This window comes from Psychrobacter urativorans, assembly GCF_001298525.1.
Lineage (GTDB): Bacteria > Pseudomonadota > Gammaproteobacteria > Pseudomonadales > Moraxellaceae > Psychrobacter > Psychrobacter urativorans_A.
Genome location: NZ_CP012678.1, coordinates 1,153,429 through 1,268,771, shown reverse-complemented (window position 1 = coordinate 1,268,771; position 115,343 = coordinate 1,153,429). Strand labels below are relative to the sequence as shown.

94 protein-coding genes, 3 tRNA genes and 3 rRNA genes (1 of these 100 running past the window's edge) are annotated in these 115,343 nt (G+C 42.8%); 55 read left to right on the top strand and 45 right to left on the bottom strand.

The genetic code is table 11. The features are described from left to right. Positions 1-715, top strand: partial view of an acyl-CoA thioesterase gene (locus tag AOC03_RS05480; protein WP_062534048.1) — the 3' portion only. The gene continues 188 nt to the left of window position 1, outside the view; the window shows 715 of its 903 coding nt (coding positions 189-903); its start codon lies beyond the left edge, outside the window; its stop codon occupies positions 713-715. 100 nt (positions 716-815) lie between these two features. Here the strand turns inward: AOC03_RS05480 and mutY are convergent, their stop codons facing one another. The 6 genes from mutY to AOC03_RS05450 all read right to left on the bottom strand — a co-directional run bounded on the left by mutY (position 816) and on the right by AOC03_RS05450 (position 9,879). Further along, positions 816-2,057 (bottom strand): A/G-specific adenine glycosylase, encoded by a 1,242-nt coding sequence (mutY, locus tag AOC03_RS05475; RefSeq protein ID WP_062534046.1) that lies wholly within the window; start codon positions 2,055-2,057, stop codon positions 816-818. Between the two features lie 39 nt (positions 2,058-2,096). Then, positions 2,097-3,521, bottom strand: a complete 1,425-nt coding sequence (locus tag AOC03_RS05470) for a KAP family P-loop NTPase fold protein (RefSeq protein ID WP_062534038.1) — start codon at positions 3,519-3,521, stop codon at positions 2,097-2,099. Positions 3,522-3,555: 34 nt separating this feature from the next. After that, positions 3,556-4,512, bottom strand: a complete 957-nt coding sequence (gene ylqF / locus AOC03_RS05465) for a ribosome biogenesis GTPase YlqF (protein ID WP_062534036.1) — start codon at positions 4,510-4,512, stop codon at positions 3,556-3,558. Between the two features lie 182 nt (positions 4,513-4,694). Then, complete coding sequence (locus AOC03_RS05460) at positions 4,695-7,865, bottom strand: DUF2339 domain-containing protein (RefSeq protein WP_062534034.1); 3,171 nt, start codon at positions 7,863-7,865, stop codon at positions 4,695-4,697. 196 nt (positions 7,866-8,061) lie between these two features. After that, positions 8,062-8,853 carry an SDR family NAD(P)-dependent oxidoreductase gene (locus AOC03_RS05455; RefSeq protein ID WP_062534032.1) on the bottom strand — a complete coding sequence of 264 codons (792 nt, stop codon included), beginning with the start codon at positions 8,851-8,853 and terminating at the stop codon, positions 8,062-8,064. A 288-nt stretch (positions 8,854-9,141) separates the two neighbouring features. Then, a complete protein-coding gene (locus AOC03_RS05450; protein ID WP_062534030.1) occupies positions 9,142-9,879 on the bottom strand; it encodes a dienelactone hydrolase family protein in 738 nt (245 codons plus the stop codon). A gap of 173 nt (positions 9,880-10,052) precedes the next feature. Between AOC03_RS05450 and AOC03_RS05445 the strand changes: the two genes are divergently transcribed. Further along, positions 10,053-10,634 (top strand): YcgN family cysteine cluster protein, encoded by a 582-nt coding sequence (locus AOC03_RS05445; protein ID WP_062534028.1) that lies wholly within the window; start codon positions 10,053-10,055, stop codon positions 10,632-10,634. A 10-nt stretch (positions 10,635-10,644) separates the two neighbouring features. Here AOC03_RS05445 and AOC03_RS05440 read toward each other — a convergent pair whose 3' ends face one another. Continuing rightward, positions 10,645-11,964, bottom strand: coding sequence for a DUF4105 domain-containing protein (locus tag AOC03_RS05440; protein WP_062534026.1), 1,320 nt, complete (start codon positions 11,962-11,964; stop codon positions 10,645-10,647). Between the two features lie 265 nt (positions 11,965-12,229). Here AOC03_RS05440 and AOC03_RS05435 point away from each other — a divergent pair, with 265 nt between their 5' ends. The 5 genes from AOC03_RS05435 to AOC03_RS05415 all read left to right on the top strand — a co-directional run bounded on the left by AOC03_RS05435 (position 12,230) and on the right by AOC03_RS05415 (position 19,579). Next, positions 12,230-13,129, top strand: a complete 900-nt coding sequence (locus AOC03_RS05435; protein WP_062534024.1) for an HlyC/CorC family transporter — start codon at positions 12,230-12,232, stop codon at positions 13,127-13,129. A gap of 254 nt (positions 13,130-13,383) precedes the next feature. Next, positions 13,384-14,958, top strand: a complete 1,575-nt coding sequence (gene lnt, locus AOC03_RS05430) for an apolipoprotein N-acyltransferase (protein ID WP_062534022.1) — start codon at positions 13,384-13,386, stop codon at positions 14,956-14,958. A gap of 135 nt (positions 14,959-15,093) precedes the next feature. Continuing rightward, positions 15,094-15,492: a hypothetical protein gene (locus AOC03_RS05425; protein WP_062534020.1), complete on the top strand. Its 399-nt coding sequence runs from the start codon at positions 15,094-15,096 to the stop codon at positions 15,490-15,492. Between the two features lie 407 nt (positions 15,493-15,899). Beyond that, complete coding sequence (locus tag AOC03_RS05420; RefSeq protein WP_062534018.1) at positions 15,900-17,399, top strand: peptide MFS transporter; 1,500 nt, start codon at positions 15,900-15,902, stop codon at positions 17,397-17,399. Positions 17,400-17,746: 347 nt separating this feature from the next. Continuing rightward, a complete protein-coding gene (locus AOC03_RS05415; RefSeq protein ID WP_062534016.1) occupies positions 17,747-19,579 on the top strand; it encodes an aminopeptidase P family protein in 1,833 nt (610 codons plus the stop codon). Positions 19,580-19,741: 162 nt separating this feature from the next. Here the strand turns inward: AOC03_RS05415 and AOC03_RS05410 are convergent, their stop codons facing one another. The 3 genes from AOC03_RS05410 to AOC03_RS05400 form a co-directional block, all read right to left on the bottom strand. Then, positions 19,742-20,482: a hypothetical protein gene (locus AOC03_RS05410; RefSeq protein ID WP_062534014.1), complete on the bottom strand. Its 741-nt coding sequence runs from the start codon at positions 20,480-20,482 to the stop codon at positions 19,742-19,744. 147 nt (positions 20,483-20,629) lie between these two features. Next, a complete protein-coding gene (gene fabF, locus AOC03_RS05405; RefSeq protein WP_062536519.1) occupies positions 20,630-21,898 on the bottom strand; it encodes a beta-ketoacyl-ACP synthase II in 1,269 nt (422 codons plus the stop codon). A gap of 337 nt (positions 21,899-22,235) precedes the next feature. Further along, on the bottom strand, positions 22,236-23,627 hold the full coding sequence (locus tag AOC03_RS05400; RefSeq protein WP_062534011.1) for an anhydro-N-acetylmuramic acid kinase: 1,392 nt from the start codon (positions 23,625-23,627) through the stop codon (positions 22,236-22,238). A gap of 144 nt (positions 23,628-23,771) precedes the next feature. Between AOC03_RS05400 and tyrS the strand changes: the two genes are divergently transcribed. Together tyrS and AOC03_RS05390 are read left to right on the top strand one after the other, a co-directional pair. Beyond that, entirely contained in the window at positions 23,772-24,983 is a 1,212-nt protein-coding gene (gene tyrS, locus AOC03_RS05395; RefSeq protein ID WP_062534009.1) for a tyrosine--tRNA ligase, read from the top strand. Positions 24,984-25,078: 95 nt separating this feature from the next. Continuing rightward, entirely contained in the window at positions 25,079-25,318 is a 240-nt protein-coding gene (locus tag AOC03_RS05390) for a DUF1653 domain-containing protein (protein WP_062534007.1), read from the top strand. An 18-nt stretch (positions 25,319-25,336) separates the two neighbouring features. Here AOC03_RS05390 and AOC03_RS05385 read toward each other — a convergent pair whose 3' ends face one another. Continuing rightward, the gene (locus AOC03_RS05385) at positions 25,337-26,236 is read right to left on the bottom strand and encodes an ABC transporter substrate-binding protein (protein ID WP_062534005.1); all 900 of its coding nucleotides are present in this window, start codon (positions 26,234-26,236) and stop codon (positions 25,337-25,339) included. Between the two features lie 139 nt (positions 26,237-26,375). Here AOC03_RS05385 and AOC03_RS05380 point away from each other — a divergent pair, with 139 nt between their 5' ends. Then, positions 26,376-27,071 (top strand): hypothetical protein, encoded by a 696-nt coding sequence (locus AOC03_RS05380; protein WP_062534002.1) that lies wholly within the window; start codon positions 26,376-26,378, stop codon positions 27,069-27,071. A gap of 19 nt (positions 27,072-27,090) precedes the next feature. Here AOC03_RS05380 and AOC03_RS05375 read toward each other — a convergent pair whose 3' ends face one another. Beyond that, complete coding sequence (locus AOC03_RS05375) at positions 27,091-27,843, bottom strand: SDR family NAD(P)-dependent oxidoreductase (protein ID WP_062534000.1); 753 nt, start codon at positions 27,841-27,843, stop codon at positions 27,091-27,093. A gap of 137 nt (positions 27,844-27,980) precedes the next feature. Beyond that, positions 27,981-28,628, bottom strand: a complete 648-nt coding sequence (upp, locus tag AOC03_RS05370) for a uracil phosphoribosyltransferase (RefSeq protein ID WP_062533997.1) — start codon at positions 28,626-28,628, stop codon at positions 27,981-27,983. A 399-nt stretch (positions 28,629-29,027) separates the two neighbouring features. On the opposite strand from upp, the gene AOC03_RS05365 reads away from it, so the two are divergent. The 8 genes from AOC03_RS05365 (at position 29,028) to AOC03_RS05330 (ending at position 37,499) form a co-directional block, all read left to right on the top strand. Next, complete coding sequence (locus tag AOC03_RS05365) at positions 29,028-29,597, top strand: DNA glycosylase (RefSeq protein WP_420480454.1); 570 nt, start codon at positions 29,028-29,030, stop codon at positions 29,595-29,597. A gap of 642 nt (positions 29,598-30,239) precedes the next feature. Beyond that, positions 30,240-31,778: ribosomal RNA gene (locus AOC03_RS05360) — 16S ribosomal RNA — on the top strand. A 76-nt stretch (positions 31,779-31,854) separates the two neighbouring features. Continuing rightward, positions 31,855-31,931, top strand: a tRNA-Ile gene (locus tag AOC03_RS05355). Between the two features lie 8 nt (positions 31,932-31,939). Beyond that, a tRNA-Ala gene (locus tag AOC03_RS05350) sits at positions 31,940-32,015 on the top strand. A 341-nt stretch (positions 32,016-32,356) separates the two neighbouring features. Next, positions 32,357-35,219: ribosomal RNA gene (locus tag AOC03_RS05345) — 23S ribosomal RNA — on the top strand. 179 nt (positions 35,220-35,398) lie between these two features. After that, a 5S ribosomal RNA gene (gene rrf / locus AOC03_RS05340) occupies positions 35,399-35,512 on the top strand. Together the 16S, 23S and 5S rRNA genes with 2 tRNA genes alongside form the textbook arrangement of a ribosomal RNA operon. Positions 35,513-35,692: 180 nt before the next feature. Then, positions 35,693-36,739 (top strand): 5'-nucleotidase, encoded by a 1,047-nt coding sequence (locus AOC03_RS05335; protein ID WP_062533995.1) that lies wholly within the window; start codon positions 35,693-35,695, stop codon positions 36,737-36,739. 142 nt (positions 36,740-36,881) lie between these two features. Next, positions 36,882-37,499, top strand: a complete 618-nt coding sequence (locus AOC03_RS05330) for a rhomboid family intramembrane serine protease (protein ID WP_062533993.1) — start codon at positions 36,882-36,884, stop codon at positions 37,497-37,499. Here AOC03_RS05330 and AOC03_RS05325 read toward each other — a convergent pair. The 5 genes from AOC03_RS05325 to AOC03_RS05305 form a co-directional block, all read right to left on the bottom strand. Next, complete coding sequence (locus tag AOC03_RS05325) at positions 37,474-38,019, bottom strand: hypothetical protein (RefSeq protein WP_062533991.1); 546 nt, start codon at positions 38,017-38,019, stop codon at positions 37,474-37,476. The two genes, AOC03_RS05330 and AOC03_RS05325, sit on opposite strands and share 26 nt — an antisense overlap. A gap of 175 nt (positions 38,020-38,194) precedes the next feature. Then, on the bottom strand, positions 38,195-40,063 hold the full coding sequence (locus tag AOC03_RS05320) for a sodium:solute symporter family protein (protein ID WP_062533989.1): 1,869 nt from the start codon (positions 40,061-40,063) through the stop codon (positions 38,195-38,197). A 4-nt stretch (positions 40,064-40,067) separates the two neighbouring features. Beyond that, positions 40,068-40,328, bottom strand: a complete 261-nt coding sequence (locus tag AOC03_RS05315) for a DUF4212 domain-containing protein (protein WP_062533987.1) — start codon at positions 40,326-40,328, stop codon at positions 40,068-40,070. Positions 40,329-41,155: 827 nt separating this feature from the next. Beyond that, positions 41,156-42,871: a cation acetate symporter gene (locus AOC03_RS05310; RefSeq protein WP_062533985.1), complete on the bottom strand. Its 1,716-nt coding sequence runs from the start codon at positions 42,869-42,871 to the stop codon at positions 41,156-41,158. A 1-nt stretch (position 42,872) separates the two neighbouring features. Further along, positions 42,873-43,205 (bottom strand): DUF485 domain-containing protein, encoded by a 333-nt coding sequence (locus AOC03_RS05305; protein ID WP_062533983.1) that lies wholly within the window; start codon positions 43,203-43,205, stop codon positions 42,873-42,875. A 600-nt stretch (positions 43,206-43,805) separates the two neighbouring features. Between AOC03_RS05305 and AOC03_RS12530 the strand changes: the two genes are divergently transcribed. Next, positions 43,806-44,003: a hypothetical protein gene (locus AOC03_RS12530; protein WP_084785777.1), complete on the top strand. Its 198-nt coding sequence runs from the start codon at positions 43,806-43,808 to the stop codon at positions 44,001-44,003. A 248-nt stretch (positions 44,004-44,251) separates the two neighbouring features. Here the strand turns inward: AOC03_RS12530 and AOC03_RS05300 are convergent, their stop codons facing one another. After that, a complete protein-coding gene (locus AOC03_RS05300; RefSeq protein ID WP_062536515.1) occupies positions 44,252-45,889 on the bottom strand; it encodes an electron transfer flavoprotein-ubiquinone oxidoreductase in 1,638 nt (545 codons plus the stop codon). 640 nt (positions 45,890-46,529) lie between these two features. On the opposite strand from AOC03_RS05300, the gene AOC03_RS05295 reads away from it, so the two are divergent. From AOC03_RS05295 to AOC03_RS05280, 4 genes are all read left to right on the top strand, one after another. Then, a complete protein-coding gene (locus AOC03_RS05295; protein ID WP_062533981.1) occupies positions 46,530-47,213 on the top strand; it encodes a DUF1285 domain-containing protein in 684 nt (227 codons plus the stop codon). 98 nt (positions 47,214-47,311) lie between these two features. Next, positions 47,312-48,226, top strand: a complete 915-nt coding sequence (gene murI / locus AOC03_RS05290; protein WP_062533979.1) for a glutamate racemase — start codon at positions 47,312-47,314, stop codon at positions 48,224-48,226. A gap of 190 nt (positions 48,227-48,416) precedes the next feature. After that, the gene (locus AOC03_RS05285) at positions 48,417-49,454 is read left to right on the top strand and encodes a DUF4062 domain-containing protein (protein WP_062536512.1); all 1,038 of its coding nucleotides are present in this window, start codon (positions 48,417-48,419) and stop codon (positions 49,452-49,454) included. A gap of 258 nt (positions 49,455-49,712) precedes the next feature. Further along, a complete protein-coding gene (locus tag AOC03_RS05280; RefSeq protein ID WP_062533977.1) occupies positions 49,713-50,009 on the top strand; it encodes a hypothetical protein in 297 nt (98 codons plus the stop codon). 139 nt (positions 50,010-50,148) lie between these two features. Here AOC03_RS05280 and AOC03_RS05275 read toward each other — a convergent pair whose 3' ends face one another. The 3 genes from AOC03_RS05275 to msrA form a co-directional block, all read right to left on the bottom strand. Beyond that, positions 50,149-51,585, bottom strand: coding sequence for a lytic murein transglycosylase (locus tag AOC03_RS05275; protein ID WP_062533975.1), 1,437 nt, complete (start codon positions 51,583-51,585; stop codon positions 50,149-50,151). 336 nt (positions 51,586-51,921) lie between these two features. Continuing rightward, positions 51,922-52,581, bottom strand: a complete 660-nt coding sequence (gene tmpT, locus AOC03_RS05270; RefSeq protein ID WP_062533973.1) for a thiopurine S-methyltransferase — start codon at positions 52,579-52,581, stop codon at positions 51,922-51,924. 197 nt (positions 52,582-52,778) lie between these two features. Then, a complete protein-coding gene (msrA, locus tag AOC03_RS05265) occupies positions 52,779-53,300 on the bottom strand; it encodes a peptide-methionine (S)-S-oxide reductase MsrA (RefSeq protein WP_062533971.1) in 522 nt (173 codons plus the stop codon). 119 nt (positions 53,301-53,419) lie between these two features. On the opposite strand from msrA, the gene cmoA reads away from it, so the two are divergent. The 3 genes from cmoA to cmoB all read left to right on the top strand — a co-directional run bounded on the left by cmoA (position 53,420) and on the right by cmoB (position 56,469). Next, a complete protein-coding gene (gene cmoA / locus AOC03_RS05260) occupies positions 53,420-54,217 on the top strand; it encodes a carboxy-S-adenosyl-L-methionine synthase CmoA (RefSeq protein WP_062533969.1) in 798 nt (265 codons plus the stop codon). A 57-nt stretch (positions 54,218-54,274) separates the two neighbouring features. Continuing rightward, positions 54,275-55,132: an FRG domain-containing protein gene (locus tag AOC03_RS05255; protein WP_062533967.1), complete on the top strand. Its 858-nt coding sequence runs from the start codon at positions 54,275-54,277 to the stop codon at positions 55,130-55,132. A gap of 254 nt (positions 55,133-55,386) precedes the next feature. Then, on the top strand, positions 55,387-56,469 hold the full coding sequence (gene cmoB / locus AOC03_RS05250; RefSeq protein WP_062533965.1) for a tRNA 5-methoxyuridine(34)/uridine 5-oxyacetic acid(34) synthase CmoB: 1,083 nt from the start codon (positions 55,387-55,389) through the stop codon (positions 56,467-56,469). Positions 56,470-56,562: 93 nt separating this feature from the next. Here cmoB and AOC03_RS05245 read toward each other — a convergent pair whose 3' ends face one another. Continuing rightward, positions 56,563-56,781, bottom strand: coding sequence for a DUF2788 domain-containing protein (locus AOC03_RS05245; protein ID WP_062533962.1), 219 nt, complete (start codon positions 56,779-56,781; stop codon positions 56,563-56,565). A gap of 301 nt (positions 56,782-57,082) precedes the next feature. Between AOC03_RS05245 and argS the strand changes: the two genes are divergently transcribed. The 3 genes from argS (at position 57,083) to AOC03_RS05230 (ending at position 61,098) form a co-directional block, all read left to right on the top strand. After that, positions 57,083-58,912, top strand: a complete 1,830-nt coding sequence (gene argS / locus AOC03_RS05240; RefSeq protein ID WP_062533960.1) for an arginine--tRNA ligase — start codon at positions 57,083-57,085, stop codon at positions 58,910-58,912. Positions 58,913-59,056: 144 nt separating this feature from the next. After that, positions 59,057-59,875 carry an SPOR domain-containing protein gene (locus AOC03_RS05235; RefSeq protein WP_062533958.1) on the top strand — a complete coding sequence of 273 codons (819 nt, stop codon included), beginning with the start codon at positions 59,057-59,059 and terminating at the stop codon, positions 59,873-59,875. Between the two features lie 128 nt (positions 59,876-60,003). Then, entirely contained in the window at positions 60,004-61,098 is a 1,095-nt protein-coding gene (locus tag AOC03_RS05230; RefSeq protein ID WP_062533956.1) for a PTS transporter subunit IIC, read from the top strand. Between the two features lie 102 nt (positions 61,099-61,200). Here AOC03_RS05230 and AOC03_RS12845 read toward each other — a convergent pair whose 3' ends face one another. The 7 genes from AOC03_RS12845 to rdgB all read right to left on the bottom strand — a co-directional run bounded on the left by AOC03_RS12845 (position 61,201) and on the right by rdgB (position 68,558). Continuing rightward, positions 61,201-61,668 carry a c-type cytochrome gene (locus AOC03_RS12845; protein ID WP_227514294.1) on the bottom strand — a complete coding sequence of 156 codons (468 nt, stop codon included), beginning with the start codon at positions 61,666-61,668 and terminating at the stop codon, positions 61,201-61,203. 30 nt (positions 61,669-61,698) lie between these two features. Continuing rightward, positions 61,699-62,190, bottom strand: a complete 492-nt coding sequence (locus AOC03_RS12840; RefSeq protein WP_227514293.1) for a hypothetical protein — start codon at positions 62,188-62,190, stop codon at positions 61,699-61,701. A gap of 311 nt (positions 62,191-62,501) precedes the next feature. Continuing rightward, a complete protein-coding gene (locus AOC03_RS05220; protein WP_062536510.1) occupies positions 62,502-63,455 on the bottom strand; it encodes an SDR family NAD(P)-dependent oxidoreductase in 954 nt (317 codons plus the stop codon). Positions 63,456-63,841: 386 nt separating this feature from the next. Continuing rightward, the gene (gene clpX / locus AOC03_RS05215) at positions 63,842-65,152 is read right to left on the bottom strand and encodes an ATP-dependent protease ATP-binding subunit ClpX (RefSeq protein WP_062533954.1); all 1,311 of its coding nucleotides are present in this window, start codon (positions 65,150-65,152) and stop codon (positions 63,842-63,844) included. 115 nt (positions 65,153-65,267) lie between these two features. Further along, complete coding sequence (gene clpP / locus AOC03_RS05210; RefSeq protein ID WP_062536508.1) at positions 65,268-65,882, bottom strand: ATP-dependent Clp endopeptidase proteolytic subunit ClpP; 615 nt, start codon at positions 65,880-65,882, stop codon at positions 65,268-65,270. A gap of 421 nt (positions 65,883-66,303) precedes the next feature. Then, positions 66,304-67,647: a trigger factor gene (gene tig, locus AOC03_RS05205; protein ID WP_062533952.1), complete on the bottom strand. Its 1,344-nt coding sequence runs from the start codon at positions 67,645-67,647 to the stop codon at positions 66,304-66,306. Positions 67,648-67,901: 254 nt separating this feature from the next. Beyond that, positions 67,902-68,558 (bottom strand): RdgB/HAM1 family non-canonical purine NTP pyrophosphatase, encoded by a 657-nt coding sequence (rdgB, locus tag AOC03_RS05200; protein ID WP_062533950.1) that lies wholly within the window; start codon positions 68,556-68,558, stop codon positions 67,902-67,904. A 516-nt stretch (positions 68,559-69,074) separates the two neighbouring features. Here rdgB and AOC03_RS05195 point away from each other — a divergent pair. Beyond that, positions 69,075-69,704 carry a superoxide dismutase gene (locus AOC03_RS05195; RefSeq protein ID WP_062533947.1) on the top strand — a complete coding sequence of 210 codons (630 nt, stop codon included), beginning with the start codon at positions 69,075-69,077 and terminating at the stop codon, positions 69,702-69,704. A gap of 112 nt (positions 69,705-69,816) precedes the next feature. Here the strand turns inward: AOC03_RS05195 and AOC03_RS05190 are convergent, their stop codons facing one another. The 4 genes from AOC03_RS05190 to AOC03_RS05175 form a co-directional block, all read right to left on the bottom strand. After that, on the bottom strand, positions 69,817-70,761 hold the full coding sequence (locus AOC03_RS05190) for a hypothetical protein (RefSeq protein WP_062533945.1): 945 nt from the start codon (positions 70,759-70,761) through the stop codon (positions 69,817-69,819). 47 nt (positions 70,762-70,808) lie between these two features. Continuing rightward, positions 70,809-71,633, bottom strand: a complete 825-nt coding sequence (locus AOC03_RS05185) for a DUF72 domain-containing protein (protein ID WP_062533943.1) — start codon at positions 71,631-71,633, stop codon at positions 70,809-70,811. A gap of 24 nt (positions 71,634-71,657) precedes the next feature. Then, entirely contained in the window at positions 71,658-72,068 is a 411-nt protein-coding gene (locus AOC03_RS05180; protein ID WP_062533941.1) for a diacylglycerol kinase, read from the bottom strand. A 68-nt stretch (positions 72,069-72,136) separates the two neighbouring features. Further along, positions 72,137-73,159, bottom strand: coding sequence for a polyprenyl synthetase family protein (locus AOC03_RS05175; RefSeq protein WP_062533939.1), 1,023 nt, complete (start codon positions 73,157-73,159; stop codon positions 72,137-72,139). Between the two features lie 579 nt (positions 73,160-73,738). Here AOC03_RS05175 and fadB point away from each other — a divergent pair. The 3 genes from fadB (at position 73,739) to AOC03_RS05160 (ending at position 78,108) form a co-directional block, all read left to right on the top strand. Further along, the gene (fadB, locus tag AOC03_RS05170; protein ID WP_062533937.1) at positions 73,739-75,898 is read left to right on the top strand and encodes a fatty acid oxidation complex subunit alpha FadB; all 2,160 of its coding nucleotides are present in this window, start codon (positions 73,739-73,741) and stop codon (positions 75,896-75,898) included. A 158-nt stretch (positions 75,899-76,056) separates the two neighbouring features. After that, the gene (fadA, locus tag AOC03_RS05165; RefSeq protein WP_062533935.1) at positions 76,057-77,229 is read left to right on the top strand and encodes an acetyl-CoA C-acyltransferase FadA; all 1,173 of its coding nucleotides are present in this window, start codon (positions 76,057-76,059) and stop codon (positions 77,227-77,229) included. Between the two features lie 303 nt (positions 77,230-77,532). Next, entirely contained in the window at positions 77,533-78,108 is a 576-nt protein-coding gene (locus tag AOC03_RS05160) for an isochorismatase family protein (protein ID WP_062533933.1), read from the top strand. Between the two features lie 119 nt (positions 78,109-78,227). Here AOC03_RS05160 and asd read toward each other — a convergent pair whose 3' ends face one another. Beyond that, the gene (asd, locus tag AOC03_RS05155) at positions 78,228-79,064 is read right to left on the bottom strand and encodes an archaetidylserine decarboxylase (protein WP_062533931.1); all 837 of its coding nucleotides are present in this window, start codon (positions 79,062-79,064) and stop codon (positions 78,228-78,230) included. A 134-nt stretch (positions 79,065-79,198) separates the two neighbouring features. Between asd and dtd the strand changes: the two genes are divergently transcribed. From dtd to phoR, 3 genes are all read left to right on the top strand, one after another. After that, on the top strand, positions 79,199-79,654 hold the full coding sequence (dtd, locus tag AOC03_RS05150) for a D-aminoacyl-tRNA deacylase (protein ID WP_062533929.1): 456 nt from the start codon (positions 79,199-79,201) through the stop codon (positions 79,652-79,654). 175 nt (positions 79,655-79,829) lie between these two features. Then, complete coding sequence (phoB, locus tag AOC03_RS05145; protein WP_062533927.1) at positions 79,830-80,534, top strand: phosphate regulon transcriptional regulator PhoB; 705 nt, start codon at positions 79,830-79,832, stop codon at positions 80,532-80,534. Between the two features lie 125 nt (positions 80,535-80,659). Further along, a complete protein-coding gene (gene phoR / locus AOC03_RS05140; protein ID WP_227514292.1) occupies positions 80,660-82,036 on the top strand; it encodes a phosphate regulon sensor histidine kinase PhoR in 1,377 nt (458 codons plus the stop codon). Between the two features lie 47 nt (positions 82,037-82,083). Here phoR and AOC03_RS05135 read toward each other — a convergent pair whose 3' ends face one another. Beyond that, complete coding sequence (locus tag AOC03_RS05135; RefSeq protein ID WP_227514322.1) at positions 82,084-82,560, bottom strand: M23 family metallopeptidase; 477 nt, start codon at positions 82,558-82,560, stop codon at positions 82,084-82,086. 439 nt (positions 82,561-82,999) lie between these two features. Between AOC03_RS05135 and AOC03_RS05130 the strand changes: the two genes are divergently transcribed. Further along, positions 83,000-83,677: a TIGR00730 family Rossman fold protein gene (locus tag AOC03_RS05130; protein ID WP_062533924.1), complete on the top strand. Its 678-nt coding sequence runs from the start codon at positions 83,000-83,002 to the stop codon at positions 83,675-83,677. Positions 83,678-83,780: 103 nt separating this feature from the next. Here the strand turns inward: AOC03_RS05130 and AOC03_RS05125 are convergent, their stop codons facing one another. Next, a complete protein-coding gene (locus AOC03_RS05125) occupies positions 83,781-85,391 on the bottom strand; it encodes an FAD-dependent oxidoreductase (protein ID WP_084785774.1) in 1,611 nt (536 codons plus the stop codon). 670 nt (positions 85,392-86,061) lie between these two features. Between AOC03_RS05125 and AOC03_RS05120 the strand changes: the two genes are divergently transcribed. Then, the gene (locus AOC03_RS05120) at positions 86,062-86,496 is read left to right on the top strand and encodes a hypothetical protein (RefSeq protein WP_062533922.1); all 435 of its coding nucleotides are present in this window, start codon (positions 86,062-86,064) and stop codon (positions 86,494-86,496) included. A gap of 122 nt (positions 86,497-86,618) precedes the next feature. On the opposite strand, the gene AOC03_RS05115 is transcribed toward AOC03_RS05120, so the two are convergent. Then, complete coding sequence (locus AOC03_RS05115; protein WP_227514291.1) at positions 86,619-87,062, bottom strand: YceI family protein; 444 nt, start codon at positions 87,060-87,062, stop codon at positions 86,619-86,621. 655 nt (positions 87,063-87,717) lie between these two features. Between AOC03_RS05115 and AOC03_RS05110 the strand changes: the two genes are divergently transcribed. Then, on the top strand, positions 87,718-87,999 hold the full coding sequence (locus AOC03_RS05110; protein ID WP_062533921.1) for a type B 50S ribosomal protein L31: 282 nt from the start codon (positions 87,718-87,720) through the stop codon (positions 87,997-87,999). Positions 88,000-88,092: 93 nt separating this feature from the next. On the opposite strand, the gene AOC03_RS05105 is transcribed toward AOC03_RS05110, so the two are convergent. From AOC03_RS05105 to AOC03_RS05095, 3 genes are all read right to left on the bottom strand, one after another. Next, positions 88,093-89,040 carry an SGNH/GDSL hydrolase family protein gene (locus tag AOC03_RS05105; RefSeq protein WP_084785773.1) on the bottom strand — a complete coding sequence of 316 codons (948 nt, stop codon included), beginning with the start codon at positions 89,038-89,040 and terminating at the stop codon, positions 88,093-88,095. After that, positions 89,034-90,431, bottom strand: coding sequence for a nicotinate phosphoribosyltransferase (locus tag AOC03_RS05100; protein WP_062533918.1), 1,398 nt, complete (start codon positions 90,429-90,431; stop codon positions 89,034-89,036). Before AOC03_RS05100 ends, AOC03_RS05105 begins: the two co-directional genes overlap by 7 nt. 156 nt (positions 90,432-90,587) lie before the next feature. Next, positions 90,588-91,625, bottom strand: coding sequence for a bifunctional nicotinamide-nucleotide adenylyltransferase/Nudix hydroxylase (locus AOC03_RS05095; RefSeq protein ID WP_062536502.1), 1,038 nt, complete (start codon positions 91,623-91,625; stop codon positions 90,588-90,590). A gap of 398 nt (positions 91,626-92,023) precedes the next feature. On the opposite strand from AOC03_RS05095, the gene nfuA reads away from it, so the two are divergent. Together nfuA and AOC03_RS05085 are read left to right on the top strand one after the other, a co-directional pair. Beyond that, positions 92,024-92,698 carry a Fe-S biogenesis protein NfuA gene (nfuA, locus tag AOC03_RS05090; RefSeq protein WP_062536500.1) on the top strand — a complete coding sequence of 225 codons (675 nt, stop codon included), beginning with the start codon at positions 92,024-92,026 and terminating at the stop codon, positions 92,696-92,698. Positions 92,699-93,043: 345 nt separating this feature from the next. Next, positions 93,044-94,354 (top strand): O-acetylhomoserine aminocarboxypropyltransferase/cysteine synthase family protein, encoded by a 1,311-nt coding sequence (locus tag AOC03_RS05085; protein ID WP_062533916.1) that lies wholly within the window; start codon positions 93,044-93,046, stop codon positions 94,352-94,354. A 119-nt stretch (positions 94,355-94,473) separates the two neighbouring features. On the opposite strand, the gene AOC03_RS05080 is transcribed toward AOC03_RS05085, so the two are convergent. After that, the gene (locus tag AOC03_RS05080) at positions 94,474-95,496 is read right to left on the bottom strand and encodes an adenosine kinase (RefSeq protein ID WP_062533913.1); all 1,023 of its coding nucleotides are present in this window, start codon (positions 95,494-95,496) and stop codon (positions 94,474-94,476) included. Positions 95,497-95,569: 73 nt separating this feature from the next. After that, on the bottom strand, positions 95,570-96,559 hold the full coding sequence (rsmI, locus tag AOC03_RS05075; protein ID WP_062533911.1) for a 16S rRNA (cytidine(1402)-2'-O)-methyltransferase: 990 nt from the start codon (positions 96,557-96,559) through the stop codon (positions 95,570-95,572). A gap of 220 nt (positions 96,560-96,779) precedes the next feature. On the opposite strand from rsmI, the gene AOC03_RS05070 reads away from it, so the two are divergent. From AOC03_RS05070 to hisC, 8 genes are all read left to right on the top strand, one after another. Further along, positions 96,780-97,244 carry a YraN family protein gene (locus tag AOC03_RS05070; protein ID WP_062533909.1) on the top strand — a complete coding sequence of 155 codons (465 nt, stop codon included), beginning with the start codon at positions 96,780-96,782 and terminating at the stop codon, positions 97,242-97,244. Between the two features lie 189 nt (positions 97,245-97,433). Further along, positions 97,434-98,105, top strand: coding sequence for a BON domain-containing protein (locus tag AOC03_RS05065; RefSeq protein WP_062533907.1), 672 nt, complete (start codon positions 97,434-97,436; stop codon positions 98,103-98,105). A gap of 264 nt (positions 98,106-98,369) precedes the next feature. Further along, the gene (locus AOC03_RS05060) at positions 98,370-99,329 is read left to right on the top strand and encodes an alpha/beta hydrolase (protein WP_062533905.1); all 960 of its coding nucleotides are present in this window, start codon (positions 98,370-98,372) and stop codon (positions 99,327-99,329) included. A gap of 205 nt (positions 99,330-99,534) precedes the next feature. Continuing rightward, positions 99,535-99,786 (top strand): BolA family protein, encoded by a 252-nt coding sequence (locus tag AOC03_RS05055; protein ID WP_062533902.1) that lies wholly within the window; start codon positions 99,535-99,537, stop codon positions 99,784-99,786. Positions 99,787-99,923: 137 nt separating this feature from the next. Then, entirely contained in the window at positions 99,924-101,192 is a 1,269-nt protein-coding gene (murA, locus tag AOC03_RS05050) for a UDP-N-acetylglucosamine 1-carboxyvinyltransferase (protein WP_062533900.1), read from the top strand. Positions 101,193-101,307: 115 nt separating this feature from the next. Beyond that, positions 101,308-102,003: an ATP phosphoribosyltransferase gene (hisG, locus tag AOC03_RS05045; RefSeq protein ID WP_062533898.1), complete on the top strand. Its 696-nt coding sequence runs from the start codon at positions 101,308-101,310 to the stop codon at positions 102,001-102,003. A gap of 272 nt (positions 102,004-102,275) precedes the next feature. Further along, the gene (gene hisD, locus AOC03_RS05040; RefSeq protein WP_062533897.1) at positions 102,276-103,574 is read left to right on the top strand and encodes a histidinol dehydrogenase; all 1,299 of its coding nucleotides are present in this window, start codon (positions 102,276-102,278) and stop codon (positions 103,572-103,574) included. Between the two features lie 78 nt (positions 103,575-103,652). Further along, positions 103,653-104,804 carry a histidinol-phosphate transaminase gene (hisC, locus tag AOC03_RS05035; protein ID WP_062533896.1) on the top strand — a complete coding sequence of 384 codons (1,152 nt, stop codon included), beginning with the start codon at positions 103,653-103,655 and terminating at the stop codon, positions 104,802-104,804. 46 nt (positions 104,805-104,850) lie between these two features. Here the strand turns inward: hisC and AOC03_RS05030 are convergent, their stop codons facing one another. Further along, positions 104,851-106,485: an anthranilate synthase component I family protein gene (locus AOC03_RS05030; RefSeq protein ID WP_227514290.1), complete on the bottom strand. Its 1,635-nt coding sequence runs from the start codon at positions 106,483-106,485 to the stop codon at positions 104,851-104,853. Positions 106,486-106,497: 12 nt separating this feature from the next. Further along, positions 106,498-107,733 carry a beta-ketoacyl-ACP synthase II gene (locus tag AOC03_RS05025; protein WP_062533894.1) on the bottom strand — a complete coding sequence of 412 codons (1,236 nt, stop codon included), beginning with the start codon at positions 107,731-107,733 and terminating at the stop codon, positions 106,498-106,500. 614 nt (positions 107,734-108,347) lie between these two features. On the opposite strand from AOC03_RS05025, the gene AOC03_RS05020 reads away from it, so the two are divergent. From AOC03_RS05020 to AOC03_RS04995, 6 genes are all read left to right on the top strand, one after another. Further along, positions 108,348-109,628 (top strand): EcsC family protein, encoded by a 1,281-nt coding sequence (locus AOC03_RS05020; protein WP_062533892.1) that lies wholly within the window; start codon positions 108,348-108,350, stop codon positions 109,626-109,628. A gap of 369 nt (positions 109,629-109,997) precedes the next feature. Continuing rightward, positions 109,998-110,372 (top strand): 30S ribosomal protein S12, encoded by a 375-nt coding sequence (gene rpsL / locus AOC03_RS05015; RefSeq protein WP_025646352.1) that lies wholly within the window; start codon positions 109,998-110,000, stop codon positions 110,370-110,372. A 215-nt stretch (positions 110,373-110,587) separates the two neighbouring features. Then, the gene (gene rpsG / locus AOC03_RS05010; protein WP_062533890.1) at positions 110,588-111,061 is read left to right on the top strand and encodes a 30S ribosomal protein S7; all 474 of its coding nucleotides are present in this window, start codon (positions 110,588-110,590) and stop codon (positions 111,059-111,061) included. A gap of 383 nt (positions 111,062-111,444) precedes the next feature. Beyond that, positions 111,445-113,571 (top strand): elongation factor G, encoded by a 2,127-nt coding sequence (fusA, locus tag AOC03_RS05005; protein WP_062533888.1) that lies wholly within the window; start codon positions 111,445-111,447, stop codon positions 113,569-113,571. Between the two features lie 208 nt (positions 113,572-113,779). Then, positions 113,780-114,970 carry an elongation factor Tu gene (gene tuf, locus AOC03_RS05000; RefSeq protein ID WP_062533886.1) on the top strand — a complete coding sequence of 397 codons (1,191 nt, stop codon included), beginning with the start codon at positions 113,780-113,782 and terminating at the stop codon, positions 114,968-114,970. 297 nt (positions 114,971-115,267) lie between these two features. After that, positions 115,268-115,343, top strand: a tRNA-Trp gene (locus tag AOC03_RS04995).

Genomic DNA, 115,343 nt, shown 5'->3' with positions numbered 1-115,343 from the left:
ACATGGTTATTTTTTGCGTGGTGGTGATATTGATCAGCCCGTTATTTATCAGGTGCGCCGTTTGCGTGATGGTCGTAGTTTATCCGCGCGTCAAGTGACAGCGATTCAATATAAGCAAGTGAAGGGTCAGCCGCCCGTTGAACAAGTCATATTTACGATGATGGCGTCATTTGCGCCGATGGAGAATGGCTTGGAATATCAAGAAGATATGCCATTTTATCCGCCGCCAGAAGATTTACTTGCCGAGCAAGAGTTAAAGGAAGAGTATGTCGGTAAAGTGCCGGACGCGCTCAAAGCACGCTTTATGCGCCGTCGTCATGTGGAGATAAAACCCGTCAAACCGCGTGATCCCATTCACCCTGAACCGATGAAACCCAAACAAGCCAACTGGCTGCGTATTCGTGAATTGGGTGCACAACCACAGGCGATTCAGCAGGCGCTATTGGCATTTTCATCGGATTTTTATTTGGTGGGTACTGGGCTGATGTCACATGGCGTCAGTTTTATGACCAGTGGGCTGCAAGCGGCAAGTATCGACCATTCGATGCATTTTCACCGTACTTTTGATATGAATCATTGGCTATTATATGACATGTGGAGCGATACCACCTCAAACGCGATGGGGCTCAATCATGGGCAATTTTGGCAAGATGGCAAATTGGTGGCGACGGTACAGCAAGAGGGCTTGATGCGTTTGCGTGTGTCGAAATCCTAATTACTATACTGTTATAGATAAAGAAAAAGCGACTCATATATATTTTGAGTCGCTTTTTTTATGTCTTTTATCAATTTTTTAAGCGGTTGAGTATAAAGGCTTATTCTAAAATCTTAACCATCGCTCGTGGTAATCCAAGGGTTGCCTGCGCATCAGCAGCGTTTAACCAATTGATATTAATCTCCGCCGCTTGTAAGGCTTCGGTCAATGCTTGCGATTGCTCATTATTCAAGATCAATGATTGCGGGGTTAAATACCAATGAAAATGGGTCAATGAATGTTTAATCGGTGCATCATCTAACAAGGTTTTATTGATGGGTGTTGCGACCAAGTTATTCTTATTCAGCCATGCATTAATAATTTGCTCAGCGGTCGTAAATTCGGCTTCGTAAACCTTTTCGTTACTTGCTACTTCTAAAGGTTTTTCATCAAGAATGTCTGTCTGTTTAGTGGTGGTTTTACCCTTAACGTTATCGCTGACTTTTTCGATAAACTCTAGCGGTAAGCTCCAAAGTCCGCCCCAAATACCACTATCAGGGCGTTGTAACCATAATATCTCGCCATCTACATTTTGAATCAGCAGCGCATTACTAAATTTACTAGGTTTGGGCTGCTTCTTGGCTTTTACTGGATAGTCTTCTTCGCGATTTTGCGCATGCGCTAGGCAATCGTTTTGGAGTGGACATAACGGGCAAGCAGGTTTGCGCCTTGTACATAAGGTTGCGCCCATATCCATCATTGCTTGGGCGAACAATCCGGAATTCTCTATTGGCGTTAAACGCTCCGCCAATGCCCACAGCTCTTTAGTGGTTGCGGACTTGGTGATATCGCCCTCAATAGCTGCCCAGCGTGTCAATACTCGTTTAACATTGCCATCACAAATGACGCCATAACGGTGCAAGCCCATCGCCATAATCGCGCCTGCGGTCGAAGGTCCCACACCTGCAATGGCTTCCCAGCCTGCCAAAGTTTGCGGAAAATCGCCAGTCTCATTAATCACGGCAACCAATTGCTTTGCGCCCTTATGCAAATTCCGCGCACGCGCATAATAACCTAGCCCCGCCCAATGCTCCGCGACCGTATTCCATTCTGCTGTAGCTAAATCTTGCACTGTCGGAAAGCTGTCCATAAAGCGCGCGAAATAAGGCAGCACAGTAGTGACTTGCGTTTGTTGTAGCATGACTTCAGATAGCCAAACGATATAAGGATTGGGCGTGTCGGTCAGGTGCTGTTGCCATGGTAGGTCGTGACGACCGTTGATAGCGAACCAGTCGAGTAGGCGCGGGGCGAAGGTGTCAAGATGGTCTTTGGTCTGTGTAAAAGCAATATTATTATCAGTCATTTTATTATGATATTGTTTAGTAGCTGCCTTATATATGGGCTATTTAACAATATCAAAGAGTAGTAAGTTATTTATAGTATGATCTATATATTTGTAAATATAACTTGATTCTATTACATGGTAAGAAGAGAAATTCACTTCATGCGTAAAATTGAATTTATTTAGTATAAGTTCTATTAACCTGCTAGATTCATAATCCATATTACCCTCATAGTTTGAAGTCCGAATAAATCTATCTTCTGTAAGGTTATGGAGTATTAAAAGAATAAGAAATTTTGTCGGGTATTGCTCTAAAATACTATTATCACTTGGTAAATTAATATCTTCGCAAGAACTAAAGCCTAAGATATCTGATGCTTGTATACTATTATCACGAATTTGCTCAAATAAATTTTTGTTAGCAATATATACAAATGATAAAAATACTATTAAAAGCTGCTCTACCTCTGGATTTCTACTTTTCGAGTTATCTTCAAATATAATAAGCGTTTCAATACAACGAACAATCTGTTCGATATTTCTTAATGATAAATGCTTAATCTCGGTAAATTTAGCAATGTCATAAATATAACTGCTATTCTTAAAATCTTCTGGTATTACTTTACTCACCTGAACAGCAGAATGAAAATAAGTGATATTATTTTCAGTATTACCGTTAGCTTCATCTTTACTGACGGTTGGCAAATTAATTTGATATTTAAAAAACTTATATAAATAATCGTGCGAATTGGTTTCGCTACCATAGCTATGCTTGATAGTAGCCTTTAGTTGTTCCACATTAGTGACCAAAATAATTTGCACATTTTTAACGTCGAAAACATGCTTAATGGTCTCTAACATCATGACTGCAAAATCAGGACGGCAACGGTCAAGTTCATCAATCAGTAAGATGATGGGATTAGTAGATGCAATATCAGTTAATGCGTCTCTTAATGTAGCTAGATTTTTTTCAGCTTCGACTTGGTCTTTTATTAATGATTCAAGAGATTGGTCAATAAGAGACTTAGAACCTTCTTTTATTTCATCAATACCATCTGCGAGTTCGTCAGGAATATCAGCAGCATATCTACCAAATGCAAAACTCAGTGTAGCTTTAATCCCTAAACCCGTCACTAAACGTAGATAAGGGATGGCGCTGGCGATAAAACTTTGACGTTTGTCATTGTTCTCACCATAGAAGCCAGCCACTTCTGCAATCAGTGTTAACAGTGGCTCATTGGCATGGTCAGCTTGAAAAGCATTAACATAGCCAACTTTATATTCATTGGAGTTCTCTGATTCAATAAGGTTTTTGAGTTTAAAGCAAAATTCAGTTTTACCTGTACCCCATTTACCATCAATGATTAGAGGTGAGACATTAATATCTGAGTCCAATAATTTAATGATTTTTTCAGCGATTGGCTTACGTGAAAACTCGTCTCTATCATCGAAGGTTAAGGCTTTCATTTCATTATAATCTGTCATCTTAACCCTCAAAACTATTTATAAAAACTCAAACCTACTTCCGATTCTTCCGCGTTTTTAAGCGACGTAAGCGTTTTTCTTCTTCCTTAGCCAGTTTCTTTTCCTCAAGCGCAATACGTTGTTCAGCAACGACAGCTTCTTCCGCTTCACGCATATCAGGGGTTTCCAGACTGATGCGCCCAATCGTACCACTGCGCAGCTCATTGACGAGGATTTCTGACATGCGGTAAATATCCACTATGCCACCTTTCTTCAATAACCCTCGATTGCGCCCTGCGATTTCAAAAAACGCCCCATCCGTCTTAGGCAGTTCTTCAATTTTATAACGCTCTTTTAACAGCTCAGGATACGCCTGCAATAGATATTCAGCGGTATAACCAGCAACATCATCAAAATCAAATGCCGTATCACGAATACCGCCCGTTGCCGCCAAGCGATAACCTGAATTGGCGTTTTCTACTTTTGGCCACAGCATACCGGGCGTGTCATAGAGCATGATGCCACCGTCAAGTTTAATCAGCTGCTGCGACTTGGTGACCGCAGGCTCGTTGCCCGTTCTGGCAACGGCGCGACCAGCTAAAGTATTAATCAACGTTGATTTACCGACGTTTGGAATACCCAAAATCATGGCTTTAATTTGTCTGCCTGTTTCAGCTTTATTGGGCATTAGTTTTTTACACAGCTCAATAATACGGTGTACATCTGCCGCTTTATTGTCATCAAAAGCCAGTGCTTTGACGCCATCTTCCTGCTCAAAACAATCCATCCATGCTTGCGTCATCTCAGGATCGGCAAGGTCGGCTTTATTTAAGATTTTAATCACCGGCTTGTCACCGCGCAGGGTGGCGACCATCGGATTTTCGCTGCTATAAGGAATGCGCGCATCGAGCACTTCGATAATCACGTCCATTTGTGGCATGATTTCTTTGACTTCATTTCGCGCTTTGTTCATGTGTCCGGGGAACCACTGAATATTCGCTCTCGTATCCATTTGCTGTTACAACCTTTTATTCATAAAACTTAATTATTGATAAAATAGAGTGCTTAAAGTAACAATGCGTCGCTTTAAGCAATGACGTTCAGTTTACTACATAAGCCATGTACTGATGTTAAAAAGTAAGGATGCTAAAAAGTGTTCACGCTACCATTTAGATTTGTATTCATGAGAAATGATTATTCAGCCTGTTTTACAGTCTCATCACGTGTTGGCGGTAAGGGGGCTAAATAACCAATCAATAAAATCAAACTGCCTGCACCAAGGAAAGAAATTACTCGCCAAATCGCTTCTGTCTGTGATAAATCAACCAACACCAGTTTTAACACCACAATACCCAATAAGCCAATGCCCATAAACCAAAGCGCGCGCTGCCAATAGCGACTGGCGATAATGGTCGCAACCAATGCCAATAGCGTCCATAAAATCGTCAGCCCCGTTTGCACTTGCTCGCTGTCCCATGCGTTGCCTGTACTGCCGTACAAATGACCAATCCATAGTGGCGTACCAATAAAGGCGTGCAGCGTTCTGACCAGCATACTAGAAACTATCCAAAAACCAATCAGCGCCAACACAATCAATAACGTGTCACTTTTGCGAATGGCGGTGAATAGATTTTGCTGTTGTATGCCACGTTGACGCAATAAATACACGCCCAGTCCGTAAAATACTACCAGCCATAACGTCACATCATATAAGTTAAATAATGGGAAATAAGGCAATCCCCAAATCACACCATCGTAAGTAAAGTTGGTAAAAATTACCCAGAACAAGGTTAATGGTACAAATATTTTGGCATTATTTAACAGCGCATTTTGCCAATTAAACCAGTAGAGCGTGCGCCCTGAAGAAGAATTTCCAGTCTGTTTGTCACTTTGCTGACGGTAGGTTAACCACAGACCAGCCAGCATCAGCGCAATAGGCACAAGAATAGTAACCACGCCTTTTGAATCAGGCAACTTATAATGCACCAATTCTGCCAATATGATAATGCCCGTGCCAAGCCAGCTGGCACTATCGTAGCTTTTTAACTCCGTACCGTTATGATTGTCGTTATTGGCAGTAGTATTGCTATTGATAGTATTGTCATGCCACGTTTTTAACCACAATTGCCCAAGCATTAGCCAGCCAATGACTAAGGTTGTAAATATTGACCAATAAAAGGTCGTCCATTGATAGTCAACTTCATATTTTTGTGGCAATTGTAATATCAGCATGGCATAAAAGAATAGCAACAAACCATGGCTAAATTGCCTGACCTCACGCCACGGACGGTATTGATTCACTGCATAATAAACGATAAGACTGGTCAATGTCGCCAATGCAATCAGCGCCGTCGTTGCCAATTGCCAACTAGCAAACCATTGATCAAAGTCGATGATAAGGACATACAGCAGCCAACCCATCGCGGCTAGCGTCAACAAGCGTATTAAAGCGGGACGTTGCCAAATGATTTTAAACGCTACACTTTGGCTATTGATGCTGGCAAGCCATTGCTGAGCTGCCGTTTCGCTGATACCCAATACTTTGGCATAATCTGGCAGTGCTTGATTGCGGGAAAGCTGATTATCAGTATTATTAATCAGCGAATTTTTTATGTTATTAATAGGCGAATTGCTGGCACGTAAAATAAAAACGCTGGCAATGGCACTGATGGCAGAAATCGTTAATGCGAGTGTTGGATAATAATCAAGGGCAATTACAAAGGTATCGGACAACATAGCAATACTTACCAGCTGCAACAACAATCCCAATAATACCGACCACGCCCGCAGAGAACGCCTGCCAAACCATACTAGCGCCAGTCCTTGTACCGACCAACCAAAAGCAATCCATTCTGCATTTAATGCCAACGGAATCACCAACGCTAAAAAGCCAAAACCTAATGCCAGCATCCCTTCTGTAATTAGCGCATAACGTTGACTACGCTGAATAAACGTCCAACCAAGTCCTAAATATACCGCCGCTAAAATCGCGCTAGTCATGGTTAAAGCGTGATTAATATCATGCAGTAACGCCGAAAATAAACCAAATGCTAATAAGGGTACAGAGAATAGGAGTCCGATATCAATGGGAAACACATAGCTTTCATGCTGATTTTTGCTATCAACAGTTTGCTCATTGTTGCTGGCGGTAAGGGCATTAACCGTAGCGTATTCATTGTCATCGTTATAAGCAATGATTTGCTGGGCGTAGCGGATGACCACAAATAAATATAGCAGCACATGTAGAGCTACGAGCAATACCAAGCTCCAGCGTTGATTATCAATTATTACCGTTAAATTTTCAGTCAGCCCCCAATAATATGCAAGCCCAAAGGTTACGCCTGCACCAAATAAATTCAGCACTTTCCACGGGCGATAATGAGCGATAACGGCAATGGTCACGTTTAATAACAGGTAATAGCTAAACAATGCCGTCAAGCTGCCCGTATCTTGACTGGTCAAAATCGGTGCAAAAAAGCCACCTGATAATGCCAATAGTGCTAAGGGAAACGCGTTTTGCCGCACGGCTAAAGCAACAGTGACTGCTGATAATATGCCAAGAGTAATAAAACTAGGTAAGCTGCTCATCACTTCATAAACGCTGTAAGCAAAAAAAGTGGTCAAATAAGCGGTTGCCAGTCCTGCGCCTTGTAACGTGATGCCATAGGCAAAGCGCTTGGGCACAAGCTTGAATCCCAAACCGGCAAGTGCCAATCCTGACACACCAATCGCTGACAACTTAATACCAATCGGAATTTCGATATATTCACTGAGTAAGCGTAATAACAACACCACGCCAACGAGTAAAACCAATACCCCAACCCGCACCACCAAATTACCACCCAAAAACCAATTTTGAATTGAGTGGAAAAGCGAGGTAACAATCGGAAATGAGCGTTCGTCAGGCTCTATCGGTGCGATGCTATTTCTATTATCTAAAGACTGGCTGTCAGGCACGAGGGGTTGAGTTGCAGGCGTCGATATAAAGTTAGGGGTTGAAGAATCTACCGGTAGCGGTGGCGGCATTGATTTTGCTGTCGATGAAACTGTATCTGCAATAGGTGCTTTGGCGTCAAATATACCTTGTACAGTAGTAGCATTTATAGAAGAAGTATTTCCCCCCACAGTAGAGCTATTGAGTGCACTATCGGCTACAGAATGAGTAGATAAGGAGTGTTGAAGAAGGCTTATATTTTCCTTTCGTTGCTTAGGCGTTTGGTGCTTCAGCTCGTTTTTTAACTGCGCCATATCCTGTTGCAATTGTGCCAGTTGCTGATGCAACCTAATATAGAGGACAATCATAATCACCAGCAAGGTGATAACTGCCAGCCAGCCTAAAGAACCCATCAAAAAATATAGCATCATCCCCACTCAGTCTGTCCGTCCATTGAGTGATAATGACGCTATTTAACAATAAATACAACTTTATCAGACCGAGTCATTAGAAGGTTCAAGGCTCGTATGCGCATAAGCCTCTTTAAATATAGTGATATAAAAAAGCATACGGTAGGATAAATTCTACCGTATGCTCATTGGTTACTATTTCTAGGGGTTTCCATAACTATGAAGTAGGCATTTTAGTTTTATAAACGCCGCCACCATTGACGGTCAGCTCAGTACCTGTAATCCACGACGCTGCATCACTTAGTAAAAATGCCATGGCATAAGCGATATCTTCTGGTAGACCGCGCCTTTTGAGCACGATACCTTTGACTACATTATCTATCATTTCTTGAGTATAGCCTGCCTCTTCAGATGAGGCGCCATTATCTACCGTTCCAATAATTAAAGAGTTAAAGCGCACTTCAGGTCCTGATGCTACCGCCATACTTCTGACCATATTTAGCAAACCCGCTTTGGCAGTGCTGTATTCAATAAATTCTGGCGATGGCGTATTACCGACCATAGAGCCTGAAAATACCACAGAAGCATTATTTTCTTTCTTTAAATATGGCATACATAAACGGGTTAAATTATAAGCACCTAAGGTATTAAGCTTATAGGCGTCAACCATTTTTTCGGTATTAGATTCCCATAATGGGGTATTCGCGCCCCAACCAACGTTATTCACTACCGCAGATATGTTGCCAAATTTTTCTATCGTGGCAGTGACCAAGGCTTCAATTTGAGTCTCATCGGTAAAGTCAGTTTTCATGCCTAAGGTGGCATTACCTGTTTCTTTTTCGATATCCACCGCAATTTGCTTCACTTTGTCTTCATTTAAATCAGCGAGAACAATATTACCGCCGAGTGAGCTTAAAAAGCGTGCTGCCTCGCTACCGATAGCGCCTGCTGCACCGCTAATAATGATCGTCTTATCGGTAAAGTCATATAATTCTTGAATGGTTTTCATAGCTTCTACCTTATTATCGTTTAGAGAGTGATTAGGTTAGAGAGTTGCTGATTTATTAAGTTAGATAATGATTAAGCAGTTATTCTCATTATATATTAGCGTTTCAATTCCCTACGGCTAGTAAGCTTTTGTAGCGGTTTAATAATAGTAATGAATTTCCATACAGACATAAAAAAGCAGAGTAAGACATGCTTACTCTGCTATCAGTTTTTCGTAACGGCGAATGGTGATAACTATTTGTCATTTTTAACCAAAACCTGAGTTTAGATTTAAAAATATAGCCTGTAATTAGCCTAAATTCTCTTTCATAAACTCAAGCATGTTTTCCCAACTTTGCTTGGCGGCGGCTTGGTTATAGCCCAAATCTACGCCGTTTTTGGCTGCGCGCTCATCTGCTTGTGGGTTGGTAAAACCGTGCTTAGCACCATCATAAACATCAATAGTGTAGTCGACATCGGCAGCATCTAGCTCTGATTTTAGACCTTCTATCGCATCCATTGATACCATCGAGTCATCACGCCCATGAGCGACCAATACCTTAGCAGTGAATTTCTCATCGGCAGGCTGCTTAGGTGATGGATTGCCGTGGAAAGTAGCCACTGCTTTTAATGGCATGCCTTCTCGCGCCATATCGAGAACGATTTTGCCGCCAAAACAAAAGCCGATTGCGCCTAAGTTGTCACCATCAACGGCAAGCTGGTCACTGAAATCATTAAGAATTAAACGGCAGCGTGACATCAGCATGTTTTGATCGGCTAATACTTGCTCCATCCACATATTTGCTTGTGCAGCATCTGATGTTAGCTTGCCTTCACCATAGATATCCATTGCCACCGCTGCATAACCCGCTTTTGCTAAGCGTTCGGTAACATTTTTTGGATGCTCGACTACGCCCCACCATTCTGGTGCGACTAAAATACCGGCGACGGGCTTGTCGTCTGCAGCATTGTCTGGTAATGCTACGTAGCTGATAAGCTGAACGCCGTCATCTGTGGTGCTGATGAGCTCAAAGGTCTTAATTGACATAGTGTTGTCCTTTTTATATTTGAAGTTTTCTAGCATGAGTATTATTGATTTAGCTTTATTTATAACGCTTAGTTTGCTTACCCGTACTACCATAACGCCCAACTTAGTCAAAAACAGCTATAATACTGTAACGCTCGTTACCCAAATTTATCTGCCTACCGTTAAGAAAATATATGAATTTAAATTTTTTACAATCTACTCGTACGCCTCAGCCAAGCCCGTTGACTGCGTCCCAAGCAGAAGGCAACAGTCAAGCCAGTATCCAGTCGGACCAGACCGAGTTGCGCGAGCAATTCTGGACGCGTTTTACGCTCGATAAGTTGACTAATAATGAGTGGGAAGCTTTATGTGATGGCTGTGGCAGTTGTTGTTTGATTAAATATATCGACGAAGATGAAGATGGCAACGTGGATGAAAGTCTGGTCGAGTATACCGATGTGACCTGTCAGCTTATGGACTGCGCGACGGGCTATTGCAGGCATTATGCGACACGCCAAGAGCACGTACCAGATTGTATTCAACTGACGATTGATAATCTGCCTAACATGATTTGGCTACCGTCGCACTGTGCTTATAAGCGCTTGTATAAAGGGCAAAACCTACCAAGCTGGCATTTATTATTGACCAAAGATGCGGTGGCAACTCAGCAACAAATGCGTGCTGCCAATGTCGGTGTGGCAGGGCGCTGCGTGACTGAAATCGGTATGGATGATGAAGAGATGGAAACGCGCGTAGTAAATTGGGTAAAACCTTAGTTCGTATTCTTTAGTTGGGATTAACGCGTATGGCATGGCGGTCAGCCAGCGGTGGAATCGGAATACCTTGGCGAATTTGCATTGAAAACTCACTGCCATGAATATTGTTACTGTTATTAAAGCCTTTAACTTTAGGATTGATGTGCGCGCGCTCATACCATGTATCCATTGACCATGATTGAGCGTTGTTCGCAGACTGAGTGTTGTTTTGAGGACTGGCATCAAGCATGCCTAAATCATAAAGATAATTTGGCAGCCAACCGGATACCCAAATGCGATAATCCCACGGCAGCCGCTCACCGCTGACGACACGTGCCATATAAAAAATAATATTGGTACAGTTACTGGTCAACGTGTTGTACCACGCGGGTTCGGCGTTGAGTTCATCAGCAGCGGTTAAGTAAGACTCAAATAATGATTTGACTTCGCGCTGTTGAAGATGGCTGACAGGAAATAAATAGACTTGTTCACCGCGCGCATTACTCCGCGTATAAATAATATCACGCTCTTCTGCGGCAATTAAACTCAGCTCATAACGTTTAAAAAATCCGCCCAATGCCGAAAATGACTCGCCATTTTCTTTACGTATTTCTAGCGAAAATGACAGCGGTCTATCATCTTCAAAACGAAAACTCACCAAAGTATGAGCAATTAACGGTCCCATCCAGTATGAGTTAATCACATCAACGCCGGACAGTTTACTCATATCGACCGTGCGCGTCTCCCAACGCTCGGTCGCATCGTCACCACTGTGCCAATCAAAATTACGCACATTATTAAAAGTCACCAAATCTGAGTTATTGGCATCGCGCGTGTACGACAGCCTCTCGCCAACTTCTGGTTTCCAATCACGCAGTTGTTGCGGGGCGATAGAAATAAACCAGCCAAGACCAATAACCCAAACGCCAATATATAATCGTGCCAGCCATTTGGTGGCTTTATTAATAATGGTGTTTTTATCGCCAGTATTTTTATCGACAGTATGGTTATGAGTAAGGTTTTTAGTAAGAGGGGGTTTACTGGTAAATGATTTATTAAAGATTGCATTAGTGACGCGCTTAGGTAAGTAGCGCACACTTAATAATGCAGTCAATAAACTCACAATCACAATCGTTGTCAGCCAAGTAACCGTCGCATGGGCGCCAAATTGATACCAAATTGCCATCAGTAACCAAACGGCAGATAATACCAAGGCGAGCGCGATAAAAAATTGCACAATATAATGTCGCCATTTGTGGTGCTGGCAACTGCCGTTTTTATGGCGAATGGCTATATTGTGAGAGTTGGTACGCGTCGATAATAAGCGTGAAAAAAAAGAGCGAGGGAACATAAGTGCCGATTAAGTAAATATAGATTTTGACCATAGCAAAATTTATAACACGCTGACAATACAATTTGGATAAATTTGTCGTTGAATGTCGAGTAAGCTTGCGATAAAGTGAAGCTAATTTAGTTTGCACTACTGGTTTTAAGGTAAAATTTATCCGGGATTTTTATTTACGATTGCCTATTTTTATTGAAACCTTTTATCGAAAACTTTTATCCCCATTTACTATTTTTCTTATCATTAATTAAAGAGGTTAACTCACACCACCATGTCTGACGACACTCCCAGCCCGAGTAGTTGGTCGATGCGCGGCTTAAAACGCTGGCTATCGACCGCCCCCGAAACCCGTGATGAACTGATTAGCTTGGTACAACAGTCACGCCAGTTTTTAGAACCTGATACCGTTGATATGTTAGAAGGCGTGCTTGATTTACCTGCGACCCAAGTTCGCGAAATCATGACTCCACGTCCGCAAGTGATAGGGTTGCACGAAAGCACCAGCCTTGCAGAAGTGATGGATATCATTCTTGAGACCACCCATTCGCGTTATCCCGTGTTTGATAGCCAAGATGATGATGCCGTTATCGGTATCTTACTTGCGAAAGACTTGATACCGCTCTTAGTGCATATGGTGCGCGACGAAGACGATAAAATTAATAGTAAACGCCTAAAAGATTTGGTGCGCCAGCCACTATATATTAGCGAAACGGCGCGTTCTGATACCTTATTACGTTCACTACAACGCACCCAAGTTCACATGGCAGTAGTAGTCGATGAGTTTGGTAACTTTGCTGGCATCGTGACGATGGAAGATTTACTCGAAGAAATTGTCGGCGATATCGTTGATGAACACGATGATTTCGATGAAGACAGTGATATTAATAATATCGTTGTGCATCCAGAAAAGCCCAATACGTGGTTGGTACAAGCCTCTACGGTTATTGAAGACTGTAATGATGAGTTGGGCAGTCATTTTGATGATACCGATGTCGATACTATGGGCGGGCTTGTGATGCAAACGCTGGGTCATGTCGGCGACTTGGAAGGGGAAAGTATAAAAATAGATGATTGGCAGATTACGGTGACCGATGTCGAAGGGCGATCTATTCATAATTTAGAATTGACCAAGACCGATCCTGATAAGCAATTATTAATCGGTAGTCATTAGGCTTCTATTTTAATATATTCGTTGGCTTAAATAATAAAAACACGATTGCGGTCGTGTTTTTTATGGCTTAAATTTTTATAAATGTAGGGTTAAAGACTTGCTGTTCAAGGAGCGCAATTTTTTCCATTTATTGATACAGACTGTTATCATAGGCGGGTTTAATTTTGAGAGCAGTTTTATGTTGATAGACTGTCCTCAAATGCCCCTAGAAATTGATTTTTTGGTTTTAAGTTCTGTCATCTTGGATAATTGATATGCGCCTGTCTACAGTAGATTTACAAAAGCGGTTAAATGCTAATAAGTCTAAAAAAATGCCATTATGGCAAACGATGGTCATGGCTTGGTTGGCTGGTGCACTATTTTTATTTGCGCTGGCGCCTTATGGCATATGGCCGCTCGCTATTGTGTCACCGGCTATTTTATATGCGCTGTTATTGCCTGAGATGAGTGGCAAACGGGCGTTTATGATCGGTGAGGCTTATGGCATGGGGCTGTGGTGTGTCGGTGCATTTTGGCTGTATACCTCCATTCACGATTATGGCGCTACGCCGGCGTGGTTGGCGCTGATTATGATTGCCATCATGGGTCTTGGCATGGGATTGTTCCATGGCTTTTTGGCGCTGATGTTTAATCGGGTAGTGGGTAAGCAGCCTTTATCGTTTGCCGCCTTATGGATATTACAAGAGTGGCTGAAAACGTGGCTGTTTACGGGATTTCCTTGGTTATTCGTCGGTTACGCCTTTACTGAGCAACGTTGGTTGTCGTCACTTGCGCCCGTGGCAGGCGTGTTTGCCGTCTCTTTTGTGGCGGTGTTATTCGCGGCAAGTATTGTAGAGTTGTTACGTCGTCGCGGACGTTATATGATTGCACCTATCGCGTTATTGGTGGTCAGTACCTTTTTGTGGCTCATTAATCCTCAATGGACGAAGCCGAAAGGTACACCAGATTTATCAGTATCATTAATCCAAGGTAATATTCCGCAAGATTTAAAATGGCTGACGGAATATCAAATTGAAACGTTGAAGATTTATGCGACGTTAACGCGTACTGAGTGGGGACGTGATATTGTTTTATGGCCTGAATCGTCTATTCCCATGTTTCAAGATGAGGCGGTTGGCTTTATCAGTGAAATGGTAAAAATGGCGAAAGCCACCAATACCACGTGGATAACCGGCATTCCTTATAGAGATGAAGCGGCATTTAATCCTAAAATTGATAAGTATCCACCCTTTTATAATAGTGTCATTGCGCTCGGTGCTGAAGCAGATGGGATGTATAAAAAGCAACGTCTGGTGCCTTTTGGTGAGTATATTCCTTTTCAAGGGCTCTTTGATATTCTGCCAAATCTAGCGGGTAGCCAAGATATCATGAGCTATAGCCGCGGTAGTGACAAGCAATCACCACTGCATGTACGCGGTCATAATTTGGGCACGGCTATTTGTTATGAAGTGGCGTATCCCGACACCACGCGGAAAAATGCGCTGAATACGGATTTTTTATTGACCATCTCCAATGATGCGTGGTTTGGCACGTCCGCAGGTCCGTTGCAACATCTACAAATGGTACAAATGCGTGCCCTTGAAAATGGACGCTGGTTTATACGCGCGACCAATACCGGCGTGACAGCCATCATTGACCACCAAGGTCGTATCGTCAAGCGCGCACCGCAGTTTGAACGCACCGTGCTACGTGGTGATATTCAGGCGCGGGTCGGTAATACGCCGTTTATGAGCATGGGTAATTATCCTATCTTAATCATTATTGCGTTATTATTATTATTAAGTTATCTCGGCAAACGCTCGACTACTCGTGCTCGTTTGGGTCAATAAAAACGCTTATCACAGCCTTATGAGCAAATCCTCGATAATAATTCCTTTAAATAGTTAAGGGTTTTAACAAATCGGTATAAATTGCGATATAATAGACCAATATTTTAAATATTTTTTGTGCAAGGTGGAGCAGGTATGTCAGAACATATTGTCGAAAACAACCCTAAGAAAGAATTTATGTTTGCGTTGGGCGGTGTTGGCTTATTTTTAGCAATCGTCTTACTGATTGCTGTTTCAGCCTACTTACGCCCAGCAGGTCATCACGTTGCCCCTGAAGCCCCAGTTGATGAAGCTGCCGCTGCCGCCGCGCCAGTTGAAGCGGTCGCCGCTGCTCCAGCAGCAGATACTGCCACAGCTAAAGCGGATGCCACTGTTGCGCCAGCAGCAACGGCTACTGATAGCAGTGCTGCACCAGCACCTGCTGAATCGGCTACCGCAACTGCCCCTGCTGCTGCAGATAAAGCGGCTACCGATGCCGCTGCGCCCGCTGAAAAAACAGATGGCAATGCTGATAAAACGGCAACGGCACAGTAATTAGACTGTAGAATAGTTAGGCTATAAAATAGTTAGACTGTCGAACTGTCGCACATTTTTAACAGACATACTATGGCTAACAATCGAAAGTACTAGCCGCTATTTTAATTAGGCATATTTATTGATGAGCCTTATACTTTGAAATAATGGCTATTGTTAGTCACAAAAAACCTCGCTCCCAGTTACTGGGCGCGAGGTTTTTTTATGGAAATCTGACTAATGAATGAACAGTTTGTCCTTTACTTGTTTAAATTCAGATGAAACAATAATCCGCCTATATGATCGCCTAACAGCATAATCAAGGGGTGGGTCATCATAATAGTGGTATTTAAAGGAATAAAATCATGAGCACGGAATCACAAACATAATTTAGTGCGGCAGAACTAGCCGCGCTAGAAGATGGATTTATGGGGCATCCCAAACCGCTACGTCCGTTATTTTTTACCGAGATGTGGGAGCGATTTTCTTATTATAGTATTCGCCCGCTATTGGTACTCTTTATGGTGGCGACAGTTGGTAGTGGCGGTTTTGGTTTTGACGAAGCCACTGCATCGGCTATCTATGGTATTTTTGCCGGCTCACTTTATTTAGCAGCAGTACCGGGTGGTTGGTTGGCTGATAATTGGCTCGGTCAAGAGCGTGCGCTATGGTGGGGCAGTATTATCATTGCGCTTGGTCATTTATGTATTGCGCTATCCGCTATATTTGGTATGACGCTATTTTTCGTCGGGCTGATGTGCATTGTGCTTGGTTCAGGGTTATTTAAAACCTGTATTTCAGTGATGGTTGGGGCGTTGTATCCCAGAGGTGATTCGCGCCGTGATGGCGGTTTTACCTTATTTTATATGGGTATCAATATTGGTGCGTTATTAGCAGCACTTATTGTCGGCGTGTTTAAAGAAAAAGGCATGTGGCATGTCGGTTTTGGGGTCGGCGGTCTTGGTATGTTGGCGTCCTTGCTGATTTATCGCTTTTCAGCCAAAAAAACGTTAAATCGTTATGCGCGTGCCAAAAATATTAGTCCTGAATGGGAACAAACGAGCGGTCGCTTCAAAAATGTCGGTCGCTGGGTAGCCGGCTTTATTGGCTTATTAGCTCTCCTTGTCGTGTTGGTGGCGTCGGGTATCCTCCCATTTGCGCCTGAAATGGTGGCAGAATATATGACCTATATTATTGCTGCCGTCGTTCTATTATATTTTGCGGTGATGTTCATCTCACCACGACTGGATAAAACCGATAAGCTGCGGTTGTTGATTTGCTTCATATTGATTATTGGCTCGACGCTATTTTGGTCAAGCTTTGAGCAGCAACCAACGTCATTTAACTTATTTGCTGATAATTATACCGACCTTAATGTTTTAGGCTTTGAGATACCCAGTATTTGGTTTCAATCATTGAATCCACTATTTATCTTATTATTAGCCCCAATCGCGAGTATTATTTGGGTCAAACTTGGCAATCGTGGGCTTGAACCAAATAGCATGACCAAGTTTGCAATGGGAATGTTATTAGCAGCGGCAGGCTTTGCATTGATGATATTTGCCTCTAAAAGCATTTTGACCAATGCAGGCGGTTTGGCATCACCTTTATGGTTGGTCGGCAGTTTATTTTTGCTTACCCTTGGCGAATTGGCACTCAGTCCAGTTGGACTATCGGCTATGACCAAGCTTGCGCCAAAAGGAATGCAAGGTCAGATGATGGGGCTATTTTTTGCTTCTGTGGCGCTGGGTAATTTGGTTGCCGCCTTCTTCGGTGGTTACGTGTCAGCGGATAAAATCGAAGGGTTACCGGGTTTATTTACGACCATGACGATATTTTTGGTAGCTACCGCCATCTTATTATTAGTACTATCAAGGCCTGTTAATAATATGCTTAACAAGAGTGAGCAGGCGGATCAGTTGCGTTAATGAATAAATGAATGACTGATAAATAACGGACATATTTTTGCAATATAACCAGACGTGCTACCATCATTGATAGCACGTTTTTTATTTTATTGGTGGATTGGGACAAATAGTATCCATAAACCATTGAAAGCTGATAGTTTGCCCAAACATCGTATGATACGTTTTTAGCATAACGGTCATCGCAGTGCGCTATCGAAACAACATGATTTTATTAAAACTATCGTTTTGTTAACGTAATAGTGTCGTTATATAGCGTTTGCGCTTTTACACCGTAACGCTAAACCAAGCAGCGAGTCCAAGCAATACCTTTAAGCAATATCTTCAAGCAATTAATAAGGAATACTCCAATGAATAAGCAAAATATTCATGATCGTATCAGTAACCTGCGTCAAGCACTTGTTGAGCAAGACCTTACTGCCATTATTGTGCCGTCAGCGGATCCGCATTTATCTGAATATTTGCCGGAATATTGGCAAGCGCGCCTGTGGTTGTCAGGGTTCACGGGTTCAGTGGGGACGTTGGTGGTGACGGCTGATTTTGCAGGATTGTGGACAGACAGTCGCTATTGGGTTCATGCCGCTGAGCAATTGGCAGATACGGGGATCAGTTTACAAAAGCTGGCACCAAAGCAGCCTAATCATATTGATTGGCTCGCCGCAAATCTCCAAGAAGGAGATAGTGTGGCGGTTGATGGCAATGTACTGTCTATTGCCGAGCAAGACCGATTGTTGAGCGCTTTTGACGCCAATGATATTACCTTAATTACTGACCGTGATGTGCTCACTAATATTTGGACAGATCGTCCAGCGTTACCAACGGCAAAACTATACGCACATGATGCACAATTTGTCGCGCAATCAGGGGCGTCAAAGTTGGCAGCCGTACGTACAGGTATGACAGAGGCAGGTGCAACGCATCATTTATTATCCAGTTTAGATGATATCGCTTGGTTGACCAATTTGCGCGGTGCGGATGTTGATTATAATCCAGTGTTTTTAGCGCATATGCTAATCACCGCTGACTCAGATGCTGAAGGCAATGCCACCTTATTTATTGATAAGTCTAAAGTCAGTGCAGAGATTGAGCAAAATTTAAAAGATAGCGGCATTACCCTTGCGGATTATGACGCAATACAAGATGCTTTAGGCGCACTGACTCCAGAGGACTTATTGTTACTAGACCCAAGTAAAGTGGCGGTAGGAACGTTATCAAAAATGGTCGATGACGTCGGCTTTATTGAGCAAATGGCGCCAAGTACCTTACTAAAATCAGTCAAAGCTGATGCTGACATTGACCATGTGCGCGAAGCCATGCGTCAAGATGGGGCGGCATTATGTGAGTTTTTTGCAGCCTTTGAGCAGCGTTTGGCAGACGGTGAGCGCTTAAGTGAATTAGACGTTGATAGTATGCTTATTGATGTCCGCAGCAAACAACCGCATTATGTCTCGCCAAGCTTTCCAACGATTGCAGGCTTTAATGAAAATGGTGCATTACCGCATTATCGCGCTACGCCAGAAAGTTTTAGCTATTTAGATGTGAGCGAGGGTGAAGGCGGCTTATTACTCATTGATTCAGGCGCGCAATATCAAAACGGTACGACCGATATTACCCGCGTCGTTGGTATTGGACAAGTGAACGCTGAGCACAAACGTGATTTTACCACCGTGCTTAAAGCTCATATTGCTTTGGCAAAAGCACATTTCCCTGATGGTATTGCATCGCCATTGATTGATGCGATTTGCCGAGCGCCACTCTGGCAAGCACAGATGGATTATGGTCACGGTACGGGACATGGCGTCGGTTACTTTTTAAACGTCCATGAAGGTCCGCAAGTGATTGCCTATAGCGCCAGCACACCAAAAGAGCGCGCGATGAAAGCAGGGATGATTTCTAGTAATGAACCCGGCTTGTATCGTGAAGGACAATGGGGCATCCGTATCGAAAACTTGATGGTCAATATGCCTGTACAGCAGCCAACTGAAACAGCGTTTGGCGATTTTTTAAATTTTGAAACTGTTACTTATTGCCCAATAGATACGCGTTTGGTTGAACCGTCATTATTAACGCCAATAGAAAAAGAATGGCTAAATAATTATCATGCACAAGTCTACGCTGAGCTCAATGAACGTGTGAGTGGCGCTGCGCTTGAGTGGCTCATTGAACGTACAAAAGCGCTATAAAAAAGCATTTACTCAATAAGAAATACCAAAAAAAGCACCGAGTCATTTATTTACTCGGTACTTTTTTTGTGCTTTTTAATATTGTTTTATACTGTTCTGGATAGAAAAATAATAAGATTAAGTGTTTTTTTCAGTTTTATAGATAAAAATATCTGCTAGCGACTATTTTTTATTATCAACATTATTGGTCGTTTGTCCGTGAGTGCTGAGCTGATGGGTAATTTCCTCGCGTAGCCACGATTTTAAATCTTCCGACAGTTGTGTCATTTGCTCACTTAAATAGTCATCGATATGCATCCCAAGCGAATGAATTAAATCTTCATTCGCTTGACTTAGTTTGGGCACATTTACTGGAATGTTGATGGCTGCATCTGGTTTAGCGGCACCTTGTTTAACCGTATCAGGAATGCTATTAATTTTCAGAGCGGATATGACTTTGTCTTTATTGCTATTGACGTTACCGTAATTGCGACTGTTGTTCGTTTTACTGTCAGCCGTGGTATCTGCAATGCTATTGTATTCTATTTTATCTTGCTGAGCAGTGGTAATTTGTTTTTCAGCTTTTTGATCGTTAATAAGCTTAGTTTTTTCTGCTTCTTCTTCTGCTTTCTCTTTTTCTTCTTCTTCTTCTTCTTCTTCTTCTAAGCGCTGCTGTTCAGCGGCTTGTTGAGCTTGCTCATCGGCAAGTTTTTTAGCGGCCGCTTGCTCAATTTCATGGTCGTTATATAGAGTATCGAGATGCGCATCAAGATCATGTTCGCTAAAAGTAAAATTGTCAAAAGCAGTATCAGGTTGTAATAACGTATTGATATCCGTCAATTCTTGGACAATCGCTGCGCGTACTGCTTCTGGAGCAAGTGTCCAATGCTGGTAGAATTGATGAGAAAATGAGTAGCTTGACATGATGGGTTCCATAAGTTTCCAAAAATTACCCCTTATCATACGCAAGTACAATAAGGGGCTGCAAGGGGACAAACGTAGCAACATTAAAATCAACGTCGTGTTAATAATATTGCTTAATCATAAGCATTACTTAATTCTAAAGATTGCCTAAGCTTGAGACCAACGGGCAAAAATAAGTGAACCATTGGTGCCACCAAAACCAAAGCTATTAGAAACAGCATAATTCAGGTTTTCGACTTTACGAGAGTGATGAGGCACATAATCAAGATTGCAATTGTCTGCCACATTATCGAGATTAATCGTTGGTGGTACGTGCTGATGTTGTAGAGTTAGCACGGTAAAGATGGCTTCAATACCACCCGCTGCGCCCAATAAATGCCCTGTCATGGATTTGGTTGAGCTGACTAAGATACTGTCTTTTACACTGGCAAATACGGTCTCAATGGCAAGCGATTCGGCAACGTCACCGGCAGGCGTGCTCGTACCATGGGCGTTGACGTAACCAACTTTCGATGCATCAATACCAGCATCATCAACGGCATTTTGCATAGCGCGTGCCGCACCGCGACCATCTTCTGGTGGCGAGGTAATGTGACTGGCGTCATCGCTCATACCGAAACCCACGACTTCAGCAAGTATCGTTGCACCACGTGCTTTAGCATGAGCAAGGCTCTCTAATACCATCACGCCTGCACCATCACCAAGTACGAAACCATCACGGTCTTTATCAAATGGTCGTGAGGCACGGGTTGGTTCATCATTACGTGTCGATAGCGCGTGCATCGCGCCAAATCCTGCCATCCCAAGCGGGCTTGAGCCTTTTTCGCTACCACCGGCAATCATCACATCAGCGTCACCATAAACGATTAAACGCGCTGCCAAACCGATAGCGTGAGTAGCCGTGGTACAGGCGGTGGCGGTGGCAAGGTTAGGACCTTTTAATTTGTGTTTAATCGCCACCAGACCCGCTGCCATATTGGCAATAGAGCCGGGGATGATAAATGGCGAGACTTTTTTAGCGCCTTTTTCGCGTAGCATGGCGCAGCTGTCTTCAATGGTTTGAATACCGCCAATGCCTGAACCTAGGATGACGCCAAAGCGTTCTTGATCGACATTTTGTACAGGGACATCATCGACGCTAATGGCATCGATAAAGCCTGCATCTTTCAGCGCCATTGACGTAGCAGCCACCGCATAATGCATAAATTCATCATAACGGCGTGCGTCTTTAGCCGTCATGTATTGCTGCGCATCAAAATCCTTGACCGTACCCGCGAATTGGGCGCGGAAGTCTTCTGCATCAAAATGGGTGATTGGTGAGATGCCACTTTCGCCATTTAATAACCGTGTCCATGTACTCTCGACGTCCAGCCCTAGAGGGGTAATAGCGCCCATCCCCGTCACTACCACACGCATGTCGTCAGCACGCTCATAATGGGGCGGCTTATAACGCGACTTTTGTTGCGACTTTGCAGTAGCATTGTGGTCTTGCGATGTCTGTGAATCGTTATGTTGGCTCATGCGATATGTCCTATGCTTTGCGGTCCTAAAGGGATGGGCGTGCTTATATCATACGGTTATTACGCGGTCACACTGCGTTATTTATAGCGTTATATCAGTATTTTAGCAACCATTATAAAGCACATAAGTGCACGTCTGTAAACTTAATAGTCATCATTATAATTTTGATGCCATAAGATATAAGCTGATCCCTATAATAATCAGGGTTAATACCCTTGCCGCATTTTAAAAATCATGCAAAACATACCTGTCCTAATACCACTTGTTTATTCGCGCCAGTCACTGCCGGCAAGTTGCCTGTTTCGCCCATCAACGTTTGTCGGGCTAGCCATGCAAATGCCACCGCTTCAACCCAGATGGGATCAAGCCCCAAACTTGCCGTAGTTTCGACCACGCAATATGGTAAATGAGTTTGCAATCGCGTCATCAGATAATCATTCAGCGCACCACCACCACAGATATAAACTGCTTCCGTTATCTTTTTATTTCCTATCAGTCCATTTCCTATAAATAGTTTGATCTGCTCCGTGGCACTGATAGCAGTCAGTTCAGTCAGCGTTGCTTGTACATCGGCTGAGGAATAATCAATATTAGGCGCTACATGATCGAATATTTGCAATTCTGACTGTAACCACGCCAGATTAAAATCCTCACGTCCCGTACTTTTGGGATAAGGTTGGTCAAAAAAACGATGCGTCAATAGTTGCGTGAGTAATGGTTCGATAATTTGTCCCGATGCCGCCCAAGCGCCGCCAGCATCATAGCTTTGATTGATATGTAAAGCGGTCCACGCATCCAATAACAAATTTGCCGGACCGGTATCATAACCAACGACTTGATTGTCATTATGGTTCACGGTTGCTGGCAAGACCGCAATATTAGCAATTCCGCCCAAATTCAGCAGCACGCGCGTGGTATCCGCTGTTGCAAATAGTGCCTGATGAAAGGCAGGTACCAGTGGCGCGCCTTGTCCACCGACCGCCATATCACGGCGACGAAAGTCACTCACCACACTAATACCCGTACGCTCAGCGATAATATTGGCATCAAGCAGCTGTAAGGTAAAGCCCATGTGCGGGCGATGACGAACGGTTTGTCCATGACAACCAATCGCCAATACCGACTCGGCATCGATATTCGCCTGTTTTAATAATGTATTCACCACCTCACTAGCAAATTCACTATAAACACGACTTGCCCAACCAAACCAATCTAATTCACTATTCGGTTCACCATCTTGGCTACTTGGTTCATCATTTTGCGGGATTAATTGTTGCACGCCATTGGGCTGACACAATGCCAATAATGCCTCACGCAAACGCGGCGGAAAATCTTGACTATAAGTCGCTAACAGCTGCATTGGGGAATTGTTTGCATCATCATTGTCATGAGTAAATTGACAAATGACCGCATCCATTCCATCCAAACTCGTGCCCGACATCATGCCGATATATAAGCCTTCATCAAAACTTTCAAATACTGTATGTTCGAAACCTGCATTTTCAAAACCAGCTTGCTCAAGCGCATCGGTCAGAGAGGCATATTCTGACGCATTATCGATATCTACAGTCGGATATAGTCCGTCGTTATTTTGAGTATCATCGGTAGGCATAGGGTTGGTCATGGCAATTTACCTTAAAAAACGCTAATATATCTGCCAAATTCTACCATTTTTTGTACGCCTTTAAGGCTCTAAACCTTTTAACTGGTTTAATAAATGCATAAAGACAATTTATAAGACAACTCATAAGATAATAAAGAGAGCATCATGACCGAGCAAACTTACACCCTAGAAGAACAACTTGCCCTTATCCAACGTGGTACGCAAGAGATTTTATCAGAAGACGATTTGGTAAAAAAATTAAAACTAAACCGTCCGTTGCGAATCAAAGCCGGTTTTGACCCCACCGCGCCTGATTTGCATTTAGGGCATACGGTATTGATTAATAAGCTCAAACATTTTCAAGACTTGGGTCATGAGATTTATTTTTTAATCGGTGACTATACCGCCAAAATTGGTGATCCTTCTGGTAAAAATGCCACGCGTCCGCCATTGACCGACGAGCAAATCCAAGCCAATGCAAAGACTTATGCTGAGCAAGTCTTTAAGATTTTGGATAAAGAAAAAACCCGCATCGTCTTTAACTCTGAATGGTTTAAAGATATGTCAGCGGCGGATATGATTCAGCTTTCTAGCCAGTTAACTGTCTCGCGGATGCTTGAGCGTGATGACTTCTCTAAACGCTATGCGGCACAAACGCCCATCGCTATTCACGAGTTTTTATATCCTTTAGTACAAGGTTACGACTCAATCGCGCTAAAAGCCGACATTGAGCTTGGCGGAACGGATCAAACGTTTAACTTATTGATGGGTCGCACTTTACAAGGTCGCTACGGTCAAGAGCCACAAGTTTGTATCACTGTGCCGATTTTGGAAGGTTTAGATGGCGTTAATAAGATGTCTAAATCGCTGAATAACTATGTTGGCATTTATGATGCACCGGGCACCATGTACCAAAAACTACTGTCGATGCCAGACACCTTAATCCGTCGTTACTTTGAGTTCTTAAGCTTTAAGCCAATGGAGGAAGTCGAAACGTTAATGGCAGAGATGGAAAACGGTCGCAATCCCCAAGAAATCAAACGTATTTTAGCCGAAGAATTAATTGAGCGTTTTCACGATGCCGATGCTGCTGCCAATGCGCATAAATCAGCCGGTAACGTATTAGCCGATGGCGAATTGCCAGTCGATTTACCAGAAGTGACGCTAGATTTAGAAGGTCAAGACGCCTTATTTATCGCCCAAATCTTAAACCAAGCTGGACTTGCCAAAAATAGCTCGTCAGCGAAAGACATGATTAAACGTGGCGCGGTCAAAGTAGATGGCGACGTGGTCGACGGTGGCTTTAGCTTAACGTCTGGGCAAACGGTCGTTATCCAAGCGGGCAAGAAAGCCTATGCGAAAGTGACGGTTGCTTAAGCAATCTGCAAAGCGTAGTGTAAAAAAGGTCGACTTTTAATTGTCGACCTTTTTTACAGATGGATTAACAGAATTTTTAAAGTCAGGAGTTTGCTATGACCCAGTCAACTAAAAACACCGTTTCCCAAGGCATTTATCGCCATTATAAAGGCAGTTTATATCAAGTCTTACATATCGCGCAGCATTCAGAAACTGAAGAAGTATTGATCGTTTATCGTTGCCTTTACGGTGACTATGACGTTTGGGTGCGCCCTTTAACCATGTTTATTGAAACGGTCACGGTAGATGGCAAGCCGCTACCGCGATTTGAATTGATTAAAATTCTGACTGATTAATGTTTTTATTACGTCTGCTTAATGCCAAAGCTTCGCATACTGCGTGTCACTGAGCACAGCGATATCTAACGTCGCCAGCATCTCACGCAGTGTTGACCAACGTTCAGCATCAGGTTGAAGAGGGGTTATGAGACGTTTTAACGTATCATTGATAATGTCGTCCATCAACGCCGATGGCGACTCACCCGTATAGCCATAATAAATCTCACGCGCTTGCGCAGGATTATCGATACACAGTTGACCCATGTCAGTCGTAATTTTGACAAACTGTTGCAGCGCTTCTGATTTTTCTTGCCAAATAGTATGGGTAGTCATCAACTCTAACGCAGAAAAATTCGGGTAGGGCGATAAGTGTTGGTCAATAAAGGTGTAGTCAAGCCCGATATGATTGGCTTCAATACCTTCGAAGTTATAAAAACATAACCACGCGCCATCAAATGAGCCATGCTCATCACCATTTTGCAAATTATGTAAATGCTGAAAATCCGTTTCGACAAATTCAACACTCTCAATATCTAATGCAAAGCCATTTTGTTTGGCATAACGCTGCAAAATCTCAAAACCAATCTTATTAGTAATCGGATTTGCTGCGGGCGTAGTGATACGTATAGGCTGATTTTGGCGCAGCTTATCCATACTGCTTTGTTTCATGAGAACCCCGCCATCGGTCACAAAAAAACAGCCAAGCGCTTTTAAATCATCAAAATAATGCTCAAATAAATGAATGGGCTCATTAACGTGCATGTCGATATTGCCAGCTTGTAGTTCTGCAAAGCCATCGTAATGTTCAGTCGGCTCAATCATGGTGATATCGAGACCTGCTTTATGATAAGCACCAGTATAAATACCAGCGATAAACGGCAGATGGTCCGGATTTAAGAACCATTCTAATGTCAATGTAAGTGCAGTGTTCGCCATAAAATTTCCTTATATTATCAACATGAGACTGCTATAGTAAAACGTCTATTAAGCAAAATATAAATTGACCATAGCACAAAAATTATTCGTAGTAATCTGTAGCAAGCTGCCCTTAAAAATAAAAGAAGGACAACGCGTTATGAACCACTCAACGCTAGCGGAACTTGATAGCAGTCTTTATCCGCAAGTATGGTCGCAACATACTTTTACTGATGCACAGTCCTTATTACTGGCAATGCTGAACGGCAGTATCACACCTGACCCTTATGCCTTCACTCAAATTTTGCAAGATAATGAGGTGTATCAAGATTGGATTAACGCCACTGTATTTGGGCGTTATATTCAGCGCAGTTTTGCCACGTTCTATCAGCAAACCGAAGACAGTTTCAACGTTGAATTGCCAGAATTATTCCGGCACGAGTTGCATCGTTATGGACAATATTTACCGCTAGGGCAGATATTATTTGTTGCAGGTAACATTCCAGAACGCGCGCGCCGTGAAAAGCTTTTTACCACCACTATTAATCCTGCTACCGCGGTACTGGCTGCGCAACAATTACATCAATCGGCTTTTTTAAATACAAAAAAATCAAATACCCAAGCTATTGTTATCAATCAAATACGGGTGATAGGCAGGCAAGTGCTAGGATTTCCGTTGCGACATAATAAGCGCACGAGTGAGCGCATACGTAATGAGGTATTGATTTTGGATTTTAACGACTTACGATTGGTAGATGAGCAAATAGTAAATAAAGAGAAATGCAAAGAAGGGGAAAGCAATATAGCGCTATTAGAAAATAACTCTATATTGCTTCGCTTTTATGAATTACGGTAATGAGTGTTTATTAACAGATTTATTTATCTTGCTTGGCAATCGTCAGCCCATTATAGGTTTGTGCAACAGGCATGACTTCCAACCGATTGACGTTAATATGCGCAGGCGATTCAATTAACCACAATAAAATATCACCAATATCATCGCCAGTCATATTTTTAAAACCGGAATAAACTTGGGCTGCCTTGTCATCATCGCCATGATAGCGTACGTTTGAAAACTCAGTGCCCGCCACATTACCCGGTTCAAGATTGGTTACCCGTACTTGCGTACCGACTAAATCCGCGCGCAAGTTTAAGCTAAACTGCTTCACAAATGCTTTAGTCGCCCCATAAACGTTGCCACCAAAATATGGCCAGCTACCCGCAATAGAGCCCACATTAATAATATAACCACTATCGCGCGCTACCATTGCAGGCAATACCGCATGCGTCACTGACATGAGCCCTTTGATATTGGTATCAACCATCCGAGTCCAATCATTAAGATCAGCTTCATGCGCAGGCTCTGTACCCAGCGCCAATCCTGCATTATTCACCAATACATCGATTTGCTTAAAGAATTCTGGCAAATCAGCAATGATTTTCGGAATAGTTTCAGGGTGACTGACATCCATCACCACGGGCAAAAACAACTCACCAAGGTCTTGTGCCAGCGCATTCAGTCTATCCAGTCGTCTCGCACAGCCGATTACCTGATGACCTTTAGCCACCAAACGCCTTGCCAATGCTTCACCGAATCCTGCGCTTGCCCCTGTAATCAATACGTTCATTGGTTATCCTTATAATCCTTGATAAGTGAATAATGACGGTTAACAACAACCTACTTTTATAAAATTACAATAAAATAGTTATGAGTTTATGAAACTACTACGACCTTAATGACCTTTTGTTTTTAAAAACTTAATGCCTAATGCTGACCTTCTTTTTTACCGAAGATTTTATCACCCGCATCACCAAGACCTGGAATGATATAACCATGCTCATCCAAATGGCTATCAAGTGCGGCGGTATAAATGGTCACATCAGGATGCGCCTCATTGACCAAACGCACACCTTCAGGTGCGGCAACCAAAACCAACGCCTTAATATTATTACAACCATGCTTTTTAAGCATGTCAATGGTCGCCACCATCGAACCACCGGTCGCTAGCATTGGGTCAATAATCAATGCAGGGCGCTTATCCATATGACTCACGAATTTTTCAAAAAACGGCACCGGTTCCAGCGTTTCTTCATCACGTTGCAAACCAACCACCGAGATTTTTGCCGTTGGAATCATATCGAGCACCCCATCGAGCATACCAATACCAGCACGCAAAATAGGCACGATAGTCACCGTCTTACCGATAATTTGCTCACCGGTGATTTCACCACACCAACCTTCCATTAAGAAAGTTTCAATCTCAAAATCGCGGCTCGCCTCATAAGCCATCAAGCGCGCAAGCTCTTTGGTCAAGGTACGAAATTTATAAGTACTACAGTCCTTTTCGCGCATCAGGCTCAGTTTATGACGTACTAACGGATGGTCGATTACGTTAATCTTTAGGTCATTCATAAGTACTCTCTTGGTTTCGGTCTTAGGTTAGGCAGTAGTCACTTTACAAAGTGATATCTTTATTAAAAGACAGCTATAACAAATCGTATCTTGACTGTACATGACAAGCTTTTATATTAGTAAGGGCATAAATGATAAGCTTAGCTAATAAGGTAATTGCTTTATAAAGTCATTATAGACATCGTTTACAATAACTATCATACCAAAAAAACCACTTTTCCGATGAAGAATATCATGACCAACACCTCAGCTAATTCTCACACAACATACATAAAACCTGTTAACGACTTCATATGGCAGCAAGCGCTACAAATCGATTCACCACATGATTTGCCACACGGTTCGCCACATATTGAGACCCATCCGTTCGGTCCTGTGCTACCGCCTGATGCCACCGTCATGATGATGGGCAGCTTTCCGCCCACAGCAGACAAATGGGCGATGAGGTTTCATTACCCCAATTTCCAAAATGACATGTGGCGTATCTATGGGCGCGTATTTTTTGACGATGCTGATTATTTTAGAGTAGGGGATGAAAAGCGCTTTGACCCTGAACGTATCCGCGCCTTTATGTTTGAGCGCGGGATAGCCTCTTGCCCGACTGTCGTCCAAGCGATTCGTGAAACGGGTAACGCCTCTGATAAAAATCTAACCGTTGTCACCACCATTAATTTGGATACTATCTTACCCCAAGTTCCTCACGTAAAATCTTTATTTACTACGGGCGGCAAAGCAACAGAAGTATTATTAAACCTATTGCATGAGCCACCTGCCAAATCAAAACAGCCCAAGACCAATCAAAGTATTGATTATCCTTATGAATATCATAATGCTGCTAATAATAAAGCAGGTAAGGTAAATGATTTAACCTTATATAGACTCCCTTCTACTTCCCGCGCTTACCCATTGGCACTAGATAAAAAAGTTGCTGCTTATAAAGACTTCTTCAAAAAGATAGGAAAGCTATAAACTAAGTTAGTTATAAAACACTCAGCTATATAAGTGTATAAAACAAAACTAATAAGAAATGTAGATGAATAATGGTTAATACAGGGCTGCGGTTAATAATTTAAAAGTATTTTTAACCCTAACGTATTGAAAACTATACACTATTAAATTATTCGTAACATAAACATAAAAACCTTTATATATCTTCTTGACACCCTTCCCAAAATCTATATAATACGCCCCACAGCAAAGGAAGCTAGGCAGTGAGTTAACAAACTTACAACCTAACGACTTAAGTTGAAACGAATTAGAACCAAGGCTTGACAAACATATAAATCATGATATGATAGTCAGCTCGCTAAACGAGATAAGCTAATCGCTTTGATTGAATAGCAAAGAACATCATCTACTGGACGACAGTAGAGACACTATTTAAAAGCATAACTAAAGAACAACTTGTGTGGATTTTTGCTGATTCAGAATGCTAAAAATTAAAGTTGGGACTGACCTCTTTTCGGGGTGAGTGACTAACTATAAAAATTATCATTTAAGACAGCAAGAAAACTCAAAGTTAATTCATTTAAATGAAACATACGAGAGCGTAATTGCCAGATTAGATGAGCCAAGTTTAGAAGCTTCTTTAAAGAGCTTCATAGCAAGATTAAACTGAAGAGTTTGATCATGGCTCAGATTGAACGCTGGCGGCAGGCTTAACACATGCAAGTCGAGCGGTAACAGGAGAAGCTTGCTTCTTGCTGACGAGCGGCGGACGGGTGAGTAATACTTAGGAATCTACCTAGTAGTGGGGGATAGCTCGGGGAAACTCGAATTAATACCGCATACGACCTACGGGAGAAAGGGGGCAACTTGTTGCTCTCGCTATTAGATGAGCCTAAGTCGGATTAGCTAGATGGTGGGGTAAAGGCCTACCATGGCGACGATCTGTAGCTGGTCTGAGAGGATGATCAGCCACACCGGGACTGAGACACGGCCCGGACTCCTACGGGAGGCAGCAGTGGGGAATATTGGACAATGGGGGCAACCCTGATCCAGCCATGCCGCGTGTGTGAAGAAGGCCTTTTGGTTGTAAAGCACTTTAAGCAGTGAAGAAGACTCCGTGGTTAATACCCACGGACGATGACATTAGCTGCAGAATAAGCACCGGCTAACTCTGTGCCAGCAGCCGCGGTAATACAGAGGGTGCAAGCGTTAATCGGAATTACTGGGCGTAAAGGGAGCGTAGGTGGCTCGATAAGTCAGATGTGAAATCCCCGGGCTTAACCTGGGAACTGCATCTGATACTGTTGAGCTAGAGTATGTGAGAGGAAGGTAGAATTCCAGGTGTAGCGGTGAAATGCGTAGAGATCTGGAGGAATACCGATGGCGAAGGCAGCCTTCTGGCATAATACTGACACTGAGGCTCGAAAGCGTGGGTAGCAAACAGGATTAGATACCCTGGTAGTCCACGCCGTAAACGATGTCTACTAGTCGTTGGGTCCCTTGAGGACTTAGTGACGCAGCTAACGCAATAAGTAGACCGCCTGGGGAGTACGGCCGCAAGGTTAAAACTCAAATGAATTGACGGGGGCCCGCACAAGCGGTGGAGCATGTGGTTTAATTCGATGCAACGCGAAGAACCTTACCTGGTCTTGACATATCTAGAATCCTGCAGAGATGCGGGAGTGCCTTCGGGAATTAGAATACAGGTGCTGCATGGCTGTCGTCAGCTCGTGTCGTGAGATGTTGGGTTAAGTCCCGCAACGAGCGCAACCCTTGTCCTTAGTTACCAGCGGGTTAAGCCGGGAACTCTAAGGATACTGCCAGTGACAAACTGGAGGAAGGCGGGGACGACGTCAAGTCATCATGGCCCTTACGACCAGGGCTACACACGTGCTACAATGGTAGGTACAGAGGGCAGCTACACAGCGATGTGATGCGAATCTCAAAAAGCCTATCGTAGTCCGGATTGGAGTCTGCAACTCGACTCCATGAAGTAGGAATCGCTAGTAATCGCGGATCAGAATGCCGCGGTGAATACGTTCCCGGGCCTTGTACACACCGCCCGTCACACCATGGGAGTTGATTGCACCAGAAGTGGATAGCTTAACCTTCGGGAAGGCGTTCACCACGGTGTGGTTGATGACTGGGGTGAAGTCGTAACAAGGTAGCCGTAGGGGAACCTGCGGCTGGATCACCTCCTTATAGATGGCATTCGGTCAGCAAGAATTCACAACAAGTTGTTCTTTAGTTTAAGCTTACGTTTATTGCAAGCGTAATTGGGTCTGTAGCTCAGCTGGTTAGAGCACCGTGTTGATAACGCGGGGGTCAGTGGTTCAAGTCCACTTAGACCCACCATTTTATATGGGGCCATAGCTCAGTTGGTAGAGCGCCTGCCTTGCACGCAGGAGGTCAACGGTTCGACTCCGTTTGGCTCCACCACTTAATAGACAAGCTTTAGATGCTAATAAATAAACAGAATTAAGTGATCGTTATTGATTATTTACTTCTGTTTTACACAGAATCTGTGACTCGATGAGAGCATAGAAACTATTTAAAAACATAGATATGAGTCTGGGTTAGAACAACATGTTCACGTGTTGTTTCTAACCTTGATAATCAATTCCTTAACGACATCAGTTGTTATCCCAGGAATTGATTATCAAAAAAGTAAAGAGAACTGAATCAAGCGTATAAATTAGGTGATATCGTTATCATAATTAGAGCGTATGACACTTTGAAGTCAAAATCTATTTATAGGTTAAGACTACTTGGGGTTGTATGGTCAAGTAATGAAGCGCACATGGTGGATGCCTTGGCAGTCAGAGGCGATGAAAGACGTGACAGCCTGCGATAAGCTTCGGGGAGGCGGCAATATCCTGTGATCCGGAGATTTCTGAATGGGGAAACCCACTTACCATAAGGTAGGTATCTTGTACTTGTACAAGAAGCGAACGAGGGGAAGTGAAACATCTCAGTACCCTTAGGAAAAGACATCAAATGAGATTCCCCAAGTAGCGGCGAGCGAACGGGGAGAAGCCGATTAATGCTAATGTAGAAGAACAGCGTGGGAAAGCTGACCGTAGTAGGTGATAGTCCTGTATTCGAAACATTAGCGTTAACATATTAAGTAGGGCGGGACACGAGAAATCCTGTCTGAAGATGGGGGGACCATCCTCCAAGGCTAAATACTCCTGACTGACCGATAGTGAACCAGTACCGTGAGGGAAAGGCGAAAAGAACCCCTGTGAGGGGAGTGAAATAGAACCTGAAACCGTGTGCGTACAAGCAGTAGGAGCCTCAATTTATTGGGGTGACTGCGTACCTTTTGTATAATGGGTCAGCGACTTATATTCTGTAGCAAGGTTAACCGTTTAGGGGAGCCGTAGGGAAACCGAGTCTTAATAGGGCGTCTAGTTGCAGGGTATAGACCCGAAACCGAGTGATCTATCCATGAGCAGGTTGAAAGTGCCGTAACAGGCACCGGAGGACCGAACCCACTGTCGTTGAAAAGCCAGGGGATGACTTGTGGATAGGGGTGAAAGGCTAATCAAACTCGGTGATAGCTGGTTCTCCCCGAAAGCTATTTAGGTAGCGCCTCGGACGAATACCATTGGGGGTAGAGCACTGTTTCGGCTAGGGGGTCATACCGACTTACCAAACCGATGCAAACTCCGAATACCGATGAGTAATATCCGGGAGACACACGGCGGGTGCTAACGTCCGTCGTGGAGAGGGAAACAACCCAGACCGCCAGCTAAGGCCCCAAATTCCTAGTTAAGTGGGAAACGAGGTGGGAAGGCATAGACAGCTAGGAGGTTGGCTTAGAAGCAGCCATCCTTTAAAGAAAGCGTAATAGCTCACTAGTCGAGTCGGCCTGCGCGGAAGATGTAACGGGGCTCAAACTAGGAGCCGAAGCTGCGGATTTGAAACTTGTTTTCAAGTGGTAGGGGAGCGTTGTGTAAGCCTGTGAAGGTGTGTCGTAAGGCATGCTGGAGGTATCACAAGAGCGAATGCTGACGTGAGTAACGATAATGCGAGTGAAAAGCTCGCACGCCGGAAGATCAAGGGTTCCAGTCCAACGTTAATCGGGGCTGGGTGAGTCGACCCCTAAGGCGAGGCCGAAAGGCGTAGTCGATGGGAAATTGGTTAATATTCCAATACTTGTTTATAGTGCGATGGAGGGACGGAGAAGGTTATGTCAGCCTGGCGTTGGTTGTCCAGGTGAAAGGATGTAGGCTTACAGTTTAGGCAAATCCGGACTGTAATATGGCTGAGATCTGATAGCAAGCTGTACTTGTACAGTGAAGTGGCAAATACCATGCTTCCAGGAAAAGCTTCTAAGCAATAGCTATAAACGAATCGTACCCTAAACCGACACAGGTGATCAGGTAGAGAATACCAAGGCGCTTGAGAGAACTCTGCTGAAGGAACTAGGCAAAATGGTACCGTAACTTCGGGAGAAGGTACGCTGTTGATGGTGATAGGACTTGCTCCTTGAGCTTTCGACAGTCGCAGATACCAGGCTGCTGCAACTGTTTATTAAAAACACAGCACTCTGCAAACACGAAAGTGGACGTATAGGGTGTGATGCCTGCCCGGTGCTGGAAGGTTAATTGATGGGGTTAGCGTAAGCGAAGCTCTTGATCGAAGCCCCAGTAAACGGCGGCCGTAACTATAACGGTCCTAAGGTAGCGAAATTCCTTGTCAGGTAAGTTCTGACCTGCACGAATGGCATAATGATGGCAGCGCTGTCTCCAGCAGAGACTCAGTGAAATCGAAATCGCAGTGAAGATGCTGTGTACCCGCGGCTAGACGGAAAGACCCCGTGAACCTTTACTACAGCTTTACATTGAACTTTGACCTGACTTGTGCAGGATAGGTGGGAGGCTTTGAAGCCGAGACGCTAGTCTCGGTGGAGCCAATCTTGAAATACCACCCTGGTCATGTCGGGGTTCTAACTCAGGTATAACAATACCGAGGACAATGTATGGTGGGTAGTTTGACTGGGGCGGTCTCCTCCTAAAGAGTAACGGAGGAGTACGAAGGTGCGCTCAGAACGGTCGGAAATCGTTCATAGAGTATAAAGGCAAAAGCGCGCTTAACTGCGAGACCCACAAGTCGAGCAGGTACGAAAGTAGGTCTTAGTGATCCGGTGGTTCTGTATGGAAGGGCCATCGCTCAACGGATAAAAGGTACTCTGGGGATAACAGGCTGATACCGCCCAAGAGTTCATATCGACGGCGGTGTTTGGCACCTCGATGTCGGCTCATCTCATCCTAGGGCTGAAGCAGGTCCTAAGGGTATGGCTGTTCGCCATTTAAAGAGGTACGCGAGCTGGGTTTAGAACGTCGTGAGACAGTTCGGTCCCTATCTACCGTGGGCGTTGGAAATTTGAGAGGATCTGCTCCTAGTACGAGAGGACCAGAGTGGACGAACCTCTGGTGTTCGGGTTGTCACGCCAGTGGCATTGCCCGGTAGCTACGTTCGGATGGGATAACCGCTGAAAGCATCTAAGCGGGAAGCCCACCTCAAGATTAGATTTCCCTAAAGAGCCGTTGAAGACTACGACGTTGATAGGCAGGGTGTGGAAGTGCAGCGATGCATGTAGCTAACCTGTACTAATTGCTCGTTTGGCTTGACCATACAACACCCAAGTGGTTTGTATGAACCGCTCTAATTAATCTATCTTGTAAAGCGCAAGCTTTAGAATATATATATTTCGATATCACCTTAAACCTTGATTCAGTTAGGTTTATGTTGGTCGACGACAAGTTAAATTGACGTCAATAATAACAACATCAGACTCATATCTAACCCCCTTTGCTGACGACCATAGCATGATGGCACCACCTGATCCCTTCCCGAACTCAGAAGTGAAACATCATTGCGCCGATGGTAGTGTGGTTCGCCCATGTGAGAGTAGGTCATCGTCAGCTCTCTATTCAAAGTTAAACCCCCCAACGTTAATTCGTTGGGGGGTTTTCTTTGCGCGGGATTTTTATGAAAAAATAAGATTAATTGTAATAAAAATATACTTAGCTATTCAGAACTTATTGCTACACTGAATGTCGATTATCACTACTAAAAATAAATTATATTATAGAGAATAAGAAATTATGGCAGTCGACTTTACCAATACTTTGATAGTTGCAATATCTGCAACGGCTTTATTTGATTTATCGGAGTCTGAGAATTATCTTTTAGAGTTATTACAGCAACGCCCTATCAGCGCTGTGAAAGAGTTTCGTGATTATATGGCTGAACGTGAAGATGATGCTTTAGCTATGGGTGCTGGTTATCCATTGATTAAGGCGCTCCTTAATTTAAATCATTACTATAATAAGAATATGGATTCAGATATTGATGCACCTTTGGTTGAGGTAGTTATTGTCTCTAAAAGTAGTCCCGATACTGGTATTCAAGTTCTCAATTCGATCCGTGAGCATAAGCTTAATATCTCACGCTCAGCTTTTATTTCTGGGAGCACGGTAGCACCTTATATTGCTGATTTTAATGTCGATTTGTTTTTGACTACCAATCGTGAGGATGCACAACAAGTTGCTGATGGCAATATTTGCGCTTGTGCCATACTGGACGCTACGCCAGTCAATACTTATACTCTTGATACTGAACAGCTGCGTATTGCTTTTGATGGCGATGCAGTGCTTTTTGATGATTCAGGAGAGCTGTTATATAAGCAGAAAGGGTTACGAGCTTTTCATGAACGTGAAACCCAGCTGCGTGATTTACCGATAGAAAAAGGTCCTTATGCTGAGCTTTTAATTAAGTTATCAAACTTGCAAGAGCGCCTGCCCGCACGTATAGAGCATTGTCCGATAAAAATTGCTTTGGTCACTGCTCGTAATGCGCCTGCTGATTTACGTGCTATTAAGACGTTACGTGAGTGGGGCGTCGATGTTGATATGGCATTTTTTTTAGGAGGATTAGAAAAAACATCGGTTCTGAAAACCTTCGCGCCTCATATATTTTTTGACGATTCTATTCAACATATTAATGCTGCGCGCAATTTTGTTCCTACGGCTTTAGTGCCTTATCATTCGGATTCATTACTGCATGCTGATAGTCTTTTATCGGCTGTTAAAAATGCCTCATCATTAACTTTTAGTCCGGCAAAGCAAACAATATTTGCTGCTAATAATTAGCATATATCATTCATTTATGAAATTAATAATTTTTTAGGTTATAAAATAAATACTAGGCAATTGCATGGATAGCGCTTAAAACATAAACTACTAAAATAAAGCTGCATAAATTCAATATCGCTATAAAAATAAAAGGCGAAATATGGACTGGAAACCGTGGTTATCACTGGTTATCGTGCGATTGAAACAGGTTATTGGCTTATACATTTTTGTATTCTTGCCGATGTGGGGGATGTCTTTTCTCAATAAAATAGCGCTATTTGGCTTATGGAATATTTTTGGTATTGTACCGCGTACACTTGATTTACGAAGTCTGATTGGCGTTTTTGCTTCGTGGACGATGCATGGTGATTTAGCACATTTAATAAGTAATACATTTGTATTATTGCAGATATTATTTTTATTTGGGCTGTTTGAAAATAATGCGTATCGTACTATTCTTAAACTGATTATTGCCTCAGGGATGATGACGTGGCTGATAGGCTCGCCACTTTCGATGCATATTGGTGCGTCAGGGCTTTGTTTTGCGATGCTCGGGTTTATGATAGGTGGGGCGGTATTTGCAAGGCGTTGGGGATATTTGCTATCTTGTGTCGTTATGGGAACAGGTTATTGGCTGACGATTAAACAAGGTCTGATGCCGCAGCAGGGCGTCTCATTTGCGGCGCATTTTGGTGGGTTATGCGCCGGATTATTATTAGGAGCCAATTCAAAACATGCTTACACCAGTCTATCTAAGCCTTATTCGTACAAACGTTGATAAATAAGGGATCATTAATCTCTAAAGGACGCCATTTAGTGGTTTGCTTGACGTGTTCATCAATGGTCAGCTGACTGCCTTTTTCTTGTAATACATAGTCTGCCCGTGCGGGTGCCGCACAGTCAATCACTTGTGGCACTTGTTGTATACTTCTACGTCTTTCAAATAAATATAAATTAACCAAATAAACGTCTTTATTGTCAGCGTTAGGGCGCGCATTGCCGCTATCTGCTGCTATAAAGCGCAAGGTTTGCGGCTTCACATATGTCCATGGTCGAAACCAAGTGCTTTCTTCCACCTTTTTAACAACGGTGACACCTTTAGGTAGCTGAGCGACTTCTTGATCGTACCAGCTATATTCTTGATTAATTTGAAAGCCAAAGATACCCGCAGCACCAAACAAGGGGATAAGCCACTTGGGCGCGCGTTTACCTGCCAGTTTACTAAGGTGAGTGATAATAAGTGCCACCCCCGCTAAGCCAAATCCAGCGGCTATGGTAGCGATAAACTCATAAAGCATAGGACTTTTCCTTAACATGATAGGCGCATTTAATAAATGCATTCACTTGTCATAAAAAATATTTTATAACAATAATTGGAATGATGATTGTACTGTTGAGATAAAAAAATCACTCACAAGCAGCTGCTGCCTGTGAGTGATATATAGTAACAGAGGATACGTCACCTGTAGGCGCTTAGTGGTCGACTGCGCCGCCAGCACCGCGTGGAGAACGTACGCTCTCAACTAGTTCTTGGATATGTAATGGTGGTGGGGCAGTTGCATAAGAGACAGCAAATGCGACGATAAAGTTCATTAACGCTGCAACCGCACCAAATGATAGTGGCGAGATACCAAATAACCAGTATTCTTCCGTATCAGGGAAGTTTGCAGTGCCAGCGATGAAGAACCAACCTTTAAAGACGAAGATATACACTAAGATAGTAATCAAACCCGTTAACATACCGGCGATTGCGCCAAGATTGTTAATACGCTTAGAGAATATACCCATCATCAATACAGGAAACAGGGAAGCACCCGCAATACCAAAGGCCAATGCAACCACCTGTGCGGCAAATCCTGGTGGATTAATACCTAACCATGTGGCAACCACAATTGCAATACCCATAGTGATACGAGCATATTTTAATTCTTGCGAATCAGTAATATTTGGATTTAGGTTACGTTTGATCAAGTCATGACTGATCGCTGAAGAGATAGCGAGTAGTAGACCAGCTGCCGTTGATAGCGCTGCTGCCAAACCACCGGCGGCGATAAGGCCAATAACCCATGGTGGTAACTGCGCAATTTCTGGGTTAGCCAATACAATGATATCAACGTTAACATCAAGCTCGTTACCTGCCCAGCCTCTATCAACGAAGACGCCATCACGCTCTAACGCATGCTCAGCTTTTGCTTTGTCTACTGCTGCCGTTGCTGCAGCGACGTCGCCGCCATCAGCTTGTGCCGCGGTCAATGCAAGCTCTGCTGCACCAAGTCCACTATCGCTATATAACTGAATAAGACCATCGTTATTTAGATCGTTGTACTTAATAAGACCCGTTTTTTCCCAAGTCTTCATCCAATCTGGACGCTGCTCATAAGCAAGAGGAGGAGCTTCAACACCTTGTGGATAAATAGTGTCAACGAGGTTTAGACGCGCCATAGCCCCTACTGCTGGCGCAGTAAAGTAGAGTAGCGAGATAAATACCAATGTCCAACCAGCAGTCCAACGCGCATCAGCCACTTTAGGAACCGTGAAGAAGCGAATGATAACGTGAGGTAGACCTGCTGTACCAATCATCAGTGATAACGTAAATAACACCATGTTTAGCTTATTAGGTACATCAGCCGTATAAGCGGTAAAACCTAAATCGGTGACGATTTGGTCAAGCTTAGTTAAGATAGGGATACCGGATTGCACATCATTTGAGAACAAGCCCAAACCTGGAATCGGGTTACCTGTCAATTCAAGTGAAATAAATACCGCAGGAATCGTATAGGCAATCATGAGAACCACATACTGCGCAACCTGCGTGTAAGTAATCCCTTTCATACCACCAAGTACTGCATAGAAGAAGACCACGACAGCAGCGATAATCAAACCAGTGGTACTACTCACTTCTAAGAAGCGTGAGAATGCCACGCCTGCACCCGTCATCTGACCGATAACGTAAGTGGTTGACGCTAGAATCAAACACACCACCGCTATCATAGCCGCAGTCTTAGAATAGAAACGATCACCAATAAAGTCAGGAACCGTGAACTTACCAAATTTACGTAAATAAGGCGCAAGAAGCATGGCCAGTAGAACGTAACCACCCGTCCAACCCATTAAGTATACCGATGCACCATAACCACCAGCAGCAAGGATACCTGCCATTGAGATAAATGACGCGGCACTCATCCAGTCAGCAGCCGTTGCCATACCGTTCACTACCGGATGCACACCGCCGCCCGCAACATAGAACTCACTGGTCGAACCGGCGCGCGCCCACCAAGCAATACCGAAGTATAAAGCGAAGGATAGACCCACAAAAATAATATTAATCGCAAATTGACTCATAGGGCTATTCCTCGTCTACGCCATATTGTTTATCAAGCTTATTCATGCGCCATGCATAGAAAAAGATTAAGATAATAAATACCCCAATGGAACCTTGCTGAGCGAACCAAAAGCCTAAATCAGTACCGCCTACCGCAATACCTGACAGTAATGGACGTAATAAGATGCCAAAACCATAAGAACATAGTGCCCAAACGATGAGGCAACCTGTGATGAGACGGACATTCGCTCGCCAATAACCGGATGAATCGTTGTGGTTCTCCATAGGACAACTCCTTTTGCCTGACATAAAAAAAGATCATTGGTTTAAATTTAGCAAGTTGTGGTGGTTTAGCCTCTATTGCGTCGTGCCATCTTCTGTCTATGTAACAAGCATAAGGTGACACGCATCAATCTTGTTTAATAAACGGTTAAAACCAAATAATCCACTCACATGACTAACTTGCATTGCTAATCAAAATTCCAAAAAAATAGAGCAAATGTTTAATTATTTCTTAGAAAGTAAAAGCTGTATAAGAAATAACTAGCAATAGGCTCAGTGCCATTAAGCGCCGTTAAAAAGTAAACTATTTAATCATTCTGCCAATTGTCTAAAAATAAAAATGCTAATAACGGTATAATGTTGCGTTTAGGCATTGAATTAAAAACATCGTCTATATTTTTTGGTATTTATAGAAGAAATTTGTCATGCCTAACACGTCTCTGTTTTATTATTTATTCCGTCTTCCTAACGATGTCTTCAATCATTTAATCATTTTTGTGCCAATAGGCATTAAAACGATAGTAATTGGCTTATTAAGAATATATACAAAAATCGACTAATTAACAATGAGTAAGTTCGATTTACTTTTTGTAACTAAATATTTACTTAGTAGAAATAATAAAATTCGCTAGTCTGTTGCAGCTAAAAAACCGCATAGACAAAATAGAGAAACTATTTTCTTAGCACCGCTATTGTCTTAGAACAGCTCTTATCTTAACCATAAAAAAATAGAGGCTGTTACTAGCAACCCTGAGACAAAAAAAATCACTCACAAGCAATTGCCTGTGAGTGATGGGTGGCTTAATAATAACTAAGCCAGTCTTAATCCATTAGTGGTCAGATGCACCAGAGATACCAATACCTGTTTGTGAGCGCACGAACTGAGCATCGAATGCTTTACGTTCTTTTTCTGCACGTGCTGATTTATCAGTGATCGAGAAGAACCAGCAGCATAGGAATGATAGTGGCATCGCAAACAATGCTGGACCATTAAATGGGTTTGGCGCAGTCTCAGAAATACCAAGTGTATCGACCCAAACGGCTTTTGATAAAACGATCAAGCCAACAGCGCCTACTAGACCGACAATACCGCCGATCACCGCACCGCGCGTGGTTAAACCTTTCCAGAACATAGACAGTACTAAAACAGGGAAGTTGGCACAAGCGGCTACTGAGAAGGCTAAGCCGACCATAAATGCAACGTTTTGTTTTTCAAACAAAATTCCTAAAATCATCGCAAAGACCGCCAAACCTAAAGTGGCATATCTTGATACTTTCATTTCAGATTCAGGCGTGGTTTGACCTTTTTTGAATACGTTGGCATATAAGTCATGCGAAATAGCCGATACCCCTGAAAGCGTCAAGCCTGCTACTACCGCAAGGATGGTTGCAAACGCGACAGCTGAGATAAAGCCCATGAATAAATCGCCACCTAGCGCTTCACTTAAGTGAATAGCCGCCATGTTGTTACCGCCAACCAACTCTAATTTACCAGTCACTGCCATTTTTGCAAGGTCAAGAAACTGTGGGTTGTTAGCAACAAAAAGAATCGCGCCAAAACCAATAATGAAGGTCAATAAGTAGAAGTAACCGATGAATCCTGTGGCAACCACAACAGATTTACGTGCTTCTTTGGCATCTTTTACCGTGAAAAAGCGCATCAAGATATGCGGTAATCCTGCGGTACCGAACATGAGCGCAAGACCAAGTGATAGCGCATCAATTGGGTTTTCAGTGAGCTTACCAGGTCCCATAATTTTGAGCGCATCACCCATCCCTGTTTTATGCGCTTCGCTATACACACCGATTGCTTGAGTGAACATATTACTAAAGCTAAAATCAACGGATTTCATAACCATAAATGCCATGAAAGTCGCACCACTTAGCAACATCACCGCTTTAATGATTTGTACCCAAGTGGTTGCTAGCATGCCACCAAATAGAACATAGGCGGTCATCAACAAGCCTACTACCACCACGGCAATATTATAGTTCAAACCAAAGAGTAGCTTAATCAACTGACCTGCACCAACCATCTGCGCAATCAGATAAAAAGCAACCACCACTAAGGAGCTACAGGCAGCCAGCGTTCGTACCGGCTTTTCTTCTAAACGAAAGGACACCACATCTGATAAATTGAATTTACCCAGATTTCGTAAGCGTTCCGCAATCAGAAATAATACAATAGGCCAACCGACCATGAAACCAAGTGAGTAGAGTAAGCCGTCGAAGCCTGAACTGAACACCAACGCTGAAATACCAAGGAAGGATGCGGCTGACATATAGTCACCGGCAATCGCTAAACCGTTTTGAAAGCCACTAATTCCGCCGCCTGCAGTATAAAAATCTTCAGTTGACTGAGTTTGCCCAGCCGCCCATTTGGTAATTAACAGCGTAAAGCCAACAAAAATCATAAACATGATAATCGCAGGCCAGTTGGTGGCTTGTTGCTCTGCAGCACCCAAATCAGGACCAGCAACAGCGACGGTATAGCAACACAGACCTACAAGTGCGATTGATATCGCTCTAAGTGACGATCCTTTCATCTTAATTCGCTCCTTTTTCATGCGCAATGGCCTCAATTTCCTTGAGAGTTTCTTTATTGAGCGGATCAAGCGTGTTATTGGCAATATAGGAATATACGCCACATAGAATAAATGACAGTACAATGATGCCTAAACCTAGAGGAATACCCCAAGTTGTGATACCACCACTAAATGAGCTTGCTAAAAACGGTTTATTGTAGCCAACCAACAGCATAAAACCGACGTAGACGAATAGCATGATTGCCGTTAATGTCCAACTCAATCGACGTTTTTTGCTGACCATCTCTTGAAACTTTGGATTATTGAGAATTCGCTGTACTTGTGAATCATCCATAACCAACTCCTTATTGTTTTGTCCAACTATGGACGGCTGTTCCAAATGGGGTTTTGCATTGTTCAATTTATCTAGAGCGTGATACTAGGATAAAAAAGCAATGTTAAATGTCAGGGAAAATTGGCAAAATATAAAGAGAGAAGTCCATTACAAGCAGACTTTTATCGTCTGTGTTTTGGCTTGTGCTACAGGAGGGTCGGTTGTGCTGACATTCCATTGTCATCTTATCTCTTGTCTTCCTGACCATATTATCTAATCATTTGATGATTTCTGCGCTAATATCGATTAAAACGATAATTCTTGTCTTGGTTAGGAATATATACAAAATTTGACTAATTCACAATAAGTAAGTTTAAATTACTTTTTGTAACTAAATGTATGTATAGCAGTAGCTCTCTCTATTTAGCATTTTTACGATTGGGAAAATTGTTAAAATTATCAACTATATATTGAAAAACCTTATTCTTATAATGGCTTTAAGAATAATGAACATCTTAATTTTTATAACTCGGAATTAATACTGATTCAAAAAATAAAGCCCGTAAAGCGACCAAGAAAAATCATAACCATACAGCTGGTAATGTTTTTTAAAATAGCATCGTGAACTACGGTGTCAGTATTATCTGGGGTAATAATGATTGGCTGATTGCGAGTAATCCGTGGTACGGACTGCTCATGTTTGTACTGATTGGGGTGGGGTTATCCTTTATAATTGTCATGCGTTTTATGCAGTTTGGACAATTTGATCATTTGTACAATAACGGCGTCGATTATTATTTTATTGCTAGTCGTATTTAAAGTATTACGTGATTATGAATGCCGGCTTTGAAGAAGGTAAAACGGCTGAGCAAATCAAATTTCATCCTGACAATTTTAGAAAACTTAAGAATGAAGTCAATCGTGAGGAATGGAAAGATTAAGCTGAATTTTTGTTTGAGCGTTATCTGATATTTTAAGATTAAAAAAAAGGTTAAAAAAATCGCCCTTAGCTAAACAATTGCTAAGGGCGATTTTTTATAACGTTTAAATGAGTATAAAGATATACATTACATATTAGGGTAGTTAGGGCCGCCGCCGCCTTCAGGGGCAACCCAAGTGATATTCTGTGAGGGATCTTTAATATCACAGGTTTTGCAATGCACACAGTTTTGCGCATTAATCACAAACTTTGCGCCTTCGGCATCTTTTACCACTTCATAAACACCAGCCGGACAGTACAAGCGTGCTGGCTCAGCATATAGAGGTAAGTTAATCGAAATCGGTACAGTAGGATCGGTCAGTTTTAGGTGCGATGGCTGATCTTCAGTATGATTGGTATTCGAGATAAAGACCGATGAGAGCTTATCAAACACCAGCTTACCATCAGGTTTAGGATAATCCGGCTGATAAGCATGGTCGGCACGCTCAAGTTGAGCATAGTCTTTTTGATTATCATGAATCGTCAGCGGCATTTTACCCGCGAGTAACGTCTGCTCAATGAAGTTAAATGCACCGCCCATCCAAGTGCCCATTCTATGAATGGCTGGGGCAAAGTTACGCGCTGCATGATTGTCTTCATAGAGCCAAGAGTGTTTATACTTCAAGGTATAATCGAGCACTTCATCATGCTGACGCTCAGCAACGACTGCTTCATAAATGGCTTCGGCAGCAAGCATGCCTGATTTCATAGACGTGTGCGTGCCCTTGATTTTGGCAGGGTTTAAGAAACCTGCTTCATCACCAACCAATACGCCGCCAGGGAAGGTCAGTCTTGGCAAAGAATTAAATCCACCTTTGGTTAATGCCCGCGCACCGTAAGAGAGACGCTTGCCACCTTCTAAAATATTACGAATTAAGGGGTGTAGTTTTAAGCGTTGCAACTCATCAAACGGCGACATATACGGATTAGAATAAGACAAATCGACAATCAAACCAAAGCTGACTTGGTTGTTTTCATCAAAATACAACCACCAACCACCGGTAGAACCAGTATCACTGAGCGGCCAACCTGAACCATGCATGACCACGCCTTGCTCATGTTGTTCAGGTGGCACTTCCCACAGCTCTTTAAGACCGATACCATAATGCTGTGGGTCAGAGTATTTATCTAAGCTAAAGCGGCTGATAAGGCGTTTGCCCAAGTGCCCACGGCTACCTTCAGCAAAGATAGTATATTTTGCTAATAGCTCATAACCAGCCTCAAAGCTGGCTTTAGCATCACCGCTTGCTGCCACACCCATATCACCGGTTAAAATACCTTTCACGGAACCATCGTCATTATATAAAATATCAGCAGCGGCAAAGCCTGGGAACATCATCACCTCTAACTCTTCCGCTTGCTGAGCCAACCAGCGCACGACATTACCGAGAGAGACAATATAGTTGCCTTTATTGTGCATACTTTCTGGAATGATAGAATCCATAAGCTTGGTGGCTTTGGTTGCTGAGCCGAGCATATAGACCCGATCTTCAATGGCGGGAACGTTCAATGGTGCGCCTTTTTCCTTCCAATCAGGAATCAGCTCATCTAATGCACGTGTCTCAATAACCGCACCGGATAAGGTATGCGCCCCAAACTCAGAGCCTTTTTCGACCAAACATACGGTAAAATTTTCATTACCGGCTTCAATAGCAAGCTGGCGCAAACGAATAGCCGCTGACAGCCCTGCAGGTCCACCGCCAACGATAAGAACATCGAATTCCATTGATTCACGCTCAATCTCAGGCTCAGCACTCACAAGTGGCGGTGCTTCTTCAACAGCTAAGGGTTCGACCGACGGTGCTTCAGTTAATGATGGTTCCGTGATGGCGGCTTCAGTATCGATGGTCTCAGCACCAAGGACTGGATTCGGATTATCTTGCTCTTGCATACCTACTCCTAAACTTTTAGTGGCTAATCTGCGGATATACGCTTTAGAACAATTGAATAGTAAAGCTTGTTCTAAAGGTCACTTTCAGACAAATGGCTGCCCGATAAAAATGGTTTTGATAGTATCAATTGACAACGTTGTTTATAAAAAGATGATATTGAAAAGGTGCTATCGGAACTAGCATTAAGCATTAGCATTGAAAACTAGCATTGAGATAATATCAATATATAACGCGAAAAGGATGATTAAAACAATACTGATGCGGTTACTTGAACGAAAAATCGTTACTCATTATAAAAGAAAAGACCTACAAACACGACATGCATGGATAAATATCAGTGTTAAGGTTATTCAGTGCTAAGGTTATATGGATGTGATGAGCGAACAACGTCTATATTGCTTTATCATACCCGAAACTAAAATGAATAGTAATGCTGGATATTGCAAACTTTGATTAATATTAGGAGCTTGTGTGATGACTGATAACATAAATGCCGTGAACAGCGGACAAATTTTGACACAGAGCCTCAATAGTGTGGATGCTCTCGACCAATACCTGAAGTCTACTGCCAGTACCCGTCAAGGTCGCTCCATCCCACCACTTGAAAAATGGCATCCTGAACAAGTCGCCGATATGGATTTGGTCATTAAAGCCAATGGTGAATGGTGGCATGAGGGCGGGAAAATAACTCGTGAGTCATTGGTCAGTTTATTTGCCACTATTTTATGGCAAGAAGATAATGACGGTATGATTGAGTATTTTTTAAAGACGCCGGTACAAAAACTGCGTATCCAAGTTGAAGATGTTCCCTTATTGATTAATGATGTCGGTATTGTTATTGAAGACGGTATCAGTTGGCTTGAATTTACCACGACTACTTGTGATGTGGTACGTTTAGATGATGAGCATCAAATTAGTTTACGCGCTTATCAACCTAACGATATTGAAGCTAATAACATTAAAACTAATAATACTGAAGCCAATGAGGGACAAGTACGCCCCTATATGTTGGTTCGTAATGGCTTGATGGCACTTATTGGTCGCAATGCCTTTTATCATCTCACCGAAATTGGTGACTTAAAGGAACAAAATGGGGAAACTATTTTAACGTTGCAAAGTGGTGATAACTCTTATGCGTTGTCCGTGCCAACTCGCTAATGAGCCTATTGAATAGTCCTTAACTTGTCGCGGTATGCCTAGTGAATGGTGCTAAAATAAGACTTTTTATAATATTCCTTTGCTAGGTTAAATTATCCATGAAGCCGCAAGCATTAACAGCTAATATTCATAAAAACAATACTGATAAAAAAGCTCTTAACCAAGATCGTGATGCTCCTATTGGATTATTTGATTCTGGAGTGGGTGGCTTATCTATTTATAAGCATTTAGCAGAGCAGCTACCGGCTGAGCGTTATGTTTATTATGCAGATACCTTACATGTGCCTTATGGCAATCGGGATAGCGACGACATTCAAGCGTTGACGTTGACGGCAGTAGAATGGCTCTATCAGCAAGGTTGCAAGCTGATCGTTATCGCCTGCAACAGTGCTTCTGCTTACGCCTTAGACGCTGCTCGTCAGCAGTATCCACAGCTGCCTATTGTCGGTTTAGTGCCGGCGCTCAAACCTGCCGTATTGACGAGCCAAAGTGGTCATGTCGCGGTATTGGCAACCAAAGCGACTTTAAATGGCACGCTGCTTAATCAAGTGATTGCTGATATTGCCGTCCCGAATCACACGATAGTGACCAAGTATTTTGATCCCAATTTGGTGCCGTGGGTAGAAGCGGGTATGCCCAAAATCTCTGAAACCGCTAAGCACTTACGACAGCAAGTGCAGCAGTTTGCAGATGATGATATTGACTGTTTAGTATTAGGCTGTACGCATTATCCCTTTTTTAAAGATTTTTTAATGGACGAAATTGAGGCGCTCCAGCTCTCTATCCAAATACTGGATTCAGGTCATGCCATCGCCGCACGTGTGCAGTCTTTACTGGCTCATCGTGGATTGCTTGCTGCACAAAACCCTGTAGCACAGATAGAGCAAACGGACAGTCCTCATGACTATAGCAGTTACCCTTTAATCTTTTATGCTAGTAAGTATGATAATCAGCTTAATGGCTTAGTTCAGCGCTTGTTAGGGGCGCGAATACAGATCCAATATGTTGTATAGTGAGCAATATGAATATTTAATAAAGAATAGATACATTAACCGTTAAATATCCTTATCTTTAACAAGGTCATAAGGATAAAATGATGATAAATTGTGTCTGCTCTATTCAGATTGTGCTAGGCTATAGCCAGTAAAAATATGAAATATTGATGTTTTGTTTGCAGCTGTTATCGAAGCCATAGGGGTTACTTTGTCTAATCGACGCTATTATATTCATGTGGTATGCGCAGCTAACGATCAGCCGTTGGTATTAGACCGCTTGGCAATTTTTTTTCAAACCCGTGCATTTTTGACCTCTGACGTCTCAAGTGAACTCCCACGCGCAGCGCTCTATGGGCGCCAATGTATTGAAGATTGCGACTATACTGTGGTCGTGGTGGGCGACAGTTATGGTGCCACGCACAATACAGGCGTTAGCCAAATGCATTTGAGCTATTTGAGTGCTAAAGCCAAGCTCAAACCCATGCTGATATTAATGAAAAACCATCAAGAAAATGCAGATATTAGCCCGCAGCTAAAGGAATTTAGACGGTTGGTTGATAGACAAAATATTGATATCTATCGTTATGATAACCCGGTTGAGATTGATCGGCTGCTCATTAACGCTTATGAAAGTATGATTGAACGCTATCCAGCCCTGAGCTGGTTAAGAGAAAATGAGGCTCATACATCTTCTAGTACCTCTAATATTTCTAGTATCTCTCCAATGCGCTCAAGTATTACATCGTCTTCAGCTTCTCTGTTATCTGCTAAAACCAGCAATAAGCAAGCGGATAATCCGCTTAAAGTGAGCGAAATTTTTGATAGCTTGACTAAAGAATTAAATTTAACAGAAACGTTTGAGTTTCAGTACAGCGCCCAAGCTTATGAGGGCGGTAATTTAACTGACGTGACGATGAGTTTACGCTGCACCTGGCACGAGATATTACACGCCTTAATCACCATTCCCTCAGCCTTTTCAAGTTATGGACTGCAAAGTTGTATCAATCGCCTGATTACTGCTAGAGCGGATACTGATATTAAAAAACTGATGCCAAACGTCCATGCTGTTGCGCGTTGTCAAATAAGTCAAGATGACTTATCAAAGTTACAACGCTTATTGTTTGCCGCTAATTGGATTCAATTCACGCCTGCGAGTCCACGTGCGTCGCAAGAGCTTTGGAAGCTCACGTTTTATGCAAAGAAACTATATGAAGACAGTCCGTTTAAAACGACAACCCATTCATAATGACAAATCATAAGCGTCATTAAACTCACTTAAACCTCTCTCACTTACAGCTCATTCTCTTTAACAAAGTGTACGGTAGACACGTACGCTTTGTAATATAAAGCATACGTGTCCGCTATTGTTAAATCGCATAAGACTAATGATAATAAGTTATATAGTTATTGTTTGTGCACATCAAAAATTCAATTTCTGAAGTAGTTAAGCCATAGATAAGTAAAATACGAGTAAGGGCATATTTTAATATTGAAGGAGAATACGATGGATAGCTTAAAACGTGAAGAACTCAAACAAGAAATGGATAAACTAGAAAAAACCATGCACGATACAGAACAATTTCATACGCTAGCAGAACAAGTGGCAGATATGAAGCGCCGCGGTATTGATCCTAGTCAGACTTATGATGATTGGGAGGAAAAAGAAAAAGAGGATTGGGGTGACACCACATGGCAAGAAAACGGTAAGTGGGAACCTAAAACGCCAGCTGATCTTGATGAGAATGCCCGTGAGAACTGGAATGGCGAAAACGGTAAGCCAAATCCACCACCGATTGTTTAATTTAAATTAAGACATTGTTCGTAAATTGCGTTGATAAATAAGATAAATAAATAGACAAATAAAAACCACGCTATCTAAGCGTGGTTTTTATTTGTCTATTAAGCCAATAGACGAAGCGGTATTAAACTAAGACACTCTTTTAAGAACCTTCATCCACCCGTACCAAGCGAATAACGCCATCAGTACCAGCAATACGGCGATAGCGAACATTGCCTGTTTTCGGTGTTTGAGTGGCTTCTGGAAATGTGGCAGCACTAGCGGTAGAAGTAGAGGCAGGAGTAATGGTCTGTTGCTGAATCAGCTGTCCAATACGATCTGCCGCAGCAGGTTTAATAGCATTATTACCAACAACAATACTATGGAATTTTTGACCAGCACGTCCGTCAGCAGGGAAGATATTACGGCTGGTCTGGTATTGCTGAATCGCAGTACGGGTATTATCACCGATAATACCGTCTACACCGCCAATATCATAGCCGGCATTGAGTAGCGCTTGCTGAATATCTTTGGCTTGTTGGCGACTGATACCCGCGTCATCCGTTGGCCATGGAGTAATAAAATCAGTTTTACTACTATTTTCACTGGTAATCAAATCAGACAAATGAGCAATCGCTAATGCGTAGCTTTCGGATGCATTGTAAGAATAGAAAGTATCAAAGTTTTTACCGACCAAGAATGCTGGGCCATCCTTACCCGCAGGCAATAATAATCCTGCGCTGCTTAAATCAGAAGGCAACGTACCACCATTAGCAAGTGCTAGACCTTGACTGCGCCAATAGCTCATGGGCTTTTTGTCTTTACGATTAGATGCTGCTGAGTAGCCGCTAGGCAGCTTGACTTCATAACCCCATGCTTCGCCTGAACGGTAGCCACGTTTCGCTAAGAAGTTGGCAGTGGAGGCAAGCGCATCAGGGACACTGTTGACCAAATCACGGCGACCGTCGCCATCAAAATCAACTGCCAATTCTAAGAAGGTACTGGGCATAAACTGCGTTTGTCCGAACGCCCCTGCCCAAGAACCGGTCATATCATTTGGGTTAATATCACCGTTTTGGACAATTTTAAGTGCATTGGCGTATTCACCGCGAAAGTAGCTTTGACGGCGATCAAAACACGATAATGTCGCTAACGATTCAAACAGTGGTTTTTTACCTAGCGTCTGCCCAAAGTTAGACTCCACGCCCCAAACCCCTAACACGTGCTCAGCTTTTACCCCATAGCGTGATTCAATCTGGCGCAGCGTATTTGCCTGCTGGCGCTTTGCACGAATACCATCATCAACGCGCTCTTTATCTACCAATACTGACAAATAATCCCAAATATCTTTACGGAACTCAGGCTGATAATTAAGTGATTGAATCACGCTAGGGTCTGGCTGACTTGGACGATAACGCTCAAAAGTAGCAGCAGATACACCGCTAAATTGACTGCTGTTTTTCAGCGTGTTTAGGCACTGCTGAAGCTCAGCGTTCGATAGATTAGGTGCCAGTGGAGCCGCTGCTTGTGCCGTGCTCATAAGGCTAAAGCCAATGGCAGCACTGAGTAATGATAAAGTAGATAACTGAGTCAAACGCATGAAAACATCCTATAAAGGTAAGTAAAAGCAAACCAATGAAAATAGCTAAGATAAGAAAGCCAATAAATGACGGTAATAAAAATAATGTGGCAGCAAGGAAAATGCTAAATAAAATAGTGATAAAACTAAAATTTTATCTAATGCTTTTGAAGAGATAGTAGCACGTCAAAGTCATACAGTTAAGATAAATAGGGTAAAGGCATAAAACAGCTGAGGTAACGCGCTATTAGTGCATTAGCTTATTTTATACACAATGCAATACTGGGTTCATTCAACATTTATTTAAAAACCATCTGAGAAAAGCTATCTCAAAAACCACCTCCAAGTAATCGAATATTATTTACCCAACAACAACCAAACATATTCTCTCACTGCCATTTCTGGCGCAGCATTCAAGGTTGACGGCTCGCCCTCAAGCTCAGTAATTTGATACTGACTGCTATAATATTGCTGCACTTGTTCACTACTAATCGAAAATGGTGGTCCCGCCCATTCATTTTGGTCGTAATTAAGGGTTAATAACAGTTGTGAGGCATTGTTACTTAGCTTGCGGACTTGCTCGCTGTATTTTGGGCGCATTTCTGGTGGCATCGCAATCAATGCGGCTCTATCATAAACGGCGTCAATGTGACCCATATCATCGGCTGATAGCGCAAAGATATCAGCCACCCATAATGCTATGCTTCGATCTGCAATCTCGCCTGTATAGCATTTAATATTTGGTTTATTAGCATCTTCAATGACGGTGTAGGGAATAGCTTGCTCAGTAAAAAATTCCTGTACCGCTGTTTCAACCAACTCAACACCCACCACATCATAGCCTTGCGTGGCAAGCCATACCATGTCGATTGATTTACCACATAACGGCACAAAGACGCGGCTACCAATAGGCAAGTTTAACGCCTTAAAATACTTTATTAATAGCGGATTGACATCGGGCTGATTAAAACCAATGCGCTTCTCTTGCCAACGCGCTTGCCAAAATTCAGGGTTCATGGTGATGACCTTTATTAATATTGATTTTTATGTGTCATGGACGGGATTAATAGCATTAGATTAATAATAGCATTATCGTCGCCAATAAAAAGCCAAGCAGATGAACACTTGGCTTTTTATCGAATTATTAAAAATTAAAATTTGCGCTTAAACAGTTAAATTTTAGTGACTGTGGTGCTTAGTTGTTCATGTGGTGCTTAGCTGGTCATATATTGGCTAAATGATTTGCGGAGTTTGGCAAGTTTCGGTGGAATAGCAAAGTTGCAATAGGCTTGAGTAGGATTGCGATTAAAGAAGTCTTGATGCACCTCTTCAGCTTGATAAAATTCAACTGCCGGATGCACTTCCGTGACGATGTTCACGCCCATATCTCGCAGTTTATTAATGGTGCGATCGATGGTTGGTTTTTGCGCTTCGTTCGTATAAAACACGACGCTGCGATATTGGCTACCGACATCGTTACCTTGACGGTCTTTGGTGGTGGGATCATGGGTGCCAAAAAAGACATCAAGCAGCACTTCTAGCGGTAAAATAGACTCATCAAAAGTAATGTTAATTACTTCAACGTGTCCTGTATCGCCACCACAAACGGCTTGATAGTTAGCAGTTGTTGCCTCGCCACCCATATAGCCTGATACGACCGACTGTACGCCTTTTAATGATAAAAATACTGATTCGGTGCACCAAAAACAGCCACCACCTAAAATAATGTTTTGCATAATACCGTCCTATTATTATAGAGAGTTTTATTTAATACGATGCATTTAGCTTAGCAGTCAAGTAGATGATTATAAGTAACAAACAGTAATGTTATAATGTGCTTTTGCTAAGTATAAAAATGAGCCGCTTCATGAGTCAATCACCTGCTTTACCAACGTCTGTTATCCAACACGATACCCTATTTACCACGCCACTTGATAAGGCATCACGCTTCTCATTTGATGAGCAAGTCGTGGCTTGTTTTCCGGATATGATTCGTCGAAGTGTACCGGGTTACGGGCAGGTATTGGCAATGTTGCCTATATTGGCGCGTCGCCATTGTAAGTACCGCCAACAAACCACTGATGGTCAGCGCGTAAGCCGTATTTATGATTTGGGTTGTTCGCTTGGTGGCGCAAGTATGGCGCTGGCAGGTGAGTTTGCGCCGCACGATTTACAGATTAAAGCGGTCGATATTTCACCCGCGATGACCACTGAAGCTCGCACACTGTTGAGTGATAATTACCCTGAGCATGATATCGAGGTGATCACTGCGGATATTAGAGAGATTGAACTTGAGCCATGCGATATGGTCATTTTGAATCTAACGCTACAGTTTTTGCCGGCGGCAGATAGGGTAGCAGTGTTAGAAAAGATTTATGCGGCATTAAGTGAAGGCGGCATACTCGTATTAACAGAAAAAACTCATGCTTTTGATGAGCAATACGATGCGTGGTTGGTCGAACGTTATTATGACTTTAAACGGGCGAATGGCTATAGCGAGATGGAAATTAGTGGCAAGCGTAATGCATTAGAAAACGTGTTAATTACCGATACGCTAGATGAACATCATTCGCGTTTGGATGCGGTTGGGTTTGCACGTCATTTGACGTGGTTTCAGTTTTTGAATTTTGTTTCTATTGTGGCGTTTAAATAAATTTTGAGTTAGGAGTTAGCTCCGCTTTTTGCCTATATAGATCTAAGAGAGTTACTTATGGGTTTGAACAGGCGTATTGATAAAAAACTATCAAGTGTAGATGTTTTTATAGATTCTTTGAATCTTTATGCTTCTAAAGATTATGATAACTATGAATATTATTATCGTGGACATTCAAATCAAGCTTACGCTACATTACCTTCTTTATTTCGAGAGACTTCTCATATAGATAACGAAGATAAAATGTTTCGAGAGCTTATTTTGAGATGTCCTAACGAGTTCAGTAATTTAAATAGCACGTTTCAAAAATTAGTAAAGATGCAACATTATGGTTTACCAACCCGCTTATTAGATATAACTTCTAATCCTTTAATAGCGCTATTCTTTTCCTGTCTAAGTAATAATGACAAGGATGGTGAGGTTATCGTATTTAAAGTTCCGAAAACGGAAATTAAATATTATGATAGTGATACGGTCGCTGTCTTGTCTAATCTAGCTCTGATGAAACGTGACTTTGATATTACAGATATAGAGAACCTTGAGCCTCGTATATTTTCACAAAAATCCCCCGTTGACCTTCTTGTATATCAGGTTGGGCAAGAAAAAAGTGGTTTTCGTTCAATGATAAATCCAAAAGATTTAACTTCCACCGTGTGCGTTAAACCCCTTTTAGATAATGAAAGGATTGTTAAGCAAGACGGGTCATTCTTATTATTCGGTATGGGTGATGATATTACAAAGCCAGCTAAACTTGATATTAACAAATATCTTCCAACAGGTGACCGGAAGCTAATTATACATAAAGAAAGTAAGTCTCTTATTATCAATCAATTACGAACTCTTGGTATTCATGGTGGAACAGTATTTCCAGACATTGGAAATGTAGCTGAGTCAATAAAGCAACAATTCAAGTAAACTGAGCTTATAAGATATGCCTTTTCTATTTTTTTAAACAAATATATATCTTATTATTTAATAAGATGACAATGTTTAGAAATGACTTATTACTTTTTCCGAGGGATGAGTGGCGAACATATCTCTTAAATATAAACTGCCTATGTCTCGTATATTTCTCCACTTTTTTTAAATTACTATTGCTGTATCCATTTTTAAGTGGATATTCTTTATTTTAATGTTTTTATCTTAACCATTAGGCTGTCTGTTTCCTTATGATGAATGACACTATTGTCCGTGCAGAACGTGAACTCTATTTAACCTTATTAACGTTGGCGCAAACGCATCCTAGCGCCTATGAATGGCTCACTTTATTGCCAGAATGGTTACGCCATATTAAAGATAGAAGTAACTATGCTCATGCACCTGCGTATCAGGCGGCAGTGGGACGGCTACCTGTTGTGACTGCCGATAGCGTGGCATTAGATGCTGATATTTTGACTATTAATGTGAACTTAACGGATTCTGAACGCAAGCAAACACTAGCGTTACTGAAACAGCTTATGCCGTGGCGCAAAGGACCTTTTCAAATTGGCAGCAGCCAAAATGAAAGTGAGCAAGCTGAGCCCATCCTGATTGATACCGAATGGCACAGCGATTGGAAGTGGCGACGGGTCGCACGGCATTTGGGCAATTTAAAAGGTCGGCGCGTATTGGATGTTGGCGGTGGTTCTGGTTATCACGGTTGGCGTATGGCAGGTGCGGGCGCAGAAACAGTGATTATCGTTGACCCGTCATGTTTGTTTTATCATCAATTCATGGCGATTCGGCATTTTGTCGGTGCTGCTGATGCGACTGATGCTGATGATTCTAATAGTCAGGATAATAATACGGACGGTTATCGCACGCATTATATCCCCGTGCCACTTGAGGCATTACCGGCGCACAGTCAGTTATTCGATACGGTCTTTAGTATGGGTGTGCTCTATCATCGTCAGTCGCCATTTGAGCATTTACAGCAGCTGCGCGGTCAGCTGGTCAAAGGCGGTGAATTGGTGCTAGAAACTTTAGTCATCGATGGTGATGCCAATACCGTACTCGTACCTCATGATCGTTATGCACAGATGAATAATGTGTACTTTTTGCCCTCGGTTGCCGCATTAATAGGCTGGCTAGAAAAAGTTGGTTTTACTGACGTGCGCTGCGTCGATGTGGCAGTGACCTCTACCGATGAACAGCGCCAAACCGACTGGATGACCTACCAATCATTGAGTGATTTTCTCGACCCTAATGATGCCAGTAAAACCATTGAAGGTTATTCAGCGCCCAAGCGTGCGACCCTCATTGCTAAAAAATAAGGTGATGTCAATACGTTAATGTTTTCAGTTTACTATATCGCTGCTTTAACTATGAATAGGATAAGCAGCATATATTGCTATTGTTAGTTCAATTTAGATAAACCATTTTTTAAAGGCGATTTCTATCAAGACCTTTAATATAAAGCCTATAAAGCCCGCACCAAGCGCTAAAAACATCCAAAACGTACCCGCGCGCCCTGCACCAGATTGTTTGGACAGATCCCAAATAATGAAAAATAAGAAGGCAATAAATACCGGTAACAAAATATACAGTCCCCAACTGGTAACCGTACTTTCAGCAATTGCAAACATGGCGTTATTCCCAAAAATAAAGCGTAATTATAGCGCGGAATTAGGTCGGTATAAACGTTTGCCAATCATCAGACAACAGGAACGCTACAATCAGCCTCGTTATGGTAGATATCATGTGCGGAGACTCATTCTGTCGTTAGTGTTCATCGAGTACGCTGCATATTTGATTTAGTTAAGAATTTTCAGGCTATTTTTGGTGCAAATAGTGCAATAGCGCGTAAAGATTGTTATATTTACAGGTTACTTATCTTTTCGTATCACTTATTATTTTTTCGTATTATTTATCCGAGTTCATAATCTTATGTCACAAGCCCAAATTGATACGTTAGCCTCACTATTCGACGATGCTATTAACGTTTTAAAAAAAGAAGGGGCGCTACCCGCCGACTGGCAGAATAATAGCCAGATTACTCGTACTAAAGATGCCAGCCATGGCGATTTTGCCAGTAATATCGCCATGACCGCTGCCAAAGCGGCAAATACCAATCCGCGTGCGTTGGCTGAAAAAATCGTGCAAGCGTTACCTGCTAATAAAGATATTCGCCAAGTGGACATCGCAGGTCCCGGCTTTATCAATGTGTTTTTGAATGCCGAAGCAAAATTCGCCGTATTAGACGATATTTTTGCCTTGCAAGAGAAGTTTGGTTTAAGCAAGCAATTCAATGGACAAAAAGTCCAAGTTGAGTTTGTATCTGCCAATCCAACGTCAAGCTTGCACGTCGGTCACGGTCGCGGTGCTGCATTTGGCATGAGCGTGGCAAACTTGCTACAGGCGGTCGGTTATGACGTCACGCGTGAGTATTATATTAATGATGCCGGTCGTCAAATGGATATTCTAGCGACCAGTACCTATTTGCGTTATCTTGAAGCCAATGGCGAAGCGATTGTCTTCCCTGTTAATGGCTATCAAGGCGACTATGTGCGCGATATTGCTAATACCGTAACCGCGCAGCATGGCAACGGCTACGTACATCCCTTTGCGCAAGTTGCTAAAGATGCGCCCGCAGATGCCGAATTTGAAATCAATGCCGATGGCGAAAAAACTCTATTATCGGGTGATAAAGAAGCGCATATTGATGGGCTGATTGCCAATAGCAAAGCCTTGCTAGGCGATGGCTACGAACTATTTTTAAATGCCGCATTGACCAGTATTTTGGCGGATATCAAAGATGACCTCAGTGACTTCGGCGTAAATTACGAGTGTTGGTTTAGCGAACGCTCTATCGACGCTGAGATTGAGCCAGTATTGCAAATTTTAGAAGACAAAGGCTATCTCTACGAAAAAGACGGTAATATTTGGTTTAAATCGACCGACTTTGGCGACGAAAAAGACAGAGTGGTACGCCGTGCCAATGGTCAAAGCACTTATTTTGCCTCTGATATTGCCTATCATAAAAACAAGTTCGACCGTGGTTTTGATAAAGTCGTGAATGTTTGGGGCGCTGACCATCATGGTTATGTGCCGCGTGTGAAAGCCGCCTTATTAGCACTGGGTATTGATGCTGAGCGCCTTGATGTGGTGTTGGTACAATTCGTAGCATTATGGCGTGGCGCTGAAAAAGTGCAAATGTCCTCACGCTCAGGAAAATTTGTCACCTTGCGTGAACTGCGTCAGGAAGTCGGAAATGATGCCGCGCGTTTTTATTATGTGGCGCGTAAGCCTGAAGTACACGTTGACTTCGACCTAGAGCTTGCCAAATCGCAAAGTAAAGATAACTTGGTCTATTACATTCAATATGCGCACGCCCGTGTTTGCCGTGTCCTAGAAAAACTGGCGGCAAGCGGTCTTATCGTCGATGATGCAATCGGTGCGCAGCAGCAACATTTACTAACAGCTCCTGCCGAAGAAGAGGTCATTAAATTATTGGCGGCTTATCCGGCGACTTTATTACGTGCCGCAACAGGCTATGAGCCACACGTATTGACCAATTATCTTAAAGAATTGGCGGCGTTGTTTCATGGCTGGTATGACAGTAATCGTATTTTGCCCGTGAGTTTAACCTCTGGTGAGACACCCACTCAGTCAGAGTTAGACATGATGCAAGCACGCCTACGCTTATCCAAAGCGGTACGTCAAGTCTTAGCAAATGGCTTAGGCTTACTGGGCTTATCAGCACCGTCTAGCATGTAGGCTGCTAAACCTCTTAGCTGTATCTACTTAGCTAGGGCTATAAGTCCTAGCTAAGCGCATCTACAACGAAAGCGTAGCTTTTATTATTTTGGTTATAAAAGCTGCGCATTATTATTGACAGACTCAGTAGGGAGAAAGCAGTCCATGTTAGCCAAAAAACCCAAAGGTGCCACTGAAAAGCGCAAAACCAGTAGCGTATCGGGCTTATTATGGATGTTTGTCGGCGCGTTATTGACGCTGATGATAGGTGTGTTTTTATACTTATCACCATTATTTGACTTTAACCCCACTGATAAAACCGTATCTGACCCTAATAAACAGGTTCAACCACGCGTGAATACCGATGCTGATAATAGTGACTATGAGTTTTATGACATTTTGCCTACGCAAGAAATGGCAACTATTCCTGATGAGGCGCTTGGCGGCGTAGATAATAGTCAGATAACGGCTAGCGGTGCTTTTGAGCCTGATGTGGTATTGACTCAGCCTGAGAGCAGCACCGGAAATACGGATGGTAGCCCTGAAAATAGCAACCCTGAGCCAAGTCGTAATAACGCTGCTAATAGCAACAATGAGGCAGATATCGTTATTACCGAAGAAAATGAAACCTATGATGGGTCAACGCCTGCCGGAAATTCTGGTAGTACGACTAACAATAGTAGTGGGCAATCTAAGCCGAATACAGCAGGTGCTGGTACGGCAAGCGTCCAAAAAGCGCAGCCTGCGACCACTTATATTCTACAAATCAATAGCTTTAATAATGCCGATGAAGCGGATCGTCGCCGTGCGCAAGTACTGATGGCGGGTATTGATGCTAAAGTGGTTAAAAGTGCGGGCAGTAACGGTACGCCCCTTTATCAAGTTATCTCGCGCCCGATGAATAACCGTCAAGCAGTGACTACCGCTCAGCAACGCCTACAAAACAATGGTATTGATTCTATTATTGTTGAACAGCGTCGGTAGCGTATTTGCTGTATATAGTGATATTGTCATCGATTAAAAAAAGCGTCAGGTAAAGACGCTTTTTTTATACATTTTTTTTGCCTTTTATATTCAGCTGTCTTGTTCATAACTTACTCAAGAGTATCACTATGACTGTATCCAATTCTGCCATGACCCCACCTAGTACCACTAAAGCATTTTTCCAAAAGTACTTTATCGATGCCTTTACGGGTATGGCACTGGGATTATTTGTGACCTTAATTGCTGGGCTTATCATCTCACAAATCGGTGGTTGGTTACATCTGCCCGCATTGGTGGCGGTGGGGAAACTGGCATCGGTATTAATGGGCGCAGGAATAGGCGTTGGTATTGCGTATTATTTAAAAGCACCTACCTTAGTGATGCTCAGCTGTTTAGTTGCAGGTATGTTGGGCGCTCATTCAGAAGCATTAATGGCAGGACATTTATTTATTCCGCAAGCGGCAGGTCCTGCAACTTTTGTCGCGCTACCGGGTAATCCGATTGGTGCGTATTTGACTTCAGTATTCGCTTATCGAGCCGGAACCTGGGTGACGGGTAAGACCAAGCTTGATATTTTGCTGATACCATTGATGGTTTGTGCCGTGGCATTGGCAGTGTGTGCGCTGCTCAATCCACCTGTTGTAGCGGCAGTAGATGCTATCGGACAAGGTATCCAAGCAGCGACCACGCTTCAACCCTTACTAATGGGCATTGTTATTGCGGTGGTCGTCGGTATTTTATTGACCATGCCGACCTCTAGTGCGGCGATTTGTATCGCGATTGGGCTTGGCGGTTTGGCTGGTGGCGCAGCAGTGGTGGGCTGCGCAGCGCACATGATTGGCTTTGCGGTAGCCAGTTACAAAGATAATGGTGTTAGTGGCGTCATCTCGCAAGGGCTTGGAACCAGTATGTTACAAATTCCGAATGTACTCAAGAAGCCAATCATTTTATTACCAGCAGTAGTTGCAAGCGCCATCGTTGGTCCTATCGCAACTGTCGGTTTTAAGTTGGCATGTACGGCAACGGGCGCAGGAATGGGTACGGCAGGATTGGTGGGTGTATTTGGGGTAATTGAAGCGTCACAAGGCATTATGAGCAGTACTCAGCTGTGGACGGCAATTATATTATTGATGTTTATATTACCAGCGATTATTGCTGGGTTAGTGGCGCACGTTATGCGCCGTATGGGTTGGTTAGTCGATGGCGATATGAAGTTGCCATAGATTTAATTCTAAAACCTTCCTAATCATCATTCATAAAAAAGCCCCGTTATTTAAATAGCAGGGCTTTTTTAATCATAAAAGTTTAGCCTTTAAGTCTTAAGACTAGCGACGTACGTCTTTAGGCGCATCACCATTCGGCCAATCTTTATCTTTATTGGCTTTGACAGGACGCGGTAAATGAGTGAAGTATTGAGCGATATCAACAGCTTCTTGATCCGTTAGCGTATTGCCTTGACCAAAGGGCATTTTACCTTTAATAAAGGCGGCAGCAGTATAGGTACGTGCCATGCCCGCGCCATCATTGAATGATTTATCGCCTGCGACCGCGGGATAGATATAGTCGCCATCGTCTTTATATTGCCCTTCGCCATTTGCGCCATGACAAACGCTACATTTCTCCGCAAATAGTTTTTTACCATTGTCCGTATTTGGCTCTAATGTTTTATCAATTTTAACAAAACCACGACCTTCAGGCGACACGCCAAATGGCATATCTTGTGACAACCAACTCATATAAGAAACCATGGCGTTCATGTCATCTGAGCCGAGTTCTAACGCTTTACCATTCATAGAACGCTCAAAGCAGCCATTGATGCGCTGTTATATCACGTTCACGCGACCTGCTCGTGAACGATAAACGGGATAAATACTGGTCATATTATTCCAAGGTGCGGCATAGGCTTCGGAACCGTTACCTAAGTGACAGCTAGTACAGTTAAGCTGATTGCCCACATTATTTGGCAATTCTTTATAGGTATGATTGGCGATTTGTAAACCACGTTTTACGGCTGCACCATACTCATCATCAGGAATGGTAGATATATCTGGCATCTTGATAGCAGGTTTGGCGCTAGCGTTGGTTGATGCTGAACCGTCTGCAGCAGGGGCGGCTTCTGTAGCAGCGGGCATATTGCCTTTGAGCGCAGCGGCACGGGCTTCAAGTTCCTGTACTCGAGCAAGCGATGCCGCTTCGTCCACACGGTCAACGGCTTTTGTATCTTTATCGCTGCTACAGCCAGTAATAGCGACTGCACTGATTGCAAAAATAGCGGCCATAAGGACAGAAGGCTTGGCTGATGAAATAGCTTTCATTGGCATATCCTTATTATAAAAATAATATGTGAATTTGTATTTATGTGCTATTTTAATCGGCATAATGTCTGTACTGAATTAAAAATATAGCCAAAAATAGTAGAGTGTTAAATACCTAGTAAGATATCAGTAACATTAGTATATCAAATGCCTTATCATAAAATGCTATCAAACTTAATTTAAGTGTTAAATCACGTCAATAAACGCTAAAAAATAAGATAAGCCAGCCAAACGCTCTACAGATGCTAAAAGGCGCTTAAACATCATTTATGTTTAAGCGCCTTTTATATTTACCGCCAAGTATAAAGTTTTTAGGATATGACACTAGAGGTAACCGCGTGAGTGTTATTAGAGTATATATGCTTGCGCTTGCGTGATAGCTTAGTAGCACAATGAAGAATGGTATTGTAATGCGCGGGAAAAATACGCTGTACGGCATCGAGGATTTTAGCATCATGACCAATTAAACAACGGGGTTGATTGCTCGCTACTGCCTGTAGCATAATCCAAGCAGCATCAGCGGCATCAAATTTTAAAAATTTGTTAAAGTTATTAATTGCTGTGCTGCCAGTGTGCATGCCAAGGTCACTTAAGCTGTCATTCCCGCGCGCACTGTTGGCGATATTGGTTTTTATGCCACCAGGGTGAATGCAGGTTGCAGAAACCCCGCAGCGTTGTATGTCCAGCTCTTGACGCAGGCTTTCAGTAAAACCACGCACCGCAAATTTACTGGCATTATAAGCGGATTGTGAGGGTTGCGCGGTCAAACCAAATATGCTTGAAATATTAATAATATGACCATGCTCTTGATGGTTGCTCAGCTTATTATCTGTGGTTGTTTCCGTATTCGCGCTGCTTTTTTTGACACTGTTTTTAATCAGCGGTAAAAATGCTTTGGTGCCGTAAACCACACCCCAAAAATTAATATCCATCACCCATTCAAGCTCGCTAATATTGCTCCCTTCAACGGTTGAATAAAACGCCACACCCGCATTATTAAAGATAAAGTTTACTTTACCATGAGCTGCCATCACGCTATTCGCCCACGCATTAACAGCATCTTTATCAGCGACATCCAGCACCGTAGTCGTCACCTTAATATCGTAGCCAATGAGTAATGCTTGCGTTTTCTCAAGCTGCTCAGCATTGATATCAGATAATGCCAAATGACAGCCGATTTTGGCTAAATGGCAAGCCAGTTCGCGACCCATACCCGAGCCTGCACCCGTAATGGCGGCGACATGATTGGCATAGTACGAGGTCATATTTTGATGCTGATGAGAGTTTAGAGAAGGGGTGTTTGACGTAAAAGGCAAGTGCTTACGCAGGGCGGCGGTCATCGCGGTCATGGCAGTCATCATAATAAACAGTCCTTTGTATCATTAGTGGTGAGCGATTACGCTTACCTTAGCATAATTTAATACCTGCCCTGAGGGCTATTGATAGACGAGACCGCCATTAGTAAAATATGATTATGAAAATGTCATTATAAAAACGTTACTATAAGAAAGTTATTTCACCAATGCTAATTTATGAGCGACATTTTATATCTGTTGGTTTGATAAATCATAAATGCGTAGACAAAAAAATAGCGTCTTAGCACGATGATGCTAGACGCTATTTTTTTAATCAACCCAATAATAATCAGGGCTTATAATTCTACTGCTACTTGTGCGGCATCATCTGTAGAAGATACGATCGCAGGAGCTTTACCTTCATTGATAACGGCCTCATCGACAGTCACCAATTTAGCATTTTCCATTGACGGCAGCTCATACATGGTATCAAGCAGTACATTTTCAACGATAGAGCGCAAACCACGTGCACCCGTTTTGCGTGCCATGGCTTTTTTAGCAATTGCGTCGAGGGCTTCTTTAGTAAAGACAATTTCCGCGCCTTCCATATCGAACAGATATTTATATTGCTTCACGAGCGCGTTTTTAGGCTCGGTCAATATCTGCACCAGTGCCGCTTCATCCAATTCTTCTAGCGCAGCAAGTACCGGCAGACGACCAATCAATTCTGGAATCAGACCAAATTTGATTAAATCTTCAGGCTCAACTTGTTGTAGCAAATCTGAACTGCGCTTACTGTCATCTTTTGAGCTGACATCAGCGTTGAAGCCAATACCGGTTTTTTCAGTACGCTGCTGAATCACTTTATCAAGACCGGCAAACGCACCACCAACGATGATAAGAATATTGCTGGTATCAACTTGAATCAGCTCTTGCTGTGGATGCTTACGACCACCGTGCGGTGGAATAGCAGCAACTGTACCTTCGATCAGTTTAAGCAAGGCTTGCTGAACGCCTTCGCCTGAAACGTCACGCGTGATAGACGGGTTATCACCTTTTTTACTGATTTTATCAATCTCATCGATATAGATGATACCTTGCTCCGCTTTGCTTACGTCATAGTCTGACGCTTGCAGTAGCTTTTGCACGATATTTTCGACGTCTTCACCCACGTAACCGGCTTCGGTCAACGTTGTGGCATCAGCCATAGCAAAAGGCACATCAAGCAAACGCGCTAAGGTTTGTGCGAGTAATGTTTTACCAGAACCCGTTGGTCCAATCAGCAAAATATTGCTTTTTGACAATTCAACCATTGCGTCATCTGCACCAATTTTGGCTTTTTTACGGTCATTAGCAAAGGTTTGGCTGACTTTTAGGCGTTTATAATGATTATAAACCGCAACGGCTAAGGCTTTTTTAGCAGCATCTTGTCCGATGACATATTCATCAAGTTTGGCGCGCAATTGCTTTGGTGTGGGCAGTTTTTTGTTGATCCATGAGGTATCAAGCTCACCATCATCATCACTATCGGCACTATCCGCAATCAGATCTGTACACAGCTCGATACATTCATTACAGATATTAGCATCGTCAGCAGCGATGAGCTGTTTGACTTCGCTTTTAGCTTTGCCACAAAACGAGCACTGCGGGGTGTTATCTTCTGCCATACAAAGGCACTCCTAAAATTTAAAGCTTACAAATAGTTTGACGAGTCTCGTCATTATTAAGTGACTAAATGATTAAGTGGCTAAATTAAGTCACTTAGCATTCCTCACCTAGCGCTTATAAAGAGGCTGGACGACGCTCTAATACGGCATCAACCAAACCATAATCTTTAGCGGCTTGTGCACTCATAAAGTTATCGCGATCGGTATCTTTGTCTAAACGCTCGATAGGCTGACCGGTATGCTCAGCAAGCAAGCGATTTAATTTAGCTTTTAGCTCAATAATTTCGCGTGCATGAATTTCGATATCTGACGCTTGACCACGGAAACCGCCCAATGGTTGGTGAATCATCACGCGTGAATTGGCAAGGGCGTAGCGTTTGCCTTTCGCACCGGCAGACAATAAGAATGAACCCATTGATGCGGCTTGACCCAAGCAAATAGTAGAAACGTCAGGTTTGATAAAGTTCATAGTGTCATAAATCGCCATACCTGCGGTCACAACGCCACCGGGCGAGTTGATATATAAATGAATGTCTTTATCTGGGTTTTCAGCTTCCAAAAATAATAACTGGGCAACGATTAGATTTGCCATATTATCTTCGACTTCACCGGTCAAAAAGATAACGCGTTCACGTAATAGGCGTGAGAAAATATCAAATGAACGTTCACCGCGTGAAGATTGCTCAACAACCATCGGAACTAAGGCGTTGCGCGCGTTTTGTGCACCCATCAAGGTATCAAAATGCGGGTTAGAGGTGATGCGGTCATAATCAGTCATAGAACTATCCTATAAATAAAGGCGTAAAGAAAAAGTATGAAAATCAGTTCGTAGTACCAAGCTTTGCGTTAATAACCACTCAACAATGCTAATTTTCAATCATATTAAGAAAATATTGCGAAAAATAATGGTAGTAATAGTAACTTTTTTAAGGGCTTAATAGTAAGGTTTTAATGTGACAAATAATAAATGATTCCCTATTTATAAGGCGTCTGCGCTCATTTATCAAGGGGTGAGCGTCTAACGGGCATTTTTATTATCAATTATTATCAATTATTATCAATAAATAGGAATTGCCAATAAAAATGCCCTAACAAGAGTTGTTAGGGCATTTTTTACATGGTTCTAATCAATAGCCCGAAAGGCTACAGTATTACATAGCTTGCTGTTGTTGTTGCTGAGCAGCAAGAAGGTCTTGATAGCTCACTTCTTTATCAGTGACTTTACCTTGCTCAATCAGATAATCAACCACTTGGTCTTCTAAAACCACAGACTCAATGTTAGCGCGCTGCTGTTTATCATTGGTGTAATATTCGATCACTTCAGCTGGATCTTCGTAGTTCTCTGACGCTTCTTTAATGAAGGTTTCAACGCGTGCTTGGTCAACTTCTAGACCTTTGGTGTCGATAACACGAGCAACGATGATGCCAAGACGGGCAGCACGTAGCGCTTGTTCTTCGAACAGCTCATTTGGCAGCATACCTTTATCAAAGCTGTCTGCGCTTGAGCCGAACTGCTGTGAAAAACGTTGCATCATCATGCTGCGTTGACGGTCAATTTCTTGCTCTAACATCGCGCTTGGTACGTCAAATTCGTTCTTTTCTAACAACGCATCAAAAGTCGCTTGTTTTACTTGGCTACGCGCTGCGTTTTTGATTTCGCGTTCCATGTTTTTACGCACGTCTTCTTTTAGTTTTTCAACGCCGCCTTCTTTCACACCGAACAATGCTAAGAACTCTTCGTTGATTTCAGGCAACTGTGATTTTTCAACCAATTTTACATTGATTTTGAATTGAGCCGCTTTACCAGCCAATTCTTCAGCTTGATATTCTGCAGGGAAAGTCACATCGATGACTTTTTCTTCGCCAGCTTTCATACCTTTGATGCCATCTTCAAAACCAGGAATCATCTGGTTGCTACCGATAACCAATTTGAAGTCTTCAGCAGAGCCGCCTTCAAATTTTTCGCCGTCGATTGAGCCTTCAAAGTCAAAAGTAACTTGATTACCTTTATCGGCTTTACCTTTTTTCTCAACAAATTCTTCACGTTGCTTTTGTAAGTTTTCAATCATCGTATCAACGTCTGCATCGTTAACCGTTGCAGTATGACGCTCAACTTCGATTTCATTGATACCTTGAACATCAACTTCTGGGAAGATTTCAACGGTTGCTTGATAGACTAGGAAGTCGTCTTCAAGTTTAACATCGTCGATATTAGGCATGCCAACGGCGCGGATGTCTTCAGCTTTAATCGCTTCAAAAACAGTATCGCGAATCACGTCATTGATCACTTCTTGTTGAATACCAGCACCGTATTGGGCGCGGATATGCGACATAGGTACGTTACCTTTACGGAAACCATCAATTTTAGCCGTTTTAGCGACTTGACGAATACGACCTTCGACTTTGTTTTGAATTTTTTCGACAGGTACTTTAACGGTCAGCTGAGTTTCTTTATTAGACAGCTTGTTGGTCGTGATTTGTAAATCTGTAGCCATGTTGATTACACCTTTAGGATTGAAATAGCTGGCAATCATGCGCGCAAATGTGGGCGGTCAGCCGATTGCCATGGAATGAATAGGGTATTTTAATAAAATTTTAAAAGTATGCCAGTATAATCTATCTCTTAATTAAAGTAAAAATTATCTGTTTTAGGCAATAGAGTGACATTATGGCGATAATTAACCTTTATAACGACTATTAATAGGCTGATAAAGAGTATTAAGCTCGTACCCATTAACAGAATGAATGACTATAATTGCGCTAATAACTGACGAATGGCTTGCCCGCGATGACTAACGAGGTTTTTATCCGCAGCGCTTAAACTGGCGGCAGTGGCTTGCAACTCTGGTAACCAAAATAGCGGATCATAACCAAAACCACCATCGCCATGTGGCTGCTCTAAAATCTCACCATGCCATAAACCTTGCGCGATAATTGGTAAGGGGTCATAGGCATGACGTACCATCGCTAGTACGCAGACAAATAACCCTTCGATAGGTATATCAGATTGCTGAGCACGGATAGGCTGCAAGTCAGCAATAAGTTTGTCATTGTTCAGCGTATCATTGCCATGGTCACCGGCGTAACGCGCTGAGTAAATCCCCGGTGCATTACCCAATACTGGCACGCACAGTCCTGAATCATCGGCAATAGCAGGCTTGCCGCTGATACGGCTGGCATGACGCGCTTTAATAATGGCATTTTCAACAAAGCTTAGACCGTCTTCAACTGCATCTCCAATATCAAGTTGACCTTGAGGAATAATGTTCACATCTAAATTAGCTTCCGCAAATAGCCTTTTAAACTCCGCTAATTTGCCTTTATTATTACTGGCAAGTACCCAGTCATTGTGGTTTAAATGATTTTTTGCATGGTCCAAAGACGTTTCAGATTGAGCGTGGTTCATAAGATAAGTCCATGATTAAAATGAATTATTGCAGATATTGATGAGTAAATACTAGGTAAAATAGCACTAGGATAGGGAGCTTGCTCGCATGGTATTAATATGATATCAATAAGCCACTATTCACGCTTATGCTTATAGCGACCGTATTAATTGCAAACTAATCCGCCTTATAACATTCAGTAACGGATATTGCCCGTAAATTTTGCTATAATAGGCGGTAAGCTACAGTGAATTATAGCTTATCAGTTGTGTATTTAAAATTAACAATAGCTTAAAAATAGTTATTCGATTACTTTATAAATACATGACTTTGTGCAATAGCGCATCAAGCGATAACCTTCATTAACAACAAACTCAGCCAATTTAGCCTAATAATTTGCGGTCATAAGTTTAAACCCTACTTAAGAATATCGCGTTAACATTTGCGTTGTCTTTAAGTTTTGAGGGTAGCAGATTGAAGACTGCTGTATGACTGAAAAAAAATATGAAAGGCTAATCTAGCAAGGATAAAATAATATGTCACAGATTACTCTACCAGAATTACCGTACGCAAAAAACGCACTTGAGCCGTACATCAGTGCTGAAACGTTAGAATTTCACCATGATAAACATCATGCTGCGTATGTAAACAAATTGAATGAATTGCTACCTGGTTCTGGTCTAGAAGACAAAACGTTGTCAGAAATCATCGTAGCGACTGCTAAAGATGACAGCAAACAAGGTATGTTCAACCAAGCAGCGCAAGTATGGAACCACACGTTCTATTGGAACTGCATGACGCCTACCAATGGCGGCGGCGAACCTACTGGCGATCTAAAAGGCAAAATCGAAGAAGCCTTTGGTAGCTATGATAAATTCCGTGAAGAGTTCAAAAACGCGGCAATGACTCAGTTTGGTTCTGGTTGGGCTTGGCTAGTTGCTGATAAAGTTGGCGGCACACTATCAATCGCTAAAACAGCTAATGCTGATACGCCATTAGCACATGGTCAAGTAGCTGTATTGACTTGTGATGTGTGGGAACATGCGTACTATATCGACTATCGTAACCGTCGTCCTGAGTATGTTGATACGTTCCTAGACAAACTAGTGAACTGGGACTACGCAAATGCAAAATATCAAGGTCAAGATGCTGGCGTTGAAGCGTAAGCTTTAAACAATAAGTATTTGATTTGAAAAAGGACGCTGAGAGGCGTCCTTTTTTTGTTTATTTGCTTTGAAATACTGTTTAGATAATTTGCTTGCAAAATCATATTATCGTTTAGTTATTTTCGTTATTAATCTTAATAACTTTAAAGTTTGGTACCGAAGCAAAGCTTTTTAGGTGTTTTAATATATCGCTAGCTAGACGATTAGATAGACCTATAATCATAGTGGTTTCACTACTATCAAGTTGGTTAGAAGTTATAATTGAGTATGAGTTACTATGTATCAGTGAGCTAGTATAATCATAAATAAAGCTATAGAGTTCACTCAACTCAACCGCAGCAGCTTTTTCTTTCCAATTACGTGAATCTCTTAGTTCTTTCTCTACCTTACTTAATTGATTCTTACAGTCAAAATAACTATTAAAATCCTTATCCTTCATTAGAGTCTTTTTGATTTCTTCCCATTCATTAGCGATTTCATTATGTCTAGCCTCAGTTTGAGCCAAATATTTTTGAATATTATGTCTTTGAAAACCAATACCGTTGAATGAAAGTGCATCTAGAAATAAAGATATTTCTTCATCTATTCCATCATATAGTTTTTCAATATTTGCAAAGTTTTCTTTAATCTCATCAGGATTATTAGTGTTAGGCTGTAATTTTGCTTTTTCAAGCTCTAGTCTATCCAGTCGTGTTAAATCGACCTGTATGTATCTAATCAAGCTCTCTGATTTTGTAAGCTGACTTTGGTATATTGCATAATATACCTTGTATTTATATGAGTCTTCTTGGTTTAAAAGGCGTGTATTAACACATGTCTCAAATAGGAAGCGCAGATTAGCGACTAAGGTTATAGTTGATGTGGTATTTCCATGAATTTCATCTAAACATCTTTCGAAAGCATCAATATATTTAATGGTTAAAAATTTACTGATTTGACAGCATGGGGAAATATTTATCAAAGATCTGATATTGCTTATTCTTTCATTATTTTTGTCAATTACAGTTTGACGTCGTGAGTTGAGAAATTCATCTAAACCGTCTGAATAGTTAAACACATAAAATCCTTTTAATTACTTAATTTCATTGACAATTTAATATCTGATTAAAGCACCTCAAACCCAAACTCACCCAATGCCTCCCTCAGCATCGCAATATTATAAAACGCATGCGCATTCACCGTATTTTGAAAGAAAATATATAACGTATCAAAGTGCTGCCGCTGATTGGCAATCGCTTGCGCCCAGTCCTGCATTTCCGCCTCACTATAGCGATAATCATGCCGATCACTAGCGCTCATCGCATCCCACCAATTTAGATTATTGCCATGCATACGCAGATAGCCAGTGCGCTGAGTGAATAGCAATCGTGATGGCGGTAAACCATGCACTTTTGGATAATCAACGCTACACCAAATTAGACCTTGCTCGACAAAGCTATCGACCACTTGTGGCGTGTGCCAGCTGGCATGCCGAAATTCTACCGCCAATGGATAACCTTTAAACCAACTAACGAGATTGGCTAAATACAGGCGATTATCGCGAGTACGATCAAATCCATGCGGGAACTGTAATAATAATGGCGCTAGCGCATTGGCTTCGATGAGTGGAGTTAGAGCGGTAATAAATGCTTGCGCGTGTTCAGGAGTGCCGCGACGGGCATGAGTAAAGTCTTGATGGAGCTTGACGGCAAACTGCAATTTACTGCCCGCTTGCACGTACGCTTTATCAATCATCCCTGCGAATGCTTTTTGACCAATAGGCGCGTAAAAGGTGCTATTGATTTCTACCGCGCCGTATTGCTTGGCGTATTCACGTAAGAAGTCGGTTTTTTTGGTACCAGTCGGATATAGCGTGCCGAGTAAATCGGTATCGCTATAACCGCCCGTACCCATATAAATGTGCGGGGTGGCAGGTAATGACGGATTCATGGCTCAAACCTCGGCATAACATAGTTAATATAAAGACCATAATGCCATGAGCCATAAAATAAACAACAGCGTTAACGCCAAAAATTGCGCGGCAGAACCGACGTCTTTACCAATTTTCGCTAGCGGATGCTGCTCTGTAGAGGTGTGGTCGATACTGGCTTCGATACCTGTGTTAAATAGCTCAACGATAAGCGATAAAAACGACGCGAGAATTAGCATCATCTTTATATTCAGGGCAAAAGGTATGAATATAATTGCAATCAATAAGACGAGACTGAGCCAACATACTTGCCGAAATGCCGCTTCATATTTGTAAGCCGCTTTAAATCCATCGGCAGAGTAGCCCGCGGCTTTAATAATACGCTTAACGCCAGTTTTACCTTTTAAATTACTGGCGAAATTGTCATCAGAACTGGGTGGGTTGATATTGCTCATGTTGTGCTCTTAATTATAGTGAGGAATAGGTGACAATTTAATGGGTAGCCCGCTGAACGTTCGGATTATTATTTTTTCCGTGCCCACAACCAATCCGCCAATTCAATGAGCGTATTCTCAGTGCCAAACGAGGGTTTAAGAACATCTTTCGCGGTTTGAAATAAAGTCTTGGCATAGTCACTTGCTGCATCAACGCCCATTAATTTGACGTAAGTAGATTTATCCAACTTTTCATCGCTACCGGCAGGCTTACCTAAGTCATCAGTGCTTGCCGTGACGTCTAAAATGTCATCTTGCACTTGGAATGCAAGACCAATATGTTGCGCACAGTCTTGCAATGCGATGCGTTGTTGGGCAGTTGCTTGTGCACAAATACCGCCCATTAATACTGCTGCTTCAATTAATGCGCCTGTCTTATCACGGTGAATGGCTTCTAACTCATCTTGGGTAATGTTGCTTGTGGCTTCGGCATTGATATCGAGCATTTGTCCTGCCACCATCCGCCGTGCACGCGGTGCGAATATGGCTAATAACTGACTGGTTATCTGCTCATCATAGGACGCAAACGTCGGAATTTCTGCGGTTAATACTTCAAACGCAAGCGTCTGCAACACATCACCTGCCAATAAAGCCGTGGCTTCATCAAACACAATATGTGCCGTTGGCTGCCCACGTCTTAGCTCGTCATCGTCCATACATGGCAAATCGTCATGTACCAATGAATAAGTGTGCAGCAGCTCCACCGCCAATGCCGCGCGTCGACACATATCGTAGCGAATATCAGCGTCTAGCAATTCATTTAACTTATCTAAGTCCTCTGTCTCAGCTTCTGCTTCTATGTCGCTCACATCTCCATTACGTAAATCGCTATTACTGCTATTGACACTCACAAAGCTACTAGCGACCAATAAGGGACGAACCAGTTTTCCTTGACCTGTCATCACATAACGGCAGGCGTCAACCAACGGGCTTGGCAACTCTGCATAAGCAAATAGCGCCTCAATATCTTGCGCCAACTGCGCACGCAAGGCGTGATGAAAGGTGTCAAAAGTGCTAAAAGGAACGAAGCGCGGAGCAACAGAAACAGTCATAACCCAACCATTTATCAGGTGAATAATAAAAATAGCGTTAGTGTAGCATGATAGCGCAGAGGGCTTATAGACCCACGCGAGCCGCTATTTACTTTGGTTACGTATTGATGATTTAACTTGTCATCTGAATGTGGTTTGATGAATGGGGTGGTGGGCTATAAAAACCTTAATAAAAGATGTTATTACAAAAATGATAACCGCTGGCTAAAGCACAATGGCAGCAAGGTAAATGCCTGCCATTGATTTAATAGTGACTTATGAGTCCGATTTTAGCTTGTGACAGTCAGGGGCATAATCCCCTACACTGACTGACTTTAAGCCACTGACGTCAAAACCGTTAAAGGACTTAAATCAAATAGAAATGACTATTTTAATATAACAACGATGCGCCATGCCAATGAGCGCTGAATAATAAAGACATCAATGCTGCCTCATTTAATAGGCTATTTATAGTGATGAATCAGCTTGCAAAACGGCAGTGTTATTACTCATTTTACTTTTAAAACATAGCTTTTATGACATTGCTCTTAAAAAACAGCTTTTAAAAAACAGCTTTTAAAACATAGAAAGGAGTTTCAAATGGTATATCAAGGAAATCGCATTACGGTCAGCATGCTAGAAGACGGCATCGCCAATATGCAATACAACGCCGAAAACGAGAGCGTGAACAAGTTCGATGCCGAAACTAACAAACAGTTTGAAGAAGTGGTGAGTGCCTTAGAGCAAGCCGATGATGTGAAAGGCTTGATTGTTACTTCTAGCAAAGGCGTGTTTATCGCTGGAGCGGATATCACCGAATTTGTTGCTTCTTTTAAGCAGCGAGAAGCTGAGATTAAAGAGTGGCTGCTTGGTATCAATGATGTCTTTAATCGTTTTGAAGATTTGCCATTTCCTAAAGTTGCGGCAATCAATGGTGCAGCGTTAGGCGGTGGTTGTGAGATGACCTTGGTGTGTGAATATCGCGTCATGAGCGACAAGGCAATCATTGGTCTACCTGAAACCCAACTGGGTATTTTCCCCGGTTTTGGTGGTACGGTTCGTACGACACGCGTGATTGGTATTGATAATGCGCTTGAGCTTATCGCCACGGGAACGCCTAAAAAAGCACCTGATGCCCTAAAAATAGGCTTGGTTGATGCAACGGTTGCGCCTGAAGAATTACAAGATGCCGCCATTGATTTGGTCAAAAAATGTATTTCAGGTGAACTTAATTGGCAAGCTAAACGTCAAGAAAAACTCAATCCGGTGAAGCTAAACCCACTTGAACAAACGATGGCATTTAGTAGCGCGAAAGCGATGATTTTTGCGAAAGCCAATCCTAAACAATATCCTGCGCCCGCCCTTGCGATTGCGGCAATGGAAAAACACGTTAATTTGCCCCGTGATCAAGCCATTGAAGTCGAAGCTGCCGGTTTTGCCAAAGCGGCTAAAACGCCACAAGCAGAAAGCTTGGTTGGTCTGTTCTTAAACGACCAATTGGTTAAAAAACTCGCCAAAAAACACAGTAAATTGGCACACGAAATTAATGAGGCGGCAGTACTTGGCGCGGGCATTATGGGCGGCGGTATCGCTTATCAAGCAGCCAGTAAAGGCTTGCCGATTATCATGAAAGATATTAAGTCTGAGCAGCTAGAGTTGGGCATGGGTGAAGCCAGTAAATTGCTTGCCAAAATGGTCGATCTCGGAAAAATGACTGCTACTGATATGGGCAAAACGTTAAGTCGTATTCGTCCAACCTTAAACTATGGCGACTTTGGTGAAACTGATATCGTCATTGAAGCGGTAGTTGAAAATCCAAACGTTAAACGTGCGGTACTCAAAGAAGTCGAAGGCTTGGTTAAAGACGATTGTATCTTGGCATCAAATACCTCGACGATTTCGATTACTTATTTAGCCGAAGCACTGGCACGTCCAGAAAACTTCGTCGGTATGCATTTTTTTAACCCTGTGCATAAAATGCCACTCGTTGAAGTGATTCGCGGTAAAAAATCCTCTGAAGAAGCCATTGCCACCACCGTTGCTTTAGCCACCAAAATGGGTAAAGTGCCAGTTGTTGTTAATGATTGCCCCGGTTTCTTAGTCAACCGTGTCTTATTTCCATACTTTGGCGCGTTTGATTTATTATTGAAACAAGGCGCTGATTTCGTTCATATTGATAAAGTCATGGAAAAATTTGGCTGGCCTATGGGTCCGGCATATTTAATTGACGTGGTTGGTTTAGATACTGGCGTGCATGGCGCAGAAGTGATGGCAGAAGGCTATCCCGACCGTATGAAGCCAGATTATAAAGGCGCGATTGAGCATCTGTATGAAAACAAACGCTTGGGTCAAAAAAATGGCGTTGGTTTCTATAAGTATGAAATGGACAAACGCGGCAAACCACAAAAAGTAGCTGATGACACCACTTATGCACTCTTAAAAGACACCACTGATAGCGACGCGCAGACCTTTGATGACCAAGCGATTATTGACCGCATGATGCTGGCGTTCTGTAATGAAACGGTTCGTTGCTTAGAAGATAACATCGTCAGTACACCATCTGAGGCAGATATGGCGATGATTATGGGCGTTGGTTTCCCACCATTCCGTGGCGGACCGTGTCGTTATATCGACCAAATGGGTTTAAATAACTATTTAGCGCTATGTGAAAAATACGCAGACCTTGGCAAAGCTTATGAAGCGCCGCAAAAGATTCGTGATATGGCGGCGGCAGGCGAGACCTTTTACCCAACCGCGTAATGAGCTGTCATTAATAGGATGAAGCGCAGTCCACAGATTTATTAACGGTTGCTGATTATTTAATTACTTATTTAATTACTTATTTATTTAATGATTAATAAACCCTAATAAGTATTGCTGTACTGCCACTGACAATAAAAAATTGAAAGGAAGATAATATGACAATTTTAAGTCCAAAAGATGTGGTCATCGTCGATGGCGTGCGCTCAGCAATGGGTAAATCTAAAAATGGTATGTTCCGCCATGTGCGTGCGGATAGCATGTCGGCTGACTTGGTGCGCGCGCTCGTTGAGCGTAACGACTTTGACCCACGTGATGTTGAAGATATTATTTGGGGTTGTGTCAATCAAACCTTAGAACAAGGCTTAAATATCGGTCGTAATATTGGTCTGCTTGCGGATATTCCAAAGACGACGGGTGGTCAAACGGTTAATCGTCTGTGCGGCTCATCCATGCAGGCGCTACATACGGCAGCTGCGCAAATCATGACCAATCAAGGTGATACCTTTATTATTGGCGGTGTTGAGCACATGGGTCATGTCGGCATGATGCATGGCGTCGACCTCAATCCCGAAGCCTCTAAGCACTATGCCAAAGCCTCAAATATGATGGGCTTAACCGCTGAAATGCTTGGGCGTATGAATAATATCAGCCGCGAAGAGCAAGATGCGTTTGGTCTTGAGTCGCATCGCCGCGCTTGGGCAGCCACGCTAGAAGGTCGTTTTGACAATGAAATCATCGGTATTGAAGGTCATGATGCCCTTGGTCGCTTGCAACTGTGTACTGTCGATGAAGTGATTCGTCCCGATGCGACAATGGAACAAATGCAGAAATTGCGTCCGGCGTTTGATCCAGTTAATGGCACAGTAACGGCAGCTACTTCATCAGCGCTATCTGACGGCGCGTCAGCAATGCTCATCATGAGCGCGCAAAAAGCCAAAGAATTGGGTCTAAAACCACGTGCCCGTATTCGCAGCATGGCAATTGCGGGTTGTGATGCCGCTATTATGGGTTACGGTCCAGTTCCTGCCACCCAAAAAGCACTGAAACGTGCAGGCATGAGCATCGATGACATGCAAACCATCGAGCTAAACGAAGCCTTTGCTGCACAGAGCTTAGCAGTTATCAAAACCTTGGGATTAAGTGATAAGCAAGATATCATTAATATCAATGGCGGCGCAATTGCGCTCGGTCATCCGCTTGGTTGTTCAGGCGCCCGTATCACCGTCACTTTGCTTAACGCGATGGAGCAAATGGATACTGAAATTGGTCTTGCCACCATGTGTATTGGTTTGGGTCAAGGTATCGCTACAATTATTGAGCGCGTGTAAAGGTTCAATTACTCAATAATTTAATACTACAGTCATAAAATTATTCATGAAAAAGACCCAGTTATTAAAGCTGGGTTTTTTTATAGCTACTTGATATGAGTATATTAAGAGACACGCATTAAGAACAAAGCATATAAATGGTGACGAGACAAGATGGGCGTTGACGCGCTGAACAAAATATGACTAAATGAGAGGGCGCAATCTATTAGGATACCAATGATAAAAAAGCGTTTTGCTAACCTATAACGTCTAATAAAAGACAGTTTTGGATTGCCAATTTGGCAGCCGTACAAGGAGTGTGCTATGTCGACCATGATTTCTGATAAAACTTACCGTATTGCCCGCGAGAATACCCAAGCGATGATTATTGACGTCCAAGAACGTCTGACTCCGCACATTTATGACCATGAAAATATCGTTAAAAAAATCATCACTTTGGTAAAAGGTCTGCAAGCGCTTGATGTGCCGATTATGCTTAATGAGCAATATAAAAAAGGCTTGGGTGATACCTTACCTGAGATTAAAGAATTATTAGAAGATAGCAATGCTAAAAGCTTTGAAAAAGTAACCTTTAGCGCTTGTGATACCGATGAATCATGGCATTATCTAGCGCAGCAGAATCGCGGTATTGTTTTACTTTGCGGGGTTGAGACCCATGTTTGTGTGCTCCAAACTGCGCTTGATTTATTAGACAATGGTATGCAGCCAGTTATCATTGCCGATGCCGTTGGCTCACGTTTTCCGTATGATAAAAAACTTGCCCTGCGCCGTATCCGCCGTGCCGGTGGCGTGATTACGACCGTTGAAACTATCTTGTTCGAGCTATGCCGTAGTAGCGCTGACCCTGCCTTTAAAACCATTAGCAATTTGATTAAATAGCAGTAAAACGGTTGGTGTCGTAAATGCCGATATCGTAAATGCTGGTATCATAAATACAGCCGCTAATCACTTAATATTAGCGGCTGTATTTTTAGTATTTTTTATTTATAACGAGCGTTTTAGTCAGCGTTTGCGATGCCTAATAATTGCCCCATTTGCACCGTAGTATTGGCAGTCATACTATCCTGCCAGTCTGTTTTTGCCGCTTTTGGGAGTACGACAATTGCGGTTGAGCCCAAATAAAAACGTCCTAGCTCATCGCCTTTAGCAAAGCTCATATCGTGCGCTTGCTCTTGAATCTCATCGGTACGGACAATCTTACCAGTCGCTGCTGTCTCGATACCAGCGACAATCATCGCCCCAACCATAACCACTGCTGCTTTGCCATATTCGGTATCGAACAGACAGACCAAACGCTCATTGCGTGCAAATAAGTCCGGAATATTTTCAGCAGTGGTATTATTCACCGAAAATAAAGTACCGGGAACGTAGCGAGTGGTTGTCAACGTTCCGGCAAACGGCATATGCACGCGGTGGTAATTGCTGGGTGCCAGATAAACCGTCGCAAAGCTGCCATCCGCAAAATAGCTGCCATCTTCGTTATTGGCAAGTAGTTGCCCGATATCATAATCGCGACCTTTGGCTTGCAGCAATTTATGATGACGTAGCTGTCCAAGCTGTGATATGACGCCATCGGCAGGACTAACAATGCCGTGCGTGGTGCTATCAATTGCACGCGCATCTTCTTTTAGCTCACGGGTAAAAAAGTCGTTAAAGCTCTCATAAGCATTTAGGCTTTGACGTTCATATTCGTCTAATTTAACATCGTACGCTTTGGCAAAAGTGCGAATAAAAGCACGTTTTACCAGTGGATGACGGCTGGCTGCCAAGCGTCCAGCGGCTTTACTGAGCTGTTGCTGCGGTACAAATTGCTGGATAGTGGTAAATAAATTCATAACAAGGCTACCAAAATAATTATTAGCATTAGAAAATGTGACTAAAGTGAGTCAGGAATGGTGATATTTTATCATGGTCAGCCACTGTCTGTATGACCATAATCTATAAACGTAATTTACAAAGGAGACAATCAGTGAAAGCACTTATTCAACGGGTGAGCTGTGCCAGTGTGACGGTCGATAGCCACTGCGTTGGAGCGATTGAGCACGGTATATTGGCATATATTGGACTTGGGCATGAGGATAATTTACAAAGTGCGCAACGCATGATTGATAAAATTCTCACCTATCGTATTTTTGAAAACAATACTGACCCTGCTAAAGCTGGCAAGCTTGACCAAAACGTTCAGCAAGTCGACGGTGGACTGTTATTGGTATCGCAATTTACCTTAATGGCAAATACCAATAATGGTCGTCGTCCTGACTTTGGTGGGGCAATGCAACCTGATGCGGCGCAAGCCCTTTTTGCTGAGCTTATTACTTATGCAAAAACTCAGTATCCTAATGTGGCAAGCGGTGAGTTTGGTGCAGATATGCAGGTTGAGAGTATCAATAATGGACCGCTGAATTTTTTGTTAGAAGTGAATTAATCTTAAAAAATAAATTAACCTTAAATTGTCATTAAGCCGTCATAAAGAAGTCGTTTAATAAGAGGATAGTAGCGAGCACCTATCGCTGCTTTTTTATACACACATATTTTTGAATATTAATAGCTTTTTCTACTCTAATGTTTTTTAAACCCTAACAATAAGGCTGTCATGTCATATGCATAATGAGCTGATTTTAATCGTTGAAGATGAACCTGCGATCAGTGAGATGATCGTCATGACGTTGGAGATGGCAGGATTTGAATGCTTACAGGCTGCTGATATACCGGAGGCGCATCAACAAGTGGTTGATCATCGTCCTGCCTTAATTTTATTAGATTGGATGTTACCCGGTCAAAAAAGTGGCATTGATTTTTGCCGAATGCTCAAAAAAGATGAGCTGCTCTCTGAAATCCCCGTCATCATGCTCACGGCAAAAAGTGAGGAAGACAATAAGGTTTTCGGGCTTGATGCGGGTGTTGATGACTATATTACCAAGCCTTTTTCGACGCGCGAGTTGGTATCGAGAATCAAAGCGGTGCTGCGTCGTAGTAATGCCCTTAGTGCCGATAAGCCTATCGAAGTCGGCAATCTAAGCTTAGATGCTAAAAGCCAGCGGGTGACGGCGGATAGCAAAACCGTTGAGCTCGGTCCCACAGAATACCGACTACTGGCATTTTTTATGAGCCATCCTGAGCGTGCTTACACCCGAGCCCAGTTATTAGATCAGGTTTGGGGCAGTAATGTATATATTGAAGACCGCACCATTGATGTGCACATTCGCCGCTTGCGTAAACTGCTGCAACCTTATGATTGTGACACCTTGATTCAAACTGTTCGTGGTACGGGCTATCGATTCTCGAATATCATGCAACCAGAATAACGAGGGCGTGATAACTTAGAGGATTGATAATCCAAGGCGTAATAACAACGCAAAAAACGTCATTAATAATAAAAAGGATAGAAGTAAAATGCTGCTACTATCTAGCATAAATACGGTATATGAATATGATGACGCCTGAGAATAAGAACCGCCACCCAGTATCACGCTATGCGCTATTGTGGGCAGATATCCGTTGGCTGCTGTTGTGGTTAATTGCGGGGATAATAGTGGGTTTAATGACCTCGCACCTATTAGCAAGCCTCGTTGGCGCGTTACTCTTGTATAGCTTGTGGCGTATGTATAGCTTGCAGCGCTTTAATGAGTGGATTAATAAACCGAGCCATACACCACCACCGGATAAATTAGGTGGTTTTAGCCTCGTCGCCAATAAGCTTTATCAAACGCGCCAACAAGAACAAAAGGCGCAACAAAAAGTGATGGGACTGGTCAAAAAAATCCGAAGCTCAATGAAAGCGCTTCAAGATGCGGTGATTTTGCTGAACGATAAAGATGAGTTAGAGTGGTGGAATCAAGCAGCGGAAGATTTATTGGTCATTAGCTCAACCGATCAAGGGATAAGTATTTTTAATTTCATTACCGCCCCTGAGTTTCGACGCTATTGCCAGACCATGACAACTCCTAATGACGGCTTGCATATCGCCTCATGGCAAGATTCCAAGCGTTATCTGAAGTGTGAGCTGACGCATTTTGATGGCGAAAAATTACTGATTATCCATGATGTCACGCGTTTGCAGCATTTAGAGCAAATGCGCCGTGATTTTGTTGCCAATGTCTCGCATGAACTACGAACGCCATTGACCGTGCTGATGGGCTATCTTGAGAATTTTTCTGATCAGCCCGATATGCCCGTACATTGGCAGCGTGGTATGCAACTGATGACCCAGCAGACCGCGCGTATGAATCGCATTGTGAATGATTTATTACTACTCTCGCGCATTGAAATCGAAGAAACGCATGAGTTACGTGATATTGATATGACTAAGCTGCTCAAACATATCTACGATGATGCCAAGGTTTATAACCAAGAATATGAGCATACGATCAGCTTAGATATCAATACCGATGATGGCTTATATGGCTCAGAGATGTACTTAAATAGTGCGTTATCCAATCTCGTTATCAATGCGATTAAATATACGCCAAAGGGTGGCAACATTGCTATCAGCTGGAGTAAAACGCCTGATGGTTGTCTTTTTGCGGTCAGTGATGACGGTATTGGTATTGCCCAACAGCATATAGACCGTTTAACCGAGCGCTTTTATCGGGTAGATAGTGGTCGCAGTCGAGCTACGGGCGGTACGGGATTAGGGCTGGCGATTGTTAAACACGTCCTGTATCAGCATGGGGTTAATTTACATATTGAGTCGGTAGAGGGTGAGGGGTCGACCTTTAGCGCCTTATTTCCGCCTGAGCATGTTCGAGCTGCGCCTATAAATACCGCGTTAAATGCCATATCAGATAAAGTATTGGATACTCTGTAACATGTTAAGGTGTTAAAACTATTCTGGGGTTTGTAATTGTTGGCTCATTATTGGCTTTTAATCAATAAAGGATAAGGATTTACCGCGCGCCCATTGATATAAACACCATAATGCACATGTGGCGGTGTGCCTTTAGCATTGCCACTGTCTCCCACATAACCGATGATATCACCAGCATCAACCCAATCATTAGGACGGATATCAGCATAAGAGTCTAGATGCGCATAATAATGTGCTGCGCCACCGGCACCAATAATAAAAATCACCTGACCACCCAGTCGATCGTCGCCAACTTTATTGACCACGCCTTTGGTGGTTGCTTGAATTGGTGTACCGCGTGGCGCAAAAATATCAATGCCTTCATGCGAGCGACCTTCGCTGCGCGCGCCACCCCACGTATCCGCGAGATGTCGGTTAGGTAGCGGACTTGGCAAGCTATTATCCGTTGGTAACTCTTGTTGCAATAACTTTATTTTTTGCCATGTGGCAACCACGATAGACGGTGATTTATTAAGCACTGGCATAATAAATAAAGATATGGCTAATAAACACACCATTATTATAAAACCTTTAACCAACATGTCAGTTACCTGTTTTGCTAAAGGGGTAGGTAGTTTGGAGGACAGCATAATAATCACCTTAATAGGCTTTGATGAGCAGACATTGATGCAGATTAAATAGTTGATAATAGGTGGTCAAAAATGTAGTAATTGCGTAGAAATAAATTGCTATTATCACCAGTTGATGTGCCATATGGTAAGATAAATGTCGGATATATTTATAGAATAAATACTTAAAAATACAGTATATGGTATAGCTCATTGATTCATAAAGGCTGTGAACATAAGGCAACTATTAGTACATCCGGTATATTGTTAGGTAGGTGAATACCACTATTAAAACCCATTATAATTTAAAAAATCATCACCTTAACCTCGTTAACATTAAAGGATACAACGCTATATGCAAATGAGCATTAACAATCACATGTATGAAGTTATCACCAGTCAAGATATCACCCATATTGAAAAAGCAGTCGATAAATCATTACTTGCTATGCCTTTGGTCGCGGTTTACTGTGGCTCGCGCTTGGGCAATGATGATATCTATGAGCAAGCGGCACGTGAGTTGGGGAGTGCACTAGCGGATAACGGTATGGGGCTGGTCTATGGCGGTGCTAGTATTGGTCTGATGGGCGCAGTAGCGGATGAAGTGATTCAGGGTGGGGCACAAGCAGTTGGTGTGATTCCCACTTTTATGCTCAAACACGAAATTGCCCATGAAGGTCTAACACGTCTGCATTTGACCGATACCATGCACACCCGTAAAACCGTGATGGCAGAGTATGCTGACGCCTTTATCACTTTACCTGGTGGCTTAGGTACGTTAGAGGAAATTATGGAAATTGCCACATGGCGACAGCTCTATCAGCATGAAAAGCCGATGATTATTCTGAATATCAATGGCTTTTATGACCGTTTGATTGAGCATTTAAAATATACGGCTGAGCAAGGCTTTATGAAGCAGCAAGACCTTGATCGCTTGGTGGTCTGTAATACGATTGCCGAGGCTATTGATTTATTACAAGAGATAGTAGAAATCGATGATGCAGTCAATACAGAAAAAATGGCTGGCAATTGATATTAATCAGTTAATATAAATATTTTCGCATAAAATAAAAACCGGAGCAAAGCGCTAATGATTAGCCTGTAGCTCCGGTTTTTTTCGATTTAAAGTTTGGTTTTTATACGTCAGCGGTGGTTAAGTTATTCAAAATATCTGTGCGGAGATTATGATTCACATCTGCCATCGGGATGGGAAAACCGCGCTCATAAGCCAATACGCGTGCTACTTTATCGATAGCCACGCTGTCGTTATGCATGAGATATGCCCATTGATGAGCATAACGCTCATGATTTGCCGGCAGGTCGTTATCCAATATACCCATCTCAGTGAGTTGCTGCACAATTTCATCAGCAGCAATCAAGGTTGATGAGGCTTTAACATTCTCAGCGCGCGCATAGTGCAAATTAGGATATAAGCTCACATCCGCCACACGCAGTGTATCATCGACACCAGGGATTTGCTGACCACCATATAACGCATTACCAACGGTGCGTGCGCTACTAAAGGTCGGTACAAACTCAGCCACATAATCAATAGATTGCTGACTACGCGCTTGTAGTGGCGCTTTATCCCAGCCATCTTCAATATAATGCACATATTGCGCCGGCAGCTTGGGTTGGGCGCTGTCTTTAGTAGAGGCAACCAAACCATCATTAAATAAGGTAATAAATTTACTCATACCATGAATCTGAAAATAACCGTTTGGATAAGGTGTCAGTTGCGCCATACCTTCAGGCGTACCACGCGCCCCATAAATAATAATCTCCGGTATTTGCCCACCAGTCTCACCCCAATGGGTAACATATGAAGATTTAAACTCCACCATCCGCGTGACATTAACCCCAACCATATCGTCAATAATGCCAGTACGGAAGCCGCAAGCATTGATTAGATAATCGACTTCGATAGAATCAATTTTAGCTTCATTATCTAGAATGTCACTATTTTGCTGATAATCAATACGCCATTTTCTGACATGGTGGTCAATGTTCGAACAGTTTTCACAATCAACCGCCACGACTTGTTTAACGGTAGTGCTCGTAAAAACGTGGGCATGCGCATATTCGGCTAATGCCAACTGTGCAGAGGCTGCCAAACGAAAGATATTCCAGCCATATTCTTGTACCACAATCAGTGGAAATTTAACTTTATTCAAATCTAAATACTTGGCTACCGGAATCATCCACTCATCCACGCAGCTAGGGATAGCCACTTGCTCACGCTTGGATAACTCAATCAACTGCTCATGACTATATAGCTGATAATAGTTTTCAGGTTCGCCTAATATTTTATTATTGATGTCCTGTTCGATAAGTTCATGATAAGCATCCGTTAAAGTATCAAGACGTGGTAATAAATCCTCGGGCATACCCGCATCGCGCGTCGGCACAGCAAAGACAGTCGGGCGCACATCGATGGTATAAGGATAAAGGCGCACGATATCGATACATTGCTTGAGCAATGCCACACAATCTTCATCAGGAATTTCACGGTATAAATTGCCACCGGCATGCAAATGGCACATCGGCGGTCCATCAATCAGCGAGCTTTGTTTTTCAAACACATAAGTCTCAAGCCCCAGTGCTGCCAGACGAATAGCAATGGTTGATCCTGCCGCACCGCCACCCAGAATACCAACGCGTTTGACGGGTTTAGCGTGCGTTTTAGCATCAGTCGCCGCATCACGTTTGACTGCTTGGAATTGAGCGTTTGTAGGAGAATGAGTCATTGTCGTGGTTATATCCTTAATATCATCAGCATTAGCATAGTCACATGCTTAAAGCTTCTATAAATTTTGTGGTTGAACAATTTATTGAGTATTTTTATTAAATATTTTTATTGGATATTTATTGATTATTATTTGGAATAATAAGGTTATATTCTTTACTAGCCTTGCATTGATATGATAGCGGGGGTTGCATAGTTCAATGTTACATAGTTCAAGATAGCTAAATAGCCATTAGCGTCACTATTCATAGTCAAATATTGTGTAGATATACTTATCGTTATAATGATTTTATGAAGTCATTTTACAAAAATTAGCCTCAAATATCCTATTAAATAAGTAATAAGATGCATGAGTTTTGTCAATGAACCGCAATTAAATGTACTCAAGCAAAAAGTCGTGCATTAGAAAATTATAATGAAGCCGTGCTTGAAATCATAAAAATCTCATGACTGCTTATTTCTAGGGGAAACCTATTTATGTTTCTTATATCGTTTGTAAATTTAATAGGCTTTTGTAAGTTTTTATAACGGTAAAATGGAATGATTTAAAGGGTATGCTATATTGAAAATGATTGAAGATAGCGGTAAAGGTAGAAAAGTAGAGACGTTTAATAAATAAAAATACGTGTTTAAAGCAGCTCAGTATCATTTCTAATTATAAGGACATTATGATGAAACATATTATTTTACTATCGGCACTCACGGGTGTTTTAGCATTGACAGGCTGTTCAACGCTAAAAAATGTCGTGGGTAACGATACGTCAGGTATGCATGAAGTTCATAGTAGCAGCAACAATACTGCGCCAGTAACCAGTAAGAATGGCGTCTTGGTCGATTCAGCCAAGCATATGACGTTGTATACTTATGACAAAGATTCAATGAACAAGTCTGAATGTGGTTCGGTGTGTATGGTGGCTTGGCCAGCATTTATGGCACCTAGTAATGCTAAAGCCTCTGGTCAATTTGCAGCATTTAAACGTGAAGATGGCAAATATCAATGGGCGATGAATGGTAAACCTTTATATTTCTACGCCAATGATAAAGCAATGGGTGATAAGCACGGCGATAACAAAGGCGGTGACTGGCATGTGGTTATCATTAGATAGTTTTAGCAAGATAATAGCCAATCAAATGCATTGAGTTGATACCCTTTTAATCTGTCGTTAACTAAAAAAGCAGTCTTTATAGGGGCTGCTTTTTTTATGGATATAGCTTTTATGACTTAATTTTATTTGGCTTTTTTCTCTATCAATTCACCATCGATTTGGATAGGTACATTAGTAGTGATACCTTGCGCAAAGGTAGTCATGCCATAAGCCACACGGTCGATATTGCCCGTTGCGCGAAAGCCGATAACCGGTTCTTTAGTCATGGGGCTATTACCTATTTTTTTGAGGGTCACATCTAAGGTCAATGGTTTCGTTTTTCCCAATAAGGTAAAATTACCGGTGACTTTGGCTTGCTGTGGATTGATAAAGACTACTTTGGTAGATTTAAAGGTCATGGTTGGGTATTTAACCACATTAAAGAAGTCGTCAGTTTTTAAATGTTTGTCGCGTGGTGCCCATGAGGTATTGATACTGTCTGTGTCGATAACAAAGTTCATTTGGGTCTTATTGGGTGTTTTCATATTATAGCTGAGCGACCCATTTACCTTATCAAAATGTCCCATAGTGGTTGAAAAGCCTAAATGCTCAACTGAAAATCCAACGCGAGTATGGGAATTATCAAGCTACCATTGAGTTGGTAGCGCAGCGCTGGCAATGGTTGTAACGACAAGCGCGGAGCCAATTAACATGGCTTTAGTAAGACGATTGGTTATAGAAATGCGCATTATATCGTGTCCTTTATAGGTGTATAAATAGATAGGTTGGTAAATAGAAAATACGGATGGTTTTGGCTAGGTTTAATTAGGTTTTAGCCAATTTCACTTAGCTTTTATAACGTATTTGCCAGCAAAAGTCAGTATATTTATGAAAGCCAGCTTAACAATAGTGGCTGATTACACGGATTTTACAGGGTAAACTGTAGTAAATATTCAGCCATTGCGCACGGGGTTTTAGCAGGTGGTTCTACATAAATTTTCTTTAGTTTCATTGCTGCTGAACGCTTACAGTGCTTGCATCAAACCCTAAAAACCGTTAAAATCGTCGTTTGATTTTCCCACTGGGGAAAGGCTAAGCGAGCAGAGGTGTGGTATTGGGTGCTGGAATAAGCCAGTGACGCAGTTGCCAGACCGGTAGATGTCCTTAGTGCCTCAGTTACGTGTGTGCAGTCTGACAAATCGTCAATAAGGCTGAGCATACATCGGACCTAGAGAGTATATTATGCGTAAAGATATCCATCCTGATTACCATGACGTTTTGTTCCATGATACTAACGCTGACGTGTTTTTCTTAACCCGTTCAACCGTTAAAACCAAAACCACTCGTGAATACGAAGGGTCAGAATACCCATACTACCCACTTGATATCTCAAGTGCGTCGCATCCATTCTATACTGGCGAACAACGCAAAACGTCTACTGAAGGTCGTGTTGCTAGCTTTAACAAACGTTTCGGCGCTTTTGGTGGTCGTAACAAGAAAGCTGATACTGATTCTGCTGAATAATTTATACCTATTGTATAAATGCATTTTGCTGAATGAAAAAAAACCGCTGAGTGATCAGCGGTTTTTTTTGCGTTGTCTTTTGCGTTTGGTTTTTTAGTTGCAGTTTACATATGATTTATCGGCTGAGTGGTCAAGTAGATTAGCAATCTGATCGGCAAGTTGTTGCGCCCAATACCCATAAGTTAGGCTGCTCGGGTGGAAGCCATCGCTTGCAAACATGACACTAGCGTCAAACGGTGCGCCATTAGCGCCGTCTTTATGGGTATTCTCTTTTGCCATTTGTGTAAAATCGGCTGCTAGATAATGCACACCCTTATTCTGGTGATAAATGTGCTGATTACAAACTCGCTGCAATATTCCATCAAGACTGGCGGCTTTTGCGCCAATAAAACCACTTAATGGTGATGGCAATGCCGGCATTTTTGCCATTGGTGGTAAGCTACAAAAAATTAGCTGACGCACGCCAAATTTACGTTGGGCAATGGCAATAATATCTTCCAATTGCTGCCGCCATTTAGCACTTGAAACATTCGCGGTGGTGTCATTTACGCCAACGCTCAGTACCATCACATCGATAGGCTGGCTTGGAGAAGCAAGTACGTAAAGACGGCGTAAAATATCAAAGCTTGTAAGCCCAGTGCTGGCTTGTAGTGACCAAATAATCTCATCGAACTGCGTATGAATAGCAGACTGTTGCTGCAAAGCGGGGATTAACTGTCCGGCTAATGCCTGTTGCTGAGTCTGACTGCCAACACCCGCCGCTGCTGAATCACCAACAATCATGAGGCGTAGCGTTGGCAGGTTCGACGTGGTAAAACCATTTATTGTATTGAGCTGAATATGACCACATCTATCGCCCACTGGTTCAGGGAGCCGTACGGTATCGCGTTTGACTTTGTGCCCTTGATAGATATAAATAGGAGCGAGAAGCACATTTTTTGCGGTGGCTGTTATTTTAGCCGTGGTGGTTTTAGTGGGAACGATTTTAGTATAGATAGTTTTAGCTGTATGGCGTTTCTTAAACTTAGTAATGGCTACCATCCCGCGCGCTCCCGAATAGTGGTGAGGTTATCTTCAATTAATAATTTGCCATCGACATAAACATCACGTAATAGATTGTCTACGTGAGTGTGCAGGTCATCAGTTTTGATAGATTGAATATTTCCCTCATTATCTTTTACTAATGCCAATCGACCTTTTTTGGAGCGCTTAGAATGACTGGTAATGGGGTCTTTATAGATATCTTTCCACGTGCCATTAATGCTAATAGCGCTTGCTTTCATCGCCCAGCTCATGGTGTCGCGATTGACTTGTTGCAGTAAACCACCGCCCATACCAAAGGTGATATTCTCGGCACTAAACCCTGCTGCTAACACCACATCGATGATTTTGCTGAGACTTTGCGGACTGATGCCGTCACCTTGAATGACACGCACGTAATCGGGCAATACTTTATAGCCTTTACTATTAATAGTGGTTCCAAATTTTACTGCCAAGCGTTCTAATGCTTCGCGCACTACCTTGGTTGGCTCGCCACTATCAGGTCTAATAACCAAAGTGCCCCCCATATTTTTGACGTCTTCTTTTAAAGTAGTGCCCCAAATATTATCAATCGCGTTCCATAAATCATAGCTGTCGGACACCACTGAAAACGCCTTACCCTCACCGCCAAATTGCGCAATCATATTGGCAAATGCCGCCGTTTCGCCCTCGCGTCCCCATGCCGTCATAGTGCTATGTTCAGCCGCAGGAATCGAAAACGCGGGCATATCATCGGTCATTTGATACCAACGACTAGCGGCGACTAAAGCAGTCATCGAGTCTGTACCAGCAAAGTTGACCAAATGTGCCAAGCTGCCGAGCGCCACTGACTCATGACTGGACGCCCCGCGTGAACCAAAATCATGCAAGCGGAATATTAATGATTCGGCATTATCAGCCGATTTTTCTAGCGCATCTCGAATGATATTTTTGCAATAATGCGACACACTGGCAACCGTAGAGGGATACCAAATCGAGCGTAGCAATGCCGTCTCAATATAACTGGGCAGCCAATAAAACTCAGGGTCGGTATTCACCACTTGGCAAACCACATTGGACACTGGCACGATACTGCCTTCCGCTATGGCTTCAATGCGCAGTGGCAGATATCCGCCATGCTTATCAACCAAACGCTCCCAACCTGCGCGGTTAAAGGTTAAGCCATGCGCGTGGATAATGGTTTCGGCTTCATCAATATCGCGATGAGTGATTGGCGTACTGAGGTATTCTTTAATAAAGGCTTGCAGCCCAAAAAATACCACATCGTAGTCACCACCACGCGCTTCAATATAGCTCGATAAATACTCACTGCCAGCAGGATATTGCACCCAATGCGAGGTTTTATAGCTGTCACTATTGAGGATTAAATTATTAAGGTTACTGGTATACATCCAAGGATTCCTTTATTTGTGGCAAGGTTACGGCTTATGATTTGCTTATTAACGGTGTATTAATAGTGTTTGTTTCTACCGTTGGTTAGCTTTATTGATGTGCCTTGCAAAAGTGAGCAAAAAGCAATTTATAGCTCGTCTTATAGCCCGTCCTTTTTACAGTCCGACCATTTTTGTAATAATGGCATAATGATCTTCAAACATTTTAGTGGCATCAAGTTCAGCTAACGGTAACCAAAATGCTTTTGCCGCGTCGTCACCACCTTTTACTTTTGGGAGACCTTTAGGATCATTTTTTAGCTGAAAATAAAAGGCTTGAGTCAGGGTGCGCCCACGAGCAGAACGATACGGATCATCAAAGGTATGTTGACTGTGACAAGAGCTGCGTAATAAGGGCTCAGCAACTTTTAGGCACGTTTCTTCTCGTAGCTCACGGATACAGGCATCAAATAAGGTCTCTTTAGCATCAAGAAAACCACCCGGTAATGCCCATAATCCGCGCCCTGGCATACCGCCGCGTTCTATCAATAAAATATGTCCTGATTGCACTACTAGCGCATCAGCGGTCATAAATATCGGTGGATAAGGCGCAGAATTCCACTTCTTTTTATATTCATCGATATAACCTGCTTCTTCATGCAGCTCAGCATAAGCAGCGGTTTTTTTGAATGCTTTGAGTACCTGACGGGTGGATTCTGGCGTGCGCTCAGGGGTCGGTGATGCACCCATCAGATAACCATCACGAATAGGGGTGGCGGATAGATTATGATAATTAGGTACGGAAACCGATGCCCAATTGGGGAATAAGGATAAGTAATAAGAGGAGCTGTCTTTAGAATGTCCAATCAGACCAATATCCGCGGTCAAGTCACCAGTCACTAATTTTATCGCCGCTTGCACATATTGTAGCCAACGCGTGTCATTATATAGCGCATCATCAAGCCCTACGCAGTGTATGCGCGTGGCTTCTTCTTTTGAGTAAGCGCCTTTAATCATCTCAGCACGTTCAGCCACTGAAAATGGATTGCGTAAGCTACGTGGCAGATTTGCCGAACCAATCAGCATAATGACATTATCAGCGCGTTTTAGCGCCTCATCAATCACCGCTTTATGTCCTCGATGAAAAGGCTGGAAACGTCCAATAAAGACTAAATATTGATAATGCTTAGCCTCTTTTGGTGTCGTGGCTGCAATGAGGTTGAGATTAGATTTTAAATTGGGACTTGATGAAGTACTCACGCAATCTCCTTTGTCGTTATTGTTGTATTCGTTATTGTCGTATTCGTTATTATTTATTATGGCGCGAAAAAATACTCGTAGATAGTGGCGGATACGAAGGGAGATTGTCAATTGTTAAACGTAACGATGATAGCTTATACCACGTGCTTGATAATAGGCGCTGCCGCCTTAAGATAGGGATTACCCTTAATATTGTCATGAGAAAAACCAAACTGAGCGATAAGTAGAAGATAACTTTAATTCACAGTAGCGCGGTCGGAATTAGGCGCTGAGTGGGTTATAATAGTGAGCATAAATGGACTGTCATCACGTCTACTCCAAATAAATGAGGAAGTCTTATGAGTGAGCACAATATGAGTGAAAATAATCCAACCACTACTGCGCCAACCAATTATGAATCAGCATTAGATACCGAGCAAACGGCGACCAAAAGTAACATTACTATTACCGAATCTGCGCAAGGTTACTTAGCAGATTTGCTATCTAAACAAGATACCGATGGTATCGGTGTGCGTATCTTTGTTGAGCATCCGGGTACGCCGCGTGCTGAGTGCTGCATGGCTTATAACCAGCCGGGTGAAGAAGATAGCGCCGATTTAAAATTCAGCTATGAGAACTTTTCTGCCTTTATTGAAGCATCATCAGTGCCTTACTTAGAAGATGCCGTGATTGATTATAATAAAGACCGTTTCGGTGGGCAGTTGACATTCCGCGCGCCCAACTCAAAAGTGCCGAAAGTGGGCGCTGATGCCAGTGTTGAAGAGCGTATTAACTATGTCTTGCAGTCCGAAATCAATCCGGGTTTAGCCGCCCATGGTGGCGATGTACAATTGCTTGAGCTGATTGATGAAGAAGGCATTGGCTTGACGGCGGTATTGAAATTCGGTGGCGGTTGCCAAGGCTGTTCAGCCGTTGATATGACCTTGCGTCAAGGGGTTGAAGTGCAGCTAAAGCAGCAAATACCTGAGCTTACGCAAGTGATTGATGAGACCGATCATAGCAGCACAGAAAATGCCTACTATAAATAAAATGCTTACTATGAATAAAGGGTAATCAATAAGATTGAAAAATGTCTGAAGCAAGATTATGTTTTTGATTGCTAATATCTCTAATTGATAATACTTCTGACTGCTTATGACTATTATTCATTAATAGATTGGGTTTTTGCTATTCTTTTCATAAGAGAGCTGGGTTATGATTAACTCAGCTTTTTTTTATGACTATTGTTTGGGTAATTACTTTTTTACAGATGGTTTATAGGCAATATTGAATAATCGATACCCAATAGTTAATATCAAACATTCAAAACTAAATTTTCAAAACTAAGTATTCAAAGTTAAGAAACATAACTAGAAACATAGAAGGAATATATGATGAGTGATGGACAATCAGCCAACCCTAAGACAAACACCAAGCATATAGAGACGTTAGCCATACATGCCGGATACACAGTAGAGCCGACGACCAAAGCGGTTGCCGTACCTATTTATCATACCAGCTCGTATGCATTTGACGATACGCAGCATGCGGCAGATTTATTCGATTTGAAAGTGGCAGGTAATATTTATACGCGCATTATGAATCCGACCAATGCGGTACTTGAGGAACGTGTGGCGGCAATGGAGGGCGGCATAGGTGGGCTTGCCGTGGCTTCCGGTATGGCAGCGATTACCTATACTGTGCAGACTATTTGTGAGATGGGCGATAATATTGTCACCGTGTCGACGCTTTATGGCGGCACGTATAATTTATTCGCTCATACGTTACCGCGCCAAGGTATTGAGGTACGCTTTTTTGACCATACTAATCCTGAAGCGATTCGCGATTTAATTGACGATAAAACCAAGATGATTTTTGCTGAAAGTATCGGTAATCCACTGGGTAATATTGTTGATATTCAAGCGCTGAGTGATATTGCTCATGAATATGGTGTGCCGTTGGTCATTGATAATACCGTGGCGACACCGGCGATTTGTCGTCCGTTTGAGTTTGGTGCGGATATTGTGGTGCATGCGTTGACCAAATATATGAGTGGTACCGGCACGTCTATTGGCGGCGCGATTGTGGATAGTGGTCGCTTCCCGTGGGGCGATTATCCTGAGCGTTTTCCGCTGCTGAATACGCCTGATATTAGTTATCATGGGGTAAATTTTGTTAAAGATATTGGCGCTGCGGCATTTATTGCGCGTGCACGCGTTGCACCATTACGCAATACTGGCGCGGCACTCAGTCCGTTAAACGCCTTTAGTATCATGCAAGGGATGGAAACGCTCAGCTTACGTATGGAGCGTCATGTGCAAAATGCGCAAGCCGTCGCTGAATATCTGCGTGATCATGAAAAAGTCGCATGGGTAAAATATGCTGGCTTACCTGACCATCCTGACTATGAGTTGGCACAGCGTTATATGAAAGGCACGCCATCTGCGATTTTAACCTTTGGTGTAAAAGGTGGACGCGAAGCAGGCGCACGTTTTATCGATGCCTTGCAGCTGTTCACCCGATTGGTCAATATCGGTGATGCAAAATCACTGGCTTGCCATCCAGCAACCACCACCCATCGCCAGTTAAATGAGCAAGAATTGGCACGTGCCGGTGTGAGTGAAGATATGGTGCGCTTGTCGATAGGTATTGAGCATATTGATGATATTAAGGCAGATTTGGAACAAGCGTTAGCAGCCGCTTAATTCTAGCAAGTAATTGGTTTAAAGCTCAGCCAATAAAAAACCCATATCGGTCTGATATGGGTTTTTTATTGATAATAATTTTTTAACTGCTTAATTTTTAATTGCTGAGTATTAACTGCTTAAGCGGTTAATACTTGGCGTGCAATGTCTTGATAATGCTGTGATTCTAAGCGTGGACCGAATTGCTGAATGACTTGCGCGGATACAGCGCTGGCAAGTTGACCACATTCTGGCAGACTATATTGTTGCGATAGGGCGTATAAGAATGCGCCGGCATAGTTGTCACCTGCGCCATTAGTATCAATCACATTGCTAACGACTGGCGTAGCAACCTCATGCATAATAATATCGTCGTCTTCTTTTACCGGATTTTGCACGATAACAGCACCATTTGCGCCATCGGTGACTACTGCAGTTTGGCAATATTCAAGTAGGGCATGTGCTGCGGCTTTTAATTCTTGCTTATCGGTAAATAGGCGTGCCTCTTCACTATTACAGAAAATGACCGCGACTTTATTGCCGAGCATATTGAGTAAGCCATCTTTGGCAAATTTCACCACCGCTGGGTCAGCAAAGCTCACCGCGATTTTGGTGCCATGAATATCGGCTTGTTGGCGCAGCTGAGTCATCGCAGGTTGGATGCTCTCCGACATTGCCAAATAGCCTTCTAAATACAACCAATCCGCACTCACCAAGGCATCAAAATTGACATTTTCAGCGGTAATATCACTTGAAGTGCCCAGATAGGTTTGCATGGTACGTTCACCATCGTCGGTCACAGCAACTACACATGAACCAGTCACGCCGCCTGCATGAATAGATTTTTCTGAAGTCGCAACGCCAGCATTATGCAAATCTTGCAGATAAAAAGTACCCTGTTTATCATCGCCCACACGGCACGCATAAAATGGCTTACCGCCCAAGCTGGCATAAGTAAACATGGTATTTGCCGCTGAGCCACCGCCCGCTTGTTTGGACGGTTTGATATTTGCCAATTGAAAATAAGCTAATAACTGCTGTTGCTCTTCAATACCTGCCAGCGTCATATTGCCTTTGGTCAAATCCGTCTCTTCTAACGCCGCATCGCTTAACACATATTCATGGTCAACCAACGCATTACCTATCGCCATCACATCGTACATGACTTATTTCCCCTAGCTTAATATTAAGAATAAAATTCAGAAAACCGTTAATAATAAAAATTGTCAGTGCTACTTATTCATGAGTCGCTTGTAACTCAAGTAAGCGCTGATATAAAGCATTCTTTTTTACACCCGTCATATCAGCAGCGAGAGCGGCTGCTTTTTTGACGGATAAATCCAATAATAAGCGCTGCAATAACGTATCGTGGACACTGATATCATCGTCGTCTTGCGCGATATTATTACCTGCAACGACCAATACCATCTCGCCACGCTGCTGATTGTCATCGGCTTTAACGAACTCAACCAACTCACCTAGCGTTGATTTATGCACGGTCTCAAAAGTCTTGGTCAACTCACGACAAAAAGTGACACCGCGCTCCGCCCCAAATACTTCTGCCATATCCTCTAAACTTGAAATAATACGATGAGGCGCTTCATAAAATATCAAGGTTTCAGGGCGTGATTGTAATGCGGTGAGTTGTTTTTGACGACCATGCGTTTTCGCTGGTAAAAAGCCAATAAAGCTAAAACGGTCAGAGGGCAGTCCGGCAACTGATAGCGCGGCAATCGATGCTGACACCCCAGCAATCGGTGACACCGTCACACCAGCGGCATGTGCGGCTTGTACCAATTGATAACCGGGATCACTGACTAATGGCGTTCCGGCATCACTAATCAATGCCACCGAATGACCTTGCTGAATCATCTCGATAATTTTGGGCGTTTGAATGCCACTGTTGTGCTCATGATATGCCCACAACTTATTATGACCTTTTTTATTATCTGCGTCGTCAGTCGTACTGCTATCAGCATTTTTATTTGCAATGTTGTTGGTATTATTAGCAGGATTATCAGCGTTTTTATCAGTAGTATTATCTTTAGCGGCTTTGGTATCAATGCCAAAATAAGAGAGTAATCTGCCGGAAGTGCGCGTGTCTTCACAAGCGATAATCGCGACTTGCTTTAGCGTATCAATCGCACGCGGTGTCATATCCTGCATATTACCAATGGGAGTGGCAACGATATAAAGACAAGCCGGCATCGTAGTGGGGGTAGACATTAAAACCTCTTAGGCATAGTGACAGTAATAAAAGCGCAGGTGGTTAAGCCAATAAAGCACAACCACTAAACGCGCAAAGGGCACTAGTTTAACATGTTGTGCTATGATAAATCTGAATTGCCTGTGGCGCGTTCTCTCATTATTTATCCTTTTATTAACAATAATTGATGGCTTAACAATCCGTGCGGCTGTTAATCTATAAATAATAGGAAACTGTGTTATGTCTAAGACTATTGCTAATAACGAGGCTAATCAAAGCCACTCTTATCGTCCGTTAGCATTAAATGCCCCTAAACAGCGCCAAGGAGGCTATTTTGAGCAGCACGCTTGTCAATTTTTACAGCAACAAGGGCTGATACTGATTGCACAAAATTGGCAGCAGCCTAAAGTAGGCGAGCTTGATTTGGTCATGCTAGAGTGTGGGCAGGCATGGTCAACCCTTATTTTTATTGAAGTGCGTCAGCGCGTGCGTTCAGATTTTTGTGATGCTGCCTTGAGTATTACGCCTGCTAAACAGCGTAAAATCATTAAAACTGCGCACTATTTTTTACAGCAGTATCCTGAATATGCTAATGATGAGTGTCGTTTTGATGTGATTGCTTATAATACTCAGCCCGCGAAGCATTTAAAAGCTGATTGCCAGCCTGACTGGATTAAGGGCGCATTTATCGCTAGCGCATGGTAGCCATTAACAACCATCAATTAGAAAAAGCCGATTAATAGAAAATACCAATTAAAAAAAGCCTATTAATTAGCGCCTGCATGATTCTAACAATATGCCGTTACCAAATACCTAACCGCCCATGATAAAATTTGCGTAAAGTAACCGCCATAGCTGTCCCGCCCTATTTAACACTGTCTTATGAGGTAAATAATGACAAGGATGTATTCGCTCACTTCTTCTATCACTCCGCGCCGCGCTATGATAGGTGCTATTATCAGCGCTTGCCTCATGAGTACCGGTTGTGCCACCAACTATCTGACCAACAGTACCGAAGGGACTTATGGCGTCCCAGTGACCGAACGCACCATTCCGCAGCGCTTACTTGACCGTAGTATTGAGCACACCGTGAAGGTCAATATTTATGGACTGCAAGAAAATCTGCAACAAAATAGTCGCATTAGTATTAACAGTTTTTACAGTGAAGTCTTGCTTACCGGTGAAGTACCCACGGAAGAGATGAAAGTACAGATCGAGAAAGTCATCAGCTCGATGCCCGACGTTCGCCGCGTTTATAATGAGCTGAACGTCAGCGTTACTAAAGGCTATAGCTCAACCGTCCATGATGGTTATATCAGCTCCAAGCTGCTGGCAAAAGTGACGGCGAGTAATGCAATAAAAACTTCACAGATTAAAGTGGTCACCAATGATGGGGTGGTTTATGTGATGGGACGTATGACCCCTGCACAACAAAGTCTGGTTATTGAACTGGCTAATAATACCGTCGGTATTACGGAGTTAGTATTGCTAACCACCTTAGTAAGTGAGCAAGGCGCGCCCATTAGTAATGAAGATATCATGTCTGAAAGCAAAGCGACCACATAACGCCACCCCATCACCTAACCTCAGAAAAGTAGTGACCTTTCGTTATTGATTTCTATCTTATTTTCTATTTTGTTATGGCTGTTAACCACCAGAGCTGTTAGTCACAAGAACCCTTAACAGAGATAACAGTAGCAACACGTCAAACGTTATAAAAGCCCGTAAGATAATAACGGTAAATAACAAGATGAATGAAAATAGAAATAGCATAGTCAGGCTGTCAGCATAAAATTAAATGCTGATTGACACTCAATAAGGATATGGGTCATGAAAGGTATGAATGGAGCAGAAAAAAAACTTTCCCTCAACGATAAAACGCGTGCCCGTAACCTAGTTACTGCTGCGATAGCCATAGGCGGTATGGTTCTTGCTTCGCAACAAGCGCAGGCATTATCAGCCTTAAGTGTGGTGAATAGCTTGAGTTCAAGTGGGGGCGTTGGGGTCAGTAAAAATATCTTATATGGCGACGAACCGTTACAAGATTTGGATATGTATTACCCAAAGCCATTGGTACAAGCCATGCAGAGCCAGCAGAACCAGAAAAATAGCAGTAATGACTACCCGATGGTGGTGTTCGTTTATGGCGGTTCGTGGGAAAATGGCAGTAAAGAAGATTATGCCTTTGTTGGACAAAGTTTTGCCCAAGCGGGCTATGTGACGGCAGTGATTAATTATCGTAAAGCGCCTGAGCACGTTTATCCTGATTATGTTCAAGATACCGCACAAGCTATTGCGTGGAGCTATGATAATGCAGCGCGTTTTCATGCTAATCCGCAACGTTTAGCCGTAGTTGGGCACTCGGCTGGCGCGTTTAATGCCGTAGCCGCCGTGTCAAACGAAGCCTTTTTAGCGCCTTATGGTATGAAGCCTAGTGACATTCGCGCCGTAGTCGGTATCGCGGGTCCTTATAGTTATGATTTTCGTAAATTTAGCAGCGCGACAGCGTTCCCTAAAGACGCGACTCCCGATGAAATCATGCCAGATAGACGTATTAAAGGGCAGCAGCCGCCTTATTTATTATTGACCGCTGAAAACGATAAAATCGTTTATGCCCAAAACACCATTAATATGACGCAAGCTTTACAAGACTATGGCGCGTCAGTAGAAACGGGTGTGATTAAAGGTGCCAGTCATGCGACCAGTATTGGTGCGATGGCGTCGCCACTGCGTTGGATCAATGATGTACGCGCGCAAGTATTGCAGTATTTAGATAAAACGCTTAATTGATATCTCAAAAGCAATATCTCAAAAGCGATGTCACGAAAGCGATGTCTCAAAAGCATCGCTAAACGCTGTGCCTTACCATCAGTGCTTTTAACTGCTAAAAGCGTAGGCGGATATTAGCAGACAGTACTGTAAGATAATCAAACTCTTGTTATAATGACGCCCTATTACAGCCAAACCTTATTTTAAAGATAAAACAGGATATTTTATGAGCATGAACGCTGACGATTTAATTGCATTTTTACAGCAGCATTACCCAGCCGCTTTTATTCAAGCCGCCAATCAAGGTAATAAATTTGATGTGCGCGTGGTCGATGCCAGCTTTGAAGGTAAACGTGCCGTTCAGCGCCAGCAAGCGATTTATGCGCTCGTAAACGATAAGATTGCTAGTGGCGATATCCATGCGCTAAATATTCAGGCATTAACGCCAGCTGAGTGGGAAGTTCAATCGCAAGGCTAGTTTTTTATTGCTCTCATGTTTTAATGTTTTAATTTTCATGCTGCTAACTTTTTATCAGGCGAGTATTTAAGCTCGCTATTTTAATGGTTATTTTCATACGCCCTCATTTTCACACTTACAGCTAGGCAGTCACCTTTATGGATCAATTTTTAATCACCGGTAGTAGTCGTATTGCAGGGGAAGTCACCATCTCAGGCGCTAAAAATGCCGCGTTGCCGTTACTTGCCGCTATGATATTGGCTGAGACCCCAACGACCCTGCATAACGTACCATCGCTACAAGATGTGCGCACGTTGATTAAGCTGATTGGTGGCTTGGGTATCGCCATTCAAAAGCAAGATGATACGGTCACTTGCGACACTAAGAATATTGATAATTTTTATGCACCGTATGACTTAGTCAAGACCATGCGTGCCTCGATTTTAGTATTGGGTCCATTACTGGCGCGTTTTGGTGAGGCGGAAGTATCCTTGCCGGGTGGTTGTGCTATTGGTTCGCGCCCAGTCGATCAACATCTAAAAGCTTTTGAGGCGATGGGTGCTGAGATTACGGTAGAAAATGGCTACGTAAAAGCCAAAGCGCCTAAAGGTGGTAAGCTGATCGGTTGTCATTTTTCCTTTGATATGATTACAGTTGGCGGTACTGAAAACGTCATTATGGCAGCAACTTTAGCCAAAGGAACAACTATTTTAGGCAACTGTGCGCTTGAGCCAGAAGTGGTTGATTTAGCTAATATGCTGGTCGCCATGGGTGCTAAAATCAGTGGTATTGGTACAGCTACCATGACCATTGAAGGCGTTGAGCGTCTACATGGCTGCGAGTATTCAGTCGTACCTGACCGTATCGAAACGGGTTCCTATTTGGCAGGCGCGTTGATGACTCGCGGTGATGTCCTAACCAAAAGAACCACTGCGTTGCTATTATCTCCTGTGCTTGAGAAGTTTGAAGCCATGGGTGCCATTATTACGACTGGTGATGACTGGATTCGTGCGCAAATGAAAGGTCGCCCGCTACCAGTTGATATTCGTACTCAACCGCATCCTGGCTTCCCTACTGATATGCAAGCGCAGGTAATGGCCATTTCTTGCTTAGCTGATGGCACCAGTACTTTCATCGAGAATATCTTTGAAAATCGTTATATGCACGTTCCAGAGCTGAATCGCTTAGGCGCATCTATCCAAGTCGATGGTCATACTGCGGTGGTAAAAGGGGTTGAATGCTTTACCGCTGCGCCCGTGATGGCGACTGATTTGCGCGCTTCGATGTCACTCGTTATGGCAGCCGCTGCTGCTGAAGGCGAAAGCCTGATTGATCGCATTTATCACATCGATCGTGGCTATGAAGACGTTGAGAATAAATTGCGTGCACTGGGCGTTAATATTCAGCGTATCAATTCTAACGACTGAACTTGAAGAATAGATAGCGGTTAATAAGTGATTATTTTTAAGCTTATTAACCGTTATAAAAAAGCAAAATCCTTATTGTTAAGGGATAAAAAATTCATACGGATACCCTGTTATCATGACTGAGCCCACTGCAAGCTTGCCGCAAAAAGACTTATTAAATGAAGTGGATAATGAATTCACTGGCTTGACGCTGGCATTATCTAAAGGACGTATTTTAGAAGAAACTATGCCGTTATTGCGTGCGGCAGGTATTGAGCTGTTAGAAGATCCGGCTGCCTCGCGCAAACTGATTTTTCCGACTTCAAATCCTAATGTGCGTGTCTTGATTTTACGCGCCAGTGACGTGCCTACTTATGTGGAACATGGCGCGGCTGACTTTGGCGTGGCTGGCAAAGATGTGTTACTTGAGCATGGCGCCAATCATGTGTATGAGCTATTAGATTTGCAAATTGCTCAGTGCAAGCTCATGACTGCCGGTGTGAAAGGTGCGCCACTGCCCAATCGCCGATTGCGCATTGCCACTAAATATGTCAATGTTGCGCGTGCTTATTTTGCCAGTCAAGGTCAGCAAGTAGACGTTATTAAGCTATATGGCTCAATGGAGCTGGCACCATTAGTGGGCTTAGGTGATTTGATTGTCGATGTGGTCGATACGGGTAATACTTTGATTGCCAATGGTTTAGAGCCACGCGACCATATTTGCGATGTGTCTTCACGTCTGATTGTTAATCAAGTCAGTTATAAACGTAAGTTTGCGCTGCTTGAGCCTATTTTAAATAGCTTTAAAGCCAGTATTGCAGCCGCTTCTTAGCTTATCGCTGATTTTTATAGTTATTAATGATATAAAGCTATTAATGATATAAAGAATAATAATAGAAATTATTAAACCAGTTTAGCGCTGCAAGATAGATATAGCGTGCTAAACTGGTTTAATTGTGTCTGCTTGCCAAAAAATAAAAGCGCAGTATAATTTTAAGACTGTCGTCATTAATAAGCAGTCCCTTCAATCTATACCCTCTATAGACCATTTATTTTAAACCAGAGTTTTTATCCTAACTATTAGCCTAACCATAGGAATCGCTCATGCGCCAGTTAAGTACTCAAGATATCGACTTTGAGCAGCAATTGTCTGCTTTACTTGCCTTTGAAACCGTTAACGATGCTGACTTATTACATACTGTGGATGATATTATCGTGCAGGTACGTCGTGACGGTGATAGGGTTGTACTGGCGTTAACTCAGCAGTTCGATCAGCATCCGGCAACCTCCATGGACGAACTAGAGCTGACCCAAGAAGCGCTTGCTGAGGCTTTTGCTAATCTTGATGATAATGTAAAAACGGCATTAACTACGGCAGCCGACCGCGTGCAAACCTTTCATGAGCGTCAAGTACAAGAAACTTGGGAATATAAAGACGAGCTCGGTAATCGTTTAGGACAAAAAGTGACGCCACTTGATCGCGTTGGTATTTATGTACCGGGCGGTTTGGCATCGTATCCTTCCTCGGTATTGATGAATGCTATTCCGGCTAAAGTGGCGGGCGTTGCTGAAGTTATCATGGTTGTGCCCGCGCCAAAAGGGGTGTTAAACCCATTAGTATTGGCAGCTGCGCATTTGGCAAAAGTGGATCGCGTCTTTACGATTGGCGGTGCGCAAGCCGTAGCGGCATTGGCGTATGGCACAGATACGATCCCACAAGTGGATAAGATTACAGGACCCGGTAATAAATATGTTGCCGCTGCTAAACGCGCTGTATTCGGGCAAGTAGGCATCGATATGATTGCGGGTCCGTCCGAAGTATTGGTCTATGCAGAAGGCGAGGCAGGCGATCGTGCTGATTGGCTAGCGATGGATTTATTGTCTCAAGCTGAACATGACCGGATTGCACAAGCTATTTTTGTGACGACCAGTAGCGAACAATTAGCCGAAGTTGCCACAGAGATTGAAAAAGCGTTAGCAGAATTGCCGAAAGCGGATATTGCTCGCGATTCATTACAAAACCGTGGTGCATTAATTTTAGTAAAAGACCGCGCGGAAGGCATGGCGGTCATTAACCGTGTCGCGCCTGAGCATTTAGAATTGTCTGTTGATGACCCTGATGCGTTGCTTGATGATATTCGCCATGCGGGTGCTATCTTTATGGGACGTCATACGCCAGAAGCGATTGGTGATTATTGTGCAGGACCTAATCACGTGCTACCAACGTCAGGTACGGCACGGTTTTCTTCACCACTGGGCGTTTATGACTTTCAAAAGAAGTCATCCATTATTTACTGTAGCGAATCGGGCTGTAAACCGTTAGCAAAAACGGCAGACATCTTAGCGCAAAATGAAGATTTGGATGCTCATGCGCGCTCAGCGCGTTATCGCTACCAGTCGTAGTAGGGCTTGATTTAATCCTATTAGATTATTTCTACATTTATTCGATAATTATCACTATGGTTAATAGTAGGTTCATTTATGAGTAATGCATCAATAGATAACGGAACGTCAGACGCTAAAGCAGTCAACGCTAAAGGAATAGACACGAGACTTTGGTCAAACAAAGCGCGTCACCTATCTCCTTATGTGCCGGGCGAGCAACCGCAGCACGAGAATTTATGTAAATTAAATACCAATGAAAATCCCTTTCCACCGTCATCAAAAGTGGGCGAGGCGATTAACGCAGTTTTAGCGCAGCAAGCGGATGAGTTGCGTCTATATCCAGCGCCTGAATCTGATGATTTGCGTGCCGCTTTAGCTCACTTACACGGCATTGACAGTAATCAAGTATTTGTTGGCAACGGCTCAGATGAAGTATTAGCCCTTGTTTTTGCCAGTTTCTTTATGAAAGAGCAGCCGCTATTAGCGCCAGATATCAGCTATAGTTTTTATCCAGTTTATGCGCAAACATTTGGGGTGGATTTAGTACAAATTCCACTTGAGAAAGATTTTAGCGTCAACCCCGATGCTTATAGTCAGCCTTGTAGTGGCATTATCATTGCCAATCCAAATGCGCCAACGGGATTGCTAATGTCACTGGCTGATATTCGAAAATTAGCGCTTAAGCACTCTGATGCGGTCATCGTGATTGATGAAGCCTATATTGATTTTGCCCGGGCCGATGAGATGAGTACAGAAAAAGAAGTGTCAGCGGTCAGCTTAATCAATGAGTTTGATAATATATTGGTGACGCAAACCTTTTCAAAATCGCGCTCACTTGCCGGACTGCGTGTGGGCATGGCGTTTGCCAATGCTTCGTTAATTGAAGCATTAACGCGGATGAAAAATAGCTTTAACAGCTATCCGTTAGATAAGTTAGCGCAAGCGGGTGCGACGGCGAGTGTTTTGGATGCGCCATATTTTGAGAAAATCTGTCAGCAGGTGATTGATTTACGTGAGGCTTTAACGACTGAGCTCACTAGCCTTGGCTATCAAGTCTTGCCCTCAGATGCTAACTTTGTCTTTGCGCGTCCCAAAGATGGCGATGCCAGTGCAGTCGCGAGCGCATTACGTGAGCAAGGTATCATTGTGCGCCATTTTAATCAGCCGAGGATTCAAGAATACTTGCGCATTACGGTTGGCACACAGGCACAGCATGAGCGTTTAATTGATGCATTAAAAGCACTTTAAATTATAATTGATAAGCGTATAGGCTTTTATTGTAGTCTAAGCGCAGTTAGTCATTTGACTGCGCAAGGACAGCTAGCAAGTTGCCGACTTTATCGAGACATTCTTGATACTCCTCGTCGCAGTCTGATGCAATAGTAATACCACCACCTGCCCACAAGTTCACGTGTTTCTCATCATTTGATGAGTGATTGGCTTGTAGCGTGCGAATCAGTACATTCCACTGTCCACTACCATCAAAATTCATATAGCCCATCGTGCCGCAATAAGCACCTCGTGGCGCGGCTTCTAATTCTGCAATAATCTCAACAGCGCGTTTTTTAGGCGTTCCCGTGATTGAGCCAGCAGGTAAGCTACCAAACAACACCGCTAACGGATGGCTATCCGCTTTTAACTCAGCGGTAATGGTGCTGACCATATGATGAACATTACTAAAGCTTTCAATATTAAATAACTGGGGTACTTTTACGCTACCTGTCTTGGCATACTTGCCCAAATCATTGCGCAGCAAATCAACAATCATGACATTTTCAGCACGGTCTTTAGTACTATCTATTAGCTGCTGTTTTAATGCCATATCTTGTTCGATATTGCGACCACGCGGTCTGGTACCTTTAATAGGTTTGGTACGAATATGATGCGTATCGGTATTACTATCTTTTATAAACGTAAAAAACAACTCTGGTGAGCAGCTCAATAGCTCAAAGTCATCGTCTTTTGAACCCTCATTAAGAAGAGGGTTAAATCCTAGATATCCTGCAAAGGGGGCTTGCGTATTCTGATGTAGCGCAGGTAGATAATTAATAAGGTTGGTTGTGACGTGATTATTATTTTCCGAATGATTTAAACAACCTTGCCATGCTTGGGTAAGGTTAATTTGATAGCAATCTCCTTGTACTAAATAATGCTGCGTCTGTGCAAATGCCTGTTGATAGTCATTTTTCTGCCATTTGGCAGTTAAAATTAATGGCGCTAGTGACTCTTTATCTTTATTGGTTTTATTCGTAGTAGATAATTCTTCATCCAGCATATCTAAACATTCAATGACGGTTTGAATAGCGGTATATTGGTCGTTATTATTTTTAGCATCTATATCTGATAAGCCTTGCGCTGATGTCCCGTCCTGTAATGCCAAATGCAATGTCCAGCCTTGCTCATGCTCTAAGGGAATTAGATATATATCGTAATGTCCGAGCACCGCAGTAGGTTGCGCTGCACATTTAATATCAGCATCTGGGCTTAAGGCTTTACTAGCAATATCATAGCCAATAAAACCAATCAAACCATGCTGATAAATGGGCTTATCGTTCTGATATTGGCGTATGTCATTTTTATCTATAGCGTGATGATGCTCACTATAAGCAATCAGATCCGCTTGCCAATCGTCATAACTCATGTCATGGCTGCTAGAAGTTTGCGTATCGCGGCAGGTTTTTATCACTTGGTAAAGCGCGGTGTCAGTAGAGTCAGCCACGTTAGCATAAGCTACCCAGCTGACTTTTGGTAATAAACCAATCACTGCACGCCCATCGTTATTGAGCCAAACGAGTTGACAGTTTGCTTGCGGGTCAGTTGCCAATAACTGCTGCTGTAAGTAGGGCAGTAATTCTGCCGCTGACAGTTGACCAAAACGCCATCTGCGGATGGCAGATGGCGCGGCTAGAGGAAGTGTTTTTTGCGTCATGAGGGTCATCTATTAAGCGACAAACTTTTTAATGATGAGTGTGGCATTCGTGCCACCAAAACCAAAGCTATTGCTCATCAAGGTATCAAGATTCACTTCGCGTTTTTCGGTGACGATATCAAAGTCGGCTGCTGCTGCGTCTATTTCTTTAATATTAATACTTGGGGCAATAAAGCCTTCTTGTAGCATCAATAAGCAGTAAATAAGTTCTTGTGCGCCAACAGCACCCAAGCTATGACCAGTCATTGATTTGGTTGAGCTGATGGGTGGCACTTGTTTGGCATCATTATTAAATACCTTAGCAATCGCATTAAGCTCAGTGATATCACCAAGTGGCGTGCTCGTACCGTGGGTATTGATATAATCGACGCGTTGTAGACCAGCATCGGCAAGTGCTTGCTGCATACAACGAACCGCACCTTCACCGCTTGGTGCAACCATTTCAGCCCCATCAGAGCTGGCACCGTAGCCGACAAGCTCTGCTAGTATAGTCGCACCGCGCGCTTGAGCATGCTCTAAGCTTTCAAGAACCACCATTCCACCGCCGCCTGCAATCACAAAGCCGTCGCGGTCTTTATCATAAGCCCGTGAGGATTCTTTAGGCGTATCATTATACTGAGTACTCATCGCTCCCATGGCATCAAACATACAAGACTGTGTCCAGTGTTCAGCTTCACTACCACCGGCTAATATCACATCGGCTTTACCCAATTGAATCAATTCAGCGGCATGACCGATACAATGCGTTGACGTCGCGCAAGCGGAAGAAATAGAGTAGGAGACACCATGAATTTTTAGTCCCGTTGCTAGTGCTGCCGATACCGAGCTGCCCATCGTTTTTGGTACTGCCATCGCACCAACACCGCGCAGACCTTTTTCACGCATCGCATCGACAGCATTGACGATATTCTCTGTAGAAGCGCCACCTGAGCTAGCTACCACACCCACTCGCGGATTATGGTTAATCACCTCAAGCGACAATCCAGATTGTTCAATAGCTGCCAACGCACTCACATAAGCATAGAGACTGGCGTCACTAAAAAAGCGTTTTAGCTTACGGTCAATCCCAGAGGTATCTAGCGCAGCGATATCAATACTGCCGCTGACTTGCGATTTAAAGCCATGTTCAGCATACGATTCGTTAAAGGTAATACCTGATTTGCCTTCTTTGAGGGCAGTGGTAACCGTGGCTAAATCATGTCCGATACAAGAGACAATCCCTGCTCCAGTGATGACAACGCGGCGCATACTCTATTCCTTATAATGATTATTTATACTAATATTAATGATGGTTAAGCTCATACTTAATCATAACTCAATTCACCGTATGATAGCTTATCAAGGGTACAAAATCTTTGTTCAATAGCAAAATAATGTCAGAAACCTTATTTTATTGAGGGAAACTATATAAACAAGTTTTCTAACAACAACACTCGAGACTAGGACAATATGTTAACTATTGCATGAGCTACATCAATCTATAACGAGATTTAGTCATATCAACTCATCATTCATATACTCAGTTATACGTTTAGATACAAAGTTTGTGTGACTAATAACATTGTTAACACTGACACTAACGATATGCTTTCGCTAAACTCATACACTGAATTCAAAAATGAACAGCTGTTCTTTATCATTTTATAAAAGTATTGCTTACCTTAAAAGTACGCTCTATATTAAGCAATGATCATCAAACAATAATTTAGATTAAATTAACTTAATCTTAAATTATAAGTTTTCCTGAACTCAGCAATATGAAAGTTTGGCAATCTTATTATAAAATATTTAAACTTAAAGCTTTCAACGATAACACTCTCAATGATAACAACAGTATTCATCATTATCTTAAGGACATAACAATGGCAAAGCGTATTACTCTTTCTCAAAGCATCAGTATGATTGGTCATTTCACTCGCAACAATCTTGAACGTGTCGGGTCGCTTATTGACAGCGCCAACGCTAAAACGGGTAAACCTCGTCAATACAAAGCCGTTAATTTGGGCGATGAAGACTACCAGCAGGACCTATTTCGTGAGCAGACCTTAAAAACAACTCAGCAATTACTGGGTACTCGTTTTGCCACTTATGGTAAATATGCCAAAAAATTCGTACCTAAGACGCTATTTGAATCTGTACTGGATAGTGCTTTTGTGAAAGTAGCGCAGTTGGCGTCTAATTGGAGTCAATTGGATTTGCCTAGCGAGCATCGTTTTGCTGATATTGCTCACTTAGATGATGAGCAGCGTTATGCGCTAGCGACGGATATTGCCAATCAAAACCGTGCCTTAGCGACTTTAGGTGGTATCACCGGACTCGCAGGTTTACCGGGTTTACTCGCCGATACATTATGGTTATTGCTTGTGTCACTACGCACCGTTTACCAACTAGCGGCTGTATATGACCAACCCTTGACTGGTAAACAAGGTATTAAAATGGCGTATGAACTGTTAGCGAATGCGGATTTAAGTAAGATGCAAGAAAAGCAAGCCTTACTTGCCGGTATTGGCGTCGGTAAAGGTTTGCTAGACAATGCACAAAATCGTGGTCTGCATAATGAGCTCAAAAATTTAGGGCTCAAAAATCATAACGTCAATTACTACGCTGAGCAAATCGATAACATCGCCAGTCAAGTTGGTATTGATCTTGACCAAATTAACCTGTCATGGATACGTAGACTATTACCGGTGACTGCTGTCATTGTGGGTATGCGCTATAATAGTCAATTAATTGACGAAGTCATTGGCGTTGCCCAAGCCACTTTTGCCCCTCAGCCTAAAATGGCAAATCGTGCCATTACCGATGATAGCGCTAGTGAAATGAGTGTTAAAAAGCCTGAAGATGATGCTCAAGATAAGTCGAGCGACAGCAAAGCTGACAACAATCAAACTGAAACACAGAAAGAGAAAAATGTAGAGGAAGTCAAGGACACTGCTGAAGTTGGCGTCAAAGAGGCGGACATCAACAACAAATCCGAGAAATCTACGACCACTACAGACTATAAAGAAGAGACGAAAGTTTCAACAGATGCTAAAAAATCTGAATCTGACAGCAAGTCTAAAAAAGATACCGATGTCAAAAGTGTTGATGCTAAAGGTACTGATGCTAAAGAGTCTAAGCAAAAAAGCCCTGCTAAAAAATAGCGTATGCGTGTGGTGAAGTAGCAAGTATAAGCTTAGCTAGCGGCTATAGCTAAGCTTATATTTAGCCAGTCATTTAGATAAAAAAGTGAGATATCAATAGATGTTTAAGGCGTCAGAAACACTCATTTAAAGGAGCGCCTTGAAAAATATTAATATATCACCATTTATTACTGGTAGACTTAGCGAACTCAAAGCACATCTGAGAATATTTGTAAAGTAAAACGAGCTATAAGTAGTTGAAATAGCAGCAACATATCTTTATAATACATTGTCCTAAAAATGGGTTCCCCAAAAACTGACGGATAACGTCAAGTGGCTGGTGGATTGACCCATTTTTTTGTTTTATACCAAACGGGAGAAGGATGCCTCATGGCAACAACTAACCAATTGATTCGCAAGGGTCGCAAAACCATCAAGGAAAAGTCAAAAGTTCCTGCGTTGCAAGCGTGCCCACAACGTCGCGGTGTATGTACTCGTGTATATACTACCACGCCTAAAAAACCTAACTCAGCCATGCGTAAAGTATGTCGTGTACGTTTGACTTCAGGCTATGAAGTATCAAGCTACATCGGCGGCGAAGGTCATAACTTACAAGAGCACAGTGTTGTTCTTATCCGTGGTGGTCGTGTAAAAGATCTACCAGGTGTACGTTATCACACCGTTCGTGGCGCACTTGACTGTGCAGGCGTAAAAGACCGTAAGCAAGGTCGTTCTAAATATGGTGCGAAGAAACCTAAAGCCTAATATTAGTAATAATATTAACTTAGACTCTATTCGTACAACCCATTAACTGTGCATGGGATTGGTGTCAATAGTTTGAGTATTTTATTTAGTTAGAATACCGCTATAACATACCACCATGCAGTAAGGCTGACTGACAACTTGCTGCTACGCCCCAAAATTATTGGCGGGTGCGAGATTGTGAATGTCAGACACTCCTGAAGAAAAGGATTATTATTATGCCAAGACGTCGCGTCGTTGCTACCCGTGAGATCCTACCGGATCCTAAGTTTGGTAGCCAAACCATCGCTAAATTCATCAATCACGTGATGAGCCATGGTAAAAAATCTACTGCTGAGCGTATCGTTTACGGTGCCCTTGAAACAGTCGCTCAAAAACGTAACATCGAAGATCCAGTAGCGTTCTTTGAAGACGTACTAGAAAACGTTCGCCCAATGGTTGAAGTGAAAGCTCGCCGTGTTGGTGGTGCAACCTACCAAGTACCAATGGAAGTACGCCCCTCCCGTCGTACCGCATTGGCTATGCGTTGGTTGGCTGAAGCTGCTGCTAAGCGTTCTGAAAAATCTATGGCTCTACGTCTTGCTGGCGAATTGTCTGATGCATCAGAAGGTAAAGGCAATGCTATGAAAAAGCGTGACGAAGTTCACCGTATGGCAGATGCTAACAAAGCATTCTCTCATTACCGCTTCTAAGCTTGCTTAGCGATTTATGTGCTGATAAATCAGACGCAATTATTTGCGATACTGGTTTATCAGCGCAAATCGTTAATGTGTATCACTATTATTATTTCTATTGATTGCCGCTCTCATTTATCCAACTGTTTATATGGTTTCTGTTATAACTTAAGTGATATGACTTAAATAGTAAACAGCTGCGTTGGCGGATATCTATCATAAAGTTGTTCTGAAAACAAAGTGTCCAAGATTTAATGCCATTATATTCTTAGGATTTACTCGTTGTTAATCGTATTAGGTTGATAAATGAGTAAAACGTAAAAGCCGACTGCTTTTATCAAGAATGTAAGGTAGAGACACACCATACATTTATACATACATGATTCCCCTAGGAAAACACTATGGCTCGTATAACTCCCCTAAAGCGCTATCGCAATATTGGTATTTCAGCGCACATTGACGCTGGCAAAACAACGACTACTGAGCGTGTTTTGTTCTATACCGGTGTCAGTCACAAACTTGGTGAAACGCATGATGGTGCGGCTACCATGGACTTTATGGAGCAAGAACAAGAGCGCGGTATTACCATTGCTTCTGCGGCGACCACTTGTTTTTGGTCAGGTATGGCCAAGCAGTTTGATGAACACCGTATCAACATCATTGACACCCCAGGTCACGTTGACTTCACGATTGAAGTTGAACGTTCTATGCGTGTGCTTGATGGCGCGTGCATGGTTTATTGTGCAGTAGGCGGCGTACAGCCACAGTCTGAGACCGTATGGCGTCAGGCAAATAAATATAAAGTGCCACGCTTAGCATTCATTAACAAAATGGATCGCGTTGGCGCAGACTTCTTCCGTGTTGTAGAACAAATCAAAACTCGTCTAGGTGGCAAGGCAGTACCATTGGTTATTCCAATTGGTAAAGAAGACACCTTTGAAGGCGTTGTTGATCTTGTGACTATGAAAGCCATCTATTGGGATGAAGCGTCTCAAGGTATGCAATACGAAGAACGTGAGATTCCAGCTGAACTACAAGAACAAGCAGAAGAGTATCGCGAGTATCTGGTAGAAAATGCTGCTGAAGCATCAGAAGAATTGATGAATGAATATCTAGAAAATGGTGAATTGTCTGTTGCACAGATTCATAGTGCCATTCGTCAGCTAACGATTAATAATGAAATTATCCCATTACTTTGTGGAACAGCCTTTAAAAACAAAGGCGTTCAGAAAATGTTGGATGCGGTTATTCAGTATCTTCCAGCACCAATGGATGTACCGGCTATTAAAGGCATTTTGGATGACAAAGACGAAAGCGAAGGCTTCCGTGAAGCATCAGATGACGAACCGTTTGCTTCTCTAGCGTTCAAAATCATGAACGACAAGTTCGTTGGTAACTTAACCTTCGTTCGCGTCTATTCAGGCGTGCTCAAGCAAGGTAGCAGCGTTTATAACCCAGTTAAAATGAAGCGTGAGCGCGTTGGCCGTATCGTACAGATGATGGCAGATGCTCAGGTCGAGCTACAAGAGATTCGTACTGGTGACATCGCAGCCTTAGTTGGCATGAAAGATGTGACCACTGGTGATACGCTATGTGACGAGCAAAATGTTATCACCCTTGAGCGTATGGAATTCCCAGATCCAGTTATCAGCCTAGCGGTTGAACCTAAGACTAAAGCTGACCAAGAAAGAATGTCAATTGCTCTAGGTCGTTTGGCGAAAGAAGATCCATCGTTCCGTGTACACACTGACGAAGAATCTGGTCAGACTATTATCAGCGGTATGGGTGAGCTACATTTAGAAATTCTTGTTGACCGTATGAAGCGTGAGTTTAACGTTGAAGCCAACATCGGTGCACCGCAAGTTGCTTATCGTGAAACGATTCGCGAAACGGTTGAACAAGAAGGCAAATTCGTACGTCAAACGGGTGGTCGTGGTAAATTTGGTCACGTTTGGTTACGTCTTGAGCCTATGGATCCAGCAGGCGACGTTCTTTATGAATTCGCTGAAGAAGTTGTTGGTGGTACAGTACCAAAAGAATTCCACGGTGCGGTTGATAAAGGTATTCAAGAGCGCATGAAAAACGGCGTACTTGCTGGTTATCCAATCGTTGGTGTTAAAGCGACTTTGTATGACGGTTCTTACCATGATGTTGACTCGGATGAGTTATCATTTAAAATGGCAGGTTCTATCGCTTTCCGTAAAGGTTTCATGGCTGCAAACCCAACGCTACTTGAGCCAGTAATGAAAGTAGAAGTTGAAACACCTGAAGATTACATGGGCGATATCATGGGCGATTTAAACCGTCGTCGTGGTTTGGTTCAAGGTATGGAAGACTTACCTGGTGGTACTAAGCAAATTCGTGCCGAAGTACCATTAGCGGAAATGTTTGGTTATGCCACACAAATGCGCTCAATGTCACAGGGCCGTGCAACGTACTCAATGGAATTCCAAAAGTACGCTGAAATTCCAAAATCAGTTGCTGCTGACATCATCTCTAAGTTCAACTCTAAAGATGGCGACGAGTAAGTAAATCCAATTAAAATGACAATAGAGTGTTAATCACTCGGTTGTCAGCTTTGAATATACCAATAACTTGTTAAAAGACTTGTTATTGGTCGCAATATTCTTATAATATCTGCACACTATATGTGCAACCTTTTAACAATTATCTAAATGTAGACAGAATTACTCTATAAGTTATTAGAGTCTGTCTCCAAATAAAGAGGAAAAACTCATGGCAAAGGCCAAGTTTGAACGCTTAAAACCACATGTCAACGTTGGTACCATCGGACACGTTGACCATGGTAAAACCACCCTTACCGCTGCAATCGCAACCGTAGCTGCAATCACTTCAGGCGGCGAAGCCAAAGACTACGCGTCTATTGACTCAGCCCCAGAAGAAAAAGCACGTGGCATCACCATCAACACCTCACACGTAGAATATGACACCCCATCACGTCACTACGCCCACGTCGACTGCCCAGGTCACGCCGATTATGTTAAAAACATGATCACCGGTGCGGCACAGATGGACGGCGCAATCTTAGTTGTATCTGCAACTGACGGCCCTATGCCACAAACACGTGAGCACATCTTGCTTTCACGTCAGGTTGGCGTACCGTACATCGTTGTGTTCATGAACAAATGTGACATGGTTGATGACGAAGAATTGTTAGAACTTGTAGAAATGGAAGTTCGCGAATTACTTAGCGACTATGATTTCCCAGGTGATGACACCCCAATCGTTAAAGGTTCTGCTACTGAAGCCCTAAAAGGCTCACAAGAAAAATACGGCCAACCAGCCGTAGTAGAACTACTAAACATCCTAGACACCTACATCCCAGAGCCAGAGCGTGACATCGACAAAGCATTCCTAATGCCAATCGAAGACGTCTTCTCAATCTCAGGTCGTGGTACCGTTGTAACCGGCCGTGTTGAATCTGGTATCGTTAAAGTTGGTGATGAAATCGAAATCGTCGGTATCCGTGACACTCAAAAAACCACCTGTACTGGTGTAGAGATGTTCCGTAAACTGCTTGACGAAGGTCGTGCAGGCGAAAACTGTGGCGTACTACTACGTGGTACTAAACGTGAAGACGTACAACGTGGTCAAGTACTTGCTAAACCAGGTTCTATCACCCCGCATACCAAATTTGACGCTGAAGTATATGTATTGTCAAAAGAAGAGGGTGGTCGTCACACACCATTCCTAAACGGCTATCGTCCACAGTTCTACTTCCGTACCACTGACGTAACTGGCGCAATCCAATTACAAGACGGTACTGAAATGGTAATGCCTGGTGATAACGTTGAGATGGGCGTAGAGCTTATCCACCCAATCGCTATGGACAAAGGTCTACGCTTCGCTATTCGTGAAGGCGGCCGTACTGTAGGCGCTGGTGTTGTTGCTAACGTTAACGTTTAAGACTGAATCTATCAGAGTAATCTGTTAGCTCAGCTCAACCGTTAGTCAAAAGCCATTCTCTTTATTGAGGGTGGCTTTTTTTGGCGTTGCTGAGTAAGTAGATAAAATAGGCACTTAAATAGGTAAGGTATGCCAAAGCACCTCACTATTAAATATAGCCTTTTTTGTTTAAGAAACTTTCAGTTTTTACTATTTTGCCACTAATTAAGTAATTAATAATATTAATAAAACAAAATAGCCTCTTAGAGGCTTGCATTCTATTTAAAATCTTGTATAATTAGCAGCCTTAACACCCCTAGGCGATTGGCTCAATTGGTAGAGCATCGGTCTCCAAAACCGAGGGTTGTAGGTTCGAGTCCTACATCGCCTGCCA

Coding starts and splice junctions, on each gene's coding strand:
- mutY (WP_062534046.1), bottom strand. CDS start 2,057: ATGACTGATAATAATATTGCTTTTACACAGACCAAAGACCATCTTGAC.
- AOC03_RS05470 (WP_062534038.1), bottom strand. CDS start 3,521: ATGACAGATTATAATGAAATGAAAGCCTTAACCTTCGATGATAGAGAC.
- ylqF (WP_062534036.1), bottom strand. CDS start 4,512: ATGGATACGAGAGCGAATATTCAGTGGTTCCCCGGACACATGAACAAA.
- AOC03_RS05460 (WP_062534034.1), bottom strand. CDS start 7,865: ATGATGCTATATTTTTTGATGGGTTCTTTAGGCTGGCTGGCAGTTATC.
- AOC03_RS05455 (WP_062534032.1), bottom strand. CDS start 8,853: ATGAAAACCATTCAAGAATTATATGACTTTACCGATAAGACGATCATT.
- AOC03_RS05450 (WP_062534030.1), bottom strand. CDS start 9,879: ATGTCAATTAAGACCTTTGAGCTCATCAGCACCACAGATGACGGCGTT.
- AOC03_RS05445 (WP_062534028.1), top strand. CDS start 10,053: ATGAATTTAAATTTTTTACAATCTACTCGTACGCCTCAGCCAAGCCCG.
- AOC03_RS05440 (WP_062534026.1), bottom strand. CDS start 11,964: ATGTTCCCTCGCTCTTTTTTTTCACGCTTATTATCGACGCGTACCAAC.
- AOC03_RS05435 (WP_062534024.1), top strand. CDS start 12,230: ATGTCTGACGACACTCCCAGCCCGAGTAGTTGGTCGATGCGCGGCTTA.
- lnt (WP_062534022.1), top strand. CDS start 13,384: ATGCGCCTGTCTACAGTAGATTTACAAAAGCGGTTAAATGCTAATAAG.
- AOC03_RS05425 (WP_062534020.1), top strand. CDS start 15,094: ATGTCAGAACATATTGTCGAAAACAACCCTAAGAAAGAATTTATGTTT.
- AOC03_RS05420 (WP_062534018.1), top strand. CDS start 15,900: ATGGGGCATCCCAAACCGCTACGTCCGTTATTTTTTACCGAGATGTGG.
- AOC03_RS05415 (WP_062534016.1), top strand. CDS start 17,747: ATGAATAAGCAAAATATTCATGATCGTATCAGTAACCTGCGTCAAGCA.
- AOC03_RS05410 (WP_062534014.1), bottom strand. CDS start 20,482: ATGTCAAGCTACTCATTTTCTCATCAATTCTACCAGCATTGGACACTT.
- fabF (WP_062536519.1), bottom strand. CDS start 21,898: ATGCGTGTGGTAGTGACGGGGATGGGCGCTATTACCCCTCTAGGGCTG.
- AOC03_RS05400 (WP_062534011.1), bottom strand. CDS start 23,627: ATGACCAACCCTATGCCTACCGATGATACTCAAAATAACGACGGACTA.
- tyrS (WP_062534009.1), top strand. CDS start 23,772: ATGACCGAGCAAACTTACACCCTAGAAGAACAACTTGCCCTTATCCAA.
- AOC03_RS05390 (WP_062534007.1), top strand. CDS start 25,079: ATGACCCAGTCAACTAAAAACACCGTTTCCCAAGGCATTTATCGCCAT.
- AOC03_RS05385 (WP_062534005.1), bottom strand. CDS start 26,236: ATGGCGAACACTGCACTTACATTGACATTAGAATGGTTCTTAAATCCG.
- AOC03_RS05380 (WP_062534002.1), top strand. CDS start 26,376: ATGAACCACTCAACGCTAGCGGAACTTGATAGCAGTCTTTATCCGCAA.
- AOC03_RS05375 (WP_062534000.1), bottom strand. CDS start 27,843: ATGAACGTATTGATTACAGGGGCAAGCGCAGGATTCGGTGAAGCATTG.
- upp (WP_062533997.1), bottom strand. CDS start 28,628: ATGAATGACCTAAAGATTAACGTAATCGACCATCCGTTAGTACGTCAT.
- AOC03_RS05365 (WP_420480454.1), top strand. CDS start 29,028: ATGATGATGGGCAGCTTTCCGCCCACAGCAGACAAATGGGCGATGAGG.
- AOC03_RS05335 (WP_062533995.1), top strand. CDS start 35,693: ATGGCAGTCGACTTTACCAATACTTTGATAGTTGCAATATCTGCAACG.
- AOC03_RS05330 (WP_062533993.1), top strand. CDS start 36,882: ATGGACTGGAAACCGTGGTTATCACTGGTTATCGTGCGATTGAAACAG.
- AOC03_RS05325 (WP_062533991.1), bottom strand. CDS start 38,019: ATGCTTTATGAGTTTATCGCTACCATAGCCGCTGGATTTGGCTTAGCG.
- AOC03_RS05320 (WP_062533989.1), bottom strand. CDS start 40,063: ATGAGTCAATTTGCGATTAATATTATTTTTGTGGGTCTATCCTTCGCT.
- AOC03_RS05315 (WP_062533987.1), bottom strand. CDS start 40,328: ATGGAGAACCACAACGATTCATCCGGTTATTGGCGAGCGAATGTCCGT.
- AOC03_RS05310 (WP_062533985.1), bottom strand. CDS start 42,871: ATGAAAGGATCGTCACTTAGAGCGATATCAATCGCACTTGTAGGTCTG.
- AOC03_RS05305 (WP_062533983.1), bottom strand. CDS start 43,205: ATGGATGATTCACAAGTACAGCGAATTCTCAATAATCCAAAGTTTCAA.
- AOC03_RS05300 (WP_062536515.1), bottom strand. CDS start 45,889: ATGGAATTCGATGTTCTTATCGTTGGCGGTGGACCTGCAGGGCTGTCA.
- AOC03_RS05295 (WP_062533981.1), top strand. CDS start 46,530: ATGACTGATAACATAAATGCCGTGAACAGCGGACAAATTTTGACACAG.
- murI (WP_062533979.1), top strand. CDS start 47,312: ATGAAGCCGCAAGCATTAACAGCTAATATTCATAAAAACAATACTGAT.
- AOC03_RS05280 (WP_062533977.1), top strand. CDS start 49,713: ATGGATAGCTTAAAACGTGAAGAACTCAAACAAGAAATGGATAAACTA.
- AOC03_RS05275 (WP_062533975.1), bottom strand. CDS start 51,585: ATGCGTTTGACTCAGTTATCTACTTTATCATTACTCAGTGCTGCCATT.
- tmpT (WP_062533973.1), bottom strand. CDS start 52,581: ATGAACCCTGAATTTTGGCAAGCGCGTTGGCAAGAGAAGCGCATTGGT.
- msrA (WP_062533971.1), bottom strand. CDS start 53,300: ATGCAAAACATTATTTTAGGTGGTGGCTGTTTTTGGTGCACCGAATCA.
- cmoA (WP_062533969.1), top strand. CDS start 53,420: ATGAGCCGCTTCATGAGTCAATCACCTGCTTTACCAACGTCTGTTATC.
- AOC03_RS05255 (WP_062533967.1), top strand. CDS start 54,275: ATGGGTTTGAACAGGCGTATTGATAAAAAACTATCAAGTGTAGATGTT.
- cmoB (WP_062533965.1), top strand. CDS start 55,387: ATGATGAATGACACTATTGTCCGTGCAGAACGTGAACTCTATTTAACC.
- AOC03_RS05245 (WP_062533962.1), bottom strand. CDS start 56,781: ATGTTTGCAATTGCTGAAAGTACGGTTACCAGTTGGGGACTGTATATT.
- argS (WP_062533960.1), top strand. CDS start 57,083: ATGTCACAAGCCCAAATTGATACGTTAGCCTCACTATTCGACGATGCT.
- AOC03_RS05235 (WP_062533958.1), top strand. CDS start 59,057: ATGTTAGCCAAAAAACCCAAAGGTGCCACTGAAAAGCGCAAAACCAGT.
- AOC03_RS05230 (WP_062533956.1), top strand. CDS start 60,004: ATGACTGTATCCAATTCTGCCATGACCCCACCTAGTACCACTAAAGCA.
- AOC03_RS12845 (WP_227514294.1), bottom strand. CDS start 61,668: ATGAATGGTAAAGCGTTAGAACTCGGCTCAGATGACATGAACGCCATG.
- AOC03_RS12840 (WP_227514293.1), bottom strand. CDS start 62,190: ATGAAAGCTATTTCATCAGCCAAGCCTTCTGTCCTTATGGCCGCTATT.
- AOC03_RS05220 (WP_062536510.1), bottom strand. CDS start 63,455: ATGACCTCGTACTATGCCAATCATGTCGCCGCCATTACGGGTGCAGGC.
- clpX (WP_062533954.1), bottom strand. CDS start 65,152: ATGGCAGAAGATAACACCCCGCAGTGCTCGTTTTGTGGCAAAGCTAAA.
- clpP (WP_062536508.1), bottom strand. CDS start 65,882: ATGGGTGCACAAAACGCGCGCAACGCCTTAGTTCCGATGGTTGTTGAG.
- tig (WP_062533952.1), bottom strand. CDS start 67,647: ATGGCTACAGATTTACAAATCACGACCAACAAGCTGTCTAATAAAGAA.
- rdgB (WP_062533950.1), bottom strand. CDS start 68,558: ATGAACCACGCTCAATCTGAAACGTCTTTGGACCATGCAAAAAATCAT.
- AOC03_RS05195 (WP_062533947.1), top strand. CDS start 69,075: ATGTCACAGATTACTCTACCAGAATTACCGTACGCAAAAAACGCACTT.
- AOC03_RS05185 (WP_062533943.1), bottom strand. CDS start 71,633: ATGAATCCGTCATTACCTGCCACCCCGCACATTTATATGGGTACGGGC.
- AOC03_RS05180 (WP_062533941.1), bottom strand. CDS start 72,068: ATGAGCAATATCAACCCACCCAGTTCTGATGACAATTTCGCCAGTAAT.
- AOC03_RS05175 (WP_062533939.1), bottom strand. CDS start 73,159: ATGACTGTTTCTGTTGCTCCGCGCTTCGTTCCTTTTAGCACTTTTGAC.
- fadB (WP_062533937.1), top strand. CDS start 73,739: ATGGTATATCAAGGAAATCGCATTACGGTCAGCATGCTAGAAGACGGC.
- fadA (WP_062533935.1), top strand. CDS start 76,057: ATGACAATTTTAAGTCCAAAAGATGTGGTCATCGTCGATGGCGTGCGC.
- AOC03_RS05160 (WP_062533933.1), top strand. CDS start 77,533: ATGTCGACCATGATTTCTGATAAAACTTACCGTATTGCCCGCGAGAAT.
- asd (WP_062533931.1), bottom strand. CDS start 79,064: ATGAATTTATTTACCACTATCCAGCAATTTGTACCGCAGCAACAGCTC.
- phoB (WP_062533927.1), top strand. CDS start 79,830: ATGCATAATGAGCTGATTTTAATCGTTGAAGATGAACCTGCGATCAGT.
- phoR (WP_227514292.1), top strand. CDS start 80,660: ATGATGACGCCTGAGAATAAGAACCGCCACCCAGTATCACGCTATGCG.
- AOC03_RS05135 (WP_227514322.1), bottom strand. CDS start 82,560: ATGCCAGTGCTTAATAAATCACCGTCTATCGTGGTTGCCACATGGCAA.
- AOC03_RS05130 (WP_062533924.1), top strand. CDS start 83,000: ATGCAAATGAGCATTAACAATCACATGTATGAAGTTATCACCAGTCAA.
- AOC03_RS05125 (WP_084785774.1), bottom strand. CDS start 85,391: ATGACTCATTCTCCTACAAACGCTCAATTCCAAGCAGTCAAACGTGAT.
- AOC03_RS05120 (WP_062533922.1), top strand. CDS start 86,062: ATGAAACATATTATTTTACTATCGGCACTCACGGGTGTTTTAGCATTG.
- AOC03_RS05115 (WP_227514291.1), bottom strand. CDS start 87,062: ATGGGACATTTTGATAAGGTAAATGGGTCGCTCAGCTATAATATGAAA.
- AOC03_RS05110 (WP_062533921.1), top strand. CDS start 87,718: ATGCGTAAAGATATCCATCCTGATTACCATGACGTTTTGTTCCATGAT.
- AOC03_RS05105 (WP_084785773.1), bottom strand. CDS start 89,040: ATGGTAGCCATTACTAAGTTTAAGAAACGCCATACAGCTAAAACTATC.
- AOC03_RS05100 (WP_062533918.1), bottom strand. CDS start 90,431: ATGTATACCAGTAACCTTAATAATTTAATCCTCAATAGTGACAGCTAT.
- nfuA (WP_062536500.1), top strand. CDS start 92,024: ATGAGTGAAAATAATCCAACCACTACTGCGCCAACCAATTATGAATCA.
- AOC03_RS05085 (WP_062533916.1), top strand. CDS start 93,044: ATGAGTGATGGACAATCAGCCAACCCTAAGACAAACACCAAGCATATA.
- AOC03_RS05080 (WP_062533913.1), bottom strand. CDS start 95,496: ATGTACGATGTGATGGCGATAGGTAATGCGTTGGTTGACCATGAATAT.
- rsmI (WP_062533911.1), bottom strand. CDS start 96,559: ATGTCTACCCCCACTACGATGCCGGCTTGTCTTTATATCGTTGCCACT.
- AOC03_RS05070 (WP_062533909.1), top strand. CDS start 96,780: ATGTCTAAGACTATTGCTAATAACGAGGCTAATCAAAGCCACTCTTAT.
- AOC03_RS05065 (WP_062533907.1), top strand. CDS start 97,434: ATGACAAGGATGTATTCGCTCACTTCTTCTATCACTCCGCGCCGCGCT.
- AOC03_RS05060 (WP_062533905.1), top strand. CDS start 98,370: ATGAAAGGTATGAATGGAGCAGAAAAAAAACTTTCCCTCAACGATAAA.
- AOC03_RS05055 (WP_062533902.1), top strand. CDS start 99,535: ATGAGCATGAACGCTGACGATTTAATTGCATTTTTACAGCAGCATTAC.
- murA (WP_062533900.1), top strand. CDS start 99,924: ATGGATCAATTTTTAATCACCGGTAGTAGTCGTATTGCAGGGGAAGTC.
- hisG (WP_062533898.1), top strand. CDS start 101,308: ATGACTGAGCCCACTGCAAGCTTGCCGCAAAAAGACTTATTAAATGAA.
- hisD (WP_062533897.1), top strand. CDS start 102,276: ATGCGCCAGTTAAGTACTCAAGATATCGACTTTGAGCAGCAATTGTCT.
- hisC (WP_062533896.1), top strand. CDS start 103,653: ATGAGTAATGCATCAATAGATAACGGAACGTCAGACGCTAAAGCAGTC.
- AOC03_RS05030 (WP_227514290.1), bottom strand. CDS start 106,485: ATGACGCAAAAAACACTTCCTCTAGCCGCGCCATCTGCCATCCGCAGA.
- AOC03_RS05025 (WP_062533894.1), bottom strand. CDS start 107,733: ATGCGCCGCGTTGTCATCACTGGAGCAGGGATTGTCTCTTGTATCGGA.
- AOC03_RS05020 (WP_062533892.1), top strand. CDS start 108,348: ATGGCAAAGCGTATTACTCTTTCTCAAAGCATCAGTATGATTGGTCAT.
- rpsL (WP_025646352.1), top strand. CDS start 109,998: ATGGCAACAACTAACCAATTGATTCGCAAGGGTCGCAAAACCATCAAG.
- rpsG (WP_062533890.1), top strand. CDS start 110,588: ATGCCAAGACGTCGCGTCGTTGCTACCCGTGAGATCCTACCGGATCCT.
- fusA (WP_062533888.1), top strand. CDS start 111,445: ATGGCTCGTATAACTCCCCTAAAGCGCTATCGCAATATTGGTATTTCA.
- tuf (WP_062533886.1), top strand. CDS start 113,780: ATGGCAAAGGCCAAGTTTGAACGCTTAAAACCACATGTCAACGTTGGT.